94 protein-coding genes, 1 tRNA gene and 1 pseudogene (2 of these 96 running past the window's edge) are annotated in these 115,343 nt (G+C 60.0%); 37 read left to right on the top strand and 59 right to left on the bottom strand.

The features are described from left to right. On the bottom strand, positions 1–1,110 hold the 5' portion of the coding sequence (locus tag NTD85_RS07590) for a serine hydrolase domain-containing protein (protein WP_262141865.1). It extends 36 nt beyond the left edge of the window; 1,110 of the gene's 1,146 nt are visible here — the first part of the coding sequence; it begins with the start codon at positions 1,108–1,110; its stop codon lies off the left edge, out of view. A 54-nt stretch (positions 1,111–1,164) separates the two neighbouring features. After that, the gene (locus tag NTD85_RS07585) at positions 1,165–2,232 is read right to left on the bottom strand and encodes a fatty acid desaturase (RefSeq protein WP_262141864.1); all 1,068 of its coding nucleotides are present in this window, start codon (positions 2,230–2,232) and stop codon (positions 1,165–1,167) included. Between the two features lie 318 nt (positions 2,233–2,550). On the opposite strand from NTD85_RS07585, the gene NTD85_RS07580 reads away from it, so the two are divergent. Next, a complete protein-coding gene (locus NTD85_RS07580; RefSeq protein WP_262141863.1) occupies positions 2,551–3,192 on the top strand; it encodes a recombinase family protein in 642 nt (213 codons plus the stop codon). A gap of 28 nt (positions 3,193–3,220) precedes the next feature. Here NTD85_RS07580 and NTD85_RS07575 read toward each other — a convergent pair whose 3' ends face one another. Further along, complete coding sequence (locus NTD85_RS07575; RefSeq protein ID WP_262141862.1) at positions 3,221–3,814, bottom strand: TetR/AcrR family transcriptional regulator; 594 nt, start codon at positions 3,812–3,814, stop codon at positions 3,221–3,223. 196 nt (positions 3,815–4,010) lie between these two features. Between NTD85_RS07575 and NTD85_RS07570 the strand changes: the two genes are divergently transcribed. From NTD85_RS07570 to NTD85_RS07520, 11 genes are all read left to right on the top strand, one after another. Beyond that, positions 4,011–4,688 carry a type 1 glutamine amidotransferase domain-containing protein gene (locus tag NTD85_RS07570; protein ID WP_262141861.1) on the top strand — a complete coding sequence of 226 codons (678 nt, stop codon included), beginning with the start codon at positions 4,011–4,013 and terminating at the stop codon, positions 4,686–4,688. 96 nt (positions 4,689–4,784) lie between these two features. Next, complete coding sequence (locus NTD85_RS07565; RefSeq protein ID WP_262141860.1) at positions 4,785–5,909, top strand: alkene reductase; 1,125 nt, start codon at positions 4,785–4,787, stop codon at positions 5,907–5,909. A 241-nt stretch (positions 5,910–6,150) separates the two neighbouring features. Beyond that, positions 6,151–6,711 carry a GTP cyclohydrolase I FolE gene (folE, locus tag NTD85_RS07560; protein ID WP_262141859.1) on the top strand — a complete coding sequence of 187 codons (561 nt, stop codon included), beginning with the start codon at positions 6,151–6,153 and terminating at the stop codon, positions 6,709–6,711. Between the two features lie 107 nt (positions 6,712–6,818). Beyond that, a complete protein-coding gene (locus NTD85_RS07555; RefSeq protein ID WP_262141858.1) occupies positions 6,819–7,361 on the top strand; it encodes a DUF3833 domain-containing protein in 543 nt (180 codons plus the stop codon). A gap of 32 nt (positions 7,362–7,393) precedes the next feature. Continuing rightward, on the top strand, positions 7,394–7,699 hold the full coding sequence (locus tag NTD85_RS07550; protein WP_003224897.1) for a DUF6482 family protein: 306 nt from the start codon (positions 7,394–7,396) through the stop codon (positions 7,697–7,699). 25 nt (positions 7,700–7,724) lie between these two features. Further along, positions 7,725–9,263 carry a cryptochrome/photolyase family protein gene (locus NTD85_RS07545; RefSeq protein WP_262141857.1) on the top strand — a complete coding sequence of 513 codons (1,539 nt, stop codon included), beginning with the start codon at positions 7,725–7,727 and terminating at the stop codon, positions 9,261–9,263. Between the two features lie 159 nt (positions 9,264–9,422). After that, positions 9,423–11,612 (top strand): hybrid sensor histidine kinase/response regulator, encoded by a 2,190-nt coding sequence (locus NTD85_RS07540; RefSeq protein WP_262141856.1) that lies wholly within the window; start codon positions 9,423–9,425, stop codon positions 11,610–11,612. Between the two features lie 58 nt (positions 11,613–11,670). Further along, a complete protein-coding gene (gene tspO / locus NTD85_RS07535; RefSeq protein ID WP_262141855.1) occupies positions 11,671–12,114 on the top strand; it encodes a tryptophan-rich sensory protein TspO in 444 nt (147 codons plus the stop codon). 206 nt (positions 12,115–12,320) lie between these two features. After that, entirely contained in the window at positions 12,321–14,726 is a 2,406-nt protein-coding gene (locus NTD85_RS07530; protein ID WP_262141854.1) for a glucose/quinate/shikimate family membrane-bound PQQ-dependent dehydrogenase, read from the top strand. A 105-nt stretch (positions 14,727–14,831) separates the two neighbouring features. Next, entirely contained in the window at positions 14,832–16,118 is a 1,287-nt protein-coding gene (locus tag NTD85_RS07525; RefSeq protein ID WP_262141853.1) for a carbohydrate porin, read from the top strand. 166 nt (positions 16,119–16,284) lie between these two features. Then, a complete protein-coding gene (locus NTD85_RS07520) occupies positions 16,285–17,187 on the top strand; it encodes a bestrophin family protein (protein ID WP_003224902.1) in 903 nt (300 codons plus the stop codon). A 51-nt stretch (positions 17,188–17,238) separates the two neighbouring features. Here NTD85_RS07520 and NTD85_RS07515 read toward each other — a convergent pair whose 3' ends face one another. The 10 genes from NTD85_RS07515 to NTD85_RS07470 form a co-directional block, all read right to left on the bottom strand. Then, positions 17,239–17,478 carry a hypothetical protein gene (locus NTD85_RS07515; RefSeq protein ID WP_103483556.1) on the bottom strand — a complete coding sequence of 80 codons (240 nt, stop codon included), beginning with the start codon at positions 17,476–17,478 and terminating at the stop codon, positions 17,239–17,241. 350 nt (positions 17,479–17,828) lie between these two features. Next, positions 17,829–18,458, bottom strand: a complete 630-nt coding sequence (locus tag NTD85_RS07510; RefSeq protein WP_262141852.1) for a DUF3885 domain-containing protein — start codon at positions 18,456–18,458, stop codon at positions 17,829–17,831. A 158-nt stretch (positions 18,459–18,616) separates the two neighbouring features. Continuing rightward, positions 18,617–20,476 (bottom strand): ABC transporter ATP-binding protein, encoded by a 1,860-nt coding sequence (locus NTD85_RS07505; RefSeq protein WP_262141851.1) that lies wholly within the window; start codon positions 20,474–20,476, stop codon positions 18,617–18,619. Positions 20,477–20,582: 106 nt separating this feature from the next. Then, positions 20,583–22,193: a gamma-glutamyltransferase family protein gene (locus tag NTD85_RS07500; RefSeq protein WP_262141850.1), complete on the bottom strand. Its 1,611-nt coding sequence runs from the start codon at positions 22,191–22,193 to the stop codon at positions 20,583–20,585. 170 nt (positions 22,194–22,363) lie between these two features. After that, on the bottom strand, positions 22,364–23,143 hold the full coding sequence (locus NTD85_RS07495) for an amino acid ABC transporter ATP-binding protein (RefSeq protein WP_226499342.1): 780 nt from the start codon (positions 23,141–23,143) through the stop codon (positions 22,364–22,366). A 2-nt stretch (positions 23,144–23,145) separates the two neighbouring features. Then, positions 23,146–23,922 carry an amino acid ABC transporter permease gene (locus NTD85_RS07490; protein WP_003224911.1) on the bottom strand — a complete coding sequence of 259 codons (777 nt, stop codon included), beginning with the start codon at positions 23,920–23,922 and terminating at the stop codon, positions 23,146–23,148. 11 nt (positions 23,923–23,933) lie between these two features. Continuing rightward, a complete protein-coding gene (locus NTD85_RS07485) occupies positions 23,934–24,740 on the bottom strand; it encodes an ABC transporter substrate-binding protein (protein ID WP_262141849.1) in 807 nt (268 codons plus the stop codon). A 79-nt stretch (positions 24,741–24,819) separates the two neighbouring features. Continuing rightward, on the bottom strand, positions 24,820–25,488 hold the full coding sequence (locus NTD85_RS07480) for a GntR family transcriptional regulator (RefSeq protein ID WP_262141848.1): 669 nt from the start codon (positions 25,486–25,488) through the stop codon (positions 24,820–24,822). Positions 25,489–25,753: 265 nt separating this feature from the next. Then, a complete protein-coding gene (locus NTD85_RS07475) occupies positions 25,754–26,062 on the bottom strand; it encodes a plastocyanin/azurin family copper-binding protein (RefSeq protein WP_262141847.1) in 309 nt (102 codons plus the stop codon). A gap of 14 nt (positions 26,063–26,076) precedes the next feature. Next, positions 26,077–27,045: a metallophosphoesterase family protein gene (locus NTD85_RS07470; RefSeq protein WP_262141846.1), complete on the bottom strand. Its 969-nt coding sequence runs from the start codon at positions 27,043–27,045 to the stop codon at positions 26,077–26,079. Positions 27,046–27,198: 153 nt separating this feature from the next. Here NTD85_RS07470 and NTD85_RS07465 point away from each other — a divergent pair, with 153 nt between their 5' ends. From NTD85_RS07465 to NTD85_RS07440, 6 genes are all read left to right on the top strand, one after another. Further along, entirely contained in the window at positions 27,199–27,711 is a 513-nt protein-coding gene (locus NTD85_RS07465; RefSeq protein ID WP_262141845.1) for a sigma-70 family RNA polymerase sigma factor, read from the top strand. Continuing rightward, the gene (locus NTD85_RS07460; protein WP_262141844.1) at positions 27,704–28,447 is read left to right on the top strand and encodes an anti-sigma factor family protein; all 744 of its coding nucleotides are present in this window, start codon (positions 27,704–27,706) and stop codon (positions 28,445–28,447) included. The genes NTD85_RS07465 and NTD85_RS07460 overlap by 8 nt, the downstream gene beginning before the upstream one ends. 145 nt (positions 28,448–28,592) lie before the next feature. Beyond that, positions 28,593–29,426 (top strand): oxidoreductase, encoded by an 834-nt coding sequence (locus tag NTD85_RS07455; protein WP_262141843.1) that lies wholly within the window; start codon positions 28,593–28,595, stop codon positions 29,424–29,426. Positions 29,427–29,450: 24 nt separating this feature from the next. Beyond that, on the top strand, positions 29,451–30,389 hold the full coding sequence (locus NTD85_RS07450) for an AraC family transcriptional regulator (protein ID WP_262141842.1): 939 nt from the start codon (positions 29,451–29,453) through the stop codon (positions 30,387–30,389). A 168-nt stretch (positions 30,390–30,557) separates the two neighbouring features. Beyond that, positions 30,558–33,179: an EAL domain-containing protein gene (locus NTD85_RS07445; protein ID WP_262141841.1), complete on the top strand. Its 2,622-nt coding sequence runs from the start codon at positions 30,558–30,560 to the stop codon at positions 33,177–33,179. 349 nt (positions 33,180–33,528) lie between these two features. Further along, positions 33,529–34,839: an ArnT family glycosyltransferase gene (locus NTD85_RS07440; RefSeq protein ID WP_262141840.1), complete on the top strand. Its 1,311-nt coding sequence runs from the start codon at positions 33,529–33,531 to the stop codon at positions 34,837–34,839. 375 nt (positions 34,840–35,214) lie between these two features. Here the strand turns inward: NTD85_RS07440 and NTD85_RS07435 are convergent, their stop codons facing one another. Further along, positions 35,215–35,751 carry an AAA family ATPase gene (locus NTD85_RS07435; protein ID WP_201138513.1) on the bottom strand — a complete coding sequence of 179 codons (537 nt, stop codon included), beginning with the start codon at positions 35,749–35,751 and terminating at the stop codon, positions 35,215–35,217. Positions 35,752–36,007: 256 nt separating this feature from the next. Here NTD85_RS07435 and NTD85_RS07430 point away from each other — a divergent pair, with 256 nt between their 5' ends. The 3 genes and pseudogenes from NTD85_RS07430 to NTD85_RS07420 all read left to right on the top strand — a co-directional run bounded on the left by NTD85_RS07430 (position 36,008) and on the right by NTD85_RS07420 (position 38,947). Further along, the gene (locus NTD85_RS07430) at positions 36,008–36,277 is read left to right on the top strand and encodes a hypothetical protein (protein WP_262141839.1); all 270 of its coding nucleotides are present in this window, start codon (positions 36,008–36,010) and stop codon (positions 36,275–36,277) included. A gap of 880 nt (positions 36,278–37,157) precedes the next feature. Further along, a complete protein-coding gene (locus tag NTD85_RS07425; RefSeq protein WP_207866938.1) occupies positions 37,158–37,373 on the top strand; it encodes a hypothetical protein in 216 nt (71 codons plus the stop codon). A 145-nt stretch (positions 37,374–37,518) separates the two neighbouring features. Beyond that, positions 37,519–38,947 (top strand): annotated as a pseudogene (locus tag NTD85_RS07420) (IS1182 family transposase). Positions 38,948–39,875: 928 nt separating this feature from the next. Here the strand turns inward: NTD85_RS07420 and NTD85_RS07415 are convergent. From NTD85_RS07415 to NTD85_RS07335, 17 genes are all read right to left on the bottom strand, one after another. Continuing rightward, on the bottom strand, positions 39,876–40,352 hold the full coding sequence (locus tag NTD85_RS07415; protein ID WP_262141838.1) for a hypothetical protein: 477 nt from the start codon (positions 40,350–40,352) through the stop codon (positions 39,876–39,878). A 428-nt stretch (positions 40,353–40,780) separates the two neighbouring features. Next, on the bottom strand, positions 40,781–42,127 hold the full coding sequence (locus NTD85_RS07410; RefSeq protein WP_262141837.1) for a glutamine synthetase family protein: 1,347 nt from the start codon (positions 42,125–42,127) through the stop codon (positions 40,781–40,783). 21 nt (positions 42,128–42,148) lie between these two features. Beyond that, positions 42,149–42,706 carry a helix-turn-helix domain-containing protein gene (locus NTD85_RS07405; RefSeq protein WP_095135718.1) on the bottom strand — a complete coding sequence of 186 codons (558 nt, stop codon included), beginning with the start codon at positions 42,704–42,706 and terminating at the stop codon, positions 42,149–42,151. A gap of 13 nt (positions 42,707–42,719) precedes the next feature. After that, positions 42,720–44,009 carry an NAD(P)/FAD-dependent oxidoreductase gene (locus NTD85_RS07400; protein ID WP_262141836.1) on the bottom strand — a complete coding sequence of 430 codons (1,290 nt, stop codon included), beginning with the start codon at positions 44,007–44,009 and terminating at the stop codon, positions 42,720–42,722. A 100-nt stretch (positions 44,010–44,109) separates the two neighbouring features. Then, positions 44,110–45,174: a fimbrial protein gene (locus NTD85_RS07395; RefSeq protein ID WP_262141835.1), complete on the bottom strand. Its 1,065-nt coding sequence runs from the start codon at positions 45,172–45,174 to the stop codon at positions 44,110–44,112. After that, entirely contained in the window at positions 45,171–47,687 is a 2,517-nt protein-coding gene (locus tag NTD85_RS07390; RefSeq protein WP_262141834.1) for a fimbria/pilus outer membrane usher protein, read from the bottom strand. Before NTD85_RS07390 ends, NTD85_RS07395 begins: the two co-directional genes overlap by 4 nt. Before the next feature lie 75 nt (positions 47,688–47,762). Beyond that, positions 47,763–48,503: a molecular chaperone gene (locus NTD85_RS07385; protein WP_103483446.1), complete on the bottom strand. Its 741-nt coding sequence runs from the start codon at positions 48,501–48,503 to the stop codon at positions 47,763–47,765. Between the two features lie 87 nt (positions 48,504–48,590). Further along, complete coding sequence (locus NTD85_RS07380) at positions 48,591–49,139, bottom strand: fimbrial protein (RefSeq protein WP_201137657.1); 549 nt, start codon at positions 49,137–49,139, stop codon at positions 48,591–48,593. Between the two features lie 242 nt (positions 49,140–49,381). Next, a complete protein-coding gene (locus NTD85_RS07375; RefSeq protein ID WP_103520685.1) occupies positions 49,382–50,155 on the bottom strand; it encodes an OmpA family protein in 774 nt (257 codons plus the stop codon). Between the two features lie 10 nt (positions 50,156–50,165). Then, positions 50,166–50,573: a DUF4398 domain-containing protein gene (locus NTD85_RS07370; protein ID WP_103483449.1), complete on the bottom strand. Its 408-nt coding sequence runs from the start codon at positions 50,571–50,573 to the stop codon at positions 50,166–50,168. A gap of 278 nt (positions 50,574–50,851) precedes the next feature. Further along, complete coding sequence (locus NTD85_RS07365) at positions 50,852–54,493, bottom strand: transporter substrate-binding domain-containing protein (protein ID WP_262141833.1); 3,642 nt, start codon at positions 54,491–54,493, stop codon at positions 50,852–50,854. After that, positions 54,494–55,120, bottom strand: a complete 627-nt coding sequence (locus NTD85_RS07360; protein WP_103483451.1) for a response regulator transcription factor — start codon at positions 55,118–55,120, stop codon at positions 54,494–54,496. Positions 55,121–55,259: 139 nt separating this feature from the next. Further along, positions 55,260–56,465 (bottom strand): EAL domain-containing protein, encoded by a 1,206-nt coding sequence (locus NTD85_RS07355; RefSeq protein WP_262141831.1) that lies wholly within the window; start codon positions 56,463–56,465, stop codon positions 55,260–55,262. A 139-nt stretch (positions 56,466–56,604) separates the two neighbouring features. Further along, entirely contained in the window at positions 56,605–57,642 is a 1,038-nt protein-coding gene (locus NTD85_RS07350; RefSeq protein WP_201137654.1) for a fimbrial protein, read from the bottom strand. After that, a complete protein-coding gene (locus NTD85_RS07345; RefSeq protein WP_226499326.1) occupies positions 57,639–58,376 on the bottom strand; it encodes a molecular chaperone in 738 nt (245 codons plus the stop codon). The genes NTD85_RS07350 and NTD85_RS07345 overlap by 4 nt, the downstream gene beginning before the upstream one ends. A 30-nt stretch (positions 58,377–58,406) precedes the next feature. Continuing rightward, positions 58,407–60,854 (bottom strand): fimbria/pilus outer membrane usher protein, encoded by a 2,448-nt coding sequence (locus NTD85_RS07340; protein WP_262141830.1) that lies wholly within the window; start codon positions 60,852–60,854, stop codon positions 58,407–58,409. A gap of 80 nt (positions 60,855–60,934) precedes the next feature. Then, positions 60,935–61,468 carry a fimbrial protein gene (locus NTD85_RS07335; RefSeq protein WP_103483453.1) on the bottom strand — a complete coding sequence of 178 codons (534 nt, stop codon included), beginning with the start codon at positions 61,466–61,468 and terminating at the stop codon, positions 60,935–60,937. Positions 61,469–61,833: 365 nt separating this feature from the next. Here NTD85_RS07335 and NTD85_RS07330 point away from each other — a divergent pair, with 365 nt between their 5' ends. Then, positions 61,834–63,129, top strand: a complete 1,296-nt coding sequence (locus NTD85_RS07330; protein WP_262141829.1) for an NRAMP family divalent metal transporter — start codon at positions 61,834–61,836, stop codon at positions 63,127–63,129. A 16-nt stretch (positions 63,130–63,145) separates the two neighbouring features. Here the strand turns inward: NTD85_RS07330 and NTD85_RS07325 are convergent, their stop codons facing one another. Beyond that, positions 63,146–63,526 carry a winged helix-turn-helix transcriptional regulator gene (locus tag NTD85_RS07325; protein ID WP_201138509.1) on the bottom strand — a complete coding sequence of 127 codons (381 nt, stop codon included), beginning with the start codon at positions 63,524–63,526 and terminating at the stop codon, positions 63,146–63,148. 100 nt (positions 63,527–63,626) lie between these two features. Here NTD85_RS07325 and NTD85_RS07320 point away from each other — a divergent pair, with 100 nt between their 5' ends. Next, positions 63,627–64,376, top strand: a complete 750-nt coding sequence (locus NTD85_RS07320; protein ID WP_262141828.1) for an SDR family oxidoreductase — start codon at positions 63,627–63,629, stop codon at positions 64,374–64,376. 26 nt (positions 64,377–64,402) lie between these two features. Here NTD85_RS07320 and NTD85_RS07315 read toward each other — a convergent pair whose 3' ends face one another. The 3 genes from NTD85_RS07315 to NTD85_RS07305 all read right to left on the bottom strand — a co-directional run bounded on the left by NTD85_RS07315 (position 64,403) and on the right by NTD85_RS07305 (position 68,975). Further along, a complete protein-coding gene (locus NTD85_RS07315; protein WP_262141874.1) occupies positions 64,403–66,643 on the bottom strand; it encodes a TonB-dependent receptor in 2,241 nt (746 codons plus the stop codon). Between the two features lie 160 nt (positions 66,644–66,803). Beyond that, positions 66,804–67,922, bottom strand: a complete 1,119-nt coding sequence (locus NTD85_RS07310; protein ID WP_262141827.1) for an aryl-sulfate sulfotransferase — start codon at positions 67,920–67,922, stop codon at positions 66,804–66,806. Between the two features lie 72 nt (positions 67,923–67,994). Then, entirely contained in the window at positions 67,995–68,975 is a 981-nt protein-coding gene (locus tag NTD85_RS07305) for an ABC transporter substrate-binding protein (RefSeq protein ID WP_262141826.1), read from the bottom strand. 32 nt (positions 68,976–69,007) lie between these two features. Here NTD85_RS07305 and NTD85_RS07300 point away from each other — a divergent pair, with 32 nt between their 5' ends. Beyond that, positions 69,008–70,120, top strand: a complete 1,113-nt coding sequence (locus tag NTD85_RS07300) for a GlxA family transcriptional regulator (protein WP_262141825.1) — start codon at positions 69,008–69,010, stop codon at positions 70,118–70,120. A 17-nt stretch (positions 70,121–70,137) separates the two neighbouring features. Here the strand turns inward: NTD85_RS07300 and NTD85_RS07295 are convergent, their stop codons facing one another. The 3 genes from NTD85_RS07295 to NTD85_RS07285 all read right to left on the bottom strand — a co-directional run bounded on the left by NTD85_RS07295 (position 70,138) and on the right by NTD85_RS07285 (position 73,420). Continuing rightward, entirely contained in the window at positions 70,138–71,322 is a 1,185-nt protein-coding gene (locus NTD85_RS07295) for a DUF2252 domain-containing protein (RefSeq protein WP_262141824.1), read from the bottom strand. A 62-nt stretch (positions 71,323–71,384) separates the two neighbouring features. Beyond that, on the bottom strand, positions 71,385–72,713 hold the full coding sequence (locus NTD85_RS07290; RefSeq protein WP_262141823.1) for an ATP-binding protein: 1,329 nt from the start codon (positions 72,711–72,713) through the stop codon (positions 71,385–71,387). Then, positions 72,710–73,420 carry a response regulator gene (locus tag NTD85_RS07285; RefSeq protein WP_047597252.1) on the bottom strand — a complete coding sequence of 237 codons (711 nt, stop codon included), beginning with the start codon at positions 73,418–73,420 and terminating at the stop codon, positions 72,710–72,712. Before NTD85_RS07285 ends, NTD85_RS07290 begins: the two co-directional genes overlap by 4 nt. Before the next feature lie 165 nt (positions 73,421–73,585). On the opposite strand from NTD85_RS07285, the gene NTD85_RS07280 reads away from it, so the two are divergent. Beyond that, on the top strand, positions 73,586–73,903 hold the full coding sequence (locus NTD85_RS07280; protein WP_262141822.1) for a hypothetical protein: 318 nt from the start codon (positions 73,586–73,588) through the stop codon (positions 73,901–73,903). Continuing rightward, positions 73,900–74,568, top strand: a complete 669-nt coding sequence (locus tag NTD85_RS07275; RefSeq protein WP_262141821.1) for a DUF3313 domain-containing protein — start codon at positions 73,900–73,902, stop codon at positions 74,566–74,568. Before NTD85_RS07280 ends, NTD85_RS07275 begins: the two co-directional genes overlap by 4 nt. Before the next feature lie 104 nt (positions 74,569–74,672). Here NTD85_RS07275 and NTD85_RS07270 read toward each other — a convergent pair whose 3' ends face one another. After that, entirely contained in the window at positions 74,673–75,302 is a 630-nt protein-coding gene (locus NTD85_RS07270; protein WP_262141820.1) for a nucleotidyltransferase domain-containing protein, read from the bottom strand. A 93-nt stretch (positions 75,303–75,395) separates the two neighbouring features. Between NTD85_RS07270 and NTD85_RS07265 the strand changes: the two genes are divergently transcribed. Further along, complete coding sequence (locus NTD85_RS07265; RefSeq protein WP_262141819.1) at positions 75,396–75,992, top strand: hypothetical protein; 597 nt, start codon at positions 75,396–75,398, stop codon at positions 75,990–75,992. Between the two features lie 48 nt (positions 75,993–76,040). Here the strand turns inward: NTD85_RS07265 and NTD85_RS07260 are convergent, their stop codons facing one another. After that, complete coding sequence (locus tag NTD85_RS07260; protein WP_003224965.1) at positions 76,041–76,226, bottom strand: YhfL family protein; 186 nt, start codon at positions 76,224–76,226, stop codon at positions 76,041–76,043. Positions 76,227–76,404: 178 nt separating this feature from the next. After that, positions 76,405–77,010 (bottom strand): TetR/AcrR family transcriptional regulator, encoded by a 606-nt coding sequence (locus NTD85_RS07255; protein WP_045122457.1) that lies wholly within the window; start codon positions 77,008–77,010, stop codon positions 76,405–76,407. 159 nt (positions 77,011–77,169) lie between these two features. Between NTD85_RS07255 and NTD85_RS07250 the strand changes: the two genes are divergently transcribed. The 5 genes from NTD85_RS07250 (at position 77,170) to NTD85_RS07230 (ending at position 81,314) form a co-directional block, all read left to right on the top strand. After that, positions 77,170–78,552 (top strand): aspartate aminotransferase family protein, encoded by a 1,383-nt coding sequence (locus NTD85_RS07250; RefSeq protein WP_262141818.1) that lies wholly within the window; start codon positions 77,170–77,172, stop codon positions 78,550–78,552. 431 nt (positions 78,553–78,983) lie between these two features. Then, positions 78,984–79,340: a DUF6124 family protein gene (locus NTD85_RS07245; protein WP_201137643.1), complete on the top strand. Its 357-nt coding sequence runs from the start codon at positions 78,984–78,986 to the stop codon at positions 79,338–79,340. 284 nt (positions 79,341–79,624) lie between these two features. Beyond that, positions 79,625–80,278 carry a hypothetical protein gene (locus tag NTD85_RS07240; protein ID WP_262141817.1) on the top strand — a complete coding sequence of 218 codons (654 nt, stop codon included), beginning with the start codon at positions 79,625–79,627 and terminating at the stop codon, positions 80,276–80,278. Next, positions 80,275–80,796 (top strand): hypothetical protein, encoded by a 522-nt coding sequence (locus NTD85_RS07235; RefSeq protein ID WP_262141816.1) that lies wholly within the window; start codon positions 80,275–80,277, stop codon positions 80,794–80,796. Before NTD85_RS07240 ends, NTD85_RS07235 begins: the two co-directional genes overlap by 4 nt. After that, positions 80,793–81,314 carry a hypothetical protein gene (locus tag NTD85_RS07230; protein ID WP_262141815.1) on the top strand — a complete coding sequence of 174 codons (522 nt, stop codon included), beginning with the start codon at positions 80,793–80,795 and terminating at the stop codon, positions 81,312–81,314. The genes NTD85_RS07235 and NTD85_RS07230 overlap by 4 nt, the downstream gene beginning before the upstream one ends. Before the next feature lie 54 nt (positions 81,315–81,368). Here NTD85_RS07230 and NTD85_RS07225 read toward each other — a convergent pair. The 7 genes from NTD85_RS07225 to fdnG all read right to left on the bottom strand — a co-directional run bounded on the left by NTD85_RS07225 (position 81,369) and on the right by fdnG (position 90,581). Beyond that, positions 81,369–81,464 (bottom strand) — tRNA-Sec (locus NTD85_RS07225). A gap of 7 nt (positions 81,465–81,471) precedes the next feature. Beyond that, positions 81,472–83,388: a selenocysteine-specific translation elongation factor gene (gene selB, locus NTD85_RS07220; protein ID WP_262141873.1), complete on the bottom strand. Its 1,917-nt coding sequence runs from the start codon at positions 83,386–83,388 to the stop codon at positions 81,472–81,474. Further along, complete coding sequence (gene selA / locus NTD85_RS07215; protein ID WP_262141814.1) at positions 83,385–84,797, bottom strand: L-seryl-tRNA(Sec) selenium transferase; 1,413 nt, start codon at positions 84,795–84,797, stop codon at positions 83,385–83,387. Before selA ends, selB begins: the two co-directional genes overlap by 4 nt. Positions 84,798–84,987: 190 nt before the next feature. Further along, positions 84,988–85,914 (bottom strand): formate dehydrogenase accessory protein FdhE, encoded by a 927-nt coding sequence (fdhE, locus tag NTD85_RS07210; RefSeq protein ID WP_262141813.1) that lies wholly within the window; start codon positions 85,912–85,914, stop codon positions 84,988–84,990. A gap of 3 nt (positions 85,915–85,917) precedes the next feature. After that, complete coding sequence (locus tag NTD85_RS07205) at positions 85,918–86,583, bottom strand: formate dehydrogenase subunit gamma (protein ID WP_262141812.1); 666 nt, start codon at positions 86,581–86,583, stop codon at positions 85,918–85,920. Then, a complete protein-coding gene (gene fdxH / locus NTD85_RS07200; RefSeq protein ID WP_003224976.1) occupies positions 86,580–87,515 on the bottom strand; it encodes a formate dehydrogenase subunit beta in 936 nt (311 codons plus the stop codon). The genes NTD85_RS07205 and fdxH overlap by 4 nt, the downstream gene beginning before the upstream one ends. After that, positions 87,516–90,581, bottom strand: a complete 3,066-nt coding sequence (fdnG, locus tag NTD85_RS07195) for a formate dehydrogenase-N subunit alpha (RefSeq protein WP_262141811.1) — start codon at positions 90,579–90,581, stop codon at positions 87,516–87,518. A gap of 321 nt (positions 90,582–90,902) precedes the next feature. Here fdnG and NTD85_RS07190 point away from each other — a divergent pair, with 321 nt between their 5' ends. The 4 genes from NTD85_RS07190 (at position 90,903) to NTD85_RS07175 (ending at position 94,963) form a co-directional block, all read left to right on the top strand. Then, entirely contained in the window at positions 90,903–92,057 is a 1,155-nt protein-coding gene (locus tag NTD85_RS07190) for a MalY/PatB family protein (protein ID WP_262141810.1), read from the top strand. 215 nt (positions 92,058–92,272) lie between these two features. Continuing rightward, on the top strand, positions 92,273–93,130 hold the full coding sequence (locus NTD85_RS07185) for a glucose 1-dehydrogenase (RefSeq protein ID WP_262141809.1): 858 nt from the start codon (positions 92,273–92,275) through the stop codon (positions 93,128–93,130). A 5-nt stretch (positions 93,131–93,135) separates the two neighbouring features. Beyond that, positions 93,136–94,479, top strand: coding sequence for a cation:proton antiporter (locus tag NTD85_RS07180; protein ID WP_262141808.1), 1,344 nt, complete (start codon positions 93,136–93,138; stop codon positions 94,477–94,479). 187 nt (positions 94,480–94,666) lie between these two features. Further along, the gene (locus tag NTD85_RS07175) at positions 94,667–94,963 is read left to right on the top strand and encodes a hypothetical protein (RefSeq protein WP_262141807.1); all 297 of its coding nucleotides are present in this window, start codon (positions 94,667–94,669) and stop codon (positions 94,961–94,963) included. A 54-nt stretch (positions 94,964–95,017) separates the two neighbouring features. Here the strand turns inward: NTD85_RS07175 and NTD85_RS07170 are convergent, their stop codons facing one another. The 4 genes from NTD85_RS07170 to NTD85_RS07155 all read right to left on the bottom strand — a co-directional run bounded on the left by NTD85_RS07170 (position 95,018) and on the right by NTD85_RS07155 (position 101,549). Further along, on the bottom strand, positions 95,018–95,554 hold the full coding sequence (locus tag NTD85_RS07170; RefSeq protein WP_007967008.1) for a hypothetical protein: 537 nt from the start codon (positions 95,552–95,554) through the stop codon (positions 95,018–95,020). Between the two features lie 66 nt (positions 95,555–95,620). After that, positions 95,621–97,543, bottom strand: a complete 1,923-nt coding sequence (locus NTD85_RS07165; RefSeq protein WP_262141806.1) for a PAS domain-containing sensor histidine kinase — start codon at positions 97,541–97,543, stop codon at positions 95,621–95,623. 71 nt (positions 97,544–97,614) lie between these two features. Next, positions 97,615–99,900 carry an ATP-dependent DNA helicase gene (locus NTD85_RS07160; RefSeq protein ID WP_262141805.1) on the bottom strand — a complete coding sequence of 762 codons (2,286 nt, stop codon included), beginning with the start codon at positions 99,898–99,900 and terminating at the stop codon, positions 97,615–97,617. Further along, positions 99,897–101,549 carry a VRR-NUC domain-containing protein gene (locus NTD85_RS07155; protein ID WP_262141804.1) on the bottom strand — a complete coding sequence of 551 codons (1,653 nt, stop codon included), beginning with the start codon at positions 101,547–101,549 and terminating at the stop codon, positions 99,897–99,899. The genes NTD85_RS07160 and NTD85_RS07155 overlap by 4 nt, the downstream gene beginning before the upstream one ends. Before the next feature lie 205 nt (positions 101,550–101,754). Here NTD85_RS07155 and NTD85_RS07150 point away from each other — a divergent pair, with 205 nt between their 5' ends. Continuing rightward, entirely contained in the window at positions 101,755–101,979 is a 225-nt protein-coding gene (locus NTD85_RS07150) for a YgdI/YgdR family lipoprotein (protein ID WP_003224992.1), read from the top strand. Between the two features lie 121 nt (positions 101,980–102,100). Here NTD85_RS07150 and NTD85_RS07145 read toward each other — a convergent pair whose 3' ends face one another. The 7 genes from NTD85_RS07145 to NTD85_RS07115 all read right to left on the bottom strand — a co-directional run. Then, positions 102,101–102,475, bottom strand: a complete 375-nt coding sequence (locus NTD85_RS07145; RefSeq protein WP_262141803.1) for a hypothetical protein — start codon at positions 102,473–102,475, stop codon at positions 102,101–102,103. A gap of 238 nt (positions 102,476–102,713) precedes the next feature. Further along, positions 102,714–104,567, bottom strand: a complete 1,854-nt coding sequence (locus NTD85_RS07140; RefSeq protein ID WP_262141802.1) for a polyurethanase — start codon at positions 104,565–104,567, stop codon at positions 102,714–102,716. Between the two features lie 197 nt (positions 104,568–104,764). Then, entirely contained in the window at positions 104,765–106,453 is a 1,689-nt protein-coding gene (locus NTD85_RS07135) for a polyurethanase (RefSeq protein WP_262141801.1), read from the bottom strand. Between the two features lie 56 nt (positions 106,454–106,509). After that, on the bottom strand, positions 106,510–109,596 hold the full coding sequence (locus NTD85_RS07130) for an autotransporter serine protease (RefSeq protein ID WP_262141800.1): 3,087 nt from the start codon (positions 109,594–109,596) through the stop codon (positions 106,510–106,512). A gap of 224 nt (positions 109,597–109,820) precedes the next feature. Continuing rightward, positions 109,821–112,772, bottom strand: coding sequence for an autotransporter domain-containing protein (locus tag NTD85_RS07125; RefSeq protein WP_262141799.1), 2,952 nt, complete (start codon positions 112,770–112,772; stop codon positions 109,821–109,823). A gap of 168 nt (positions 112,773–112,940) precedes the next feature. Continuing rightward, positions 112,941–114,305, bottom strand: a complete 1,365-nt coding sequence (locus tag NTD85_RS07120; RefSeq protein ID WP_103483484.1) for a TolC family outer membrane protein — start codon at positions 114,303–114,305, stop codon at positions 112,941–112,943. A gap of 2 nt (positions 114,306–114,307) precedes the next feature. Beyond that, on the bottom strand, positions 114,308–115,343 hold the 3' portion of the coding sequence (locus NTD85_RS07115) for an HlyD family type I secretion periplasmic adaptor subunit (RefSeq protein ID WP_003225006.1). It continues 314 nt past the right edge of the window; only the last 1,036 of its 1,350 coding nucleotides appear in the window; the start codon falls outside the window, past its right edge; the stop codon is at positions 114,308–114,310.

The following is a 115,343-nucleotide window of genomic DNA, read 5'->3' as shown; positions in this document are numbered from 1 at the left end:
AGGGCGCGGATCAATCATCGAATGACTGCCCGACGTCGTGGTGACAAAACCGAAGCTCACTTGCGTTTCGGGATCGGCGAAACTGATCGGGCCGCCAAGGCCGATATGACCAAAGGTGCCCGGGCCCATTGCGTGGGAAGCCGCGGGATCGCGTTGCTGCTCCAGCATGCAGCCCAATCCGTAACGCATTGGGCGCATCCACACCCGATCCATGCCATGACTGTGCTCTCGAGTGAACTCACTGAGCAGTTCGCGACCGATAAAGTTTCCCGCCAGTAATGCACTATAAAAACCGGCCAGGCCGTGAGCCGTCCCATGTGCGCATACAGCCGGTTGCCGATAGGCCCACCAGCGCGGGTCACTGGTTCGTCTAGGTACCATTCCGGGGTTGGTGAAGGCGAATGTCGCGATGTGCGATGGCTCGCTTTTCAGCACTGTGCGCAACGCTTGCGAGTAAGGGTCCCCGACTCGCCCCGTGGCACTGTCGAATCGCGCGATACGGTGAAAGTGTTTTTCGTCCACGCCAAGGTGAACGTCAAGGTCATGGGGATCCAGAATCTCCTCGTGGATAAAGACGCATGGATCTCGTCCGTCCACCCGACGAATCAACTCACCGAGAATCCAGCCGAAGGTGGTGGTGCCGTACCCCAGGTCTGTTCCCGGTTCCCACCAAAGCGGCTCGGCCGCCAAGACCTGCACCATGTGCTCCCAGTCATACATCCTGGCGTTATGGTCGGGTGTTCGCAGCGCCGGCAGGCCTGCGGTGTGGTTCATTACCTGACGCAAGGTGACCTTTGCTTTCCCGCTTTGGGCGAACTCAGGCCAGTAACGGGCCACGGGCGCATCCAGCTCCAGCTTGCCCTGCTCGACCAACATCAGAACCGCCACGGCGACATAGGGTTTTATGACGCAAAAGGTATTGGCGAGCGTATCGCGGGCCCAAGGCTTCGTGCCCTCCAGATCCGCCATGCCGGCCCAGAGGTCGACAACCATTTCTCCGCCTACCTGCACGCAGAGTCCGGCCCCACGCTCCTGCGGATCATCAAACATGTCCTCGAAAGCTTGCTTGACCGCTTCGAACGGCTTCGCACACATCCCTTGCGCTCTCATATCAGGAATCCTCGTCTTTGAAATGCTTCAAACAAATGATGTTTGTGAAGGAACTCAACCACGCGACCGGGTTTGAGAATGCTCCATGGAAAAACGATTCGCCCGTTTGTAAGTGCCAAAGTCATTGAATCTGACCCCCGCCTCTGCCATGACCTTATGCGCATAAGGTGCCGTCATCTGACGCAGATAGAACGGGTCTCGCACAACGAAATGGTGAATGCTGTGAGTGCTGCCGAAGTTGAAGCAGAACATCTGAAACGGCCACAACCACCAAGGGTTCATTACCTGTGTTTGCTGTAACGCATTGCGCGGAGCAACGTCACCATAATAGTGCATATTTGAACTAATAAAGAACAGGCAGAACTGCCGTATCATATTTGGCGCAATAAGGATGACCACTGCACTATTGACGACATCCATTAATTCCAGCGTCGCGGCAGAACTGTATACTTCCGCCCCCATGACTGACCCAAGTCCGATATACAGATGGTAGCCGAGGAATACATACCAGCATCCCCAATACAACAGACCGAACGGTGTATTGAGTCGAATAATCTTGCCTAACAATCTTACCTTTTGCCGCCATCCCGGCGCTAAAACCGCATTTAGAAAACCAAAAAAAAATCCATCGATCAGTTTCAATAACCGCAGTATTCCCCAAGGGTTGCCGCTGGTCGTGATCCACGCCTCGACATCCGAAGCAGTTCCGGATTCCTTATGATGATGAAAATGCAGATCGCGTCTTAACCAGGGGCTGGGCATTCCCGGCCGGGCCAGCCAGCACAAAAACATCATGGCATTATGGGCCAGCGGGTGTTTTCTGAAATAAAGACGATGGATCAAATCATGTTCGATTTCATGAATGAACGAAGTCAGCAGCGCATTGATTAAAATACACGTCCATCCTGGGATAAAACCCTTCAGGTAGAGACCTCCCGTAACGGCCATCCCCACTAGGGAAAACGCCATGACACTCGCCCCCAGAGCATTCTGATACTGCAGGAGCGGATAGCGCTTGCGCAGGTAATTTCCGTGTTCGGTAATTCGCCGGGTTACTTCATCAATTTTTTCCTGATCGGTATTCAGGCGATCAATTTCGATGGCTTTCTTCAAGACATTCATCAATTCATCCTCTGCTTGCGTCGGGGTATTGCCAGCCTCGTCAAGCCGGACAAATCAGTGGTTTGAACGCTAAAAACCAGGCATTCAAGTTAGGTGCGCGAGTTCACGCACTTCATTCAAGAGATGCGAAGCCGACTGTTTTCAAAAAAATTGCTAGAATCATTCCAGGCTTCAAAATAATAAGGTAAGTTCAGGTCTTTGCAACTGTGTATTTTGGGCGGGTTCAGCGTTACAGTTATTTGTGTAAGGAATTAATAATTTAGTTACAGCTTGTACAAGTTCAGAAGGACTGCGTACAAGTATTGCCAAGGAGGCACCATGAGACTGCACCGCATCAGATATTTCCGGCTTTCTCTAGCAAATTCCAAGGACACGTTAGAGAAACTAACGAGCCAAGATGTATTTGACGCAGCGTTTTGCGATAACGCAGCAGACAATGGCGTGAATCGCGCAGGCCTTGAAAGGCTGATTCGCTACATACAATGCGGGGACACTGTGGTAGTGGACAGCATGGCATCGCTCACTACCAGTACCGAGCAACTGTGCACCATCATTCGCCGGTTGATTGAAAAGCAGGTAACGCTGGAGTTTCTTCAAGAAAACCTGATTTTCCGGCACGACTGCCTTGAAGTTGTGGAACCCATCATTACGGTAATGGAGCGGCTCGCAGAGTTTGAGCGCAATGCGACGAGGGAAAAGCAGGCAGCAGGAATTGCCACCGCAAAGATTCGCGGATCCTACAGAGGTCGCAAGAAAAAACTGTCTGACAATCAGGTTGTCAGCTTAATTCACCGAGCCCGCGCCGGAGAAAGTAAATCCAAATTGGCGCGTGACTTTGATATCAGCCGTCAGACGCTTTATCGGTACTTGAATTCCATTCACAACGGTTCAGACGGTCGTCAGCGTATTGCAACTGAGGACAGAGATCATGGCGAAGCCGACCACTCGGCCTGCTCGTAACGATGCAGGCGTGCGCGTGGCTAAATCGCTATAAGCCTTTGTTGTCCAGAAGCCGCTTCGTCATCAACATCGACGTCTGCAACGATTGTCCCGTTCGCTGCAGCTTGTTCAACAAACTGGCGCCCAACCAGAGTTGATAAAGGGTTTCTGCCAGTTGGCGAGCGTCGGTATCCGGCAGACTTTGATCCAGTTGCCCTTCTTCCAGGCACGTCGTGATACGCGCAACGATGCGCTCGGCACCATCTCGCAGCGTGAGTCGCATTGACTCGGACAGGTCGGCGACCTCCGCACTCAACTTCACCACCAGGCACTCATCGCCATGGCCTTCCAGGGTGCAACGATTCTGCCAGCCCTGCCAGTAATCCATCAGCCGCTCATAAGCGTTGAGCCCAGGCAGGGTCAGGCGTCGTTCCATGTCTGCGAGGTAGCCGACAAAGTAATCCTCGAGCAGCGCCTGCCCGTAGAGTTCTTTGGATTTGAAATAGTGATAGAACGAGCCTTTGGGCACGCCGGCGGTCTGCAGGATCTCGCTCAGGCCAACGCTGGTGAAGCCCTTTTCGGCCATCATGCGGTGGCCGGTGTCGAGCAAGTGTTGGCGGGTATCGTCGTAGGTCGGTTTCATGGGGCGCAAAATACCAAACATTAGACCAGTCGTATATTTCTGATGAGCAGCAGTTTGCCACAGTGACCGCTCGGGAACACGGCCGTAAAAATTTACTAGACGACCGGTCTAATATAAATCTATTCTGTGCCCGTCACTCCTTCCAAGGTGTCGCAGACGAACCCGTCGAGGACACCAGACCAACACAGGGCGCTCTATGAAAATCTTGATGGTTCTGACTTCCCACGATCAGCTTGGCACCACCGGCAAGAAAACCGGCTTCTGGCTCGAAGAGTTCGCGGCCCCCTACTACGCCTTCAAGGATGCCGGCGCGCAGATCACCCTGGTATCGCCGGCCGGCGGCCAGCCACCGCTCGATCCGAAAAGTGATGAGCCCGATGCACAGACCGCTGAAACCGACCGCTTCCGCAAGGACCCTGCTGCCCAACAGGCGCTGGCCAATACCGGGCGCCTGGCGGATGTCAGCGCTGACGATTTCGATGCCGTGTTTTATCCCGGTGGCCATGGCCCGCTGTGGGATCTGGCCGAAGACCAACACTCGATCGCCTTGATCGAAGCCTTCGACCGCAGCAACAAACCTCACGGTTTTGTCTGCCATGCACCGGGCGTTCTGCGTCACGTCGTTGCTGCCGACGGCAAACCGTTGATTCAAGGCCGGGACGTCACCGGTTTCACCAATGCTGAAGAAGCCGCTGTGGGCCTGACGGATGTCGTGCCGTTCCTGATCGAGGACGAATTTCAGCGTCTCGGTGGGCGTTACTCCAAAGTGGCTGACTGGCAGGTTCACGTGGTGACCGATGGTCAACTGGTGACCGGTCAAAACCCTGCCAGCTCGGCAGCCGTCGCTGAAAAACTGCTGAAACTGTTGGCCTGAGCCCTCCAGCGCCCCAGACACCGTGCGCGTGACGCACGGTGTTTTTTTTACCGCATTACTAGTCGACTGGTCTAATAAGGCCAGAACAGGAATTACATGAAAAACAGCCCTTACTTCACCCCCGTCACCCTGGGCCTGCACACCTTGAAAAACCGCATCGTCCTGCCTCCCCTCACCCGCCAGCGCAGCACACAACCGGGTAATGTCGCCAACGCGTTGATGGCCGAGTATTACCAGCAACGCGCCGGCGCCGGTCTGCTGGTCACCGAAGGTACGCAGATCGAGCCTCGTGGTCAGGGCTACGCCTGGACGCCTGGCATTCATACCCCTGAACAAATTGCCGGATGGCGCAAAGTCACCGAAGCGGTTCATGCAAAGGACGGCGTGATATTCGCGCAGCTTTGGCACGTCGGACGTGTGTCCCACACCGCGTTGCAGCCCGATGGCGCGGCACCCGTTTCAGCTTCTGCCATCGCCACCGAGCGTGTCAGCGTATTCATCGAAACCGCGCCGGGTGCTGGCGAGCTGGTTACACCCTCCGCGCCGCGAGCGCTGAGCACCGATGAAGTCCAGGAACTGGTTCAGCTTTATATTCAGGCGGCGCGCAATGCGATGGACGCCGGCTTCGACGGGATCGAACTGCACTGTGCCAACGGCTATCTGGTGAACCAGTTCATTTCTGCCCACAGCAATGTGCGCACCGATCAGTACGGTGGCTCGCTGCACAACCGCCTGCGTTTTCTGCGCGAAGTGGTATCGGGTGTCGCCGAGTGCATCGGCAAGGAGAAAGTCGGCGTGCGGTTCGCGCCATTGTTCACCACCACCGATGAAGCGCGAACCTATCTGGGCATGGTGGAAGAAGACCCGCACACCACTTATATCGAAGCGATCAAGGTGCTTGAGGGTGTGGGCATTGCCTACCTGTCAATCGCTGAAGCTGACTGGGACGACGCGCCCGTGATGCCGCAGACCTTCCGCCGTGCAGTGCGCGACACCTTCAGTGGCGCGATCATCTATGCCGGGCGCTACAACGCTGAGTCCGGCGCACAATTGCTTGAGTCGGGACTGGCCGATCTGGTGGCTTTCGGTCGTCCGTTCATGGCCAACCCGGACCTGCCGGCGCGCATCGCCAATGACTGGGCGCTCAATCCGTTGAATCCCGCCACGGTCTACGGCGGCAATGCCGAAGGCTATGTGGATTACCCGACCTACAGCGAATAATTCAGCCAATTCGCACCGCGCTCCCATTTCCCCGGGAGCGCATCCTCTTCTCCCCGCTACACCCGCAACCTCACGCGCTGCGATGTGAGGTTCTCGCATCTGCACAAAAAAGATCTCCGATTCATTGTCAGGTGGATTTTTTCAGCCTATCTTGAATAAAACCTATACAAAGCACTTCATTGCGTACAACTCTTCCGCTATGGATTGGCCCTCACGCACAGCACCGCCGCGAGCACCCTGAATGAACCCACTACTTGCCAGCCATTACCGTGAAATCCTCATCGGCGTCGGCGAAGACCCCGAGCGTGAAGGCCTGCTGGATACGCCCAAACGTGCGGCCAAAGCGATGCAGTATCTGTGCAATGGCTACACGATGAGCCTTGAAGTCGTCACCAACGGCGCCCTGTTCGAGTCGCAGAGCGATGAGATGGTCATCGTCAGTGACATCGAGCTCTATTCCTTGTGTGAGCACCACATGCTGCCCTTCATCGGCAAGGCGCACGTGGCGTACATCCCCACCGGCAGAGTGCTGGGGCTGTCGAAGGTAGCGCGCGTGGTGGACATGTTTGCCCGTCGCCTGCAGATCCAGGAAAACCTCACCCGGCAAATCGCCGAGGCGATCCAGCAGATCACCGATGCCGCCGGTGTGGCCGTGGTCATTGAAGCAAGACACATGTGCATGATGATGCGCGGCGTGGAAAAGCAGAACTCGATCATGACTTCATCGGTGATGCTCGGCGCCTTCCGTGACAGCTCCACGACGCGCCAGGAGTTCCTGCAATTGATCGGGCGGCGAAGTTGATTTCCGACCCTCGACAGGTGCGATAAACCTGTACACGGCAAACCCACTGTACAAGCACGATATTCCCAACTTCACCCTCCATACCTGTGCACTCAGGGAGAACGGCAATGGCCCGACTTGTGCTCTTACTGGCTCTGGTACTCGGCGTTGCAAGCTGCGGCAGCGTGGATGTCGCCCGCTATGCGGATCAGCAACCGGCGTTGGATCTGCAGCGCTTTTTCAGCAAACCCGTGAAAGCCTGGGGGATGTTTCAGAAGCGCTCCGGGGAAGTGGTCAAGCGGTTCGAGGTCAACATCGTCAGCCATCGTGAAGGCGACAACCTGATTCTCGATGAGCACTTCCTGTACAGCGACGGCACGCGCCAACGTCGCGTCTGGACCCTGACGCCGGAGGGCCAGGGACGCTGGAGCGGTCGTGCGGGTGACGTGGTGGGTGTCGCCACAGGCCAGGTCGCCGGCAATGCGTTGCACTGGCGTTATCACCTGAATCTGCCGGTCGATGGCTCGACCTATGAAATGAGCATGGACGACTGGATGTACCAGATGGACGAGGACACGCTGATCAACCGCACCAGCATGTCCAAGCTCGGTGTTGAAGTCGGCCAGGTGACCTTGTTCTTCCGTCGCCAGGGCGCGGGGGAAAACCAATGAACAGTGCTGAATTGATAGGCAAGGAGTGAAGCATGAATCTGCAAACCCTGACCGAGCGTGCGGCCAACAGCGAAATACGTGAGCTGGAACTGCTGTCGCTTGAAGGTGGTTTTTACCTGGCCCGCATCCGCCTGGATCACGGCCAGTTCACCTTGCTCGACGACGCGGCGAAACCGATGCACCTGCGCTCGATCACCCATCTGCGTGACTTGTTGCAGACCGTGCCGGCATTCCCCTGCGTGCTGGTGCAGCAATGCGTGCACGACGAAATGTGCGGGCGTGATGCAGACCCGGTCGAAGAACTGCGCATTCCGTTTTCGCTGACCACACCGTTATGAAACGAATGCTGCCGGATCGCACTGAATGAACCAGAATCGTCGGTTGTGCCTGGTGCTGGGCGATCAGTTGTCCTTCGACCTGACTTCATTGCAGGCACTTGATAGCGAGCGCGACACCGTGCTGCTGGTCGAGGTCATGGAAGAAGCCAGCCATGTGCCGCACCACCCGCAAAAAATTGCCCTGATCTTCAGCGCCATGCGTCATTTCGCACAGGCTCTGCGAGACCAGGACGTTCGTGTCGAATATGTGACCCTGGATGATCCGCACAACAGCGGTTCAGTGCCGGGGGAATTACACCGTTGGCAACAGCGGCTGCAGGCCGAGGAAGTGCACATCACCGAGTGCGGGGACTGGCGACTGGAGCAGTCGATCAAGGACTGTGGTCTGCCCGTTTATTGGCACGCCGACACGCGTTTTCTGTGCAGTCGTGCCGAGTTTGCGGCTTGGGCTGCCGGCAAAAAGCAGTTGCGCATGGAGTTCTTCTATCGCGAGATGCGCCGCAAGAGTCGCTTGCTGCTCAACGGCGACGGCACGCCGGTGGGCGGCGCGTGGAACTTCGATGCGGAGAATCGCAAGGCCCTGCCCAAAGGCGTGAAGGCGCCCTACCCGGCCCGCTTCAGCAACGACGCCATCACCCGTGAAGTGCTTGCGTTGGTGAAGGCGCGCTTCAGTCAGCACTACGGCGCACTCGACGACTTCAACTACCCGGTCACCCATGCCGACGCGCAGGCGCTGTGGGCATACTTTCTGGATTATGGTCTGGCAGGATTCGGCGACTACCAGGACGCCATGGCCAGTGATGAACCGTTCCTGTTTCATGCGCGGATCAGCGCCGCACTCAACATTGGCCTGTTGGATTTGCGACAGCTGTGCAGCGATGTCGAATCGGCCTATTGGTCAGGAAGGATTGCGCTGAATGCGGCCGAAGGCTTCATTCGGCAACTGATCGGCTGGCGTGAATATGTGCGAGGCGTGTACTGGCTGAAAATGCCGGACTACGCACTGGGCAATGCATTCGGCAACAGCCGGCCATTGCCTGAGTTCTACTGGACCGGTGCTACAAAGATGAACTGCATGCGCCAAGCCATCGGCCAGAGTCTGCAGCATGCCTACGCGCATCACATTCAGCGGCTGATGGTCACCGGCAATTTTGCCCTGCTCGCCGGCATCGCGCCGAGCCAGATCTGTGAGTGGTACCTGGCGATCTACATGGACGCCTTCGACTGGGTCGAGCTGCCCAACACGCTGGGCATGGTCATGCACGCCGATGGCGGTTATCTCGGTTCCAAACCTTATTGCGCCAGTGGCCAATACATCAATCGCATGTCCGACTACTGTCGAGGTTGCGCCTACAAGGTCAGCGAAAGCACGGCGGACAATGCCTGTCCGTTCAATGCGTTGTACTGGCATTTCCTGATGCGCCACGGTGATCTGCTGCGCGGCAATCAGCGCATGGCGATGATGTACAAGAACCTGGACCGCATGCCGCAAGCCAAGCAGGACGCGCTCTGGCAGCGCGGGCAGAACCTGTTGGCCCGCCTGGATAATGGCGAATCGATCTGAAATGAACGCTCGCTTGCGCGGGTGGTGAAACTTAAGCACAACGCGCCCGGTCAACGGATGATCGGCGCTCGAGTCGCCTGCGAGCGCAACGTCCACTGCTCATGTTGTGCCTACGCGCTCTATGAAGCCAGACCCTGAAAATTCAACAAAGCAGGTCACATGGATACCCTTGAACACCTTAGTCGCGAAGCGCTTGAGTCAGAGGTAAGGCGATTGCGCGCGGCGCTTCAGAGCACTCAGGTCGACACACCGGTCGTTGACCTCGATCGCGACATGGCAGCGCAACTGCAAGCCAGTCGGGATGCGCTCGCCCGCAGCGAGGCACGCTTCATCACCATTCTGGAAACCATCGAATCGGCGTTCGCCATCGTCAAGGTCAAATTCGACGCCGAAGATAAACCCGTCGACTACTACTTCGTCGAAGCCAACCCGGCATTCGAACGCCAGTGCGGGGTCAACCTGCGCGGCAAATGGGTGACAGAGTTCGCGCCCAATCTGGAAAGCTTCTGGTTCGAAACCTACGGTCACGTGGCCAAGACCGGGGAGCCGGCGAACTTCGAGAACTACGCCAACACCTTTGAACGCTGGTTCGACGTGCGCGCGGTGCGTGTCGGCGATCCGGCCGACCGGCAGATCGCGATCCTGTTCAACGACGTCACTGAGCGGCGCGATGCCCAGGAGCGCTTGCGTGCCAGCGAGGCGATTGCCCGGGAGAACGTCGAGCGTGTGCAACTGGCGCTCGCGGCAGGCGCAATTATCGGCACCTGGCACTGGGACCTGCCCACCGACCGTTTCGCGGTGGATGAAGCGTTCGCCCGGGTGTTTGACCTCGATCCGGGGCTGGGCCGTGAAGGGCTGAGTCTCGAGCAAGTGATGGCGACCGTGCATCCCGAAGACCGCGATGGACTGACCACCGCGATCAGCGAAGCCATCGGTCGTGGTGGCGCCTATTCCCATCAGTACCGTGTGCGCCGTGCGGACGGCAAGTACCAGTGGATCGAGGCTAACGGCCGTGTTGAATGTGCCGATGATGGAACGCCGTTGCGCTTTCCCGGCGTGCTGATCGACGTCGAGGAGCGGCGTAATGTCGAAGCGGAGCGCGACCGCGCCATCGCCGCGTTGCGCGCGCTCAACGATACGCTGGAGCAGCGCGTGTCATCGCGCACCGCAGAACTGATGCAAGCCGAAGAGAAACTGCGGCAGTCGCAGAAAATGGAAGCCGTCGGCCAACTGACCGGGGGCCTGGCGCATGACTTCAACAATCTGCTGGCCGGCATTTCCGGCGCGCTGGAGTTGATGGGCGCGCGGATCAGCCAAGGCCGATTGGGTGAAGTCGACAAGTACATGGTGACCGCACAGGGCGCGGTCAAACGTGCAGCAGCCCTGACCCACCGTCTGCTGGCGTTCTCCAGACGCCAGACCCTCGATCCGCGGCCAACCGACGTCAACACGCTGATGACCGGCATGACCGAACTGATCCAGCGTACGGTCGGCCCCAGCATCGTCCTGGAAACCCGCGCCGCGCCCGGGCTCTGGCCAACGCTAGTCGATGCCAGCCAGTTGGAGAATGCCCTGCTGAACCTGTGCATCAACGCACGCGACGCGATGCCGGATGGCGGCCGCATCACCATCGAAACGGCCAACCGTACGCTGGACTCCGAGACTGCCCGCGCGCTGGACATGCCCGAAGGCCAATACTTGTGCCTGTGCGTGACCGATACCGGCACCGGCATGACCGCGGATGTCATCGCCAAAGCCTTCGATCCGTTCTTCACCACCAAACCGCTGGGCCAGGGCACGGGGCTGGGGCTGTCGATGATTTACGGTTTCGCCAAGCAGTCCGGTGGCCAGGTGCGTGTGCATTCGCAGGTCGGCCATGGCACCGAGATGTGCATCTACCTGCCTCGTTACCATGGTGAACCGGTGCCGAACCACGATGACCGGGATACTGCTCCGTTGGCATTACCCAAGGCCGGCGAGACGATTCTGGTGGTGGACGACGAGCCTACGGTGCGCGCGTTGTTGACGGATGTACTCGGTGATCTGGGCTACACCTTGATAGAGGCCGCTGACAGTGTGGTCGGGCTGAAGATGTTGCGCTCGGACATTCACATCGACTTGCTGATCACCGACGTCGGCTTGCCGGGTGGCATGAACGGCCGACAACTCGCCGATGCCGGCCGGGAAATCCGCCAGAATCTAAAGACCCTGTTCATTACCGGGTACGCAGAAAACGCGGTGATTGGCGCCGGTCAGTTGGGCCCGGACATGCAGGTGCTGACCAAGCCGTTTGCCGTCGACACACTGGTAGCGCGGGTCAGCGACCTGATGGCGATGAAATCCGAATGAGCGACCGTTGCGGCGCTATAACCCCAGACAGAGTGGCTGCGGCCAAGGAGTGATAATGGTGACTTTTCTGATTTTTCTGATCGCGTGCGGCGCTGCAGCAAGTACCGGGGTGATTTTCAAACCCGGTCAATGGTACGAAGGGCTTAACAAACCCGGATTCACCCCACCCAACTGGGCGTTTCCGGTGGCCTGGACCATCATCTATCTGTTGCTGGCCTGGGCCGGCTATCGCTTGAGCCTGATTCCTGGCAGTCAGACAGTGCTGGCGCTGTGGGCAGCGCAGATTGCCTTGAACACGTTGTGGACGCCGGTGTTCTTCGGCGCACATCAGGTGGCGGCTGCCATGATGATTCTGATGCTGTTATGGCTGGTGGTCGCGGTGATGGTGTTCCTGGCGTTGCGCCTGGATTTGATCACCGGGTTGATCCTGTTTCCGTATCTGGCCTGGCTGTGTGTGGCGGCTGCGTTGAATTTTTCGATTCTGCGTAATAATCGTGGTTGATGGTGACAGCTGTCATAACTCCCATTTTTTCTGACAAAAAGGCGCTTTTTCAGGCATTCAAAATATCTTTCCAGGCCCTTGAAAGCGCAGGTCCCCGCTCAGGACGGGGATTTCGCAATGAACAACAGTTCATTACTGAATTAGTGATTTAACTAGGTAGTTACCTATCTATATAATGCACGCCTCATTTCAACGGGACATTCAACGTGAAGCAGAGTCAACGCCTCTCGGGCATATCAAAATTCATTCTGGTCGGGCTGGGGGTGATCATCGCCCTGCTCGGCCTGGCACTTGCGGCTGGCGGAGTGAAGCTGGTCAGCCTGGGAGGGTCGTGGTACTTCCTCGTGGGTGGTCTGGTGATGGCCGTTTCCGGTCTGCTGATCGCTCGCTACAAGACTGCGGGCGCCTGGCTGTTTGCGGCATTTCTGGTGGGGACAGCGATCTGGGCGGTGAGCGATGCCGGGCTGGTGTTCTGGCCGGTGTTCTCGCGCCTGTTCATGTTCAGTGCCGTGGGTCTGGCGGTGACGCTGGTCTATCCGCTGCTCAAGCGTGCCAACGGTGGTGTTCCGGGTCGTGGCGCTTACGGCGTTGCCGCTGTCCTGGCCGTGGGACTGGCGGTGGCTGCCGGCAACATGTTCGTCGCGCATCCGACCGTCGCCGCTACCGGCACGGGTCCGGGCCTGACCCCGGTTGAGCCAGACAAGGCGCAAAAAGACTGGGCGCACTACGGCAATACCGAAGGCGGCAGCCGTTTTGCTGCGCTGGACCAGATCAACCGCAACAACGTCGACAAGCTGAAAGTGGCGTGGACCTACCACACCGGTGACGTCGCCGAGAGCGATGGCAACGGTGCCGAAGACCAGCTCACCCCGTTGCAGATCGGCAACAAGGTGTTCATCTGCACCCCGCACAACAACCTGATCGCGCTGGATGCCGACACCGGCAAAGAGCTGTGGAAGAACGCGATCAACGCCAAATCCAAAGTCTGGCAGCGTTGCCGTGGCATGGCCTATTTCGATGCGACCAAGAGCATCGCTCAGCCAAGCAACTCGAGCATCATCGAAGCCAAGCCTGCGCCGGCTGCCAATTGCCAGCGCCGTCTGCTGACCAACACCATCGATGCCCGCCTGATCGCGGTCGATGCCGACACTGGCGAGTTCTGCCAGGGTTTCGGCAACAACGGCCAGGTTGATCTGAAGGCCGGTCTCGGCGATGTGCCGGACAGTTACTACCAGCTCTCCTCCGCGCCGTTGATGGCCGGCACCACTGTGGTGGTCGGCGGTCGTGTCGCCGACAACGTACAAACCGACATGCCGGGCGGCGTGATCCGTGGTTTTGACGTGATCACTGGCGCCATGCGCTGGGCCTTCGACCCGGGCAACCCGCAGGATAAAAAGGCCCCGGCCGAAGGCAGCACCTATGTGCGCAGCACGCCGAACAGCTGGGCGCCGATGTCCTACGATCCGGCGACCAACACCGTGTTCCTGCCGATGGGCAGCTCGTCCACCGACATCTATGGTGTCGAGCGCAGCAAACTCGATCACACCTACGGCGCCTCGATCCTCGCGCTGGACGCCACCACCGGTGATGAACGCTGGGTGTTCCAGACCGTGCACAACGATCTCTGGGACTTCGACCTGCCAATGCAGCCGAGTCTGATTGACTTCACCAAGGACGGCAAAAGCGTTCCGGCGCTGGTCATCGGCACCAAGGCCGGGCAGATCTACGTGCTCGATCGTGCCACCGGCAAACCGTTGACCGAGGTTAAAGAGGTCCCGGTCAAAGCCGCCAACATCCCGAACGAACCGTACTCGCCAACCCAGCCAAAATCGGTGGGCATGCCGCAAATCGGTGCCCAGCACCTGACTGAATCGGACATGTGGGGCGCCACCCCTTACGACCAGTTGCTGTGCCGCATCGATTTCAAATCCATGCGTTACGACGGTCTGTACACCGCGCCGGGTACCGACAAATCGCTGAGCTTCCCGGGTTCGCTGGGTGGCATGAACTGGGGCAGCATCTCCACTGACCCGGTGCACGGTTTCATCTTCGTCAACGACATGCGCCTGGGTCTGTGGATTCAGATGATCCCGTCGCAGAACAAGGCGCAGGCCTCCTCTGGTGGCGAGGCGTTGAACACCGGCATGGGCGCGGTACCGCTCAAAGGCACGCCTTACGCGGTCAACAAAAACCGCTTCCTGTCGGTGGCCGGCATTCCTTGCCAGGCTCCACCGTTCGGCACGCTGACCGCCATTGACATGAAGACTCAGAAAATCGCCTGGCAGGTTCCGGTCGGCACCGTTGAAGACACCGGTCCCCTGGGTATCCGCATGCACCTGCCGATCAAGATCGGTCTGCCAACCCTCGGCGGCACCCTGTCGACGCAAGGTGGCCTGATCTTTATTGCCGGCACCCAGGACTTCTATCTGCGCGCCTTCAACAGCGCCAATGGCGAAGAAATCTGGAAGGTGCGTCTGCCGGTCGGCAGTCAGGGCGGCCCGATGACCTACGTTTCGCCGAAAACCGGCAAGCAGTACATCGTCATCACCGCCGGTGGTGCACGTCAGTCGACCGATCGCGGCGACTACGTAATGGCCTACGCCTTGCCGTAAGCCGCAGCGCCCGTGATGAACACGGGTGCTTTCTTTTTGCGCGCGGCACCTGAGGGTGCCGCGCCGCTTTCCGATAGCGCTACAGATTTGAGCAGGAAGATCTCCATGTTTGGTTTTACTCGTAACGGCTGGGTCAACGGCGTGCTGTTGGGCCTGACCTGCACCACCCTGCCCGCCTTCGCCGATACCGATTCGAACCTGTTGACCCGCAATACCCTGACCGGCGATTGGGGCGGTCTGCGGCATCAGATGGACGAAGACGGGATCAAATTCACCGGCGATTACACCGGGGAAATGGCCTACAACGCCGATGGCGGCCTGCACCGCTCCGGCCGTTACTCGCAGAACATCAAGCTCGGCGCGCAGTTCGACCTGAGCAAGTTGTATGGCGTTGAGAACGCCGGCAAGGTCCAGCTGACGATCAACGACCGCCGCGGCAACAGCGCCTCGGAAGATCTGGTTGGCAACCGTCTGCCGATCCAGGAAAACTACGGCGGCCTCTACACCCGCCTGACCGAACTCAGTTACGAGCGCAGCCTGTTCACCCCGGCGCTCAACGTGAAACTGGGTTACATGGCCATGGGCAACGACCTCGGCGGCCTCGACAGCGGCATCCTGTGCAACTTCATGAACGCTGGTTTCTGCGGCCACCCGCTGAACATGTCCGGCGGCAGCGGCTGGACCAACTACCCGAACGCGCACTTGGGTGTGCGGGTGAAATACGACTTGTCGTCCTCGTGGCAATTGCGCGTGGCGGCATTCAATGTCGATCCTGAAAGCAACGGCAACTCCAGCCGCGCCTGGCATCTGGGCCCGAAACACACCACCGGCACCGTGGTGCCGATCGAGTTGGTGTACAAGCACGCGGGTGAATTGCCCGGTGAGTACAAGGTTGGTTACTACTACGACAGCTCCGACGTGAAACGCATCGGCAGCGACAAAGAAGTGTCCGGCCGTGGCGGGCATTACCTGCTGATCGATCAGGCCGTTTGGAGTTCGCCAACGTCCGAGGGGCGCAGCCTGCATGCATTCGGCCAATACTCGGCGGCCAGCGAAGCGGCTTCGCCATTCAGCAAGTGGTACGGCACTGGTCTGGTGTTGTACAAACCGTTCGAAGGTCGCCCACGTGACACCGTCGCTCTTGGCTACGGCCGCGCAGTGCCTAACCCACGGAGTCGCGACGTGCAGCAAGACGCCGCCATGGCCAACGGCACGCAGTTCCCGAACCTGGACAGCGGCGAGCAACTGATCGAACTCGGCTACGGCTATCAGCCCACGCCGTGGCTGACGCTGCGCCCGAACATGCAATACATCATCGAACCGGGCGCATTTTCCGGGCAGAACATCGACAATGCGTTGGTGTTTGGCTTGCAGGTTAAAGCTTCACTCTGAGCCTTCTGACGAAACTTCAGGCCATAAAAAGCCCGGCGTGACTGCCGGGTTTTTTATTGCCCGCAAATTGTCGTAACCAAGATGCTCGGTCAACACCGAACCTTTACCCCCGAAGCAGCGTCCGAGCTAAGGCGTTCACGCTTACCGCTTGCCACGAGGTTTCCGTTTGAAAGCTGCCATCGTCAAAAAATACCGTCTGATCATCAAGACCATGGGCTATGTGGGCTGGTCGCTGTTCTGGCTGTTGCTCTGGGACATCGCCGTCACCGTCGATTTCATGTTGTTCCTCAACGCCAAGATCAACCTGCCGCTGATGCCTCTGACATTGCTCGGTTCGGCGCTGGTGGTGCTGATCAGTTTCCGCAACAGCAGCGCCTACAACCGTTGGTGGGAAGCGCGAACGCTGTGGGGCATGATGATCAACAACTCCCGCAGCTTCGCCCGCCAGGTGCTGACGCTGCTGGATGACCCCGATAACGAAGTGAATCCGCTGAAAGCGACGCTATTGCGCCGCCATGTGGCGTATGTCAATTGCCTCGCGGCGCACCTGAAAGGTCAGCCATGTCCGGAGGAAGTCCGCGCGTTCATCCCGGCAGATGAATTCGCCCGCAGCGGCACCACCAACAACTTTGCCAACGACATCCTTACCGGTTCGGCATCCCTGCTAGCCCGGGAATACAAGGCCGGGCGCCTGGACAGCATTCGTCTGGCACGGCTGGAATCGACGATGGTCGAGCTGTCCAACAGCCAGGGCGGAATGGAACGGATCGCCAATACTCCGCTGCCCTACCCTTACGTTTACTTCCCGCGCCTGTTTATCTCGCTGTTCTGCCTGATTGTGCCAGTAGGGCTAGTCGAGTCACTGGGCTGGTTCACCCCGCTCGCCTCGACGGTAGTGGGCTTCATGCTGCTGGCCATCGAACGCATCGGCACCGATCTGCAAAGCCCGTTTCGCCATAGCGAGCACCAGATCCAGATGGAAGCCCTGTGCGAAACCATCGAGAAAAACCTGCAGTCGATGCAGCGCGATTCGTTGGGGGATGCGCGCAGGGTTGAAGAAACGGCTTGAAGACAAGCTTGGAGGGAAGCTAGGGCGTAGAGCCCTAGCGAGTTGCAGCGATCACTTTTTCTTTTTCGCCGGCTTGTCTGCCTTTTTGGAATCCTTGGCCTTTTCCGGCTTGCTATCGGCTTTTTTTGCAGACTTCTTCGGTTCGGCGTCTTTCTTCTTGTCTTTCTTGTCGGAAGACTTTGAAAGCGCCGAAGCTGCAGCTGACTTCTTGTCCGGCGAGGACTTTTTGTCTTTCAAATCCTTGCTGGCTTTCGAAGCGTCATCTTTGCTTTTCTTCTCGTCTTTAGCCACGTTTGACCACCTCTCGGAATATGCCGGTATTGGCACAGCGCCTGTGCAATTGATCACAGGTTGATCATTAGGCGTACGCGTTCGGACGGGGTTCAGATTATTTGGAGGCCTCGACTGGTTGAATCCACATCCGAAAGCGGTCATAGGGTTTTGCTGGCAGACGGCACCAGGCCCACGACAAGTGCCTCTATTAATGCACTGACCTTGGGAAGAGCCTGACGGCTCCTTGGCCAGATCACCGGTAGGTGAGTGCCCGATTGCCGCCTGTGCGGCAGGTTGCAACTGACTAGAATGAAACGATGGAAATGAGTGCTGCGGGCACGGTTTCAGCTCCAATTCAAGCAAAGACGCTAACTCGCAAGCCCTTGGAATGTGCTGTCCATCGTGTGTCGGTCGTAACCCAACAGATATATATGATGCTGACGATACAGCTGTGAAAGAAAATCTTTGTTGGGGCCGACTACATCCATACCTCTGTCGTCGTACGGAAAAACCATGACGTGCTTCTTCAAATTGAAAAGGTATACAGCGCATTCGGGGTTAGGCTGAATTACGCCAAAGTCACTAGCCAAAGCACACCAAAGAAATGCTTGAAGCAGAGTCGCTGGCGCTTCAAATGCAACGTTGATCCAATACTCCGGCTCACTTTCGCAAAGCCATTCCTCGGGGTCTATTTTTTCACTCCAGACTGAGCGTTGCGTGGGTATGTTGATACCGGCAGAACGGAGAGCGTGAATCCGGGATCTATGAGCAAATTGATTGCTACCAGAATGAACGCGCAGACAAGCAACAAGCGTCGCATCATCAAGGAAGATATCGCTGCAGATCTTCGTTGATTTTAGAAGTGCCGTTTGAAATTGCTGAATCACTCCACCCGTTTCAGAGAGTTCAAAACGCAGACCTCCTGGATAGGAATAGAAAAGTGGTCTGGCAAATGCGCATCCCCCAAACATCCTGTCAATTTCAAGTTGTAGATTCACTTTATCCCTCATGGCTAACTAATAGCCCGATTCTCTAGCCATGGGCGCTGCCAAGATCTCAGCCAAGCCGCAGCGCCCGCGTCGCTTTTAGCCGATAACGGCCAATCAGCTGTTTAATGCCATCGACTTATCGCCTCCCCGGCCGCACACCCTCTTACTCAGGCCTGATCCAACGCCTCGATCACACCTTTGTCCTCACCGAGGAAGCCGCCGCTCTGATGCGACCACAGCCGCGCATACACGCCGTTCTTTTCCAGCAATTCGGAATGGGTGCCCTGCTCGATGATGCGTCCGTCATCCATGACAATCAGCCGATCCATCGCCGCAATCGTCGACAGTCGATGGGCAATCGCAATCACGGTCTTGCCCTGCATCATTTCATCGAGGCTTTCCTGAATCGCCACTTCGACTTCCGAGTCCAGCGCGCTGGTGGCCTCGTCGAGTAGCAGGATCGGCGCGTTCTTCAGCATCACTCGGGCAATCGCCACACGTTGGCGCTGGCCGCCGGACAGCTTGATCCCGCGCTCACCCACCAAGGTGTCGTAGCCCGTGTGTCCTTGCCGATCGCTCAACTGGCTGATGAACTCATCGGCCTGAGCGTTGGCAGCGGCGCGGCGGATTTGCGCGTCGGTGGCATCGGGGCGGCCGTAGGCGATGTTGTCGCGAATCGAACGGTGCAGCAGCGAAGTGTCCTGGGTGACCATGCCGATGGCGCTGCGCAAACTGTCTTGGGTCACGTGCGCAATGTTCTGGCCGTCGATACGGATCTCGCCGCTGTCGACATCATAGAAGCGCAGCAGCAGGTTGATCAGCGTCGACTTGCCGGCGCCGGAGCGCCCTACCAAACCGATTTTTTCGCCGGGGCGAATACTCAGGCTCAGGCCATCGAGCACCTGACGCTCGCCACCGTAGTTGAACTTCACCTTGTCGAACGTCACCGCGCCGCCAGAAGTGACCAGCACGCCGGCGTCCGGCGCGTCCTGCACCTTGGTGCCTTGGGTCAGCGTGGCCATGCCGTCCTGAACGGTGCCGATGCTTTCGAACAGCGAGGTCATCTGCCACATGATCCAGTTCGACATGCCATTGATCCGCAACGCCATGGCAGTGATCGCCGCCACCGCACCGGCGCCGACATCGCCCTGATGCCACAGCCACAGGGCGTAACCACCGGCGGACATGATCAACCCGACTACCAGCGCCTGGTTGACGATCTCGAACAGGCTGACCAGACGCATCTGGCGAAAACCGGTCTGCTTGAAATCCTCCATCGCCGCCCGCGCGAAGTGCGCTTCGCGATTGGAATGGGAGAACAGCTTGACCGTGGTGATGTTGGTGTAAGCGTCGGCGATACGCCCGGTCATCATCGACCGCGCATTGGCTTGCTCCTGTCCGACCTTGCCCAGACGCGGTACGAAGTACCACATCGCCAAGCCAAACAGCACGACCCAAGCAAGAAACGGCAGCATCAGTTTCAACGCAAAGCCGCCGGCCAGGGCGATGATCGCGATGAAGTACACACCGATCCCAGGCAAGATCTCGATCATGGTGAACAGCACGTCGCGTACAGCGAGCGCCGTCTGCATCACCTTGGTCGTGACCCGACCGGAAAACTCATCGGAGAAAAACGAAAGGCTTTGCCGCAGCATCAGCCGGTGGAAATCCCAGCGCAGGCGCAATGGCAGGTTAATCGCCAGGATCTGATGCTGGACCATGGTGCGCAACGCCACCAGCCCGACACTGAGCACCATGACGATGCCCATGCCCCACAACACGCGGCTTTCTTGCACAGCCGCTTCGCCACCGGCCTGCCAGGTTGAGAGCAGATCGACGACCTGACCGAGGAACGAAAATAACCACGCCTCGTAAATCGACACGGCGGCACTGAGCAACGCCAGCGCCAGGATGTAGCCGCGTGCGCCCCGGGTGCAGGCCCACAGGAATTTAGCCAGACCGTTGGGTGGCGGTGGTACCTCGTCAGGCGGGAAAGGGTCGAGTCTTCGTTCAAACACACGAAGCATGGTGTTCTCCAAAACAGTCAAGTCAGGGAGATTCTGCCACCGATTGGATCCCGGGAGGTCTTTGTGAAAAAGTGTGTGCTCCTGACCTGGCGAGTACCTGCCGTATCTACCAAACCGCAATATGCGAATCCGCCCTCGGCTCAGTCCCCCCACACAACACACCCGTCACCGGATCACGCAAAATGATCTGACCTCGTCCGTAATCTGTCAGATCACTGGCGATCTGCACCTCATGCCCGCGACGGGCCAACGCATTGGCCAGATCCCTTGAAGCGCCCTGTTCGATGCCGACCTTCATCCCGCCAAGCCACTGCCAGCGCGGCGCGTCCAGTGCCGATTGCGGGTTCAAGCCGAAATCCACCAGGTTCATGACCATCTGCACATGGCCCTGCGGCTGCATGTAGCCGCCCATCACGCCGAACGGGCCCAACGCCTGACCGTCCTTGGTGAGGAAGCCAGGAATAATCGTGTGAAAGGTCTTTTTGCCCGGAGCCAACGCGTTGGCATGTTGCGGATCAAGGCTGAATTCCTGCCCGCGGTTCTGCAGGGCGATGCCACTGTCAGGCAGCACCACGCCTGAGCCAAAGCCGTGGTAATTGCTCTGGATGAACGACACCATGTTGCCCTGCCCGTCCGCCGTGGCCAGATACACCGTGCCGCTGGCGTGGGGATCGCCCGGCATCGGCGGCTGGGCCTGTTCGCCGATCTGTGCACGGCGGCGGGCGCTGTACTCGTCGCTCAGCAGATCATCCACGGCCACGCGCATGTGCAGCGGATCCGTGATGTAGTGCAGACCATCGCTGTAGGCCAGTTTCATTGCCTCCAGTTGCCGGTGCCAGGTCTGCTGGCTGTCACGGTGATCGAAGTCGAAACCCTCGAGAATCTTCAGCGCCATCAAGGCGACCAGACCCTGCCCGCTCGGCGGGATTTCCCAGACATCCACGCCACGGTAATTGACGTGAATCGGCTCCACCCATTGCGCACGGTAATGCTCCAGATCCGTGGCGCGCAGATAGCCGCCGGTAGCTCGTGAATGCGCATCCAGGCGTTGCGCCAACGCGCCGCGATACAAACTTTCGCAACGGGTATCCGCCAATTCTTCAAGGGTTCGCGCCTGCGCCGGGTTACGGAAAATCTCGCCGGCCTTGGGCGCGCGACCGTCAATCAGGAACGTATCGAACCAGGCCTGTAGCACTTGATCGCGATGGGGAGTGAACTCATCCAGCGCGATCTGCCACTGATGGGCAACCACCGGCGACAGCGGAAAACCGTCTCTGGCCAGGCTGATTGCCGGTTGCAGCAGATCGGCGAACGGCAACACGCCAAAGCGTTGCGACAGCTCGGCCCAGGCCGACGGACATCCCGGCACCGTCACCGGCGTCCAGCCATACAACGGCATTTGCTCATGGCCGGCCGCTTTGACCGCTTCGATACTTAACGATGCCGGGGCGTGGCCGTTGGCATTGAGGCCATGCAACTGATCCTTGAACCAGACCAGCGCAAACGCGTCACCGCCCAGGCCACAGCCCGTAGGCTCGACCACGGTCAGGGCCGCCGCCGTGGCGATGGCGGCGTCGATCGCATTGCCGCCCTTTTGCAGCATTTCGATGCCGGCCTGTGCGGCCAGCGGCTGGGATGCCGCGACCATGCCACGACGGGCAAACACGCTTTGGCGTTGCGACGGATAGGGATATTCGTGAGCAGAAAATTTCAACATGGCAGAGGCTCTTCAAATCAGCAATTCATTGGCCGGACTTGATCCGGTTCCATTCGCGGGTGATCAGGCGCTGGATGTTTTCCGGCAGTCTTCTCGAAGATCTGCAACGTGTCGGGGCTGCGGCGCCGCGAACAAGCTCGATAAACGCATCGTCGAAATCCTTGTGAAGTTCACAGCACGCGGCTGAGAAAGGCCTGGGTACGGGGATGGGTGGGACGACTGAAAATCTGTTCCGGCGGGCCTTGTTCGATCAGTTCACCCTGATCGAGCACCACCACCCGGTCGGCCACCTCGCGGGCAAAACCCATTTCATGGGTGACCACGACCATGGTCATGCCCTCCTCGGCCAACTCCTTCATCACTTGCAGAACCTCGCCGACAGTTTCCGGGTCGAGGGCGCTGGTGGGCTCGTCGAACAGCATCGCCTGTGGCTTCATCGCCAGCGCTCGGGCAATGGCGACGCGTTGCTGCTGACCGCCGGAAAGCATCGACGGGTAATGACTGGCCTTGTCCGCCAGCCCGACTCGCTTGAGCAATGCGTGCGCCTGCTCCAGCGCAGCCTGGCGCGGCACACCCAACACCTGAATCGGTGCTTCGATGATGTTTTCCAGGGCGGTCATGTGCGGGAACAGATTGAAGCGCTGGAACACCATGCCGATGTCCCGGCGCTGGCGAGCGATGTTGCGTTCCGAGTCGCGCACCAGACTGCCGTCCGCCCGCGTGCGATAGCCCATGGGCCGGCCGCTGACGCGAATCTCCCCGGACTGAATGTCTTCGAGCAGGTTGATGCAGCGAATAAACGTGGTCTTGCCCGAGCCTGAAGCGCCAATCAGCACCACCACTTCGCCACGGCGAACTTGCAGCGAGATGCCCTTGAGAATCTGCAGATCTCCGAAGGACTTGTGAATGTTCAGCGCCTCGATGATCAGCTCGTCACTTTGATGCGCCATGATTAGCGTCCCCTCAGCAGTTTCAGCGTGTTGCGCCCGAACATCCGGCTGGAGGCCGGCGGCGGCGAAGATGGTCTGTCGGACTGGCCGAAACGGTTCTCCAGCCAGCGCTGAAAGAAGCCCCACAGCGTGGTGAGCAACAGGAAATAAATCGCCACCACCAGGTACAACTCGAACACCCGAAAGGTCGCCGAGGTGACCATCTGCGTACTGAGCAACAGCTCCTGCACGCCGATCACGCTGACCAGCGTGGTGTTTTTCAGCATCACGTTGAATTCATTGCCCAGCGGCGGCACGATCACCCGAAACGCCTGCGGCAGGACGATACGGCGCATCAGTTTGGCGAAGGTCATGCCCAGCGAGCGCCCGGCCTCGTACTGGCCCTTGTCCACGGCGCCGATCCCGGCACGAATGATCTCGGCCATGTACGCGCCTTCGTTGAGGCCCAGAGCAATGATCGCCGCCTGGATATTGCCGGGGATCACCAGCCCGAACAGCTCAATGTCTTCGAAGCGAAAAATCCCGCCCGCCGCCAGCGCCGTGTAGAGAAAGACGATTTGCACCAGCAACGGCGTGCCGCGCATCAGCCATACATAAAAGCGCACCGGCAGATGCAGCAAAGGGTTCTTCGATAAGCGCAACAATGCGGCGGCCAACCCCAACACACAGCCCAGCAACATCGCCAACACACTGATCAGACAGGTCAGCCAGAGCCCGGTGAGGTACACACCGCTGGGCTGCAACAGGTACTGCCAGAACACATCCCAATTGAAGTTCATCAACGCTTACCTCAATCGAGTGTGTCGCTGGAGACGTGCCACTTGTTCAGAAGCTGGTTGTAGCTGCCATCGCTGCGCATGTCGCTGATGATCTGCTGCACCGCAGCGCTCAGTTGCGGATCGTCCTTGCGAATGCCCAGACCGGTGAGGATCCGGCTGAAGGCCGGTACGCCTTCTTCGAACAGATCCGGGGCCATCGCAGCGTAATAACCGGCGGTTTCCACCGTGGTGCCGTAAGCATCGACCTGACTGATGCGCAGCGCCTGGAAGGCATCGGTGTCGGTGTTGTAGACCACCAGCTTCATCGGCGGCTTGCCGGCCTTGGTCAGGCTTTCATTCTCGGTGTCGAGCAAGGTCTTGATGGTCGAACCGTTGAGCACCGCGATCTTGTGCCCGCTCAGATCCGCGAGGGTTTTCAGCGCCTTCGGATTGCCCTTGGGCACCACCACCGCCTGACTGGAATACATGTAGTTGACGATGTCGATCACCTCGCGGCGCTCGGGCTTATCGAACAACTGATCGACGATCATGTCGCATTGTTTGGCGAGCAACGCCGGGAGCAATCCGGAAAACGGAATCACCCGCCAATCAACCTTCTTGTCCCCCAGACGCTTGGCGATTTCCAAGCCCAGGTCGACGGTCAGGCCTTTGGGCTTCTGCGCTTCATCGAAGGACACCAGTGGCGGCGAATCCATGCCCGAGCAATAGGTGAGTTTGTCGACCTTGACCAGACGCTCCGGCACCGTCGGTGCGGCAAGCGCCCACTGCGAACAGAGCCCGAGGGAAATTGCAGCCAGTAACAGGCGAGATGTATGCATGACCAGACACTCCAGTTCGATTAGTAACGGGGCAGTACTCAAAGTCAAAACATCGGCGGATTCGGGTTCCGCTCTGTGGTTATTTTTCCGATTGCAGAAACTTGATCAGCTCGGGCACCGTGCCTTCGATGTGTTCACGCACCACGGCCTCGGCCTGGCTGGCGTCGCCGGCGCGAATTGCATCAAGGATCATCTGGTGTTCCTGGCGCGCACTCAGGGGCTTTTCGATGTGCTGCAGCCACAGGCGCATGGGCGCTTCGATCAGCGCGTAGAGGGCGCTGATCTGCTTCAGCAGCCGTGGGCGATCGCTGAGGCTGCACAGGTACTCATGGAATTTGCGATGGCGACTGACCCACGCCGCACTCTCCTCGCGGTAGTCATCCATTTCATCGAGAAGCCGCTCCAGCGCCGTCAACTGACGCTCGCTGATCTTTGGTACGGCGATACGAATCGCCAACCCTTCCAGGGCGCTGCGCATCTCGAAGACCTCATGCATTTGCTCGACATCCAGACCGCTGACCACCGCGCCGCGGTTGGGCCGCAGCGTCACCAGGCCCTGCGCATCGAGGCGGCGAAAGGCTTCGCGCACCGGCATGCGGCTCATGCCGATTTCACTGGCAATGTCCTCGGCAATCAACCGGTCACCCTTGCGATAACGACCGCCGCAGATGCCTTCCAACAGAAAGTTGTAGGCCTCCTCCTCGGCGGTCATCGGTTGACGCTGGTCATAGGCGGGAGCGAATTGCATGGCAGCACCTTTTGTCTTTTTGTATCCAATTATCCACGGATACAAAAAAGCACGATGCATGCCAGATTTCTCCGCACCGTGCCAAGCGCTTGATTTGAATGATTTAAGCGGAAAACGGCGATCAGCTCCTGCTACGCCGAACTTGGGACGTGCTACCCAATAGCTCATTGCGAGCCCCGGAAAGGTGCAGATTGGTAGCTGAGTAACACTCAGGTCAGCAGCACCCTTCCGGTACGTTTTTCAGCAAGTTTTTCAGCGATCGCATTCACTGCGTCACCACCACCTTGCCGATCATCTGCGGATGCAACACGCAAAAATACTCAAACTCCCCCGGTGTATTGAACACCCAGGAAAAGCTGTCATTGGTATCCAGCGCCCCTGAGCGAAACACCTTGTGGGTTTCCGCCACCGTATGCGGAATCTGATCGTCATTGACCCACGTCACCTTGGTACCGACGGCCACGGTCAGGTCCTTGGGGCCGAACATGAATTCCTTGATGTCGATCTTCACTTCCGTCGCCCACACCGGCATCGCCAGCAGCAGGCCCATCAGCGCCAACAGTTGCCTTTTCATTTGCGTGTCCTCGGTTAAACCAGTGTTGAGTCAATCAGTGCCAGCGGGTGATCGCCCTGGGTCGCACGCACGTCGGTGATCCCCAGGTAATTGCGCAGTTGATCGGCCGCTACCGTCATCGGCCCCGGCGACGGTGCGGCACCCGGAGCCGGCTGTGGATAGGCAGTGCCACGGGCGGTGTGGAAGGTGATATTGCCTTCGACTTTCTGGATCACCTGATGAATGTGCCCGTTCAACACCGTCACCGAACCGTACTTGCGCAGCATCGCAATCGCCTGATCGCCGTCCTCGGTGCCCCAGCCCCACGGCTGATAAATGGTCCACAGCGGGATGTGGGTGAACACGACGATGGGGGTGCTGCTGCTGACCGCGCGCAAATCATCGGCCAGCCAGGCCAGTTGATCGGCGCCGAGGGTGGCTTCGTGACCGGCCTGGAAGTTGAAGACATTGATCAGCCCGATGAAGTGCACGCCGTGATCATCGAAGCTGTACCAGCCGTTGCCTTTGGTGCCTTTGCCGTAGCGTTCCAGGTAAAGCTTGCCGCCGCCCTCGTCAAGGGTGTCGTGTTCACCTGGCACGTAATGCACGGTGGATGGCAGGCCCTTGAGCAACTGCGCGGCGGTGTCGAATTCTTCAGGCTTGGACAGGTGCGTGATGTCGCCGGTGTGCAGAATCAGTGCGGGACGTTTGGGCAGCGCGATGACCTTGTCGATCGCCACTTGCAAGGTCTTGACCGGCTCCGGATTGGCTTCCTTGTTGAAGCCGATGTGCGAGTCGCTGATCTGTACGAAGTGAAAGCTGCTGGCCAGCGCTTTTGGATCATTGACGTTGCCCGCCTCGTCCAGCGCAAAGGCTTTGGGAACCCCGCCGCTCAAGGCCCAGATGACCCCCGCCCCGGCCCACGCCGAGCATTTGAGCAGGGTGCGCCGGTCCGGGTTGAGCAAGCCGTCGGTGCGCAATGGGTGTTTTGCTTGAATGTCCATCGGTATGTCCTCGCGGGCGGACTACAGTGAGGTAGCTGACACGAGGTAAACCTTGCGACGCGAGGGTTTATTCCACGTCGCAAAACAAATTGTTTTTCGGGAATAAAACCCGGCGCAGCACGGTTATAGGGGTGTGACAGTGCGGAACCCACCATGAAGCGATTTGAGGAACTGATTGCGCCGCATCTGGACGCGGCCTACAACCTTGCGCGCTGGCTGACCGGCAACGACAGCGCCGCGCGCGACGTCGTGCAGGAAAGCGCCCTGCGCGCCTTCCGGTTTTTGCAGCGTTTCGCCGATGGCAATGCCAAGGCGTGGTTTCTGACCATTGTGCGCAACGAAAGCTACACCTGGCTCAAGGCGTCGGCCGGACGCCATTGGGTTGCCATCGATGACGAAAGCGCGGCTGGCGACGGCGCATTGAGCCACAGTCAAACCCCGGAGCTGCTGGCGATTCACACTGAAAACGCCGCGCTGTTGCAACAAGCGCTATGCGCCTTGCCGCCGGTGTTTCGCGAGGTGATTGTGCTCAAGGAACTCGAAGACCTGCCCTACAAGGACATCGCCCTGGTGGTCGATATTCCCATCGGGACCGTCATGTCCAGGCTGGCCCGGGCGCGGGCCATGCTCAAGCTCGAATTACTGAAGTTGCACAACCATGAATGAACTCGACTGCACGGTTTGCCAGACACAGCTGCACGGCTATCTGGATCAGGAGCTTGATCCGGCGACAGCTGCGCAGGTGGCAGCGCACTTGAGCGCCTGCGCCGAGTGCGCGCGGCTGCATGATCAAGCGAAGTTGCTCAAGCTCAGCGTGAAGCGCCATGCGCCCTACTACCCCGCCCCCGCCTCATTGGTGGCCAGCGTGTTCGCCGCAGACAAACCCGCGCCGGGGTTCATCCAGCGCTGGCAAAAATGGCTGGCCCCGGCCTTTTCCGCCGCAGCGCTGGCCCTGGCGATGGTGCTGTATATCGCCACTCCCGGCAGCGAGCAACCACTGATCGACGAGGCCGTTTCCAGTCACGTTCGTTCGTTGATGGGCGAGCATCTGAACGATGTGGTGTCGTCCGATCGCCACACCGTCAAGCCCTGGTTCACCGGCAAACTCGACTTCTCGCCTCCGGTGTTCGACTACACGGCGCAAGGCTTCCCTCTGCTCGGCGGGCGTCTGGATTACCTGCAACACCAGACCACCGCCGCCCTGAGCTACGGGCATGCCAAGCACATCATCAACGTGTTCATCTTGCCCACGACTGAGGCTGACACGGCCACGCAGAGCCGGACGGTTCGCGGCTTTAATGTGGTGTCATGGCAGGCCGGTCACATGCGCTTCGTCTTGGTTTCCGATGTAGAGAAAGCTGAGCTGGAGGCACTGGGGCAGTTGCTCAGGAATGGCTCCTGATCCGGGCGGCGCCGAATCAACACCACGTTTCAGAGCGCTTCACAGGTCTGCCAATAGGAACAGGCAATCCTCCCAGACAAACCGGCATACCCCTTCCCCTGCGCGCTGCCTACCATGGCCTCTCACTTATCCGTCGGAGATTGCCATGCACAGCAGCAAAACCCTGTTCATCACCGGTGTCAGCAGCGGCTTTGGCAGCGCGCTCGCACAAGAAGCGCTCAACGCCGGTCACCGGGTGATCGGTACCGTGCGCAACGAGGCCGATCTGAAGTCGTTCGAGGCCCTGTCCGCGGATCGGGCACACGGGGTGTTGCTCGACGTCACCGATTTCGAACGCATCGACGGGGTGATCGCCGATGTCGAAGCCACACTGGGTCCGGTCGATGTGCTGGTGAACAACGCCGGTTACGGACATGAGGGCATTTTCGAGGAGTCACCGCTGGCGGAGATGCGGCGTCAGTTCGACGTCAACGTGTTCGGCGCGGCAGCGATGATCAAGGCGTTCGTGCCGTATTTCCGGCAGCGGCGAGCCGGGCACATTCTGAATATCACCTCGATGGGCGGCACCATCACCATGCCCGGCATTGCCTATTACTGTTCGAGCAAGTTTGCCCTCGAAGGGCTCTCCGATACGCTGAGCAAGGAATTACAGCCGTTCAACATCTTTGTCACGGCGGTAGCCCCCGGTTCGTTTCGCACCGATTGGGCCGGTCGTTCGATGCAGCGCACGGCGCGTAGCATTGCCGACTACGACGCCAGTTTCGACCCGGTGCGCAAGGCCCGCGAAGAGAAAAGCGGCAAGCAGTTGGGCGATCCGCGCAAGGCTGCGCAGGCCATGCTGCAACTGATCGCCAGCGCCGCACCACCCGCACACTTGCTATTGGGCAGCGATGCGCTGAATCTGGTGCGCGACAAACTGCAACGCAGCCTCAGCGAAATCGAGCAATGGGAAACCCTGACCCGCTCGACCGATGGCTGAGTCCCGGCACAGAGATCAATACCCATGAGTCCATCCGATCCGTACACCGCGCGCATGGTGCAGTTGCTCGAACAGCTCGCGCCGTTGGAGGGCTACAACCTCAGTGCGCTGGAAGACGTGCGTTTTCTGCGCTCGAATCGACCGCTGAGCAACACTCCGGTGCTGTATGACCCGGGCATCGTGATTCTCTGTCAGGGGCGCAAGCGCGGCTATCTGGGCGATGACGTTTACGTCTATGACGCCCAGCATTATCTGGTGGTGTCGGTGCCGGTGCCGTTCACCATGGAAACCGAGGCCAGTGCGGCTGAACCGATGCTCGCGGTGTATATGCGCCTCGACCTGCAATTGGCCAGCGAGTTGATGCTGCAGGTCGACGAGGTGTTCGGGCCGAGCGACGCTCCGCCAAAGGGCATGTACGCCTCGCCGATGGATGATCCATTGCGCGCCTCGACCCTGCGCTTTCTCGAAGCGATGAGCGATCCGGGCGACGCGCAGATCCTCGGGCCGGCGCTGGTTCGGGAGATCTACTACCGGATTCTGACCGGTGCCCAGGGCGGTTCGATGCGTGCGGCACTCCAGCAGCAAGGGCATTTCGGCAAGGTCAGCCGGGCGATCCGGCGGATTCACAGCAGCTATGAGCAACGTCTGGATGTCGAGTCCCTCGCCGAGGAAGCGGGGATGAGCATACCGAGCTTTCATGTGCATTTTCGCAACGTCACCGACTCATCGCCGATGCAATACCTCAAGGCCACGCGCCTGCATCAGGCGCGCTTGCTGATGCTGCGTGGCGCCATGCCGGCCGCGACGGCAGCGTTCAACGTCGGTTATGAAAGCGCCTCGCAGTTCAGCCGCGAGTTCAAGCGCTTCTTCGGCCGCACGCCGCTGGCCGAGGTCGCGTGGATGAAGGCCACGTATGCCCTGCCCCCGTCCGCCACGCCCTCCCCGTATGTGTCTTCGCACTGAGCACTGATCGCTCCCGGCCATCGCACGCCCGCCGCAGTCTCAAGGCAAAATCCCCGCGCATTCACTACGCTTGAGAAATCCGCCTCGGTGCAAACCCGGCAAACACATTGAACATTGCACGTGGGCCGCTGTTCCAGATGATTCAGCTACAGATTCAAGGACGAGCATATGGATGTTTTCGCTCCTGCAACGCCGGTTCCACCTCAGCAAAGTGCAATCACTCGCCGTCTGGCCTTCGCGGTCGGCGCGCTGTTTGTCGTTGGGGTGATTGCCACTATCGGCACCTTGCTCAGCATCGCTACTCGACTGGATCGCGAGGATGTCGAGGAGACGCGGTTCTATACCGCCCGTGCGTTGGAAAATCGCATCAGCGCGTCGAAAAGCTATATCACCAGCTACGCCGACTGGACCACGGCCTACGAACACCTACACGCCCAAGTCGACACCGACTGGGCCTATACCCAGCAGAACATCGGCAAGACGCTGTTCACCACTGACGGTTATGACGGCGTGTTCGTGCTGGATCGGCAACGCACCAAATACGCTGTGGTGCAAGGCGAGCAAGAAAACGGCGACCTCTCGCGTTGGCTCAAGGTCACCGCCGCCGCGCTGGTGGATCAGGTGCAGAGCCAGGCTGATCTGACCGTGCCCATCAGCACCTATTCGCTGTTCGACGGCTGGCCGGCACTGGTCACGGCGGCGGCTATCCTGCCTAACGATGAGCGTCCGGTGGGCGATCCCAAACAAACCTCGGTACTGGTGTTCGTCGACAAGCTCACGCCCAGCAAACTGCAGGCACTCGGCACGGCCTATGGCCTGAACAACCTGATGCTGACCCAGGATGATCAACTCGCCAAGACGCAACCGCGCGTGCCGCTGGACAGCACCGGTTACAGCCTGACGGCGGATCTTGAACGCCCCGGCCAGCAATTGTTGTGGTCATTGCTACCATCACTCGGCGCGGTGCTGGTGGTGCTGATGCTGTTGACTGCGTATTTCCTGCGCTACGCCTTGCGCTCGTCCACTTACGTCGACCATAGCTTCAGCACCTTGCAGGCCTCGAATCAGGCGCTGGAGGCGGCCAATCATGCGCTGGAGGCCAGTGAAGAACGTTTTCGCGCCGTGGCCGAAGCGGCGTCGGACTGGATCTGGGAGGTCGACAATCAACTGCGCCTGACCTACCTCTCGGCGCGCTTCAGCGAAGTGACCGGTTACCCGCAAACCCAGTGGATCGGCCAAAGCATCGGGCAATTGGTGACGTGCGATACCACCCCGCTGGAGCTGTGGCTGAAGAAACTTACCGAAGACAGCAATGCCAGCGACCTGCGTTGCACCTACCGCGATCATGCCGGGCAGCAACGTTATTGCCGGTTGTCGGCACGCCCGATCCTCGACAAGCACACCGTGAGCGGCTATCGCGGCACCGCCAGTGACATCACCGACGAAGTCGCTGCCCATGCGCAGATCCAGCACCTGTCGATGCACGACGCCCTCACCGGCCTACCCAATCGCAACCAGTTGGCGCGTTATCTGGATGATGCACTGCAACTCAAGGAGCATGCGCCAGCGCTGTCGCTGCTGGTGATCGATCTGGACAACTTCAAGCCGATCAACGACTCCCTCGGCCACCCGGCGGGCGATGCGGTGTTGCAGGAAGTCGCCAGTCGCCTGCGCGAATGCACCCGTGAGCTCGACATCGTCGCCCGCCTGGGCGGTGACGAATTCGTCGTGGTGCTCAATGGTATGGACAGCCGTCAGGAAGTCGAGCGGTTTTGCACGCGGCTGCTCGACAGCCTGCACCAGCCGCTGATCTTCGAACATCATCCGCTGCACGTGGGTGCAAGCATCGGCATTGCCCTGAGCCGGCGTCAGGGCTTCGTGCCAAGCGAGTTGATCCGTTGCGCCGACATCGCGCTGTATCAGGCCAAGTCCGAGGGCAAGAACACCTGGTGCTATTTCGAAGCGCACATGAGCGACCAGATCCAGACTCGCCGGCAGATGGAAAGCGATTTGCGCGGTGCGCTGAATAATGACGAATTCGTCCTGCACTACCAGCCGCGCTATACGGTCGACGGCAAGCACATCGTCTCGGTCGAAGCCCTGGTGCGCTGGCAGCATCCGACCAAGGGCCTGCTCGGGCCGGACGTGTTCATCAGCCTTGCGGAGCAGACCGACCTGATCGTGCCGCTGGGACGCTGGGTACTGCGCGAAGCCTGTGAAACAGCCCTCACCTGGCCGGCGGACATCCTGTTGTCAGTCAATCTGTCCCCGGCGCAGTTCACCCTCAGCGATGTCGTCGAAGACGTGCGGGAAGCGTTGGTGCAGACGCGTTTGCCGGCCAGTCGCCTGGAATTGGAAATCACCGAAAACGTGATGCTGGTCGACACCGACGGCGCGCTGGCCACCATGAATGCGCTCAAGCAACTGGGCGTGCGCCTGAACATGGACGACTTCGGTACCGGCTACTCGTCCCTCGGTTACCTGCGCGCCTACCCGTTCGACGGGATCAAGATCGACAAGCGTTTCATCGCCTCGATCAGCCTCGGCGCCAATGATCGCGCGGTGGTGCAGGCGATCATTGGTCTGGGCAAAGCCATGGGCCTGACCGTGACCGCCGAAGGTGTCGAGACTGAGGAACAACTGGAGATTCTCGGCAAGGATCAATGCAACGAGGTGCAGGGCTACTTCATGAGTCGGCCGATCGACAAGACCGCGTTTGCACAGTTGTTGAAAAGCGTCAGGACCGAGCCGGCCGATCACTCGTCACCCAAGAAAGGGCGCGTCATTTAGCCGGCCTTACATCACTGTCAATATTCAATCATTGAAATGCACAAAGCCCGTTTCGACACGCTTCGTTAATGCGGCTTTCCTGTTGACTTTAATCGGTTCTGTTCAGGGTGTGTTTAGGGCCGCCATGCTTGAATAGTCCTCGTTGCGGGCTAGGCTCGAAGTTAATCTCGCGCCACACACAAGTTCAATGCAGGCGTCACCGGACTGTCAGGATGGCGGTCAAAAGAACAACTTCACTAAAGGGTTAACGATGGATCGATATGATGCCCCGCTGGTTGTAGAGCGCACTTCGCGGGCTGGAATGTTGACGGGACTGATTACGAGAAATCCCTGCCTGAGCATTTTTTTCATGACACTGGCCGTGTTCATGGCATTGCAGTACAAACCCGCTGTCCTCAACTACACAACACGCTTTGTCGACTTTGCCGAGTACATGTTGCAGCACGGTGTCACGCTGTTCCCGATTGCCGACGACCTCAAGCCTTATCCCGACTACACGGTCCTCAATACGTTGTTGGTCTATCTGGTTTCCTTGCCGTTCGGCCGGGTGTCCGTTCTTTCCATGGGTTTTCCGTCCTGCGTGGCCGCGTCGCTGATGCTGGTATTCATTTATCGGCTGGGCGCGTTGCGCAGCAAAAAATGGGGCGCGTATGGCGTTCTTTTCAGCCTGCTCACCTGGGCCTTTCTTGACGGCGTCAACTCGCTGGCACTGGATATCTATCCGGCGTTGTTAACGGTGATGTGCTTCTATTTTGCCTATTCGGCGGAAATGAAAAAGGACCCGCGGCGCCTGGTGTTTCTGTACCTCGGTCTGGCGCTGGGATTCGCGTTTCGTGGGCCTATTGGCTTGATCGGACCTGCGAGTGTCATTGGCGCTTATTACTTGCTGAGCCGGCAGTGGCGCCTGTTGCTGCTGTTTTCATTGCTCTCGGGCGTGATTCTGGCGGTGGGGGTTGTGTTGCTGGCATGGGCGGCCTACTTGCAAGGGGGGCAAGCGTTCCTCGAGGAAGTGCTGAACATGCAAGGCATCGGACGCTTCGGTTCCGACCACGCGCCACGCTATTACTTCTACTTCTCCGCAGGCCTGCTGACCTACGGCATCACGGTGTTTTACGCCATCAACGTGATTCTCAGGAAGTACAAACTGTTCTTTCGCCCAACCCGCGATAAAGACATCGACCTGCTGCTCTATCTGAGCGGGTGGCTGTTGGTGCTGCTGGTGCTGTTCACTGTTCCCAGTTCCAAGAAAGCGCGCTACATCCTGGCAATCACCCCGGCCATTTCGCTGCTGGCCGCCTACCTCTTCGTCAGCAAGGAAGCCGTCTTCGTACGTGCCAGAAACGGCCTGCTGAACTTCTGCCTGAAGTTGCCCATGCTGGGGTTGGGGATGCTGGTGGCGGTGCTGGTTTACAACAACTTCGCCAATGTCCCGTTACAGCCCAACTACCTCGGCGCAGGCCTGGGGCTGTCCGCGTTGTTGAGCTTCTATCATGTTAAACAGGAGTACTTCGTCGAACATCCCTATCGCGAGTTCTTGACGCTTTCGTTTGGGGTAGCGGCATTTCTGATACTGGATATGTTTTTCTTCAACCCAATCACCTACCACTTGGAACTCATGATCGAACCCACGCCGAAGTTTCTGCCGTATTGGTTTTGGTGAAGCCTCTTCCTGATTCATGAGTCAGCGACACGACTGTCCAGTATCCATATGTTGGTATCTGAGAGGGTCATGACGCAATCTGGCTACGGAATCGTCGGAAATGTTCGTCGGTTCAGGGCACGCCATTGTCGCAGCAGGGCCGGCACAAAAGCAGTCGTTTGCAGCAGTAAAAAAATAAAGGTGGCGCCCGCTTTCGCGAGCGACACCTTCATCCACTGCCCGCTAATCAGGCCTTCTTCCTCGCCTCTTCCAGCGCTTTTTCAGCGTTGAACCCGTCGAAGTTCTCGAATACGCCCAGAAAGGCCGATTCGTGTGCTCACTGAACTGCTGATCGAGTTCTTCGGCGAAACACCATACCTGGCAGTGCAGCCGCTGTCACATCAGGCAGACTTCAGGTGATGCGGGCAAGCTATCCAGAAATGCGCCAATCTGACGCTTGCATCGCAAGTGCACCGTCGGGATCTGCGGGCCAATGGCCTGACGCACCGCCTCGATACCAGGGCGATAGCCACGATCGAAATTCCATACGAAGTTCAGGAATGTCAGGTACGCCCGATCAAGCTTCTCTGTACAACCTGCAGCAAGGTCTGCACGAGGTCGATTCAATACGCTGCGCAGGATCACCCGAGTGAAGCAGGTGAGCCGCGGCGTATCGAGCCAAATGATCAGATCGGCACGAGGCAGGCGCAGGTCGAATGTGCGACGGGCATAGTTGCCTTCACAGATCCAGGCATCCGCTGATATCGCTTCTCTGACGCGTGCGCGAAACTGCTCGGCGTCTGGCTCGATCCAGCCGGGTTCCCAAAACAGGGTATCCAGATGCACCACCGGCAGACCGAGACGCCTGCCCAAGGCACGGGCAAGGGTAGATTTGCCGCTACCGGCATTGCCAAGAATTACAATCCGTTGCATGGGAACTCCCTGTCGAGAAAAAGCCGGCAATTGTGCGGTTTTTGCAGGGTCAGTTAAAGACTGATGGACAACCGCGCTATCGACGTAAATTTTTGCAGGCTGTTTTGCTATTTGCAGGCCGGGGCAACATGTCGCCGTCGTTAAGCGGCTGCTTTCGGCCAAAAGCGGTCATCCTGCACCGTTAGGTGTCGACCCATTGCGGCCATTCGTAGGAGCCACCACAATCGGAGGACTGTTGCTGGGGAGGTGACACATAGTGAGGATTGAAGTATCAGAGGAAGCCAACTGGAAGCTTTTCGAGGACTTGGCCCGGGTTATTGAGCAAGGGCTGGGCGGTTGCCGGAAAGAGAGGCTTGATGGCCCGGACCAACGCTATTGGGATCTGTTGGTGGATGAACACACGCTTACCCTGCACCTTGAACACTATTTAGGCATTTCAGTGGACATTCCCGATAGCGCAGATGACATTGCTCGAAGAGTATGTGCGTTGCTCAAGCAGCCTCCTTTACGGGTAAGCCCGCTCTAACAAAGATCCCAACTGATCTAGAAGGCAGGTGTGGGTCGATTTCTGTCTGTAGCCACCGTCAGCTTGTGGCCGACAGCGGTCGCTTGCCGATGTCCGCTTCTGGCCGATTTTTGTCTGTCACCACCGTCAGCTTTGGGTCGAAAGTCGTCGTTCGGTAACCACATCGGAACCTCGCTACTCCCCGCAGGATCGGGTAACAGCGTGGAGATGTGAATCGACTGAGTCGTTGCGTGTTTAACAGATCGCCATCCTGGAAGCGGCTACTTTAGTGGAGATTGATGTGGACATTGACTGTCTATTAAAAAAAAGGCAACTGAACGTGCAAGAGCAAAATGCTCTTGTGGCCCACACACTCATTGTAACCGCCAAAGCTTGGCTGGCCAGAGGGGTCCCTCTCGCCTTAAAAAACTATGGCGAGTCGAAAGGCGTTAGATGGTCAGAAACCGTCGTACTCGGCCTTGAAGTTGACTTTCCCGGAATGCCACGCCTTTATGGTCTTTTGCTCACTCACGCAGAGCGGTTCATAGAGTTTGAAATTGATACCGATAGCACTCATAGGTACGTGGAATCGGTGAGTCAATGGGAGGATGTTTCTGCTAATCAGGACTACGCGTCCCGAAAGCGCGGCACTGGAAAGGGCTTCGCAGCAATTGCTCTCCAGGTGAGGCGCGAACTTCTATACGGCGTTTAGGTGTGAATCACTGAAGCAGAGACTCCATTGTTGATCGTAAGCCGCATTTAATGAGTGGCAGCTTTCGGCCAAGAGTGTGTAAAAACTCCAAAACCAGCTCGGATGATTAAAACTGCCCCCAAATGCGCATTGCCGCACCTGTCCGGCGTCAGTAGGATTCGGTCATCACTGAAACAAATGGATGTGAATATGGAAAGCATGCCGAGAATGGAAATTGAGCGCGTTGCGTATCAAGAGTTTTTAACTCTTTGGGAACGCGGAGCGTTCGATAATCAGCGCTTAGGCCAAGCGTTCTATAACCATTTTCGGCTTCATCGTCTGAGCGACCAAACGCGCCTGTTCGGTCTCTATGAAACTGACGGAGACAAGGCCATGACCGCGATCTCCCGCCTGTTCCAAATCTGATAACTCCGGCCCCGCGTTTCGCGAGAGCAGGGTCAGCCTTGGGTCAATAGTCGCCTCTCATAAGAGACTGAGTTGGCTCAGAGTGTGTAAACGCTTTTGCGAACCCTTGCTATGATTTCTGAGGATTTCATCGCAGGGATCGCCCATGAAGCGCTTTATCCAAGGTGAACATCGAGGCCAAGGCACCTTACTTCCCGAGAGCCTCGACGACTACGTCAGCGATACCAACCCGGTGCGCGTAGTCGACGTCTTTGTCGACGAACTCGACCTGGTCAAACTGGGTTTTGAAGGTGCCATTCCAGCCGATACTGGCCGGCCTGCTTACCATCCCGCGATCCTCTTGAAGATCTACATCTACGGCTATCTGAACCGCATTCAGTCGAGCCGGCGCCTGGAACGAGAAGCCCAGCGTAACGTCGAACTGATGTGGCTGACCGGCCGCTTGATGCCCGATTTCAAGACCATTGCTAACTTCCGAAAAGACAACAGTAAGGCCATCCGAGGCGTCTGCCGCCAATTCGTGGTGCTGTGCCAGCAGTTGGGATTATTTGGAGAAAATCTGGTCGCCATCGACGGAAGTAAATTCAAAGCCGTCAACAACCGCGACCGCAATTTCACCAGCGCCAAACTGAAGCGGCGAATGGAAGAAATTGAATCGAGTATTAATCGATATCTGACTGCGCTCGACAAAGCCGACCAGCAAGAACCCACAGCTTCCGAGCCCAGTGCCGTGCGGCTGGAAGAGAAAATCGCCAAGCTCAAAACTCAAATGAAGGAGCTTCAAGCGATCAAAATCAAACTCAATGAATCGCCGGATAAACAGGTCTCGCTGACCGATCCAGACGCCCGTTCCATGATGACTCGCGGCACGGGAATCGTCGGTTACAACGTGCAGACAGCGGTCGATACCCAGCACCATTTGATCGTTGCACATGAGGTGACCAACGTCGGTTCCGACCGCGATCAACTCAGTTCGATGGCCAAGCAGGCCGGCGAGGCGATGGCGTCAAAAACGCTGTCAGTAGTGGCTGACCGAGGTTACTTCAAAAGCGAAGAAATCCTCGCTTGTCACGATGCCGGCATCACCGCCTATGTGCCCAAGCCGATGACCTCTGGAGCCAAAGCGGACGGGCGTTTCAATAACGATGTTTTCATCTATGACACCGCGAAAAACGAATACATTTGTCCGGCTGGAGAGACGTTGATCTGGCGCTTTTCCAGCGTTGAAAAAGGCATGAAGTTACACCGTTATTGGAGTTCCAATTGCCAGGGATGCGAGCTGAAATCGAAGTGCACACCGAGCAAGCAACGTCGAGTTCGGCGATGGGAGCATGAAGCCGTATTGGAGAAAATGCAGAACAGGCAGTAACGCCCCGGAGATGATGCGCATCCGAAAACGGACAGTTGAGCATCCCTTCGGGACGCTCAAGCAATGGATGGGCGCGACACACTTCCTAACCCGAAAGCTCAATGGGGTTAGCGCCGAGATGAGCTTGAACGTGCTCGCCTACAACCTGAAACGGGTCATGAAAATCATCGGCACGAGCGGCTTGATGAAAGCGTTAACGGCGTAAAAAATCGGTCGTTTTACCCCACTAAAAGGGCTTTAAGAGGCAACTTAGCCGTTTTAACTGATCCGTTTGCGAAACGTGAGCACGGTCTCCTAGGGGCAGTATAGAAAACCCAATCTGAGGTTTTTACACACTCTGGGCCAAAAGCAGTCATTCAATGCTCTACAAAATTAGAGCCGATTCGCCCCATCTCAACTACCGCGCTAATTCCGGGGAGAGTGGGCATGGAAAACACGCGCTCACCCATCCGACAAAGACCGGTACGCAAAGCATGAGCCTCCAATCTGTCCGGCCCCTCAAAGATGGCTGGCAAGCCAAGACCAGTGTTTGCTGCCAGTCCAGAATCAAAACAGGCATTAATTCAGCTTCCTTACTGCCTTCAACAGCACTGCTACTGCTGTATATCACTGATCACAATCTGCGAACTCCCCTCGATCCTTCTGACTTCTACAGTCATGCTCCCATGCTCGCCTTTGACCAAGTAAAGGTACTGATGAAAACCTGGCTCAGTGTCACTTTTATAATATGTGGACCGCTTCAGCAATGTTAAGGAAGCGACATTGCCTATCTGAGTAGGGATCTGTTGGCTTGAGCGTAAATACTCTTGAAACGCAATATTAGCCTCATCCTTTGCCTCGTAGTACCTCAGCACAAATCCTGCGATCACGACGATCAACACTATCGCAATTAGAGGCCTGATTTTTTTGAATCTCGGGCTTTTTAAACTACGCATACCCACCCCCTTAAAAATGGTTATAACCACCAAATTCTACGTTGATATTAGTACCCCAACGTCCGCCCCAATTCACTGCGTTAGGATCAATAGAAAATACGACCGATGGACTGCCAAAGCGACCACCTACTTTGTTCGTGATGGCGTTGCCTGTCGCCTCCTTGTAGGAAATGCCTGCCGCTAGAGGGCCGACGCCTATCACCACCAAGAGGGGGCATTTGGTGAGGCTTTGAAATCAAAAGATTTTAGGTTAACCAGTAGTGAGTGATCCCTAACCAAGATAACTCCCTCGTGAAATATCACACTCGCTTGCCAGTTGAAATTTTCAAGATAGTAGACGCATAGACTGTCGCAATTTTTCATAAAAGCACATTCATTGAGGGCAATTCTTTTAATTAGATCGTCAGTTATTGGGAGTCGTTGAGTGCACATACCAATAATTCCGTCGGAGTAAGTTGTAACGGATATTGCATTGACTGCAGTGGGCGAATGAACGTCAAAACCCATTATGCTGTTGGCACTTGAGTCTGGATAAAGCCAAACAACCAACTCAAGTGGTGTTTGACTCGCAAATTCGGAAAGCAATTGGATTTGCCTATCAAAGCTGCTTTCTGAAATGTAAAGCACATCATCTATTTTACTTGTCATTGTCAGTATGTCGTCATCGGTCTCCATGAATCGAGCATAGACGGTAATGCAATATATGTTTTACGGGGCACATCTTTACTACTGGAATCGGTCGCCGGGGGCCAGCGGCCCCTCTTGGCCGAAAGCTGTCTGCCCACAAGGCCCGCTTTCGACTCAAATCTGGCAATGGCGATACTGAATCGCCCCGGATTTCTTAGATATTGAATGACCGCTTCTGGCCGATAGCTGCCAGCCAAAGTCAACTATTTCCAACTCAACGCAGACATTGCACGGGATGGCGTTGGTTATCTCCAGACGTCATTCGAAGCCGTTCTTTCGCCATCTTCACGCCCAGTGTTCAAAATATCTCGGGGCACGCTCTTCAATTTTGATGAGCGATGGAATTCACCGGTACTGAATTCCATCCGGTCATCGCGGCCCCTGCACCTGACTCAAGTGGAGTTCTGAACCAGGGATCACAAATACCAGCGGTACTCCCGCGCACTGATCTCCTGCATGAATGCCAGGTGATCCTGACGTTTGTTCTCGCAATACACGTCGACAAACTCGGCGCCCAGTCCCGCCCGCAGTTGCGGCTGATGCTGCAACGCGCGCACGGCATCGAGGATTTCCGTCGGAAAATCGATGCCGCTGTTGCGGTCGTCGTTGAGTGGCGGAATCGGTTCCTTGCCTGATTCCAGACCATGTTCCAGGCCCACCAGAATCGCCGCCAGCACTAGATACGGATTGGCGTCGGCACCGGCCAGTCGGTATTCGATGCGCAGGTTTTTCGTGTCCGACTCGGGAATGCGCAGGCAGGCGTCACGATCCTCGTAACCCCAGCTCGCCTTGGTCGCGGTGTTCACCGTGCCGCTCAAGCGGCGCATGGCGTTCTGGTTCGGGGCGAAGATCGGCATGCTGTGCGGCAGTAAGTCCAGACACCCAGCCACCGCGTGGCGCAGCGGTTGTTGGTGATTGGCGGCCAGCAGGTTGTTGCCGGCCGCGTCATACAGGCTGACATGCACATGCATGCCGCTGCCCGGATGCTCCACGTACGGTTTGGCCATGAAACTGGCGCGATAGCCGTGTTTGAGCGCAACCCCACGGGTGCTGCGACAGAATAGCGCCGCCCAGTCAGCCGCGCGCAAACCGTCGTCCAGATGGCCGAAATTGATCTCGAACTGGCCCGGCCCCAGCTCGGCGGTAATCACCGTGGCGTCGATACCCTGAGCCCGTGTCGCTTCGACCATTTCGTCGAGCACCGGAGCGAAACGCGACAGGCGCTCGATGTGCATGTTCGGCTGATCATCGGCGTCGTCGGTCAGCGCGTCCCGAGGGAATTGCGGCAGGCCGTCGCGCAGTTTTTTGTCGAACAGATAGAACTCCAGTTCGAAGGCCACCACCGGGTGAATGCCTTTGCCCGCCAATCGATCCACTACCTTCGCCAGCACTTCACGAGGTTCGAACTCGATGGGTTTGGCGGTGCCGTCGGAGGTAATCAGCATCTGCCCCAGGGGCTGCGCTTCCCAAGTCACGGGCTTGAGGGTTCCCGGGACCAACCGGCGCACGGCGTCCGGGTCGCCGTCGTTGAAACAGTAATCGCCAATCTTGAACAGACCGCCCTGCACGCCCAGCAGCACGCAGTTTTGCGGCAGTTTCAGTGCACTGCCCGCCGCGACTTTTTCGAGCATGTCCACCGGATAGCGCTTGCCGTAGAAGTGCCCCGGAATGTCCAGGGAAATCAGGTCGACATAACGCACCTCGGGGTAGCGTTGGCGAAACGCGCGCACTTCGGCGAGCAGGTCAGAGCAGACAGCGTCCATCGTGTTCATCCTTTGTTGTTATCAGGTGTAGACCCAGAGCACACGGGTGAGCTGCCCGGTGAGGTTGCCGTAGCGGCAATGGGTGTGACTGTCGAATTGAAAGCTGTCACCGGCCTTTAAGGTCACCGGCTCGTCGTCGTTGCCCAGCCACAAGGTCAATTCGCCTTCGAGCACGTAACCGCCCTGCTCCGAGCTGTCGCTCATGTGCCGGTCGCCGCTGCTTGCGCCCGGTTCCAGATGACTTTCGAGCATGGAGAACGAGGCACGCATCTGCGGCGACACCAGAATGTCGGTGATGCCGTTGGCGTAATACAGCGTGCGGCGCTCGTCCGGGCGGGTTACCCACGGCAACTCCTTGGGCTTGGGCAGACTGTAGAAATAAGTGGTCGGCACGCCGAGGGTTTCGCTGATGGCGGTGAGGTCGGCCACGGTCGGGCGCGACAGGCCGCGTTCGACCTGCGAGAGAAACCCCACCGAACGGCCGATTTTGTCGGCCAGCTCTTTGAGAGTGTATTTCTTGTGCTTGCGCAGGTCGTGGATCAGGATCGCCAGCGCAGCGATTTCTTCTTGCTTGTTCATGGTCAAAATCTCATCAAATGCTGTCGCGCAGCCGATACCAGGCCTTACCGACGGCTTCCAGCGGCGCGGCGAGGTATTTGCCGCCGGGGAAACGGCCATTGCTCAGGCCTTGATACAACGCCAATTCATCCTCCTTGCCGAGAATCGCATCGGACACGGCGCGGGCGGCGGCCAGCGTTGGCAGTACGCCGTGGCCCGAGTAACCCTGCAACCAATAGCGATCACCCTCACGGCCAACGTCCGGGGTGCGTTTGATTGTCAGGTCGATGTGGCCGCCCCAGGCGAACTCCAGAGCGACGCCTTTGAGTTGCGGAAACACCCGCTCAAGAAACGGTCGGGTCGCCGCCGCAATGTCCTTGGGCATACCGCCCAGATAAGTGCAGCCGCCACCGAACAGCAAGCGGTTGTCGGGCGTGCGACGGAAGTAATCGAGGACGAACTGGTTGTCGGTCACGCAGACGTTGCTCGGCAGCAGCGCGGTGGCTTGCTCCGGCGTCAGCGGCGCGGTGGCGACTTGGTAGGTGCCGACCGGCAGGATGCAGCTTGAGAGTTGTGGATCGAGTTGATCGAGATAGGCGTTGCAGGCCAGCACCAGCACATCAGCCTTCACCGAGCCGCGCTCGGTGTTGACCCGAAAACCGTTGCCCTCCTGCTGATAACTCAACGCTTTGCTTTGTTCATGAATGCGCCCGCCGGCACGCTCGATGGCGGCGGCCAGGCCCAAGGCAAGTTTCAGCGGATTGAGATGCGCGCCTTCGGCGTCAAAGAGCCCGGCCTGATAGCGCTCACTGGCGACCCATTGCGGCAGGTCTTCACGGGGAATGAACTGCAGACCATCGTGGCCCCATTTGTGACTGGCCTCGTGTTGCCATTCAGTCAGCAGGCTGACCCGCCGCGGCATCACCGACGTCCACAAATGGCCCGGGCGGTAGTCGCAATCGAAACCATGACGATCGGGCAGTTCACGCAGTTCCTGCGCGGCCCAACGCATGCCGTCCCACAGACGCCGGGCGCGCTCATATCCAAGCGCTGCCTCCAGTGGCGGCATGTCGCACGACCAACCCAGAATCGCCTGCCCGCCATTACGCCCCGACGCGGCCCACGCCACACGACTGGCTTCCAGCACCGTGACACGTTTGCCGGCCAAGGCCAGGCGCAACGCGGTGTGCAGCCCACTGAAACCGGCGCCGATGATCACCACCTCGGTGTCGTGCTCACCTTCCAGAGCGGGCCGTGTGCTGAGGATATCGGCGCAACTGTGGGCGTAATAGCTGGCGACATGCTGCTGGGACTGCTGAAACATTCGGCGCCTCATGAAATTATGTTTTTATAATTTCATGAAAATCTATACGAATAATTTCACGCCAACAACCCTGACATGAATCTGCGCAGGTTCTATGCCTTTACTTGTAGGTAATGGTGAAATTCGCCGTGGCCGTCGCACTGCCCGGCTGTGGGCCTGTGGAATTGCCGGCGGTCTGGATGTAGCGTGCGCCAAATTCCAGCACGGTGTTGCCATCCTGCACCGGCATCACCGGCACTTCGACGCCCAGCGGCATCGGCGTGCCGTCCTTCTTCAACACCTGCACGGCAACGCCGCTGGCGGTGGCTTCGGAGTTGAGCCCGAGTACGCCTTGGGTGCCATCGACGATCATCGAACCTTTGGCGCCGTCGAGGCGGATGTTGGCGGTGTTGCCGCTGAAATAGTTCCAGGTCGGGTTACCGGTGTAGGTTCCGGCAATGCAGCTTTCCAGGGTGATGTTGAAGCCCTGAGTCTCGGTCACACTGCCGGGCCCGTTGAATACGCGGCGCTCCCAGTTTTTCATCGGCACGTCGATGATGCTGCCCACGCCTTCGGGCATGCTGCATCCGGCCACGGTCACGCTGCCGGTCAGGCGGCCGTCGATCCAGTCGAACGGCGTGCCATTGTTGTCGATCGTGACGGTATACACCTGCAAATTGCCGAAATCGTGGTTGCCCGCTGGAATGGGACCCGTCTTGATCAGGATCAGGCTGTTATAGGTATTGGAGCCAAAACCACCGCTGTTGCAGCCGACAAACGTCAGCGGAAAGTACCAACTGCCGGAGGTCAGACAGAGGTAGTTGGGGCGACTCTCGTTGACCATCCCTACCCCGACGCCGGGAATGTTCGTGGCGTAGAGCTGGCTACCTTGTACTGAGCCGATGGCTGCGGTGACCGTGGGCAACTTCGCACCCAGCATGTTGGCCTGGATCGAAAACGGTACGGTCGTCGTGCAGTTGATGATCGGGAACCGGGTGTACTTGACCAGACCGATGGTCGATCCCACACGCGCATCCTGGGGAATGTACACATCCCCGATGGGGTGCACGCTCTGGGTCGCGCTGGTTGACCTACAGTCGGCCAACGCCATCTCTGACAGCACAAACGGTACCGCCGCCAACGCGCTCAGCAGCAGGCGCTTTTTCCACGTTTTCATGTGTTTCATGGACGAACTCCTCGACACACGGCATCCATCACCCGGTAACCATCAGTAGCCGGGGTGTTGCCGATATCCAGTTGAATTTCACAGGTTTGTGCGGCTTTCTCGCCCCACTTCATGGTGTAGGTCTTGCCGCTGCCGGCGGACAGCAGCACCTGACCGGCCTGCCCTACCACACCGACGCTGGCGCCCTGCTCGTCATGCACCGTGGTGCCGAACGGCAGCAACTTGCCGTCCTGCAAACGCACGTTGAGCAGGATTTTTTCCGAACGGCTCGCAGCGAACGTCGCCTTGACCACCGCGCCACGGCGCGGCACCACGTTGGTCACGCCCTCGGCGATATCGACGCTGGTATCCAGTTCGCTGGTGTCGACTGCCACGCGGTTTTTGCGGTACGGCGTGACGTACGGCACCAGCGCGTAGCCCTTGTCGTTGGTCAGGGTGCCCGGCGCGTTGAGCACGCCGACCTTAGGCGTGTCCTTGACTTCGACCAGCGCCACGGTTTCGCCAAGGGTCTGGCCAAATTCAAGGCCATCGCTGTGCGCCAGCACCGAACCGGCGGCGCTGACCGACGTCTGCTTGTAACCCTGACCGACGCTGACCCCCGCGCCCAACTGGGCAAACGGTGCGCGATAGCCGACCATCGCCGAGCCGTTGTTGCCGGTGTTCTCCACGCGGTTGGCGTTGACGCTGTAGTTGAGGTTGCCGTCGCGTCCGCTCAGACCGGCACGCTGATCGAGGCTGCCATCGTTGTTGCGGGTCACGCTGAACGTACCAGTGTTGCGCGACTGGCCCAGCGGCATCGAGACGGTGAACACCAACTGGTTGTTGTCACCGAACGAGTCGGTCAGGGTCTTGCTGGCATACACGCCATAGGTCACGCCCTTGTACTGGGTGTTGAAGCCCAGTTGCATCTGCTTGTCTTCGCGCGAGGTGCCCCAGTAGTTCTGCTTGCTCATGTTCAGGTAGAACGAGCCATAGTTGTCCAGCGCCTGGTTGATGCTGGCCTCGACCTTGCTGCGTTTGGAGAACTGGCTGTATTCGTTGGGTTGCTGCAGATCCACGGCCTCGGCGAAATCCCGATAGCCTTCGGTGGAGTAGCGATAACCGGCAAAACGCACCGACGTTCCGGTTTCGAATGCCTTGCCATAGCGCAAGCCGACGCTTTGGCCTTTCTTGCTTTCACCCTTGGCCGAAACCGACGTCGGCACATCGGTCTGCGCCTGGGTCACGTCCACCGATACCGCACCGAGGTTGCCCAGGCTCTTGCCGACACCGACGGTGCCGGCGCGATAAAAGTCGGCACCCAGCAGTCCACCGTACAACGTCAGGTCGAACGGCAAGCCGTAAGCGGCGGTGGCCTGGCCGAACATCGGGCGCTCGCCGCCGTTGGCCGCGCTGTACTCACCGGCCGTGACGCTGTAGCGCCAGGTTTTCTCGCGCAACATGTTGGCCAGCGTCGCGTACGGCTGGGTAAAGCGCCGCTCGCGGCCGTCGGCTTCGGTGATGATCACTTCCAGATCACCGCTGCCCGAGGCGGCGTTGAGGTCGTCGATCTCGAAGGCACCCGGCGCCACGTAGGTGGTGTAGAGCGAGTAGCCATTCTGGCGCACTTCGACCTTGGCCTGGGTTTCGGCAATGCCGCGAATGATCGGCGCATAGCCCTGCATCGAGTCCGGCAACATGCCCATGTCCGAGGCCAGTTGCACGCCACGAAACGGCAGGCTGTCGAACACATCGCCCGGGGTAAAGCTTTCGCCGAGGGTCAAGGTGCCCTTGAGCGAGGTGATATCGCGCTGCGCATAGGTGTTGCTGCGCTGCCAGTCACTGCCACCCTCCTTGTCCTGACGGAACGAAGAGCTGGAGCGAAAGCGCCAGTCGCCGAGGTTGAAGCCACCGTTGGCATAGAGGTTGTACTGGTTGCCGCTACCGCGCGCATCGCTGTGGGTCTGTGCGGCCGAAAACTGGTAATTGAGCATCGCTGCATTGATCCCGCGATCCCACTCCGAAGGTGCGACATAGCCGGCCGCATCGCGGCGCAAGGCGATCTGCGGCACGCTGATGTCCAGCGCGAGGTGACCGGCATCGAAGCTCACCGACGCACCGTCGATCAGCGCCGCCAGATCCATGCAGTCAGGCAGGATTTCGCCGGGCACCTGGAAGGCTTCGATCTTCACCCCCAGCTCCTGCAGAAATGCAGGCGACAGGCACGCGCGCACTTCGCCGCTGGCCTCGTCTTTGGCGAACGTCATGTCGCGACGATCAAAGAAGCTCTGGTTCAGGCGAATCACCACCGGGTAGGTGCCCGGGCCGATGCTGCCGCTGTTGCCGATGGCGTCCAGGTCCAGGTTCGGACCGGCACTGGCACCGCCAAACGACTGCATGAAACCTGCATCGAACTTCGCCGGTTCACCGGCGTGGGCGACGTTGCTCAGGCACGCGGCCACGACGGCCACCCACAACGGCAGCGGCGCAAACGGCACGGAAAAACGGGAGCTGGATGAGGCTTCGATTCGCATGGCAATACTCACTACTCTGCCGCCGCGCCACAGGTGTGGCACGCCGATTCAATCGCAGGGAAAAGGGATGAAGCGTCAGCGGGCGCCGCTCAGCGCAACGCTCTTGGGATCGGTGTAGCCGCCGTAGTCGTTGATCGCGGAGTACACCACTTCGCCGCTGGTGCCCTTGAAGCCCGGCAGCGGATAACGCTGGCTGCTCATCGGTGCGACCATTTTCGGTTCGGCGACTTCAACGCTCTGTGCACCCGACTTGGCTGTCACACCAATGAACGACACGTGGTACGGCGAAGGGTTGTTGACCACCAGTACGGCCTGGCCCTGCTCCTGCGTCAGGCTCCATTGCAACTGCGACGCGGCATCCAGCGCGGTGCCCTTGAGGCCCGTCGGGCGATAGAACAACTTGACCCGGGTGCGCATGGCGATCTTCAGCGTGTTGGCATTGCCCTCGCTGGCCACCGGAATTTCCTGGGCGTTGAAGTAAAAGACCGATTCGCGATCCGTCGGCAGATTGCCCGCGACTTTCTGGATCCGCACCATCTGTTCTTTGCGCGGATCAAGGCGAAACAACGGTGGCGTCGAGACAAACGGCGTCGCCGTGGTCATGTCATCCGCCTCGGTGTTGACCCAGGTCTGCACCATGTACGGTTGCGAGGTGGTGTTGCTGACGGTAATGGACGCATCACGCTTGCTGCCGTCGAACACGATCCGCGTGCCGCCGAGCATCACACCGGCCTGACTGACGCTGCTCAGCAATGTGCTGCCCAGCAGCAGCGCGATGGCCGATGCGGTTTTGAAGGGGGAAGTCAGTTTTTTCATTTCGATCATCCTCTGGCCGCCCGGCCACTGGCACGAGCGAGGGGATGGCCGCTGCCATCCAGGACAGCAGCGGCGCATCAACAGGGCTTACTCGTAGTCGACGGTGAACGCCGCTTTGGCGTTGGCCGGACCGGAAGTCGCAGCACCGGTGGCGATGTAGTTGGCGGTGAAACGCAGCGGCTGGGTCAGGTCCAGGTACGGAGCCGACTCAAGGCCCAACTGCACGTCTTTGCCAGTGGCGTCCTTGATCTGTACGGCGACGTTGGTCGCGGCGCCGGCGTCCGGGGTGATGCCGATCCACTGACCGCTGGAACCGGCGTTGCCGCTCAGGGACAGGAACTTCACCGTGGCGCTTTTACCGGTGACGCTGCAGCCTGGAGCGCCGGTATCGATGGTCAGGGTGAAGGCGCCGCCGCCAGCGACGTCGCCGACATTGGCCAGTGCGGTTTTCGGTACGTTGCCCAGGCCAACATCGCCGGCACCGGCCGAGCCGTTGAGGTCAGTCACGACCACCGGGCAGGTGTTGTCGGTCACGGTGCCGACGAAATTGATTTCGCCGTCAGCCGCCATGGCAGCTTGAGAACCCGCGGCGAGAACGACAGCAGCAACCAGACTTTTGAGCGCAAACTTGTTCATAACGTTATCCAGATAATGAGGAGGCTTGGGAAACCCGCTCGGGCTTCATCCACTGGTGAATGGCTCACCGGGTTGCGGTTTGCCTTTCAACGAGGTTCATTATCGAGATGCGACAGGACAAACCCTGTAGGAACACGCCCGTCGCGTTGTAGGAAATTTCCTTGCGTGAGCGCTGGCTTCACGCACAAAAAACCCGCTGACCGACAGACGGAAAGCGGGCGTTTCAGCGGCTGAATCCAGCCTTAATTGCGAGTGCCGACCACTGCGGCGCTATTCGACACGATCACTTCAACCCGACGGTTCAACTGGCGGCCATGGCTGCTGCTGTTATCGGCAATCGGATACTGCTTGCCGTAGCCGGCGGTGATGATGCGGTGGCTGTCGACGCCCAATTGCGCCAAGGCCGAAGCCACCGAGGCAGCACGGCGCTCGGACAGACGCAGGTTCAGCTCATCGCTGCCGACGGTGTCAGTGAAGCCTTCGACACGCACCTTGCGCTCCGGGTTGGCCGCGAGAAAATCTGCCAACTGCTGGAAGTTGCGCTGGCTGCCGTACTTCAGATCAGCCTTGCCGGTATCGAACAGCACATCGCCGAAAGTGATGACCTGGCCACGTTCGGTGGGCTTCGCCTTCAGCGCCTGCAACGCCTTGAGTTGCTGGGTGCGCACGTCCAACTGCACCTGAGTGCGCTCGGCGGCGATGTTCTTCAGGCTCGCTTCGGCTTCGCGACCGAGGATGGTCTGCTCGGCCAACTCGATTTTCTGACTGGCCAGATACGCCAACTGATCAATGGCCGGATCACGACGATCGTTGTTCGACGCAGCGTCCGCCTTGTTCAGGGCGATGAACGCGTCTTTGGTTTCCAGTGCGGCCAACGTGTTCGATTGCGGCTTCGCTTGCAGCGCGCTGAACTGCGCGTGCGCCTGTTGCAGATGACTGTTGAGCGGTGGTGCGGCGCAACCGGCCATCAAGACTGCGAAAAGCGAAACGGCAGGAATACGTACTGAATGTCGCATGTTTTTTTCCTTATTCGCCGGCATTGGCCGATGGGGTGAAACCCGTATCCGGGGCCTGCAGCATTTCCTGTTTGAGCACCTGGATGCCGGCGCGGGACTGCTGTAATTGTTGCTGCCACTTCACCGCACGCGCCTGGCGTTCAGCCAGGTTAGCGTCGACCTCAATCTGTTCGGCCAGAGTCCGCGCCTGTACGAAGTTACGTTCGCCCATGGCCCGTTCCATCAGGAACAGCTTGTCCTGAGCGGCTTTCATTTGCAGCGGCGCGTACTGCGTGGCGTCTGCCGAAACGGCACGATTGACAGCGTTTTTCGCCAGGACAATCTGATCGTCCGGTGCCGGCGCGCTGGCGCAGGCACTCAGCGCAGCGACCAGTGCCAGCAACGCTGCCCACGTACCTACCCGTTGTGTATTCGTCATCTACTGCTCCAGCCTGAATAAGTAATCCCGGGGCAACCTCTCCCCTGCGGATTGATGCTTGTGGAACTGCCTGTGCACAGTCAGTGCCGACAAACTATCCGAAGGCTGCAAGCCGCTCTGTAGGACGTTTCCCAAGCAACGCTTTGAAAAAAAAATTTGCGCGCAGGACTGCCCCAAACCGGCCTCAGGCATAAGGCTGGTGTTTTGGGGGGAAAGTGCTGGGAAGTACAGAGCGCGGGCGACAGGCAATGGCCCGCCGCCCTTGGCGTTACGATGGATCAGGCGAGATAGTTTTCCAGGTGCTCGGCCAGGCGATCCATGTGTTGATGCAAGGCATCCACCGCCTCGGTCACCTGCACGGAGTCCGCGCCGTTGCAGGCCGTTTCCAGCGCCTCGCAACTGTGGATCAGCGCGTTGGCCTTGATGATGCGTGCCCCGCCCTTGACCCGATGGGCCAGGTCGGCCAGCCCCGGCAAATCATGTTTGCTGAACAACTGCATCAGTCGCGCCATGTCTTCGCTGTTGCTGCTGGCCAGGTCGCCCAACAGACTCTTGATCGACGCCACGTCGCCACGGGTCAGTTGCTCCAGGCTGGCAAGATCCATCACTTCGGTGGATTCGGGCACCGGCTCGGCACTGACCTCCACCGGCGTTTCGTCGCCCATCACCTGGCTCAGCCGCGCAGTGAGGTTCTTCAGGCTGATGGGTTTGAACAGGCAATCATCCATCCCCGCCTCGCGGCAGCGATCCTTTTCCTCCGGCTGTGCGTTAGCCGTGAAACCGAGAATCAATTTTGGCTTTAACCCGCGCGCGGCTTCATCGTCACGGATGGCCCGGGCCAGGTCGTAGCCATTCATGATCGGCATGTTGCAGTCGGTGATGACCACATCGAAGTTGCCGTTGCGCCAGGCCCGAAGACCATGAGCACCGTCTTCGGCGTCAACCACCCGATGCCCCAGATAACTCAATTGCTGTGACAGCAACAGACGGTTGGCCGGGTAATCGTCGATCACCAGAATATTCAGGCTTTGCCCGGATCCACGGTTCTCGGTTTCTGCCGGCGGCAGTTCCGCCAGCGGTTCGAGGGTGGTCAGATCCAGCGTGACTTCGATCTGCGTGCCCTTGTGCAACACACTGGTCAGCGTCAACTGGCCGCCCATCATTTCGCACAGCGTGCGGCTGATCATCAGCCCCAGGCCAGAACCGCTGCGTGCGGACTGGTTGTGGTTGGCGGCCTGGGTGAACGGACTGAACAGGCGTTTCTGATCCTCTTCACTGATCCCGTGCCCAGTATCTTCGACCCGGATGACCACACTCAGGTGCTGATCATCGGCTTGAGGCTCGACCCGCACGCTCAGGCGCACCTGCCCTTCGGCGGTGAACTTGATGGCGTTGCTCAACAGGTTGGAAATGATCTGCTTGAAGCGCAAGGGATCGACCAGCACATCACGATTGGCCCGCGCATCCAGGTCCAGTTGCAGTTGCAGATGCTTCTGCCGCGCCAGCCCTTCGAAAATGCGCACCACCGATTCGAGCAACTCGCGCAAGTTGGCGCGCTCCGGCGCCAGCGACAGGCGCCCAGATTCGATGCGGGCAATGTCGAGGATATCGCCGATCAAATCGAGCAAGCCGCGAGCGGCGCCGGAGGCGACTTCGATGGCAAAGCGATCCATCACCCCTTGATCGGCTTTTTTCAGCGCCAGTTCCAGCATGCCGATCACCGCATTCATTGGTGTACGGATTTCATGGCTCATGGTCGCGAGGAACGTAGTCTTGGCGCGGTTGGCGTCATCGGCCCCCTCCTTGGCTTCGCGCAACTCGGCGAGCAGACGCTGGCGCTCGCTGACGTCGATCCAGCCGGCAATCATTCCGCTGACGTCGCCATTGCTGCTGCGATACGGCAGCATCCAGTGGTAAATGGTCAGCACCCGACCGTCGACCATGCTCAGACTGCGATCCTGAATCTGTGGCAAGCCGTCCTGCATGACCTGCTGGTAATCGCGGTGATAGGTCGCCGCTTCATCCGGATTGCCCAGCACGCCTTCAAGTACCGTCTTGCCGATCACCTGCTCGCGCTCGACACCGAACACCTGCAGATAACCGGTGTTGCAGATCAACAAGCGCCCTTCACGATCGCGCACATAAATCGGATGCGGCGTGCCGTCGATCAGTACCCGCATGAACTCGACCTGATCGTTCAACGCCTGCTCGGCCTGCTTGCGCTTGCGCATCAGCATCCGCAGGTAGGCGATCCAGCCCAGCGCAATCAACAACAGTGCGGCAGCCGCGACAAAGCCCTGAATGATCGCCGTGCGATTACGCAGCCAATAGCTGTCGCCCACCACCACTTCACTGCGCCAGCGGTTGGTCAATTCGTCCATTTCTTCCGGGGCGATACTCAGCAAAGCCTTGTCCAGAATCGAATACAGCTCCAGCGAGCCACGGGCGGTGGCAAATGCGATCCGGGCATTCATCACCCCCACGGTGCTGGTAATACGCAGGCGATCACGGTACTGGCGGGAAATCATGTAACGCGCGGTAATCAGCGAATTGACGGCCGCGTCGGCCTCGCCGTTGACCACCATGGCCATGGCGTCCTGCGCGTTATCGGCATCGACCAGGTGGATGTTCGGGTATTGCTCGGTAAGCATGTCGCGCGTGGCATTACCGGTGATCACCGCCAGACGTTTGCCCGCCATGTCGTCCAGCGTGCTCGGGCTGCCGGGCGTCGTGCGGCTGACGAGCACAAATGGCGTGGCGAGGTACGGCCGGGTGAAGCGCAGGACATTTTCGCGCTCGGCGCTGGGCGTCAGGGTGATCAGCAGGTCAGCCTTGTTGCTGACGATCGATTCGATCATTTCGCCAACCGAGTTCACCCGCTGCACATCGAACTTCAACCCGGTGCGCAACGAAACCTTGGACAGCACGTCGGCGCTGATCCCGCGAAACTCGCCTTCCTCGGTATAAAAGGACAACGGCAGAAAACTGTCGTCGACGACCACGCGCAGCCGTGGATGCTTGTCGAGCCAGCGCTGTTCGCTGACGCTGAAATGCAACTGATGCTGGCCCGGCATGCTTGCGCCGCCGGCGCTCCAGCGGCGCAGGATGGTCATGCGTTCGGTGACCGGAATCTCCAGCAGCGCGGCGTTGATGATGCGCAGCAGACGCGGATTGTTGCGGCTCAGGGCGAACGAGAAGTTGCTCACTTCCATCCGCGAAAAGTCGGCCAGTTGCACGTTGTTCAGGTAGTTCTTGTTGATCAGGTAATTGGCACTGATCGCATCGCCGAGGTACACATCAGCCTGCCCGAATGCCACCGCGCCAAGAGCGCTGAGCGTTGACGGATACAGCTGCAGCTTCGCTTTTGGATAAAAGGCTTCGACGGTCTCTGGCGGCAAGTAGTGATAGAGCATGGCGACACGCTTGTCGGCCAGCTCCGGATCAAGGTTCTGGCTGTCGCCCACCCGGCTGACCAGCGTCGGCTGATCTTCGGCGTAGGCCTCGGACAGCACCAGTTCGGGGTCGGCGGCTTCAAACTCGTTGGCATTGCCCAGCAGGTCGATGTCACCGGCCTTGAGCGCCGACAACACCTCGGCCCGCGATGAGTAGCGCTGCACTCTGACTTTGACGTGCAACAGCTCGCCGAGCAAATGGGCGTAGTCGGCCGTTACGCCTTCATAATCCCGACCATTGGTGGTGATACTGAACGGCAAGTAATCCGGTGCCGCAGACCCGAGCACCAACGTGCCTTTGCTGCGCAGCCAGCTCCAGTCGGCCTCATCCAGGCCGACGCTGTAATCGCCCACGCTGGAGCGCCCGAGCAGGTGCAGGCTCTGTGGCGGAGCCGCCCACGCCAGGCCACCGGCCAGCGAACAGAACAGCACCGCGCCTGCCAGGCAACGTTTCAGAAGTCTGTTCATTCAGATGAGGTTGTTACGCTTGGCGAAGTCAGCCAGGTACACCACCGACTTGACGTTGAGCTTTTCGATCAGGCGGGTTTTGTAAGTGCTCACGGTCTTGTTGCTGATCAGCATCGCGTCACCGATTTCCTTGTTGGTCAGCCCCATGGAGAGTTGCTGCAGAATCACCAGCTCACGATCCGACAGACTTTGGATCAACTCCAGATCGGTCGCTTCGACATCGCTGCGGCGCACCGAGCTGTTGGCCAGATTGGGGAAGAAGGTGTAACCGTCCATCACAGTCTTGATCGCCTTGACCAACTCATCCAGCTCATTGGTCTTGGAAATGAAACCGGCGGCGCCGGCCTTCATGCAGCGCATCGAATAGAACAGCGCTGACTGCGAGGTCAGCACCAGAATCTTGCTGGGCAGGCGCAATGCGGCGATACGGCTGAGCACTTCAAGCCCATCGAGCCTTGGGATGGCGATGTCGAGAATGATCAGATCCGGCAAGTGTTCGCGGGCCAGTTGCACGGCGTCGGCACCGTTGTCAGCCTCGGCGACCACTTCGAACTGCTCGTGCTGCAACAGCATCTTGACCGAAGAGCGAATGAACGGATGGTCATCCACAATCAAAGCTTTATACATGTAAACCCCTGTAAGACACGCCGGATGACTCCGGTGACAAGACGTCCATGGTGCAACGATGAACCCGTCGGCCAGTCGATAGCTCAACAAAAGTACACGAACCCGACTGAATTGTAGGAAATTTCTGGAAGGCGTCCGCCTAATCTGAGGGCACGTTCTGCGCCTCGAATGCTGCCTGGTGCAACCATTGCAGCAGGTCGTGGCCGGACATCGGCCTGGCCAGGTAAAAACCCTGGCCAATCTGGCAGCCCATGGCGACCAGTGCATCACGAATTTGCCGGCTGCTGACACCTTCGATCACCAGGGTCATGTCCAGCGACCGGGCCAGTGCCAGTGTGCTGGCCACCATGGCGCGATTTCGCGGTTCACTCAAGTTATGCACGAACTGGCCATCGAGCTTGATCTGGTTGAATGGCAGTTGGCACAACAGCTTCAGTGACGAGAAACCCGAGCCGAAATCATCGATCGACAGACCACACCCCAGCATGCGCATGTGCAGCAGGTTTTCCTGAACCTGGGCATGCAGATCCAGCAGACCGTTCTCCGCCAGCTCGAACATCAGGGCCGACCCGCAAATGCCATGACGCTGCAAGGTGCGCTGAATGTGCTCGATCAGACTCGGGCTGGACAATTGCGAAGCGTGCAGGTTGAACGCCATTTCCAGGGCAATTCCCTGTCGGCGCAAAATACCGAGAATGTTCAGCCCCTGCTCGAACAACTGCTTGAACATCTCGTCAATCAAGTCGTAGGCCAGCACCGCAGCGAGAAAGTCCTTGGGTAACAACAGTCCTTTTTCAGGATGTTCCCAGCGCACCAATGCCTCGGCACCGGCCAGCCGGCCGTCCCTCATCACACGCTTGGGCTGGAACCAGCCACGGAACTCGCCCATGGCCAGGCCCCGGCGCACCTCTTCCTCGCTGGGCAACTCGGTGACGGCCAACGCCTGCAATAGAGGCGGCGGCGGACAACGGTAACGCTTGAGCAGCCGGCTCAGCGCACCCAATTGCAACGGCACATCGAGAACACCGAGCAATTGCAGGCCCGACAGACTCGCCATCTGCCCCACCGCACGACGCAATTCCGGCTGGTGTTCGCTGAACAGGGCCACGGCTTTGACCAGTCCGATCGGACTGGCATAACGCAACAGCTCCAGGCAGTCGAGCCCCTTGCCCCCGAGGTCACACAGAACGATATCGACGCCGCCGCTGCGTTGCATGGCGATCATCGCCTGCTCGGCATCTTCGGCTTGCAGCACGTCATGTATGCCGAGTTGGCGCAACATCCTGCCCAGAATATTGCGCTCGAACCCATGTTTTTCCATCACCAGAACACGTGGGGTGGTCATCGTCACCTCCATTATTTTGCAAACCTGAAGGCACAATGATGGCGGTTAGGCGGGCCTTTCGAGGAAGGATTTATCTCTGCGTCATGTAGGAAATTTCCCAAGACTTGTTCCGGCGTCCTCTGTGCCCGAGCCGTCGAGATCAGTGATACACGACCTGCACCACCACGATGGCATTGAACGGCCCGACCTGCGGGTCACCCAGCGACACCATGGACGCGCTCAATGGCACGTCGATATGGCTCACGTCCGCGGCAAAACTGGCCAGGTCGAACGGTTCGTTGATCGGCAGCAAGTTGTTTTTCGCATCACGAATCTGGATCGCGAACTGGCTGTCCGCCGCCGGCAGAATGTTGTATTCGCCCTGCTGGTTGGCCGTCACGAACGTCGCACCGATATTGACCGGCGTGCTGCAATGCTTGTCCAGCGCCAGGCTGAACGGCTTGGTCGGGTTGGGCGGCGAGAAACCGGTGCTGGTTTTCTGCACCACGCCGAAGTCGACGATGCCCGGCTCCGGCGTCACGGTGACATCAACCGTGCAGGCAGTGCCGACGATGTTCTGCAAACCGCTGAGCTGATAACGGAAGTTGCCGGACGGGTTGGACGGCCCGCCGTTCAGACCGTATAGACCGTCGAACTGGAACACGTCGTAGGTATCCTGCGTCGGACGCTGCAACGGTAGCAGTCCGCGTTTGCGGATCACCACCTGAAACGCGATGTTGGGGTAGACCATCGAACAGGCTTTAACCTCATCGGCGGTGCCCGCCGTCGGACATCCCGGAGAAACGAACCCGGTGTTGACGCCCATCGCCGGGTTGGAACTCCAGTCGCCATCCCACGCCGTGACGCCTCGGTACACCAGACCGAACTCGATGCCCCATGGCGTGGCGTCCAGGCGTGCCGGGTTGCCGTAGAAATAGATCGGATCATTTTCGGCAAAGTGTATATCGTACGGCTTCCAGCACTGGGCCGGCACCACCTGGGTTCTTGAACGCCAGATGATCGTACCGTCGGGCACACTGTCCGGCACCGATACTGGGCCGATGTATTCGCTCAGATAGTCGCCATTGGTCATCGACTTGCAGAACAGCGCCATCGACGCCTGGGAAAACCCCAGCAGCAACGACGCGACGCACACTTGCAGCGCCTTGCGTCGATGCCGGCGCAACCAGCCCGTCATTTCTGCACGCCCTTGCACACGTTGGCGGCGCACTGGAACAGCGAATCAGTCTGACCACCGAAGTCGTTCATGTTCAGCACCCGCAAGGTGTTGAACCCGGTTTGGCTCAACGCAAAACGGGTATTGCTCATCGGTTTGAGCATCACCGTGTCGATCGGCATCGCGGTCTTCTCGGGGCCTGCCTGCAATCCGACGATGGTGATGTGAAACGGCGTCGGGTTATCCACCAGCAACGCCTTGGCAGCCGGGTCGATCCTGATGTTCAACCCCAACGCCAGATCAGCGCCCCGCTCTCTTTTCACTCCGCTCGGACGGTAGAACAGCTTGATTTTCGACTGCAGCGCAATCTGCATCGCGTTGACCGCCTGAGTCTTGGGCGGAATCTCGCGGATGTTCAGGTAGAACACCGATTCGCGATCCGTGGGCAACACGGTATCGGGCAGTTTGACGATGCGCAGAATCGTGCTTTCCTTGGCCTCGATCCGTTGCAGCGGCGGCAGCACCATGAATGGCGAGCTGATTTTCTTGCCGCTTTCATCCTCGATCCATGACTGAATGACGAAGGGCAGTTCCGGGCTGCGATTGCCGACGGTGACACTCACCGACGGCGCGCCTTCTTCGAAAATCACCCGGGTCCGATCCGGCACCACCGCGGCGTTGGCCAGTAGCGGCAGACTCATGGACAGCGTCAGGAGCAGCGATTTACAGCGCTGCAAGTTGGGTTGGCAATTCATAGGAAATCTCCAGAAAGTCAGGGCGCCGCCCTACAGGCAGCGCAAGGGATGCGAGACATTGGTCACGATGTCTTCGACGGGCAGTTCGGCCAGGGCGCAGCTTTTGCTGTCGTCCCAACGCGCCACAAGGCGAGCGTCGGTTTTCACGCCCAAGAGGTACGTCACTCCGTCCTCGCCGACGATGCCCACTTCCTTGTTGGTATTGCTGTCCTGAATCGAGGCCCCGAACGGCACTGCACTGCCATCTGCCAACAGCAGCGTGACGAACGCGTTGTGCCCCTGCCCCGCGGGGAAATTCACGTAGCCGATCGCGCCTTCGGTCAGCGCCAGCCGTTGAATCGGGTTGCTGACTTCAGTGTTGAGCGGCAGCTTTTCCATGTTGACCCGGGCCTCGTAGGCCTGAAACGACGGCAGGCCATCCATGACGGCGTAACCGTCCTGGTTGGTTCGGGCACGACCGGCAAACGCCACGTCCGGCACGCCGTCGGTGGACACCAGCAATCGGGTATCGCCGTTCGAGCCGTTGCCGTGGGCCGCCACGCCATAGCGGGTCACCACCAGCGAGCTATCAATTTCACCGGTGGCCGAGCTGTAGGTACTGCCATCGGTGGTGACCGAGGCATTGGCGCGATACGTCGAGGTGCGTTTGCCGACGTAGGCATTGACGTAGCGGTTGTCGCCGACGCCGCCGTAAACCTGATAGTTCACGCCCTCGCCAGTGTCGTGGCTGTAACCGACATTGCCGGCATAGCCACCGGAACCGCTGTGCTGGATGTTGCTCGACATCGTCGAATTGCCGCCCAGCGGAATGGTCACTCCGAGGTAGATCTGCGAGTCGTTCTGCAAGGCATTGCGCGTCTGGTACGCCGACAGGTTGACGTTGATGTTCTTGACGTTGCCCAGGGAAAAACTGCGCGCCAGCGACACGCCAACCCGATCGGCATCCGGCGCATCCCAATAGGTGGAATGGTCGAAGGACAGGCTGGTGGACAACCACGGGAAACTCTTGGCGAGGATCACCGAATAGCGCTGCTTGCCGGCGTTCATCGAGTAGGAGTCGGGGTCACCGATAAACTGCGAAAAGTTGGTGAAGGTCTTGTCGGAAAAGCGATAACCGAGGAAGCGCAGATCGGTGCCAATGCCATCGAAGTGCTTGGAATAGTTGATGCGGTAAGAGTTACCGGTGACTTGCTCACCGTTCCAGCGCAACTTGGCGCGGGAGGTGGTGACGTCGGCCGACAAGGCGCCGAACGCGCCCAGATCCTTGCCCAGCCCGACGGCATGAGCCAGATAACCCGAGGAAGCGAGGACGCCGCCATACGCGGTCCAGTCATGGGGCAAGCCGTACGCCAGTTCAGAGGCGACAAAACCCGGTTCGATCCCGCGCGCGCCGTCCAGCCGTGGCTGGCCGCCGGACAGCTTGTAGCGCAACTCGCCTTCACGGGCGAGGAACGGCACCGCTGCGGTGGATACGGTAAATTTCTGCTCGGTACCGTCCTCTTCGCGCACAGTGACGTCCAGCGTGCCCTGGGCGCTGCTGTTCAAGTCCTGAATGCTGAACGCGCCCGGGGTCACGGTGGTGGAATACAGCACGCGCCCCTGCTGGGAAACCGTGACGGTGGCATTGGTGCGTGCCAGACCACTGATCAACGGTGCATAGCCGCGCAGATTGGGCGGCAACATACGGTCGTCACTGCTCAGGGTCGCGCCACGCAGGGCGAAGGTATCGAACACGTCCGAGTTGAGGTAATCCTCGCCCACCGACAATTTCGAGCGAATCGAGGGCAGCGCGCGATAGGCGTACAAGCGGTTCAGCTGAAACGGTTTGTCGCCGATGTCATCACCCTGGCTGTCGTTGCGCACCTGAGCCTGATAGTCCGCACGCACGCGCCAGGTATTGAAGTTCAGACCGGCCGTGCCGTAGCTCTGCACCGAATTCGAACGAGTGGAATTGCCAGACGCCGATGACTGACGCGAGTTGGCGATCACCCGGTAATCGAGCAGCGCGCCATTCAAGCCATTGCTCCAGGCTGGCGGCGGAATGTAGTTGGGATCGTCGTACTCGAACGACGCCTGAGGAATACTGATTGCCAGGCGTGCCAGGTTCTTCAGGTATTTGATGCTTACGCCGGGCACGCTGGCCAGATCCACGCACTGCCCGTTTGCCGTACGCGGCAGGCTTTCCAGCAGTGGCGGCTTGAGGCCGAAGGTCTGCACCAGATCCAGCGTCAGACAGGCATAACTCTGCTGTGGGTCAGCGCCGGGTTTGAATTCAATCGAGCGCGTGCCGAAGTACCGTTGGTTGACAGCAATGTCGAGCAAGTAAGTGCCGGGCACGGTGTAGTCGGCATGCACAAACTGCCCGAGGCTGACATTCTTGTCGTTATCAATATTCAGAAAGTCCGAATTGAACTCGACAGCCTGTGCCTGGCTGATTGCCAACCAAAGAGAGGACAGAATGAAAGTGCGACGATACAAGGGAGAAACCCTATCGAATGATTCAAGCGCAATAAAAAAAGGGGTTTGCACCCCTTTCTCTTACAACTGATAAAGGCTTATCAGTTGTAAGCCACTGTGAAGTTGGCAACGCTGTCAGCTTCACCGGTAGTGACGGTGGCCGCCGTCGCTTCGTACATGGCAGCAAACGAAACGGTGTTGTTGCCGTTCTGCAGAACTACCGGAGCCACTTGTTCTTTACCGTTGTCGAGCATTTCGCCAGCACTCGCCTGCAGGCGGATGCCGACGTTCTGTGCCAGACCGGTAGTAGCGAACAGCTCTGGAACGGTTGGATCCTGCACACCGGTGAAGGTGAAACGGGCGTTTTTCTGAGTCGAGGTATCGCACTCGGTCAGAACGATGTCGAACTTCTCAGGACTCGAACGATCGCCGATTGCCTTGAAGGTGTTGGCAGGTACCTGACCCAGTGGAACGGTCTGGTCCAGGGAGTTGGCATCGATACCGCACGCGCCGGAAACGATCTCACCGGTGAAGCGAATAGTGCCCGGGTTGCCAGTAGGCGGAGTGGCGGCGTTCGCCAGGGAAGCCAGACCCATTACAACGGTAGCGGCAGTAACAACGACAATCTTTTTCATGACTGAATCTCGATGGGATAGTTATTTTTGAAACAACTACTCGCCCTTCTGAGTTCGCACCTGAAATACATTGAAAACACACCGTCGATTGTTTGACTTGTAACGGTCGATGCTGACAGCGAGTCTTTCAGGGCGTAGAAAATGACGAGCACTTTGTTCCGCTGAAAATCATCGCTGACGGCCACTGGCGAAAATGTAGGACTCGTCACTCCGTTGTGTAGGAAATTTCCCGCTTGACCTGCCCTGCTCGGTGCACATCCTGTCTATAGTCACACCCATGGCAACGCCTCTTCAGGCGTTTCTGAATCCTGTTGAAAAAAACATCATTCAAAACAGGTGTGGCAGTCCTTCTCCATGAGAAAAAAATGAACAATAAAACGCCCTTCGAGAAGCCTGCGGTTGTCAGCCACGGTTCATGGGTAAAAAAACTCGGGCCCGGGCTTATTACGGGTGCGGCGGATGATGATCCCAGCGGGATCGCCACCTACTCGCAAGCCGGCGCACAATTCGGCCTGAATACCCTCTGGACCCTGTTTTTGACGTTTCCGTTGATGGTCGGCATTCAGATCATCAGTGCCAGGATCGGTCGCGTCAGCGGGCATGGGCTGGCGACCAATATTCGAAGGCATTACCCTCGCCCGTTGTTGTTCGGGATCGTCGCGCTGTTGATGTTTGCCAATACCATCAATATTGCAGCGGACATCGCCGCGATGGGGGCGGCACTGAAGCTGTTGATCGGTGGATCGCCGCACTTCTATGCCGTTGGCTTCGGCGTCGTGTCCCTGCTGCTGCAGGTGTTCATTCCCTATAAGCGTTACGTGCGCGTACTCAAGTGGCTGACCCTGGTGCTGCTGGCCTATGTGGGGATCGTGTTTGCCGTGCACATTCCCTGGGGCCAGGTCGTTGAGCACACTGTCTGGCCTCAGCTGTCGTGGAAACCGGCGTACATCACCATCGTGGTGGCCATTTTTGGCACGACCATCAGCCCTTATCTGTTTTTCTGGCAGGCATCCCAGGAAGTCGAAGAACTGGAGGCCGATCCGCAGGCGCAGTCACTGATCGATGCGCCAAACCAGGCAAAAGCCAACTTCACCCGCATCAATACCGACACCCTGATCGGCATGGGGATCTCGAATATCGTCGCGTTTTTCATCATGCTGACCACCGCTGTCACCCTGCACCTGCATGGCCTCACGGACATCCAGACGTCCGAGCAGGCCGCGAGTGCCTTGCGACCGATTGCCGGCGAGTTCGCCTTCTGGTTGTTCAGCGCCGGCATCATTGGCACAGGACTACTGGCGGTTCCCGTCCTGGCAGGTTCTGCGGCGTACGCCGTCGCCGGAACATTTCACTGGCGCAACAGCCTGTCGGCCAAACCCCTGGCCGACAAAGCGTTTTACAGCATCATCGCGGCGTCGACCTTATTGGGTGTGTTGATCTGCTTTGCGCCGATTGACCCGATCAAGGCGTTGCTGTGGAGCGCTGTCGTCAATGGTGTGATTGCAGTGCCGATCATGTTCATCATGATGTTGATGGCATCGCACCCGAAGATCATGGGCTCCTTTGTCATTGCGCCCGGGCTTAAAGTTCTGGGCTGGAGTTGCACAGCGGCGATGGCGGTCGTGGTCATCGGCATGTTCTGGGGCCTGTTTGCAGCGTAGCGCCTGGGTATCCGCGTTATTCGCACTGGGGATGGCGAAGCTGATCGGCATTGATGCGCATCCATTCAGCCAGCGAGTCCAGCGTCCCTTGCAGAGTGCTCCCAAGAGCCGTGATCCGGTATTCCACCCGGGGCGGTACCTGCGCGAAAACCGTCCGCGTCACCAGCCCGCGTTGTTCAAACAGGCGCAACTGGCGCGTCAGTTCCTTCTGGGTGATGGGCGCCACCGCACGCTGCAGATCACTGAAGCGCACAGGGCAGTCCAGCACGATCAGCCGGTACAGGATCGGAATGGCCCACTTGCCGGAAATCAGATTGACGAAATCGACCATCGGGCAACCCGCGAGCGGTTTCAGCGGCAAATCCGTGGTGTCTGGCAGCGGTTGTTGAGTGTTCATGAGGATCAAGTCCGTCCCTTGGTATGCAAAAGGTGCCTACTGGTCAAAGGATACTAATGCTCTGAGAATGGCTATCCAACCCGTTGCAGAGGCGAAAGACATGTCGAGGCTGAAAAACAAATTCGCGTTGATCACTGGCGGCACCTCCGGCATCGGCTTGGAAACCGCACGCCAGTTTGTGCTGGAAGGCGCGACAGTCGCAGTCACTGGACGCAGCGCAAGTGCCTTGCAGGCTGTCAGGCACGAACTGGGCGGTGCTGTGCTGGCGATCCAGAGCGATGCTGGCGACAGCGTTGGCCAACAGGCGTTGGCACGCCAACTGGCCGGAATCTGGCCGCGGCTGGACGTGCTGTTCGTCAACGCCGGTGACGTCACTCACCGCTCTATCGAAGATTGGGACGAAGCGGCATGGGATCAGCTCATGCAGACCAATCTCAAAGGCCCGTTCTTCCTGATCCAGGCGCTGATGCCGCTGCTGGCCAATCCGTCGTCGGTGATCCTCTGCGGTTCCGTCAGTGCCAGGATTGGTCTCGCGCAAAGCAGTGCGTATGCCGCCAGCAAGGCCGGGCTGCTGTCGCTGGCGCGCACGCTTTCCGGCGAACTGATCCAGCGAGGCATTCGCGTCAATGGCCTCAGCCCCGGCCCTACTGAAACGGCGGCGCTGGACAAACTCGGCTTGCCTGCCGCAGAGCAGCAGGCGTTGCGCGAGCGGATTCGCCAACTGGTGCCGATCGGCCGTATGGGAACCCCGTGGGAACTGGCCAAAGCCGCCGTTTACCTGGCCTCTGATGAATCGGCTTACGTGGTCGGGACCGAATTGCTGGTGGACGGCGGCGTCGGCAATTTGTGATTGAAACCAGCGCCCGCAGACGTCATTCAGAAATCATAACGCGCGGTCATTCCCAGGGTTCGCGGCGTACCCAGCACGCCGGTGTACGCACCGTTGGGTGAGTTCCACAGCGTCGTGTAGTACGTCTTGTCGAAGGCGTTTTTCAGCCACAGCGAAACGTCCCACTGCCCCCTGCCCCAGTCGCCACGCACACCGGTGGCGACGTTCACCAGGCCGTATCCCGGCAACTGACCTTGCGCAGAGTCATCCACCGTACCGACTGCATGGGAACGCCACGCGTAGCTACCACTGACGTAGGGCTGCAAGCCGTCGTCCAGATTCCACTGGTACGCGGCGTTGCTGTTGAAGATCCATTTCGACGCGCCCACCACGGCATGCCCGCTCAGATCGCAGGCCGCCGGCGCCCCCGGACGCAAGGCGATCTCGGCCGGGCATGGGGCATCCTCGTAAGACAGATAACGCACATCGTTCCATGATCCATTGAGGTTGATCGTCAGGCCCCGCAGCGGGCGCCAACTGCTGTCGAGTTCCAGCCCGCGACTGCGTACCGAGCCGGCATTGGTCAGATAGCTGGTCAGATTGACGTCGTCGTAGGCATTGGTCTGATAGCCATGCACCACCGTCCAGAACAGGTTGGCGTTGAGCAACAGGCGTTGATCGAGCAACGTGGTTTTGATGCCCAGCTCGGCGTCGTTGGCCCTTTCGCTGCCGATCAACAATGAGTCGGCACCGGCGACCGGGGCACTGGCGACGCTGAGGTTCACACCACCCGACTTTTCGCCGTGGGACAGCGACGCATAGCCCAGCACCTGATCGTTCACATGCCAGGCAAGGCTTGCCAGTGCCGATGGGCTGAAACTGTACAGGCTCAAGTCACCGGAATCGTAAGCGCCGACCCTTCCGGCCCGGGCGCCCGCTGCGGCGCCGCTGACCGGACTGCCACCCAAAGGCGCGTTGCGGGTGACCTCCGCCAGCTTGCGCTCATACGTGCCGCGCAGGCCCAAAGTGAAATCCAGGCGAGGGGTCAAATGCCAGGTGCCCTGAGCAAATGTGGCGAAGCTGTCGGTATCGACATAGCCATGCCCTAAGCTGGTGACGTTGTTCAATGCACCTTGCGGGGTGCCGTTCCAGGTATCTGCCAGAGGGCCGTAGTCGGTGAAGACGCTGTTGTTCATTTCCTGGCGGAAGTAGTAAGCACCGAGCACATAGTCGAAATGTTCCCCCACCGGGGAGGCCAGTCGCAGCTCCTGCGAGTACTGTTTATCGCGAGCGGACTGCCCGACGTTGTGCATCACATCAACGTTGAGTTCGTCATCGTTGCGCGGGGTGAAATCCCACCACCGATAAGCGCTGATCGACGTCAGCGTGTAGCCATCAGGCAGATTCCAGTTCGCCTCCAGCGAAGTCCCGCCCTGAAACACCTTGACGCTCTGATCGGCGTCCAGATTGACCCGACGACCGCTGACCAGCGTTGCCCCGACCGCCGCTGCACGCTGTTCGTAGCGGTTGATGCCATTGATGGTCGGCCCGGTGCTGAACAACGAACGTGTGCCGGCGCTGGAATCCTCTTCGTGATAGTCGGCCAGCCAGCGCAGATTAAAGTCCTCGTTGGGCTGGAACAGCAACTGCCCGCGCGCGCCCTGACGAACGCCGCCGCCCAGCGTGTGCCCGTCGTACTCGTTGTTCACGTAGCCGTTTTCATGAGTGCGATAAACCGCAAGGCGCCCCGCCAATGTGTCATTGAGCGGTCCGGAAACACTCGCCTGATTTTGCGTGTAGCCATCCTCGCCCACCGAGGTGGAGAGGCTGCCTTGCGGCGTAAACGATGGGCGGCGCGTGGTGATGTTCAGCACCCCGGCCGTGGTGTTCTTGCCGAACAAGGTGCCTTGCGGGCCGCGCAGTAACTCGATCTGCTCGACATCCAGCAAATCGAACACTGCCATGCCGGGACGGCCGAGATAGACGTTGTCCAGATAGATCCCGGCGCTGCCCTCCAGGCCGTCGCTGGCCGGGTTGTTGCCCAAGCCGCGAATCGACAGGCTCGATTGCCGCGCGTGCATGAACGCGACGTTGACGCTGGGCATCGCCTGCTGCAAATCCTGCAAGCGATACAAGCGCTGTTCCTCGAGGGTTTGTGCGCCGAGCACGCTCATCGCCGTGGGCACTTGCTGGGCATCTTCGCTGCGGCGTCGGGCCTCAACCGTGACCGTCTGCAGCACATCGGAATTGGCCGGCAGGTCATTGGCCGTTGCCGGCGAAAACGGCATCAGGGAGAACAGGCTCAGTGCGCCAGCGTTAAAGGTGCGCGAATAAAGAAGATTCATCGGTGGTTCCTGGAGCGGCCTCAAGCCGCTCTTCGAGAGGAGTCGATACTTCGCTGCGCGTGGCTTGCGTGAGCGTGATCGTTGCGGTGGGTTGAGTGGGTGTTCAGTCACGCAGCCATGGAAGGTCCTGGCGCTGATAACGGTGCGCACGGAATATCGCGTTGTTCTCGCCCGGCAAGTAGCGTCGCGACGGCGCGTCGGGGTAGCTGGCGAAGTGCGGATTGACGTATTCCCACACCACTTCGCCGGCCTGGGTGACTTCGAACAACCGACCGAAGTTGGCCTCGGTCACCAGCGTGTTGCCGTTGTGCAGACGTTGCGCGCCGCCCATGAACGGGGTGAAGAACGCGTAGCCTGGCGTGTCGGCGTATTGCCATTCGATGCGTTGGGTGGCCGGGTTGATTTCAATAATGCGCGAGTGCGGCATGCTGATGTGGGGGCGGAAGATGCCGTTGTCGAACACCAGAACATTGCCGTTTTCCAGTTCGCTCGGGCAATGCTGTTGCGCGACCAGATCGTGCCCCAGACGCCACAGCACTTCACCGCTGCCACGTTGCACGGCAATCACTGAGGAAACGCTGCGCAGGCTGAGAATCACCTTGCCGTCGCGCCCCGGCGTCACGGCGTTGGTCATCGGCCAGTGATGACGCTCGAAGCATTCGTGCAACGGGTAATCCTCGGGGCGCAGGTGCTCCCAACTGCGCCACTCCCAGACCAAGTTGCCCTGACGGTCGACCTCCTTGACCACATCGGCATAGATCACCCCGCCCGGCGCCTCGCTGCCGGGAATGCCGCCGAGCACACGCCGGGCCAGATCCGCACTCAAGGGCTCGGCGGTGGTGTACAGCAGGTGGCCGTTGTCCAGCCATTGCGCGTCGTGGTGATGCAGCAGATCGGTGTGCTCCCAGACCACCTCACCTTCGGGGGTGACTTCGCTGAACGCACCGCCATGCCACACCGACCAGCCCGGGAACAGGTCCGGCGAATCCGGATGGTTGCCGTTGTAGCCAAGGTTGCCGTTGCGCAGGATCACTGCGTCGCGCCCTGGGCGCTGAGGCAGTTTCCAGCGATGAACGATCTCGCCGTCAAGGTCGATCAAAAACACTTGGCCGTCCGCCGTTTGCGGGGCGAACAAGGTGTAGCCGCCGGCACTGCGGGCATGATCGACAGCGATCAGACCGGTCTTCTGGCGTTTGAGCGTGGTGGTTTGCACAGCAGGCATAGCTTTTCTCCAGACGTGTAAGCCCCGGCCGCCAGCGCAGCAGCACGGTGAACGGGGCATGAAAAAAGGGATTCAGGGCGTGGGCAGCACGGGGTTGAAGCGGTCGTCGAACATTTGCTCGACCTGCAGCGGATGCGGGATCAGGCGTTCGGTGGCAAACATGTCCGCCAGACGCTGCTGCGAGGCAATGACTGAAGGCTCAATTCGCACGTACCGCAGGTTCTGATGAGCGAGCATGTCACGCACCAGCTCGACGGGAAGCCGCGTGGTTTGCGCGAACACCCGGGCCCAGTCTTCGGGATGGGCCGTGGCCCAGTTCTGAGCACGGGCCAGTCTGGCCAGCAGATCACTCACCTGCCCTGCGCGCTCGGGATCATCCAGTGCAGGCTGGCTGGCAACGGTGAAGTTCAGACCGGTTTCCGGCCAGGCGCTGCCATCGAGCAAAATTCGCGCTCCCCGCGAAGTCGCCTGACCGACGAAGGGATACCACACCGACCAGGCATCGAGTTTGCCGCCGGCAAAAGCGTTCTGCGCGTCCACCGGGCTGACATAGGCAATGTTCACCTCACGCGGTGTGAGGCCGGCCTGATGCAGCGCGGCCAACAACAGATAATGGCCGCTGGTGCCTTTGGCGACTGCGATTCGCTTGCCTCTGAGGTCAGCCACGCTGCGCACCTCGGAGCCTTCGGGCACCAGCAGCGCATTGTTGTTTTGCGCACCGCTTGCCACGCCGATGATCCGTACCGCGTAGCCGCCGGCCTGGGCAAACACTGGCGGCGCGTTGCCCACCACACCGACGTCGATCGCCCCGGCGCTCAGCGCTTCGAGCAGCGTGGTCCCGGCCAGAAACGGATGCCACGACAACCCGTAGGCCAGATCCTGATCCTCGCCCGCCGCGTGCAGCAACGCCTGAATCAAACCGCTTTGATCGCCCATTTTCAACGGCCCGGCGATGGCAGAAACTGCCGGGGTCAGCAACAACGCGGCGCAGCACAGCAGCGCTTTCAGGCGCGCGGTAAGCGGATGCTTGGCAGCAGCAGTTTTTATCGGCATTGTCGCGCTCTCACTTGTGCATTGATTTCAGTATGTCGAGGCCCGCCGTGCCGCTCCATGCCAAACACCCCTCCTTTGCTGCCATGTCGGACATCCCGCGCACCGTCGTGGTATTGGCGTTCGATGATCTGCTGTTGCTCAATGCGGCGGGGCCACTTGAGGTGTTTGCCGCGATACCGCGAGTGCTGGCCGGAGACTTCACGGCAAATCCGCCCTATCGGTTGCTGGTCGCTTCACCGCAGGGTGGCCAGGTCATGTCGATCTCGGGCATTACCGTGACGACCTGTTCACTTGAGCAGATCGACCAGATGGCTGCGTTGATCGACACGTTGATCGTCGCGGGCGGCCCCGGCATGGCCGCGCTGGAAGCCGACCAGCAAGCCTGCGACTGGTTGCGCCGTCGCGCACCAGACATCCGCCGGCTCTGCTCGATCGGTACCGGCAGCTTTGCCCTCGCCGCCTCGGGACTGCTGGATGGCCGCAAGGTGGTGACCCACTGGAAGTTCGCCGATGAGTTGCAGGCGCGTTATCCGTCGGTGCAATGCCAGACCGATGCGCTTTACCTGCATGACGGCAACCTCTGGACCTGCGGCGGCGCCACGGCGGGTATCGACCTGGCGCTCGGCCTGGTCGAACAGGATCTGGGCGCCCACGCGGCGTTGGCGCTGGCGCGCTACTTCACGGTGTTTTTGTGGCGCAGCGCCGAGCAACCGCAACTCAGTGCTTCACTCAACGCCCAGTCCAAGGCGCTGCGCACCGATCCGGATGTACGTCTGGCACGTTTGCATGGCTGGATTGCGGCGAATCTGAACGGTGATTTGCGCGTGGAGCGGCTGGCCGAGCAGTTCGGCATGAGCCCGCGGCACTTTGCTCGCGCCTATGTCGCCGCGACCGGTGAGACTCCGGCGCAAGCCGTGGAGAACCTGCGCCTGGAGGCGGCGACCTGGTTGCTCAAGACCACCCGCGAGCCGATCAAGCGAATCGCCGAAACCGTTGGCTTTGGTCGGGAAGAACGCATGCGCCGAGCCTTTCAGAAGCATTTGGGCTGCAGCCCGAACGCTTATCGCAGTCAGACCAATGCCCCGCTGGCCGGGCCTCGGCAAACGAACACCGTGACAATCGCCCTGGAAGGGCTGGCCCGTTAGGTTTTCAGTGGGTCTGGTCAGTGCTGCAGCGCATAACGCCGGCAATGCTCCAGATAGCCTTTTTCATGATTGCCAACCAACTGCACGACACTGGTCCACAGCCACGAAGGCGCATCCAGGGTCTTCGAGCGACACGCTTGCAGCTCACGCATCCACGAAGCCCGAGTGCTCATGTCCATCTGCCGGGCATGGGCCAGCCCCACTACTCGGGCGAGATACCCGGCGGCGAGCATCGCGTCGGTCTGGCTCAACTCATCCAGTTCCAGTTTCATGTCTTGTGGCAGCAGTTCGCGAATGAAGAAGCCATGGTCGAGCACCCGGGTGGCGATCATCCGGTTGCCCAGGCCTGGCGAGAGAAAACGCGCACCTTCGACCACGCGTTTGCCGTTGTCGCGAGGCATCGCGGCGCGGGCTACACGAGGTGCGGCGGCGGCAACTGCCTCCTTGATATCCAGCAGGCAATATTCCTGATCGTCGCCCTCGCCCACACCCAGCAACACCGCATAACGCTTGAGCCCCAGCGAGCTGCAGCCTTTGACCCAATAGGCTGAATCGAGCATTTTCACGCGGTCATCCTTGGAGCGGCCCTTTAATGACGTCACCAGCGTGTGCAGGTCCGGGGTGGCGCAAAGGGTCTTCAGCGCGCTGCGTTCTTCACGTGACAGCGACCAGAAATGCTTGCCCAGCGGAATGGTCGGTTTGGTGTTCTCGATGCGTTCCTGCGCCAGATGCTTCCACGTGCGCTGCACGGCGCTGCGCATGCCGGCCTTCACTTGCGCGGGTCTTGGCGGCTCTTTGTCGACATCGTCTTCGAACGCCTGCTCGTAGCCGCGCATCATCTCTTCCAGCATGCGCGCGGTGGCCACGCCGGGCAGATCCGAGCCACGGGCGGCAGTGGCCAGGGACAGCGCCAGGCGCACCAGATCATGCGCCGGGTTGCCGATCACCGTTTGATCAAGGTCGCGGATGTGGATGTCGATGCGTCCCTTCAAATCCCCCGTCGGCCCCAGATTTCCGGCGTGACAATCACCGCAGATCCACACCGCCGGGCCCTGCGGCAGGCTGCGCCCAGGCTGGCTGTGCAGCCACTGGTAAAACTGCACCGTGCTGCCGCGAACGTAAGCGTGGGCGGAGCGAGCCATTTTCAAATTGCGCAGTTGCGACAGTGGTTCAAGACGAGCGGAGGGCCGTGGGGTTTTCATGGACGCTTCTTGCAGTGAATGTGTCCTGTTGACCGCTCGTCACGGCCAAATGTTTCAACATATTACAAAGGCAATTCAACTCGAGCTCGCAAGCCACCGCTGCTGCGATTGCTCAACGTCAGTTCGCCGCCCTGCTCGCGCACGATTGCCCGTGCCGCCGACAACCCGAGCCCGACACCACCGGTTTCACGGTTGCGCGAAGTTTCCAGGCGGAAAAACGGATCGAACACCCGCTGCAACGACGCTTCGGGAATCCCCGGCCCATCGTCGCTGACGTCGATGCAGACGCTGTAGCCGTCGCTGCTCAGAGCGATGGCGGGCTGCTGCGCGTACTTCTCGGCGTTTTCCAGCAGATTGACGATCACCCGCTTGATCCCCAGCGGCCGGCCCTCGTAGACCAGATGCGCCGGGCCGTTGAAATCGATCGCGATGTTCTGGTCGCGGTAGTCGTCGATGATGGTCTGCAGCAACTCCGACAGGTCGAACGCGGTGGCTTGCTCCGGCTGGGTGTCTTCACGAAAGAACGCCAGTGCCGCGTTGATCATCGACTGCATTTCTTCGATGTCGCGGATCAGTTTGCTCTGGTGATCGAGATCCTCCATGAACTCGCTGCGCAGGCGCATGCGGGTCAACGGTGCACGCAAATCGTGGGAAATCGACGCCAGCATGTGCGTGCGCTCGCTGATGTAGTGCTGAATCTGCGCCTGCATGGTGTTGAACGCGATGATCGCCTGGCGGATCTCGTCCGGGCCTTCGACGTTGATCGGCGGCGCGCGCAGATCACCGCCAAAGCGGCGGGCGGCGCTGGCGAAACGCTGCAGCGGCTTGGCCAGTTGCTGCGTGGCAAGCCAGGCCACCAGCACGGTGGCGATCAGGCCCAAAGCGATGATGATTGCGATGCGCGTGCCGATGTCCAGGCCCCAGGAGCGCTCGGGCGAGGAGAACAGCAGCCAACTGGCATCCGGCAGTTGAATCAACGCCGCATAGCGCGCCAGCGGACTGCCGCTCGGCCAGTCAGCGGGATTGAACACCCGAATGTCTCGCTCATCGCCCAACAACTGATGCAACCCGGACGTCTTGTCGGCGATGAGCTGCGTGCCACCCGAGGGCAATCCGAGTTCGTCGCGGTGCGCACTCCAGGTCACCTCCTGCGTCGGGCCGGTTGCCGCGTGCGCCAGTTTCGGGCGTAAAGGCGCCGGTGCAGCCTCGATCACTTTGACGGTCGCGGCAATCTGCTCCAGCAACCCGGTGCGTTCAATCGGTGGCCGCGCCCAGGTCCCGGCAACCTCCACGAACAGAAAATTGAGTGCCAGCGAAGCGAGCATGGCGGCAACGATGGTCAGGGCGATCCGCCGACTCAGCGGGTCGCGCCGCAAGAACCGGCGGATCATGCGCGAGTAACCTTGGCCGTGAACATATAACCGCCGTTGCGCACCGTGCGAATCAGATCCGGGCGCTTGCTGTCCGGTTCGATCTTGCGGCGCAGGCGGCTGACCTGCACGTCGATGCTGCGATCAAAGGCGTCGTGGCCCTGACCGCGAGACAAGTCGATCAGTTGCTCGCGGGTGAGGATGCGCTGCGGGTGTTCGAGAAACACCACCAGCAGATCGAACTCGCCACCGGACAGCGGAATCATCACGTTTTCCGGGGAGCGCAGCTCGCGACAGGTGATGTCCAGATGCCAACCGGCGAAGGCGATCACCGGCCGTGACGGCTCGCTCGCGGGGCTGACCTGCTCACCGGCGCGACGCTGCACGGCGCGCAGGCGAGCCAGCAATTCACGCGGGGCGAACGGTTTGGTGACGTAGTCATCGGCGCCCAGTTCGAGGCCGACAATCCGGTCGCTCAACTCGCCCATGGCGGTCAGCATGATGATCGGAATGCCCATCTGCGCACGCACTTTCTGGCACAGACTCAGGCCACCTTCGCCGGGCAGCATCAGGTCGAGAATGATCGTGTCCGGGCGCTGCTGCGCAATCGCCGCCCACATCGCTGCGCCGTCGGCGGCGACATCGACCTCGTAGGCGTGCTGGACGAAGAACTTCTTCAGCAGGGCGAGAATTTCCACGTCATCGTCGACGATCAGCAGTCTGCTCACGGGCACAGGATCCTCAGGCCAAAAAAAGAACGCATCTAAAACTATTCTGGCGGGCGGGTCATATATTTCAATCGAGCAACATTCCTTCGCCCCGGACATCAAGCGGACATTCTGCGGCAAAACCCCTCAGGCACCCTGCACGCCATCGACAACCGGGGGCATTCAATGAGCGCATTGCACAACTGTTATACCGCCGAGGGCCACGACGCCCGCTATCCGTTGATTCTCAGCCAGCGCACCACCGCGCCTGAGCAGGATACGCCGCTGTTGTTCCAGGAGTTTTGCCTGGGCCTGTCAGATGATCAAAGCCGTATCGTCCTGCGCCGCTATTTCGAACAGTACGGCCCGGCTGATTCGCAATGGGTGGAGTACGTGCATTCGATTCCGACCGCCGACCTGATCCAATGGATCATGAGCCACGGCCGGCTGCACATCGAATGCTCGGACAATACCCCGTCGGCCGGGCAAGGATTGGCCCGATGAGAAGTCATTGCCTGATGACCTTGCTCTGCACCGCGTCCTTGAGTATGTCGGCCTGCAGCAATAAAAAGGTCGAACCCGAGAAGCCTCGCGGTTTTCTGCGTGACTACAGCGTGCTGAGCGAACGCCAGTCGCCTTCAGGGCAGCCTGTTCTGAGCTGGGTCAGCCCGGCATTGGCCCGGGGGCGTTACACTCAGGTGTACCTGGCGCCCAGCCAGATTTACCCCAAGACCGAGCCGACTCAACGGATTCCGCTCAGCACGCTTTCCGGTGTGACCGATTACTACGACGCGGCCCTGCGGCTCGAACTGGGCAAGGTGGCACAACTGGTATCCAGGCCAGGCCCGAATACGCTGACCGTCAGACCGGCGATCACCCGGGTGGCCGCCAGCACCCAGGGCCTGCGCTTTTATGAATGGCTACCGGTGACGCTGGTCGCTGCGGGTGTGAGCACCGCCACCGGCATTCGCGATCAGGACAGCGAAATCACCACCGAAGTCTCCTTCGAAGACGGCTCGACCGGCGAAGTGGTCGCCGAAGTCGTGGGCAAAGGCACCGGAATGCCACTGGAAAACGACAAGCAGGTGCTGACTGCCGATGACGTCAAGGCTGTTCTCGATGGTTGGGCCGGCGACCTGGGCCAGGCATACCTGGCGATCCGCCGCTAGACATTTTGTGGCGAGGGAGCTTGCTCCCGCTGGACTGCATAGCAGTCCTCCTCAACAGCGGGGCCGCTTCGCGCCCCAGCGGGAGCAAGCTCCCTCGCCACAGTTCATTCGTTGGGTCGGGAGTATTTTTCAGTCGTTTGCAATCGTTGAATCCACTCATGCTCGGGATGCAACCGAGCCAGATGTTGCACCAGCCATTGCCGGTCTTCGCGAGATAAATTCGGCAATGCCTGACTGAAATCGGTTTGATCCTTGGGACGCGTGTATTTGGCCTTGAACAGCAGAATCGCCGCAGGCCTGAGATAGGGAGTCCCCGTATCACTCATTGCCACCATCGCCGCGCGTGGATAGACAATCGACGGATCTCTTTTATAGACCCACGTATCGGTCGTGCCAGATTCAAGCATCAGATCTACTCGCCAGACATGGGCAACGGCATCATATCCCCACACCTGAAAAATCTCCGCGCCTGGCGTCTGCCCCACTGGTAAAAACGCCAGTTCACCGTCCCGGACGGTATAGAAGTCCAGCTCGGCCAGCGCTTGCCGGAAGCGCTGAAAGTCGTCCCGCAGGAGGGTGAACTCCAGATCGCTGTGCGCACGGGTTGGCCGGCCCAGCCATAAATCCAGCGCCCATCCGCCCACCACGCACCACGGGCGCGAGACGTGTTTCAGGCGTTGCGCCAATTGCTCGGGCGTCCACGGCTGCCATGCTTGTTGATCCGGTACGCTCATGCGCCCTGCTCCTTGTTCGCCACCAGTCGGCCTCGGCATTTTAATCAGCTAGCCTTGGTTTCTGTCACTGAAGGAATTCGGCAAGGAGCTGCCATGTTCAAGTTCATCAAAACCACCGTGATTGGCGGGTTGCTGTTCATTCTGCCTTTGGTGCTGATTTTCGTCCTGCTGGAAAAAGCCATTCACCTGTTGCGTGGCCCCGTGGAAAAGCTGCTGCCGATGTTTGCCGGGCACGACATTGCCGGCGTGACCCTGATCACGCTGGCTACGTTATTCGGCTTGATTGTGCTGTGTTTTCTTGCCGGGCTGCTGGCCCGGACTTCGACGGCGGCACGAGCGATTGAAGCCACCGGCGACAAGGTGTTGAGCAACCTGCCCGGTTACCAGTTGCTCAAGGACACCACTGCGCGGTTTGCGGGGATGGAGACTCCCGACGGTGCGAAGGTCGGCATGATTGCCGAAGAACAAGGCTGGCGTCTGTGTCTGGTGGTGGAGAGCGTCGGCGACTGGATGACGGTGTACATGCCGGATGGCGGAACGGCCGGTGGCACGGCTGGCGAAGTGCGCTTGCTGCACACTTCTGAGGTGATCATGACCGAACTGTCGTGGCTGACCCTGGCGGCCGGACTGCGTCGTGGCGGACGCGGGTTGCTGCAGCAGATGCAACCGTGGTTGCCGAAAGGCTCGTAGAACCCTCCGCCCATTGCGTAACGGAGGGTTCAGGTCAGACCGCTGCGCTTATTGCGGCAGCTTGTCTACCGGACCGCAGCCACCAATGATTTTCGAGACCGAAACCGATGGGTGGAACAGGTAATCGTAGGTGCAATTCTTCGGTTGGTTGTAGACCTGGCCGGTGCAGCCCGACAGCAGTGCGACGCCGGTGACAACAGTGATGGCGATCGTTGCCTTGAAAATGCTTTTCATACTGGATTCCTATAATTGTCGATGCGCCGCCTTCATGGCGGCTCAATTACTGACGCCCATCTGCAAGCTGCATATGGGAGTCACTGCTGCCCCACCCGGTCTGGCCAGGTGAGTTGCAGCAGAGGAATGTTGAGGGGCGCGCGGGTTTAGCGTCTGTAGGCCTTTTCCCAAGATGCATTCAATGCGCGAGCATGCCGTGACACAGCAGACTCAGAACACCGCGCATGTGTTCGGCGTGTGCAGCCCGATCCGGCTCAGGCTCGGTCGCCAGACGGATGAACGCCAGGTTCGCGTACTGATTAAACAGCGTTGCCGCCACGTCGATATCGACCGACTCGCGCACTTTGCCGAGGGTCTGGAAGTGCACCAGCAATGCCTTGGTTTCCTCGATCACCGCCGCATTCCACGGCTCCAGGGCCTGCGCCAGTTCGCCGGAAAACAGAAACGGCGCCAGTTCCCGCCAGAGTGATGCCGGCATGGCCTGCAACTGGTAACGGGTCATCAGCCCTTCGAACTCGCACAACGCCTCCAGTGGATCGCTGTCGTCATCCAGATTGGCCCGGGCGTCGCGCATCGCCTGCTCGTCCGGTTGCTTGAGCAACGCCAGCAAAATCTCCTGTTTGCCGCCGAAATAGTTGACCACCGTCGGCGCGGAAACCCCGGCCTGATTGGCGATCTGCTCCAGCGTGGTAGCGCCGAAGCCGTTGCTGATGAACAGCTCCAGCGCTGCTTGCGCAATGACTTCCCTGCGCTGTTCCTTTTGCCGTTCTCTGAGCCCGCTCATGGTGCTGGTGTCCTGTGTTGCTGATGGGCGTCAGCCTACGGATTTCTTTTTTCACCGACAAATATTTTCTTTACAAAAATATTTTTAAGTGACAAATATTGACCGTGCACCGCTGGAATGAACGCGCACCCACTTGCCCCGTTTCTCTGGAGAACCGCCATGTCCGCCGAATTCGATCCGACCCGCAGCACCCGCGATTACCAGGCCGCTGACGCCGCCCACCACATTCACGCGTTCGTCGACCAGAAGGCCCTCAACGAGGAAGGCCCGCGGGTGATGGTCAGCGGTGATCGCCTGGCGCTGTGGGACAACGACGGCAATCGCTATCTGGACGGCATGTCCGGCCTGTGGTGCACCAACCTCGGTTACGGGCGCAAGGATCTGGCCGCCGCTGCCACCGCGCAGCTGCAACAACTGCCCTACTACAACATGTTCTTCCACACCACTCACCCGCAGGTGATCGAGCTCTCCGAGCTGCTGTTCAGCCTGTTGCCCAAGCACTACAGCCACGCGATCTATACCAACTCCGGTTCCGAAGCCAACGAAGTGCTGATCCGCACCGTGCGCAAGTTCTGGCAGGTGATGGGCCAGCCCGAGAAGAAAATCATGATCGGCCGCTGGAACGGCTACCACGGCTCGACCCTCGCCGCGACGGCGCTGGGCGGCATGAAATTCATGCACGAGATGGGCGGCACCATCCCCGACGTCGCGCACATCGACGAACCGTACTGGTTCGCCCACGCAGGCAACCTCAGCCCGGAGGAGTTCGGCCTGCAAGCGGCGCGGCAACTGGAAGACAAGATCCTCGAACTGGGCGCCGACAAAGTCGCTGCGTTTGTCGCCGAACCGTTCCAGGGCGCTGGCGGCATGATTATTCCTCCCGCCACCTATTGGCCGGAAATTCAGCGCATCTGCCGTAAGTACGACGTGCTGCTGTGCGCCGACGAAGTCATCGGCGGTTTCGGCCGCACTGGCGAATGGTTCGCGCACCAGGCCTTCGGTTTTGAACCGGACACCCTGTCCATCGCCAAGGGCCTGACCTCCGGCTACATCCCCATGGGCGGGCTGATCCTGTCGCGACGCATGGCCGAGGCGCTGGTGGAAAAAGGCGGCGTGTTCGCCCACGGTCTGACCTACTCCGGCCATCCGGTGGCGGCTGCGGTGGCGATTGCCAACCTCAAGGCGCTTCGCGATGAAGGCGTGGTCACTCAGGTGAAAAACGACACCGGCCCGTACCTGCAGAACTGCCTGCGTGAGGTGTTCGGCAACCATCCGCTGGTGGGTGAGGTTCAGGGTGTCGGGCTGGTGGCGGCATTGCAGTTCGCCGAAGACAAAGCCACCCGCAAGCGCTTTGCCAACGAGAACGACATCGCCTGGCGCTGCCGGACCATCGGGTTCGAGGAAGGCTTGATCATTCGTTCGACGCTGGGGCGGATGATCATGGCCCCGGCGCTGATCGCCACACGGGTGGAGCTGGATGAATTGGTCGACAAGACGCGCATCGCGGTAGATCGCACAGCGCGCGAGTATGGCGTGTTGTAACCCGAAACCCGAAACCCATTGCCCATTGTGGGAGTCGTCGCACCGCCGCTCCCACAGGGGATTTGTGCTGCGCTAAACAGCCTTGTTTAAGCAACACTTGCAGACACTCTCGCAGCCTACACATCCTTGCGTCGTTGCCTACGGCTACGCCAGAATCCGCCGGCTTGTGCGCTTTGGAGCGGGTCTCTATCGTTTCCGGGTCGCTGACTCATTCAGCGATCGGGTTTAGCGACTCGGGTTCAAATAGGCGCACTCAGCATTTCAAGCTTCATTACAGATTCCGTGTCTGTGATTTCGCTATGGTGGCTGTATGCGGGAGACCTCCGGGTCTACCGGGTGCCTATTTCCGGTTCGCTAACCCGCGTACAGCCGCCACCCTTACCTGTTTAGCGACGGGTTATGGCGGCTCCATTGCTAATAGGAGCTTCACCATGTTCAAGGTAACGCCCAACCCGCCGATGTCAGACCCGATCTCGCCGTACGAATCCCTCGACTCGAAAAAACTCCACGAAGCCGCCGACCGCGCCCTCGACCATTACCTCAAACCGCCCACACCAGACATCACCCGCCAATCCAGCAACCTGTTCCACGTCAATCCCGCCGCCGACAACGAAACCCTGCTGGTACACGCCAGTGAATCGCTGGCCTCGGCCAGCGTCATGCTCAGTGATTTCGCCGGTTTGCTGGATGCCCCCTACCGCAACACCCTGCTGGGCATTCAGCAAGTCGTGATGCTCGGCGAACTGACCGTCAACCGCGCCCTCGACAACCTCGACCCGCCCGCCTGAAAACCCGATCCCCTGTAGGAGTGAGCCTGCTCGCGATGGCGGCCGATCAGCCGACTTTGAGGTTAATGATCCACCGGCCATCGCCAGCAGGCTCGCTCCAACTAGTGGATTGAGTGACATTTTGAACATTGCATCATTGGCGGACGCAAGCCGACCTGCGTTATTGGCTAGCCAAATGCCACTACATCACTTAGTCTGCGCGCCCCGCAAAAACGTTTGGCCAGGAAGGCTTTGATTGGCCTTCGCAACTGAACGTCATCAATCACGCAGATTCAGGGATGTTCATGTTTCATGTCTTCAAAATAGTGGCCGCCGGCCTGCTGGCCTCGCTGCTCAGTGGTTGTATCACCCAAAGCGCGTCGTGGGTCAGCGAACCATTGCAGGCCAAGGCCAACGAGCCTGTGGCTTATTTGATCGGGTCCATCGGGCCGCGCTCGCTCAAACTGTCTCCGGCGGATAACCAACGCCTGTTTATTCGCAAACGTGGTTCCCAGTACGGCGCTGCCGGTATCTGGAAAATGGCCGGTGCCTATTCAACGCCGCAGGATATTCAGGACGGCAGCGGTGCCGCGAGTGTCTTCGTCCTTGCTTTGAAACCGGGCGACTACGAGTTCTACGATTTCCAGTTCTTCTCTGCGCGATACACGCCGGGGCTTGGCACCGTTTACAGTTCGATGGAAGCGCGCGAGAAATTCAACCTCCCGCTGCGTCTTGAAGCCGGAAAAGCCTATTACATGGGTGAATATCGCTCGCTCTGCCTCAACGGCATCGGCTGCACCTTCCTCTGGCGCGATCAGCGCGCCCGCGACGCCGTGATCGCCCAGCGCCAGGTTCCCGGACTACCACCTCTGCAATCACTGAAGCTCGATCTGAAAAGCGCCGAACCCTATATTTTTGCCGATACCCCGCCGGGTGTTGCCGCGGACATCAAACCATGAAAAAAGTCACCACGCTTGCCACCGTCGCTCTGCTGGCCGGTTGTACCGCCACCAACACCTTGCCAGAGCGCACACTGGCCGACGGACAGGATTATCTGGCACCGATCCACGTCATGATCGACGACCCTCTGCAGTCTTCGTCGTTGCGCAATCATCTGCGCGAAACTGGCGTATTTCGTAACGTCGAAACCGGGTCCGGCCAAAACGATGCGTACAACGTCCAAGTCAAATTGAACATGCAACGCGAGTTCCCGCCGTTCCCGGTGGTGTTGTTGAGTTGTGCCACATTGTTCATGCTGCCGCTTTCGAAGGAATACGACACGCAGGCCGAGTTCTCGGTGTATCAAGGCGACAAGCGCCTCAAGCAGTACACCTATCGCAATAACACCCGGAAATACACCTGGTTGCTCGATCAGGGTGGCGAGTTGGAAGGACAGAACCTCAGCCGTATTGCCCGGGCCTTCGCCCAGGACGTTCAACATGACCGGTTGATCCCTGTCGTTGGGAGTGCCCAATGAAGCTGCCCTGGATCAAGACCGGCGCCCTGCTCAGTGCGCTAATGGCACTCGGCGGTTGCGCCAACACCCTGCCGCCCCTCGATTATCACGCCACGCAAGCCTATGTGCCGGTGACGTTGAGCCTGGGTCAGGCCACTACCCGGCACGAAGAATATCGCCAGGGCGAAACCATTTCTGCACTGAAAAACTCCGGCGCGTTTTCCATGCTCGACGGCGGTTACACCCGCAACGGCTACAGCCTGCTGATTACCCAGCCGTGGTCGGGCGAAACCCATTATCTGGCCATGTTCAATGTCCTGACCCTGTTCACCCTCCCTGTGCCTTATCACTACCAGAACAACTTGCGCGGCTCGGTCTTCAAGGACGGAAAACTGCTCAAGACCTATAACTATTCCCGCGAAGGCTGGAGCGTGTTGGCTTGGTACGTGCCGATCCCGGACAACAAGAACAAGCAGCAGATGCTGGATCAGTTTCTGGAAGAGTTGGAGAAGGACAAGCTGATTCCCTATCAGCCTTGACCGTTGGCTTTGCGCCGCCACAGCGAGCATCACGGCGGCGAGCACGAGAGTAATTGGCGGAAGGCAGCCGGAGTCGAACCTGCCCGGGAACGGATGCCGTCCCCAACCGGGTTTGAAGCCCGGCCGCGCCACCGGGCGCGATTGCCTTCCTTTGAACTCAGGGTGCGTCGGCACTGGCCAGCGCGTTGTCGTGGCGGATCACGCGAGATTCGCCGATGCGCCGGGTCAGGCCGAGGCGGTCGAAGTATTCCAGGTACTGAATACAACGTTTGCGTCCCAAGCCTAGCGCATCACGGAACGTTGTCACCTGGATCGACGGATTTTCCTGCTCCAGTTGCAACAGAATGTCGGCCATGCGCCGCAGTTGCCCGTCAGACAGAAACAGGTCGCGCACCACCTGGTGCATCAACCCCAACCGCGCCAGTTTGCGCAGCAGCAGACGCACCACGGCATCCTCCGTACCAAGCGTTTTGGCAACGTCGCGCACCCACGGCGGATCGAAACCGGCCTGTTCGAACAGCGGTTGCATCTGCTGCCACAGGGTTTCGTCTTCAGCATTCAACCGCACCTGATGATCGGGCAGATGCAGCCACGGCCCGCTGGCGTTGATCGACCCGGCAGCACGCAGTTCTTCCAGCAGGCTGACAAAAGTCGAACGCTCCAGCGCCAGACCACTGAAGCGCCGCAAACGGTCGCGGTCCGGGCCCATCTGGTCGGGCTCCAGCTCATGAAACTTCGCCAGTTGCTCCAGCACCGTGAACTTCAGTTGTCCCCAGCGCTGCAGATTGAACAACACCGGGCCTTGGCGGGTGTCGATCAGGCGCACGTTGGCCGGTAGCGACCAGCCCTCACGCGGGCGATTGAACTGACGCTCCAGCCGTTGCGGATCGAGGCCGCCAGCACTGTGGTTGAGCAACACCGGCAGAGCCTGTTCAAGACTGTCGCTGCGGGCCAGCGCTTGCAGTTGCGCCAGCCGTTCCGGGCTGCGGCGCTGGCGGGCCGGGGCGAACGGGTCGAGTATCTGACCTCCGCCGAGGGTGCGTTGCGCGCTCTGGTCGCGCAGGATCACGCGATCGCCCTTCACCGCGTGCACCGGCGTGTTGATCAACAGTTGCGCGAACATGCGCTCGCCAGGTAGCAGGCGCGTGCCTTCGAGCAACGCGACGCGGGCGATGACGTCATGGGTGCCGAGATGCACGTGGACCGGGTGGAAATGTTCGAAGGTACGCTCGCCGGGCAACAGTTGAAATTCGATGTCCACGCGTTGCGTCGGTGCGAACAGCCAGTCCGCCAAAAGCCATTGGCCGCGATGGATCTGTTCCAATGTCAGTCGCTCGCCGCTGATATTCAACGCCACTCGTTGTCCGGCGAAGGCCTGTTCAGCGACTGTGTTTTGCGCATGCAAGCCACGCACTCGCAGCGCTTTACCGGATGGCCCGAGGGTCAGTTTATCCCCGACGGAAACCGTCCCCGACAACGCCGTGCCAGTCACCACAATCCCGGCGCCCGCCACGCTGAAGGCGCGATCAATGGCCAGGCGAAAACCACCTTCGCGGCTGCGCTGATGCACATCACCCTGGGTCTGCAGCAAGCTCTGGCGCAGTCCATCGACGCCCTGCCCGGTCACGCTCGACACCGCCAGCGTCGGCGCATCGGCGAATGGCCCGGCTTCGAGCAGATCGAGAATCTGCCGCTGCACCTCCTCCACCCTGCCCGCTTCAACCCGATCGCATTTGGTAATCGCTACCAGCGCCCGGGGAATGCCCAGCAACTGAACAATTGCCAGATGCTCACGGGTCTGCGGCATCACCCCGTCGTCCGCCGCCACCACCAGCAACACCAGATCGATGCCCTGCGCGCCAGCGAGCATGTTGTGGGTGAATTTCTCGTGGCCCGGCACGTCGATGAACCCGGTCAGCCCGGCACCGGGTTCCAGCTCCGCATAGAGATAGCCGAGGTCGATGGTCATTCCGCGCTCGCGCTCCTGCGGCCGGCGGTCGCCGGTTTGTCCGGTCAGGGCTTGCAGCAACGAGGTTTTGCCGTGGTCGATGTGCCCGGCGGTGCCGACGATCACGACTCGACCTGCAACTGCGGCAACTGCGCCAGCCACGCCGCTTCGTCGTCGAGTTGCCTTAGATCGAGCCACAGCGCATCGTCGTCAATGCGCCCGAGCACCGGGATCGGCAAGGCGCGCAACGCCGCTTCCAGATTCAGCAGAAAACGCCCGCGCAAGCGTTTCGATACCTGCGGGCGCAGGCAAAGCGCTGCACTCGGCAACCGCGCTACCGGTTGGCTGCCGCTGCCGATCATGCCCAGCGCTTTCACTGCACTGACATTCCACGGTTCGCCGATGACCTGTAAGAGTGCCGGTAGCAGGCGCTCCGCTTGTGCGAGGATTTCGGCTTGCGGGCGAGTCAACAGCCGCAGGCTCGGCAGACGTTCAACGAGGCGATCCGGGTCGCGATACAGACCCAGCACCGCCTCCAGAGCGGCCAGGGTTAACTTGTCGACCCGCAAAGCACGCTTCAACGGATTTTTCTTGATCTTCGCGATCAGGTCTTTGCGCCCGACAATCAACCCGGCCTGCGGCCCGCCGAGCAATTTGTCGCCGCTGAAAGTGACGATGTCCGCACCCTCCAGCAACGCCTGGCGCACCGTGGGTTCCGCTGGCAGGCCCCAACGGGTCAGGTCCAACAGACTGCCGCTGCCGAGATCCTCAAGCAGCGGCAAGCCATGCCGATGAGCCAGTTCGGCCAGCTCGGCGGTGGGTACACGAGCGGTAAAGCCTTCGATGCTGTAGTTGCTCGCATGCACGCGCATGATCAAGCCGCTGCGCGGGCTGATCGCTGCTTCGTAGTCGCGGGCGTGGGTGCGGTTGGTGGTGCCGACTTCATGCAGACGCACCCCGGCGCGGGCCATGATGTCGGGAATGCGGAACGCGCCGCCGATCTCGATCAGTTCGCCGCGCGAGATGATGCCTTCCTTGCGCGCGCCCAGGCTGTTGAGCGTCAGCAGCACCGCAGCGGCATTGTTGTTGACCACAGTGACGGCCTCGGCCCCGGTCAGTTCGCGGATCAGGCCTTCGATCAGATCATCGCGATCACCGCGCTTGCCGCTGGCCAGATCGAATTCCAGATTGAGCGGGTAACGTGCGGCCATTTGCACCGCTTCGATGGCCTCTTCGGGCAGCAAGGCGCGGCCGAGGTTGGTGTGCAGCACCGTGCCGGTCAGGTTGAACACCCGCCGAACGTTACTGCGCTGTTGCTGGGTCAGGCGCTCGCCGACGCGGCCGGCGAGCACTTCGGGGCTGATTTCAATGGCAGACAGTTGACCTTGCAACACGCTGAGCCGCAGCTCATCAAGCAACTGCCGCAAGCCGCTCAGCAACGCCTCACGACCATAACGCTCGGCCAGCGGCAGACAGGCCGGGTGACGCAACAAACCATCAATGGAAGGCAACCGCAGGGCAACACTCGAAGACATCAGCCACTCCCGAAAACAAGACTCTCCGGCATGACCTGACGCAACGCGTCTAAATACAGCACACCGGCCCCCAATTGTGGGAGCGGGCTTGCTCGCGAATGCGGTGAGTCAGCCACAAATGATCTGACTGACACGGCCCCTTCGGGAGCAAACCCCTCTCACAAGTTTTTCAGGAGTGTAGACGCTCTGTTCATTCGTCTCCCGGCGCCAGCATCAGATTCGGTGCCAGACGCTGAAAACCGTCCTGCGCCAGACGCATGTCGAGCAGCAGGCTGCTGAGATCCGCCGACAACGCTTCGCCTTCGGCATCGTTCTCCAGATAGACCAGTTTCAGGTAGCTGTTGCAGCCCGGGCAGACCTCCGCGCGAATCGGCGCCTGATTGGCGGCGTGGCGATCGTCCTCCAGGCTCAGGTAATCGAGGCCTTTGCTCGACTCGCAATACACGCACTTGACCCGCACCACGTGCCATTCGCAGGCGCACAGCGAACACACCAGATAGCGCAGACCATTGTGTTTGCCGCGATGGCGGATCACCCCGGCCATCGCCGGCGAACCGCAGCCCGGGCACTGGCTGAGGCTGTCGCCGGGTTTCAGTTGCAGGTTCGCTGCGCTGAGCAGCCAGTGGCTCCACGCCGCTTGCAGCCCGGCGCCGAGAAACGGCACCAGCGCCGCCGGCACCATTGAATACTGGCCGCTGACCAGCGCCACCGCCCACGCACGCAACTGGCCGGCACTGGCCTCCCGCAGCGTGGCCAACGCGTCGAGCACCGCCGGCTGTTCCGATGGCACATAGCGTTGCAGCAAAGCATCCAGATACGCCTGCCAGCCGTCCTCGCGCACCAGCGTATCGGCGGCAAATGGCGGCAAGCCGTGGCGCTGACAGACTTCAAGGCGTTGCACGTCGATTGGCACCGTCAAGGGCGGCTCGTCCATCACCTGCTGCTGAGCCCGGCACAATCCGGCAATCAGCTGCAGATAATCGGCCAGCGGATGCCCTTCGGCCAATTGCTCCAGCCGCTGGGCGCGCAAAGTAAACAGGTTGTGCGGTGGCAGGTACAGAAACGGCGGCGAGCTGGCCGCAGCTTCGATTTCCCCGGGTTCAAGAATGGTTGCCAAAAGTCAGCCCTTTTTGGTGATCGGTCGCTCCGGCACGTCCGGATTGCGTTCATCGCGGGTGATGTCGCGATACCAGAGTTCGTGGTGCTTCTTCGCCCAGGCGCGGCTGACCCAGCCATGCAGCATTGCGTCCACCGAACCCTTGATCCATAGCCCGGCGTAGATGTGCACGATGATGCTGAGGATCAGCACAAACCCGGCCAGTGCATGCAACAGCATGGCCCAGCGGATCGCGGTGATGCCGAAGTACGCGCTGAAATACGCACGCCAGATCACCAGCCCGGTGAACAGCAAACCGAGCATGCACAGCAGTAAAGTCCAGAACAGCATCTTCTGCCCGGCGTTGTACTTGCCCACCGGCGGTACGCTTTCTTCATCGTTGACCAGCACCCGATCGATGCGGCGCATCCACTTCCAATCGTTGTCGATGAAGAAGTTCGCGCGCCAGAAGCGGAACACCAGGCCGAGGAACAACACGAACATCAGCACGCCCATGAACGGGTGCAGAATCCGCGTCCACGGCCCGCCGCCAAACAGGTTGGTCAGCCAGAACATCGACGGATGAAACAACGCCAGCCCGGACAGCCCGGCCATGAAGAACAGAATCGCCACCAGCCAGTGATTGGTGCGCTGGTTGGCGGTGTAGCGCAGGATCGTCTTGTTGCTCATGGCCGGTCCTCCCCGCGTGGATCGAAGGTGTGCACCGCCGGATCGACAACATGCACCGAGGTATCGGGCGGCGTCGGATGGTCATCCTCCTCGGTACGGTTCGGCCCGATGCGCACGTAGTGGAAGAACCCGGCCAGCACCGCCGCGCCCATCGCCAGCAGGCCGAGCGGTTTGCTGATGCCTTTCCACAGGCCCACCAGCGGACTGATGGCCGGCGCATCCGGCAACCCGGCGTAGATCTTCGGCGTGTCGGCGTGGTGCAACACGTACATCACATGAGTGCCGCCGACGCCTTCCGGGTCGTACAGACCGGCGTTGTCGAAGCCACGGCTTTTCAGGTCGACGATGCGTTCGGCGGCGTGTTCCTTCATGTCTTCCTTGCTGCCGAAGACGATGGCCCCGGTCGGACAGGTTTTCACGCACGCCGGTTCCAGCCCTACCGCGACGCGGTCAGAACACAAGGTGCACTTATAAGCCTTGTGATCCTTCTGCGAAATCCGCGGAATATTGAACGGGCAACCGGTGATGCAGTAGCCGCAACCGATGCAGTGATCCTGATCGAAATCGACGATGCCGTTGGCGTGCTTGATGATCGCCCCGGGACTTGGGCATGCCGCGAGGCACCCCGGCTCGGCGCAGTGCATGCAGCCGTCCTTGCGGATCAGCCACTCCAGGTTGCCGGCATCGGTTTCGTGTTCGGTGAAGCGCATCAGGGTCCAGGTTTCTGCGCTCAGGTCCTGCGGGTTGTCGTAGGTGCCGTGGTTGTGGCCAACCTCGTCGCGCAGCTCGTTCCATTCCGAGCAGGCGACCTGGCAGGCCTTGCAGCCGATGCATTTGGTGGTGTCGATCAGCTTGGCGACTTCCTGCTGATTTCTCACCGAGGGCGGCACCGTGGTGGTGGCCGAGCGGGCAATGATGTCTTGGCTGGCCATTTACAGTTTCTCCACGTTGACCAGGAATGACTTGGATTCCGGGGTCTGTGTGTTGCCATCGCCGAGGAACGGCACCAGGGTGTTGGTCAGGTAACCGTGACGCGTCTGACCGGTGAATCCCCAGTGCAGCGGGATGCCGATCTGATGCACCACCTGGCCGTTGACCTGCAGCGGCCGGATGCGTTTGGTCACCACCGCCACCGCCTCGATGAACCCGCGCTTGCAGCTGACCCGCACCCGATCTCCGGCGGCGATGCCCTTCTCCTTCGCCAGCACTTCGCCGATTTCGACGAACTGCTCGGGCTGGGCAATCGCATTCAATTTGCAATGCTTGCTCCAGAAGTGGAAGTGCTCGGTCAGCCGGTAACTGGTGCCGGCGTACGGGAAGTCCTTGGCTTCGCCGAGGCTTTCCCAGACCGAATCGAAGATCCGCGCCGCCGGGTTGCTGGTGGCTTTCTTGTTTTGCGGGTGCAGCGGATTGATGCCGATCGGCGTTTCGAACGGCTCGTAGTGCTCGGGGAATGGCCCCTCGTTCATCTTGTCGACGGCGAAAAACCGTGCGACGCCCTCGGGGTTCATGATGAACGGGTTCATCCCGGCTTCCGGCGGCACATCGGCCTTGTAGTCCGGCACATCGGTGCCACCCCAGGCCTTGCCGTTCCACCATACGAGGCGCTTTTTCGGATCCCACGGTTTGCCCGAGACATCCGCCGAAGCGCGGTTATAGAGAATCCTCCGGTTGGCCGGCCACGCCCAGGCCCAGCCCAGATGCTGGTGCATGCCATACGGGTCGGCGTTGTCGCGCCGGGCCATCTGGTTACCGGCCTCGGTCCAGCTGCCGGCGAAAATCCAGCAGCCGGAGGCGGTGCTGCCGTCATCCTTGAGCTGAGCGAACGCGGCCAGTTGCGAGCCGGCCTTGACCGTCGCACCGCTGGCGTCGGTGAAGTCGGCCATGGCGCTGCCATTGATCTCCTTGGCCAGTTCCTCCGGCGAAGGCTCGTCCGGGATCTTGTATGGCCACGACAGTTTCAGCAGCGGATCGGCGAACTTGCCACCCTCGGCCTGATAACGCTTGCGCAGGCGCAGGAACAATTCGCTCATGATGCGGATGTCGGTCTGCGCTTCGCCCGGGCCGTCGGCGCCCTTCCAGTGCCATTGCAGCCAGCGGCTGCTGTTAACCAGCGAACCGTCCTCCTCGGCAAAGCAGGTGGTCGGCAGGCGAATCACTTCGGTCTGGATCTCGGCGCTTTTCACGTCGTTGTACGGCCCGACGTTGTGCCAGAACTCCGAGGTCTCGGTGGCCAGCGGATCCATCACCACCAGCCACTTGAGCTTGGCCAGCGCGCCCATCACCCGGTTCTTGTCGGGCAACGCAGCGATCGGGTTGAAGCCCTGGCACATGTAGCCGTTGACCTTGCCCTGACTCATCAGGTCGAACATCTTCAGGACGTCGTAGTTGGGGATGTCGAGTTTCGGCAGATAGTCGTAATTCCAGTTGTTCTCCAGCGTGGCGTTGGCGCCGTACCACGACTTCATCAGACTGACGTGGAATTTGCTGTAGTTCTGCCAGTAGGACAGTTGCCCCGGACGCAACGGCATTTGCGTGCGTTTTTTGATGAAGGCGTTGTAGTCCTGCTCGCCATCGCCACCCAGCGTCAGATAGCCCGGCAACGAGTTGGACAGCAACCCGAGGTCGGTCAGGCCCTGAATGTTCGAGTGCCCGCGCAACGCGTTAACGCCACCGCCGGGCATGCCGACGTTGCCCAGCAGCAGTTGCACCATCGCCGCGCTGCGGATGATCTGTGCGCCGATCGAATGCTGCGTCCAGCCGAGCGCATAGAGAATGGTCATGGTCTTGCCGGGCGTGGAGCACGTGGCAATCTCATCCCAGATTTTCTGCATCGCATCGACCGGCATGCCGCAGATCTGGCTCGCCAGATCAATGTTGTAGCGGCTGTAATGCTGCTTCATCAATTGATAGACGCACTGCGGATCCTGCAGGGTCGGGTCGACCTTGACGAAGCCGTCTTCACCCAGCTCGTAACCCCAGCCGGATTTGTCGGTGTAGCTGCGCTTGGCTGCGTCATAGCCGCTGAAGATGCCGTCTTCAAAGCCATAGCCGGCTTTGACGATGAACGAGACGTCGGTGTAATTGCGCACGTATTCGTGCTGGATCTTGTCCTGGGTCAGCAGGTAATTGATCAACCCGCCCATGAAGGCGATGTCGGTACCGGTGCGGATCGGCGCGTAATAGTCGGCCACCGAAGCGGTCCGGGTAAAACGCGGGTCGACCACGATCAGCCGGGCAGCGTTATGCGCCTTGGCCTCGGTCACCCATTTGAAGCCGCACGGATGCGCTTCTGCTGCGTTGCCGCCCATCACCAGGATCAGATTCGCGTTGGCGATATCGGTCCAGGTATTGGTCATGGCACCACGGCCGTACGTCGGGGCAAGACTTGCCACCGTCGGGCCGTGTCAGACACGCGCCTGGTTATCGAACCCCAGCATGCCGAGACTGCGAATCACCTTCTGGGTGATGTAGCCCGCTTCGTTGGACGCTGCGGACGCGGCGAGGAATCCGGTGGTGAGCCAGCGATTGACCGTTTGCCCGCTGTCGTTCTTCTCGATGAAGTTGGCGTCGCGGTCGGCCTTCATCAGGTCGGCGATGCGATCCAGCGCTTCATCCCAGCTGATCCGGGTCCATTCGCTGCTGCCGGGCTTGCGCGTTTGCGGATACAGCAAGCGGCCCGGGCTGTGAATGAAGTCCAGCAGGCCTGCGCCTTTTGGACACAGGGTGCCGCGGTTGACCGGGTGGTCGGCGTCGCCCTCGATGTGGATGATGTTTTGCGCGACGTTCTTCGCGGCATCGCCCTGGCTGTACATGATCAACCCGCAACCGACCGAGCAATACGGGCAGGTGTTGCGGGTTTCATGGGTGTGGGCAAGCTTGAAGTGACGCACCTGCTCGGCGAAGGCCGGCGTCGGGGCCATGCCCAACGCGCCCAGGCTAGAGCCTGCAAGGCCGATACCGGCGACCTTGAAGAATTGACGACGGCTGAGATCCATCGTGCACTCCTGATCAGGTGGAACCCGGTACTTGAGCCGGGCTTTTTCTGGACAAACACGGTTACGGCAGAATGCCTGCCGGTTTTTTCACTGTAGACAATGACCACACGTTCTGTGTGAAAACCGACCGTCGGCCGTTTGTCGGTACATCCGCCAACAAACGCAAAAACCCTGTGGGAGCTGGCTTGCCAGCGAAAGCGGTGGATCAGTCAACACTAATAGCGACAGTGACGACGCCATCGCTGGCAAGCCAGCTCCCACAAGGATCGCGTAGGGCTTAGAATGCCCGGCAGGACCCATCCCGCCTTCACGAGACCGCGCATGACTTTCGATTTTGATCAGGTATTCGACCGCCACAACACCGGCAGCACCAAGTGGAGCCGCTACCCGGCCGATGTGTTGCCGATGTGGGTCGCTGATATGGATTTCGCCGCGCCTCCGGTGATCATCGAGGCATTGCAGCAGCGCCTGTTGCACCCGCTGGTGGGTTACAGCGTGGCGCAGGACAATCTGCGTGAAGCCATCGTCGCCGACCTGTGGAACAAGTTCGCCTGGCGGGTCAAACCGCAGGAGCTGATCTTCCTGCCGGGCGTTGAATCCGGTTTCAACATGGCTTTGAAAGCGCTGGTGCAACCGCAGCAGAACGTCGTGGTGCAGGTGCCGAACTACCCGCCGCTGCGGCATGCACCGGGGCATTGGGGGCTGAACAAGGTCGAGCTGGAATTCGTCGCCCAGGCCGATGGCACTTACGCCACGCCGCTGGAGACCCTGCGCGAATCGCTGAACGGTGGCGGTGCCCTGCTCCTGAGCAACCCGCACAACCCAATCGGCAAAGTGTTTGCTCGTGAAGAGCTGCAAGCGGTGGCGGATATCTGTGCGGCACAGGACGCCTGGATCATCTCCGACGAGATCCACGCCGAGCTGTGCTTCGACGGCCGCGTACATGTTCCGACCGCCTCCCTCAGCCCGGAAATCGCCAAGCGCACCATCACCCTGATGTCCGCCAGCAAGGCCTACAACATCGCCGGCCTCAAAACCTCGTTCATGATCATCCAGGACGCCGCCCTGCGCGAGCGCGTCAACCATGCACGTTGTGGCATGGTCGATAGCGTCAATCCGTTGGGCATGGAAGCCACCCGCGTCGCCTACAGCGAAGGCGCGCCGTGGCTGGCCGAACTGAAAACCTATCTGCAGGCCAACCGTGACTGGCTGGTGGACGCGGTGCGCAGCCGCTTGCCGGGTGTGACCATCAATGTGCCGCAAGGGACGTATCTGGCGTGGCTCGATTGCTCGGCGCTGGAGCTGGGCAATCCGCAGCAGTTCTTCCTCGAACAGGCCAAGGTCGGTCTGAGCGCCGGGGTGGATTTCGGTGATCAGCACCAACAGTTCGTGCGCCTGAACTTCGGCTGCCCACGGTCGTTGCTTGAAGAAGGCATCAGCCGCATGGAGCGCGCCCTGAACAACCGCAATACCTGAATCCACAGTAGAGCCCCCTGTGGGAGCGAGCTTGCTCGCGAAAGCGTTGGTTCAGTCAACCTTGATGTCGGCTGAAACACCGTATTCGCGAGCAAGCCCGCTCCCACAGGGTTTTGCATTGCCATCGCAAAAAATGCAGCGCAAATCCGATCGAACTCACGGCAAACCGTCCGGGTCAACCGCCCATACCTGCCCTGAGACCTCGGAGATTTGTGATGACCGACTACCCAAAACCACCCTTCCCCACGCAAGCTCAAGCCGTGCCGGGTTTGCAAAGCAAAATGCAGCCCTACCCCGATTGCGGCGAACAAAGCTACGTCGGTTCCGGGCGACTGTCCGGCAAGATCGCGCTGATCACCGGTGCCGACAGCGGCATCGGTCGCGCGGTGGCGATTGCCTTCGCCCGTGAAGGCGCCGATGTGGTCGTGGCTTATCTGAATGAACATGAAGACGCCAAAGAGACCGCACGCTGGGTTGAACAGGCAGGCCGTCAGTGCCTGTTGCTGTCCGGCGATCTGGCGCAAAAGGCTCACTGCCAGGCACTGGTAGACAAGACCGTCGAACGCTTCGGGCGCATCGATATTCTGGTCAACAACGCTGCGTTCCAGATGACCCATGAAACCTTCGAGGAAATCCCCGACGAAGAATGGGTGATGACCTTCGACGTCAACATCACGGCGATTTTCCGCCTGTGTCAGGCGGCGATCAAACACATGCGCCCCGGTGCGTCGATCATTAACACCAGCTCGATCAACTCGGACATGCCCAAACCGACCCTGCTCGCCTATGCCACCACCAAAGGCGCGATTGCCAACTTCACCGGTGGGCTGGCGCAGATACTCGGGCCGAAAGAAATCCGCGTGAACTGCGTGGCCCCCGGGCCGATCTGGACGCCGCTGATCGTTTCGACCATGCCCGATGAAGAAGTACAGAATTTCGGCAGCGAAACCCCGCTCGGTCGCCCCGGACAACCGGTGGAAGTGGCGCCGATCTATGTGCTGCTGGCCTCTGATGAAGCCAGTTACATCACCGGTCAGCGCTACGGCGTCACCGGCGGCAAGCCGATGTTGTAAGCCTCATGAGCTTTGTCATTTGGGTCGCGGTGCTGGGCGCCGTCTTGCTGACCCTTGCGCTGACCTCGTCCTACCTGCGCTGGATGCCGGTCACCACCTCGGCGGTGTGCCTGTTGCTGGGGATTGTCATCGGCCCGAGCGGGCTGGATCTGCTGAAACTGTCACTGGAAAACGCTTCCGTATGGATGGAACACCTTACGGAAGTGGCGGTGCTGTTTTCCCTGTTTGTCTGCGGCCTCAAGCTGCGTTTGCCATTGCGCGACAAGCGCTGGCGGATTGCTTTCGGGCTGGCCGGCCCGGTGATGGTGTTGACCATCGCCGGGGTCAGCGTATTGCTGCATTGGGGCCTGCAACTGCCTTGGGGGCCGTCACTGCTGATCGGCGCGATTCTCGCACCGACCGACCCGGTGCTGGCCGCGCTGGTGCAGGTCAACGACGCACGGGATGTCGACAGCGTGCGCTTTGGTCTTTCCGGTGAAGCCGGACTGAACGACGGGATCGCGTTCCCGTTCGTGATTCTCGGCCTGCTGCTGGTGCAGGCGGATGCTCATCCCGGCGCGCTGACCGATTGGGTGCTGCACGGTTTGCTCTGGGCGGTGCCGGTCGGCTTGCTCACCGGTTACTGGATGGGCCGCGGCATTGGTCGGATCACCTTGTCACTGCGCATCCGTAACGACGACAGCACCCTGAGCCCGAATGATTATCTGGCGCTGTCGCTGATTGCCTTGGCTTACGTCGGCGCGGATGCCATCGGCGGTTACGGCTTTCTGTCGGTGTTCGCTGCCGGCCTTGGCCTGCGTCAGGAAGAAGTCAAATCCACCGGCGCCAGCCAACCGCCCGCCGAACATCTGGTGCAACCGGTGGTGGGCCATCAGAACATCGAACCGCAGCACGCGGTACACGGTGATACCGAACGCCTGGAAAGCAGTCAGGTCGCTGCCGGGATCATGATGGGCGACATGCTCTCCTTCGGCAGTCTGGTGGAACGGGCCATGGAAGTGTTTCTGGTGACCCTGCTCGGCGTGGTGCTGGTGCCGCATTGGGATTGGCGGGCGTTGATCATTGGCGCGGTGCTGTTCTGCGTGGTGCGTCCGCTCTGCGTTGCACTGATGCCATGGGGCACCTTGCTCGATGGTGGTCAGCGGCTGTTGATCGGCTGGTTCGGCATCCGCGGGATCGGCAGCCTGTTCTATCTGTTTTATGCCTTGAACCATGGTCTGAGTCCTACGGTCGCGGCGTTGTGCACCAACATCACCCTGTCCGTGGTAGCACTGAGTATTTTGCTGCATGGCATCAGCACCCAGCCACTGCTGGCGCGCTACGAACAACGGCAAAAACGAAAAAACTGATTTTTCCGGCGGAAATATCTTGGGCAATCCATCGAAGTTTTTTCTGTAAATAAATGGATCCCTCTGCAGATTCCGGCAGTCACAACCATAACCCCTCGCTGTAAGCACTCGGCGGGGTCCGGCAGGTTCGGTTCCCCTGCGGCTTGCAGCCCATGAATAGGAATCTTTGGATAACAAGGTCACGGTCATGAAAGAATGCTCGACTCCGGCACAAATCAAGGCTTGCAGGGCTTTGGCCCTGGAACGCAATCGTCAACTGTTCGAAGACGCCCACGCCCTCAACCGCGCCGCTTACGAGCTGCTGGAGGCGGACAATCTGGACCTCGAACTGTTTGAGCACTATCGAGCCATGCGCCGCAAAGCCGATGCGAAGTTCGCAGAAGCCATCGATCACCTGTGTGTCCTCAACGAGGACTTCCCGCCGATTCCGATGTCGCCGCATCACTCGCAGGAGTTGCGCCGGCAGCTTGAAACCGTCGAATAAAGCGCCCAAGAAAAAGCCCGGCTGCGAAGTCCGGGCTTTTTCTTTGGGCGGCGTTCAGCCGCCGGGGTTGGTCACCTGAATGAACACCGCGTAAGCCCCCAGCAGTATCCAGAACGTGGCGAAGATCCACGGCGTGCGCACCGAAAACAATAGCGACTTGCGATAGCCCTTATGGCTGGATTCCATTTCACTGAACAGCGGCGACTCGTCGTACGCCATGCCCATGATCGGCTCGCTGCGCAACAACTCGCTCTGCTTGTAGTGCCAGTGATCGATGATGTCGTACGCCGCACGAATCCCCGGCCAGGCGTTGAGCGAACTGAGCAGCCCGAGCAGTGCGAGGAACGGCGGCACCACCAGCGTAAACAGCTTGCCCCACTCGGGGTTGAGGTTGGCCATGCACGAGGCAAAGGCAATCACCAGAAACGACTGCGCCGCCAGATAGGCGTCAGTGCGGTTGGCGAGGATGCTGGTTTCGTACTGGATTTCCTTGCGATAGAAATCCAGCCGTTCCTTGGGTGAGCCGAACATCTTGGCGTCGTGTTCAGTCAGGTGCTCTTCAGCGCTGGGCTCAGTCAGTATGCGAGGCAAGGGACGCGCACTCCGTGGCGGGGAAACCTTTTAGAAGGCCCTCGCCACGGACAAGTTCAGGCGGATTCACTTCATCGACTGCGCGATGATTTCCACCAGGTTCAACTGAGTAAAAGGCTTGGGCAGACGTGGCAGTTGCGCGGCGAAGCCTTCAAGACGTTCGGCGTAGCCGGTGGCCAGAATGATCGGCAGATCCGGCTTGAGCAGACGCACTGCATGCGCCAGTTGCGCGCCGCTCATCTGCGGCATGGCCATGTCGGTGATCATCAGGTCGATGACTTCACCCTGCTCGAACAGCTTCAGCGCCTTGGCACCGGATGTCGCGCTGATCACACGATGGCCAAGATCTTCGAGCAGCAGCGTGGTGCTGGTCATCACCAGCGAGTCGTCGTCGACCACCAGCACGCTGAGGCGTGGCACCAACACCGGTTTGACCGCCGGGTACAGGTTTTTTGCCGTCTCCCCGGCCAGCGCCACCGGTATCCACATTTCAGCGCGGGTGCCATGGCCTTTTTCGCTCTTGAGAATGAAACGGCCACCCAGTTGCTCGATAAAGCCATGCACCATCGACAAGCCCAGCCCGGTGCCCTTGCCCACGCCCTTGGTGGTGAAAAACGGATCCCTGGCCGAACCCAGCGTGGCTTCGTCCATGCCTTCCCCGGTGTCGATCACGCTCAGGCACACATAGCGCCCAGCGGCCATTGAAGAGTGGCTTTGCTCAAGCACCACTTCCGGCTGCGCGGTAATGGTCAGGCTGCCCCCGTCCCCCATCGCGTCGCGGGCGTTAGTCGCCAGATTGAGCAGCGCCAGTTCCAGTTGGTTGCTGTCCGCCAGCACCGGTTGCAGATCCTCGGGAAAGCGCGTCTCGATGCGAATCCCCGGTCCAATCGAACTGCGCAGCAGCCCGGTGATGCCTTGCACCAGTTGCGGGATATCGACCGGTTCGGTCTTGAGTTCCTGCCGTCGGGCAAAGGCCAGCATGCGCTGGGTCAGCGACACGCCACGCAGCGCGCCTTGAGTGGCGTTTTCCAGCAGCCGACTGTTTTTCGGGTCTTCACCGATGCGCTTCTGAAGAATCTCCAGATTGCCGAGAATCACCGTCAGCAAATTGTTGAAGTCATGGGCGATGCCGCCGCTGAGCTGACCGATGGCCTGCATCTTCTGCGCCTGAAACAGTGCTTCGCGGGTTTTCTCCAGGGCCAGTTGCGACTCATGGGCTTCGGTGACATCGCGGGTGATCTTGGCAAACCCGAGCAGCGTGCCGGTTTCGCCGCGAATGGCATCGACCACCACGTGGGCCAGAAACCGCGTGCCATCCTTGCGCATGCGCCAGCTCTTGTTTTCGAAACGACCCTCGCGGGTGGCAATCTCCAGCGCCCGTTGCGGTTCGCCGGCGATGCGGTCTTCAGGGGTGTAGAAAATCGAAAAATGCTGGCCGATGATTTCTTCCGGCTTGTACCCCTTGATCCGCTGGGCGCCCTGATTCCAGTTGCTCACGCGACCTTCGGGGCTGAGCATGTAGATCGCATAATCGGTGACACCCTGCACCAACAGGCGGAACTGCTGCTCGCTTTGCCTGAGGGTTTCCTCGGCCATCTTGCGATCAGTCAGGTCGCGGGTGATCTTGGCGTAGCCGAGCAGTTTGCCGTTGGGATCGATGATCGGATCGATGACCACGTGACACCAGAAGTTGGTGCCATCCTTGCGCACCCGCCAGCCCTCGCCTTCGAATCGTCCTTCGTGCAGCGCGGTGTCGAGCGCGCGTTGCGGCAGGCCCGCCGCACGATCAACGGCGGTATAGAAGCGCGAGAAATGCTCGCCGAGAATCTCCGCCTCTTCGTAGCCCTTGAAGCGTTTGGCACCGGAGTTCCAGCTGGTGATGATGCCGTCCGGGTCGATCATGTAAATCGCATAATCGACCACCGCATCGATCAGCAGACGGAAACGCATCTCCTCGATCGCGGCAGTTTTGCTCGGGTTGTCACTCATCAGGTTCACCGCTGGTTTTCATTAGCGCAAGTATGCGGCAATCCAGCGCCATGGGAAGGTGCAAACGCGCTTCAATTCACGCTTTGATCTGAGGCCGGGTCTGTACCGAGCGCCCACCAGCGCGGCAACAGTTGCTGAATGCGCGGTTCGGCGAAGCGGTCATCGATCAGCATCACCACGCCGCGATCCTGCCGCGTGCGGATTACTCGCCCGGCGGCCTGCACCACTTTCTGCACACCCGGATACAGATAGGTGTAATCGTAACCGGCACCGAAAATCGCCGCCATACGCCGTTTCAACTGTTCGTTGACCGGGTTGAGCTGGGCCAGCCCCAGGGTCGCAATGAACGCGCCGATCAGCCGTGCGCCGGGCAGGTCGATGCCCTCGCCGAACGCACCGCCCAACACGGCGAAGCCGATGCCCTGGCTGTCGGCGGTGAACTGATCGAGAAATACCTGACGCTGCCCTTCAGCCATGCCCCGGGATTGCTGCCACAGATTGATCTGCGGATGGCGTTCGGCAAGCAGGGTCAGCACCTGTTGCAGGTAATCGAAGCTGCTGAAGAACGCCAGGTAATTGCCCGGGCGCTCGCTGAACTGGCGGGCGATCAGCTCGACGATCGGTTCCAGCGACGCCTGCCGATGATTGAAGCGCGTGGAAATGCGGCTGACGATCTGCACCTGCAACTGATCGGCGCTGAACGGCGATTCGACGTCGATGCATACCGTGTCGGCGGGCGTACCGAGCAGGTCGGCGTAATAGCGCCGCGGGCTCAGCGTTGCGGAAAACAACACGCTGCTGCGCGCCGCTTTCAGGCGCGGGCCGATGAACGCTGCCGGCACCACATTGCGCAGGCACAGCTGCGACAGCGGCCGTTTGCGCTCGAGGTCACGTTTGCTGATGTCAAACAGGTAATGCTCGTCGAACAGCTCCGCTACCCGGCCGAACTGCAGCATGTCGAAGTAGAAGGTTTGCAGCGCGCTGTCGAGTCCCTGCGGATGGTCGTTGAGGTAATCGCCAATGGCCGCGCTGCACAGGGACACCGCTTGCAGCAGTTTTTCCGGAGCCTTGTCGTAGGCCTGATACGGCGCCAGTTGCGGCTGATGCAGCGCGTTCCATTCGCGGTTGACCCGTTGCAGGGATTTTTTCAGGACCTCGGGGGCCGTCTTGCGCACACTGGCCAGCGCAGCCTGATCGAGACTGGCGCTGTACATCGAGCGCCCGCGCTCGACCAGGTTATGCGCTTCATCCACCAGCACCGCAACTTTCCACTGATTGAGCTGGGCCAGACCGAACAGCAACGCACTGAAATCGAAGTAATAGTTGTAGTCCGCCACCACCACGTCGGCCCAACGGGCCATTTCCTGGCTCAGGTAGTACGGGCAAACCGTGTGCTGGCGAGCCACTTCGCGCATCGCCGCCTGATCCAGCAGATTGATCCGGCTGGCCGCTTCACGGGCGGCGGGCAGGCGATCATAGAAGCCTTGGGCCAACGGGCAGGACTCGCCGTGACAGGCTTTGTCCGGGTGTTCGCAGGCCTTGTCGCGGGCGACCATCTCCAGCACCCGCAACGGCAAGCGTTCAGACTGATCGAACAACACCTGACTGGCATCCAGCGCCAGTTTGCGCCCCGGGGTCTTGGCGGTCAGGAACAACACCTTGTCCAGTTGCTGCGGCGCCAAAGCCTTGAGCATCGGGAACAGCGTGCCGAGGGTTTTGCCGATCCCGGTGGGTGCCTGCGCCATCAGGCAACGGCCGGTGCTGACGGCTTTAAACACCGATTCGGCCAGATGCCGCTGGCCGGGGCGAAAGTCGGCGTGGGGAAAGCTCAATTGCTGCGCCGCCCGATTGCGCGCCTCGCGATGGGCCATTTCCTGCTCGGCCCAATTCAGGAACAACCGGCATTGTTGTTCGAAAAAGTCTTGCAAGACTGGCGCAGTGAAGGCCTCGACCAGACAGGTTTCCTTCTCGCTGACGATGTCGAAATACACCAGCGCCAGATTGATCCGCTCAAGCTCAAGCTTGCGGCACATCAGCCAGCCGTAGACTTTCGCCTGCGCCCAATGCAGCTGGCGGTGGTTGGCCGGCTGCTTGCTCAAGTCACCGCGATAGGTTTTGACTTCTTCCAGACAGTTCTGCGCCGGATCGTAGCCGTCCGCCCTGCCCCTGACTTTCAATTGCAGAAACTCACCTTCCAGCGCCACCTCGCTCTGGTACTTGTCGCTGCGCCGCGAGGCCACGGTGCGGTGCCCGAGCATGCCTTCGAGCGCAGTCGGCGAAGGGGTAAACCGCAGGTCGAGGTCGCCGGTCTTGGCGGTGAACTCACACAGGGCGCGAACGGCAATGCTGTAGCTCAAGCGCTCTGCTCCGCCCATTGCACGTAGCACACGGCGACCGGCATCTGGTGTTGGTGGCAGAACTCCAGCCAGCGCAATTGATTGTCCTGCAGGCGGTCACCGGGGCCTTTGACTTCGATCATCCGGTAGGTCTTGTGCTGCGGCCAGAACTGGATCAGATCGGGCATACCGGCGCGGTTGGCCTTGATGTCAAGCAGCAGGCGATTGAACCAGTGCTTGAGATGTTCGGCCGGCAAGCACGCCAGCGCCTGCTCCAGCAGTTGCTCATTCAAGGCGCCCCAGAACACGAACGGCGACTGCACGCCCCATTTGGCGACGAAGCGCTCACGAATGGTCGCCGTATAACGGCCATCGTCGAGTTGGTCGAGGCACGCCTGGAACAGTTCGGCGCGGCGTTGCTGGAAGTCTTCGTTGAGCAGATCCACCGGCCCACGCTGAAACGGATGAAAAAACGCCCCCGGCAGCGGCGCAAAAATCGCCGGCCAGCACAGCAGGCCGAACAGCGAGTTGATCAGGCTGTTCTCGACGTAATGCACCGGGCCGCTGTCTTCGTGCAGATGCGCCTGCACGTAAAACTCCACCGACAGCGACGGATCGGTGCGCGGCAATTGCAGATCGAGGCGCTCGACCGGGCGCGGCGTTGCGCGCTTGAGCGGTGGCCCGCCGAGTTTGCGTCGCAGCCGGGGCAGCATCCGCTGCAGGCTCTGCTGTTCGGCGGCGCTTTCCGGCGCCTGTTCGGCGCGAGTGGCAAGCTCCAGCGCCAGTGCGTATTCGCCGCAGCGCTCCAGCACCCGAATCATCCGCTGGCGGGCGCCGGGGTAGGCGCAATCGCGGTAAATGCTCAGCGCCAGGGCGAACTCGCTGATGCGCTCGCAATACTGGCCGATCTGAAACAGCACCTTGCCGCGCCGGCGTTGCAGCCACGGGTTGGCGAACTGCAATGCGCTGACCTGCTCGACAATGGTTTCCAACGGTTCTCCGGCCTCGAAGCGTTGCTGGCACTGATGCAGGAACAGGCAGGCGTCAACGTCTTCACGGCTGCGCAGGCCACGGGAATCGGCGCAAAACTCGACTTTTTCGTAGGTAAAGATGCCGAGGTCGGCGAGGACGAATTCCGACCAGTCCTGGTACAGGTTGCCGAAGAACATCAGGCGCAGACGGTCGCACAGGTCCATGATGGTCAGGCTGAGCAAGCAGTCGCCGAGCGTCGGCGCCCAGTCGGACAGGCTGCGCGATGCGCTGAATTGCTCGGCGAGCGCCGGCAGCCAGTCGTCCTTGCGCCCCTTGGGTTGTTCGATAAAAGCACCAAACGCTTGCAGGAGTTCAGCCTTGAGCAACACCTCGAACACTTCGGCCACGCTCAACAGAGCCTGATCGTCGAGCCAGCCGTGACTCAGCAACGGCTGCGCGGCGTCGCTGATGTCCCCGATTTCCGGGTAGTTGAGTTTGCCGAGGCGGAAATGCACGCCCTTGCGCATTACCATGCGCACCAGCAGACCCTGTGAGGCGCGTGGCAAAGCCTTGAAGTCGCGGATAAAGCCGTGCTCGGATTCGCTCATCACATCGGCATAGCGCAGCTCAAGCCAATCAAGCACTTGCCGGAAGTTGTTGAGGTAATAGAACGGATCGTCGAGCGGGTTGGCAGTCACGGGAATTCAGGGCCATGGCGAGCGAATACTGGTTATGCGTACAGATACCAGCTCTGCCCCGTCGCGTGCAAACGGAAAAAGATCAGTGGCAGCGGCAATCGGAATTTTTTCAGGGTGCCATCGAACTTTTCCCGGCTGGATGGCACCAACCGCGTTAGAGACCGAAGTCGGTCAATTGATATGGAATGAGGTATTTGAGGTGGGTATGAAGATCAAGACTCTGGGTATTCCCCTGGCGGTAGCGGCCCTGCTGGCATTGGGCGGCTGCTCGACGCCGACGGTGGTCACCTTGCAGAACGGCACCCAGTATTTGACCAAGGACATGCCGAAAACCAAGAACAAGGATGGGTTCTATGAATTCGAGGATATTTCCGGGACCAAGGTGAGAGTCCGCGGCGACGAGGTCGCGACGGTGCGCAAGGAAGACTGACACCCTGCTGTACGTGTAGGAGCTGCCGAAGGCTGCGATCTTTTGATTTTGATCTTGAAAAACAAAATCAAAAGATCGCAGCCTGCGGCAGCTCCTACAGGGGAAGTGTTATCCGTGTGGGTTATTCGAAAGCAGGCAGGCCCACAAGGCTGTGATCGCAACTGAAATACTGCTCGCCCCGCCGCGCCAGCTCGGCTTGCAGACGCCGGCAGCGTTCCAGATCCAGTTGGGTCATGCGGTCAATGCTCAGGTTGCCAGTGGCTTGCGCTTGTTTGCCGTCACCCGGCCGGAACGTCACGAACGGCTGTTCGGGCTGAATCTGAAACAGGCTTTTCTCTTCCACCGGCTCGACCACTTCGGTCTTTTCCGGTTTCGGCAGTTGATCGGTACTGATCCCGTAACGGCTCAGAATCGAGGTTGGCGGCAGATCGGCCCAGGCATTGGCCGATAACAGCGCCAGTCCGACAATCCCGACATACCCCTTGAACCTTCTCACGTGTGAATCTCCTGTACTCGATGGCGGCTAGCTATAGAACGTGTGGGCACGTGCTGGCTTTAGGCCGCTTTTGCTGTTTGCACAGCTTTTGAGTCAGGGTGTGGCTATCGAGTCACTTTTGATACTGGGTTGTGGCGAGGGAGCTTGCTCCCGCTTGAGCGCGTAGCGCGCACAAAGTCTTCAGGGCCGCTTCGCGACCCAGCGGGAGCAAGCTCCCTCGCCACAGGTTACGGGTGCATCAGGCGATCACAATTCCATCGGCACTGAGGCTATTCAGCGCCACTCCAACCAGCGTCACCGAATCCCCGCCAAACTTCAGCACCGTGTCCTGCCCCACCATCGAGGCATGCGCGCGGAAGTCGTCATTGGGCAACACGCCCTGCACACCAAGGAACACCAGTTTGTCGTTGGACGTAAAACCCACCACCCGATCCTGACCAAACGCGCCGTTGAACAGGAACGTATCCGCCCCGCCGCCCGACTCCATCAGGTCATTGCCGGCGCCACCGACAAACACGTCGTTGCCGGCACCGCCGATCAAGTGGTCGTTGCCGTCCAGACCGAACAACCAGTCACCACTGGCGTGGGCCTTGAGCGTATCGGCGCCGCTGGTGCCTTTGACGCTGGACGCGTACTGCGTGACGTTGTTGCCGACCTTCAGGCCGCTGGCCGTCACGCTGTGGGTCACGTCGTCCTTGAACAGGCCCCAGAGGAAGCCCGGCTCCTTGGTGACGATGCTGCCAATGTCGCGGGTGATGCTGATCCCGCCCTTGGCATCGCGGATGTACAGGTTGCCGGCGCCGTCGTTGGCGAAGTCGAACTTGTTCACCGACTGCTGCAAGTCGAGGGTGTTGTTGCCGGCGCCGCCGAGAATGACGTTGTAGCCGCCACTGTCACGGAAGGTGTCGTTGCCGGCGCGACCTTCGAGGTAGTCGTTGCCGCTGCCGCCCTGGATCAGGTCGTTACTGTCGCTGCCGATGATGAACGTGCTGCCCTTGTGGGTTTCGGCGTTGCGGTTGAGATCCTGCACCCAGGTGTTGGCCCGCGCCGGGTCCGACAGGTTGGCGACGATGATCGTCGAGTCCTTGCTGGTCAGATCGTAGAACTTTGACTCGATGATCCGGTTCATGCTGTCGCCGTAAGCAGTCGGCAGATGCGAGATCCAGGTCGGGATGTTGAGGATGGAGAACGGCAGCAGATTCCACGCGGTCGAGGCGTAGTGATCGTTGAAGCTGACGATGTTGTCGGTAGCCGATTCCTTGGGCGCGTCGTGCACGCCGACCGAGGCGCCGGTAAAGGTCGAGCCGTCGAGGGCGCGGAACACCGGATCGTTTTCGTAACCGACGTTGAGCACCTTGTCGGTCCCGCTCTGGGTCGGCGAGGCGTAGGCAATGTAGTTGGAATCGGCGAAGAACCCGCCCCACTTGCCGCCGCTCAGATCGGCCATGCTGTTCACCGCTAGCCCACCGAGGCTGTGGCCGCTGACCAGCACGTCCTTGCCGCTGAGGCCATTGGCCTTGGCGAACGCCACCACGTCATTGAGCAGATTGCCGAACGCTTCGCCGACGTAATTCTTGGCATAGTCCTTGGGACCGAAGGCTGCCAGCAGATCGTTGATCACATCGCCGATGGAATCGAGGATCAGGTTTTCCCGCGGGCCGCTGGTGCCGCGAAAGGCGATGCCGATTTCCGTGAGATGGCCCTGGGCGTCGTACTTGCCGAGGATTTCCACTTGGGCGGTGGTGTAACCGGCCTTCTCGCCGAAGAAGGTTCCGCGCGCGTCGGTCTTGCCGTCGTAGCCCAGTTGCGAGGCGGTGATCGGTGTCCAGCCAGCCTTTTTCACGGCGTCGAGGGCGAGTTTTTCCGAGTCGGGATTCCACGGAATACCGGGAATCACCCCTTGCGAATCAGTACCGCCGAGCAGTGCGGTCACCAACGTGGCGGGCAGGCCGAGACCGAAGCCGTTGTGCTGATAACCGGCGGCAAAGCCGTTATCGAGATTGTGGTAGGAATACAGCGTGATCGCCATGGCATCGCTGAACAGCGCCTTGGAATCGGCTGCGCCGAAGTTCTTGTAGTCATACACACCCATTGCTATTGCCTCTCTTTTGTTGGAATTGTCAGAGATAGCTCACAGCCAGGGCGCCCCTCGCGGGCACGCCCCGGAGCATTTTCACTACTTACACATCAAATCTGTGGGAGCGAGCTTGCTCGCGAAGAGGGAGTGTCAGCTGCCATTTGCTTGGCTGGCACACCGCTTTCGCGAGCAAGCTCGCTCCCACATTAGAGCTAGGCGAAAACGAAAGACGAGTCCGACAGGTTAGCCACCCCAACCCCTACCAGGGTCACGGCATACTCGCCAATCTTCAGCACCGTATCGGCCCCCGACTGTGCAGCATGCTGCTTGTAGTCGTAGCCCTGCCCCGCGCCTTCGACGCCCATGAACACCAGTTTGTCGCTGCCCTGGTAGCCATTGATCGCGTCGAAACCGAACGCGCCGCTGAACAGGAAGGTGTTGTTGCCACCCACCGCCGTCATCACGTCATTGCCGGCGCCGCCGACGAAGGTCACGTGGCCTTTGTCGCTGATCAGCTTGTCATCGCCGCCCAGCCCGAACAGCCAGTCACCCTCGGCACTGGCGTGCAGCGCATTACCGTACGCATCGCCGTTGAGCGAATGGGTGTACTGGGTCAGGTCGTTGCCATTGGTCAAACCCTTGGCCGTGACGCCCCAGGTGATCTCCTTGCTGCCCCACCACGAACCCGATTCCTTGCTCACCAGCGCGCCGATGTCGCGGGTCATGCTGATACCGCCGTAGGCGTCGCGCACGTACAGCGTGCCGTCACCGTCGTTGGCGAAGCTGAAATTCTGCAGCGGTTTCTGCAGCTCGAAGGTGTTGTGGCCCTGACCGCCGAGGAGGATGTTGAAACCACCGTCATCACGGAAACGGTCATCGCCGCCCAGGCCTTCGAGGAAGTCGTTACCCGCCCCGCCCTTGAGCCAGTCGTTGCTCTGCGTGCCAATGATGAAAGTGCTGCCGGTGTGTGGCTCGCCACTGCGCCCCAGATCCTCGACCCAGGTCTTGCCCCGGGACGCTTCCTCAAGGTTGGAGACGATGATGGTCGAGTCCTTGTGCGTCAGGTTGTAGAACTTCGAGTCGATCACCCGATTCAAGCCATCGGCATAGCCCAACGAGCCATGGGCCGACCAGCTCAGCGGATTGGCAATGCTGAACGGCACCAGGTTCTGCGCGGTGGACGCGTAATGGTCATTGAAGTTGACGATGTTGTCGGTGGTCGACTCATGCGGCTTGTCGTGCTTGCCCATTGAGCTGCTGCTGAAGGTGGTGCCGTCGAGCACACGGAACACCGGATCGTTTTCGTAACCGATGTTCAGCACGTTGTTGCCGGTGCTGCTCTGGGTCGGCGAAGCGAACGCAATGTAGTTGGCGTCCTTGAAGAACCCGCCCCAGTTGCTGGCGCTCAACTCGGCCACGCTGTTGACCCCGAGCCCGCCAAGGCTGTGACCGCTGATCAGTACATCTTTGGCGGCAATGCCGTGTGATACCGCGAACGCGGCGACAGCCTTGAGCAGATTATCGAAGGCATTTTTCGCGTAGTTGCTCGAGTAATCCGATGGCCCGATGGCGGCCAGCAGGTTGTTTTTCAAGTCGCCGAAGGTGTCGCTGAAACCAAGCCCGCCGGTGCCACGAAAGGCCACACCGATACCGGTCAGCTTGCCTGTTGCGTCGTATTTGCCAAGCACTTCGGCTTCGGCGCTGGTGAAGCCGTCCTTCTCGCCGAAGAACGTACCCTGCGCCCCGACCTTGCCCTGATAGCCCAGCGCTGTCGCACTGAGCGGTTTCCAGGCCGTGCCCGGCAATGCTTGCCCGGTCGGGGTGTAGGCATACAGCGTCAGCGCGATAGCGTCGCTGTACAACGCTTTGCCATCGGCATTCTTGTAATCGAACAGTCCCATGTTGTGCTCTCTCTTCCTTCAAAACCGGCAGCCCCAAGGGACTGCCGGCATTGCCTTTAGAACTGCCAGTCGAGCGTCAGACCCACACCGTGATCCTTCTCGTTGTTACCGATCAGTCCGTTATAGTCCAGGTTAACCCGGACATCGCGATTGAGCGCCAGCCCGGCGCGTACACCGACCACGGCCGCATCACGATCCATCGACACACTCTGCACGGTGAACGCGCTGTTGCCATTGGCAAATGCCAGGTGGCTGTCAGCATCGACACTGCTCAGGTTGTGCTGCCAGCCCAGGGTCGCGCCCAGTTCCAGCTGATGTTTGTCCGACAGCGCGAAGGTGCGCTTGGCGCGTACGCCAAGGGTCGACAGCACCACATCGCGGTTGTCTTCACCGCCCTTGAGCGCCGCCGCATCACCCTTCTCGGTGAAGCTGTCGGTGTTCAAGTGCACGTACGACAGATTGGCGAACGGCTCCAGATTCATCGGTTGCAGGCGCAGATCATAAGCCGCTTCGGTGAACACTTGGGTAGTCGCCGCATCGTGCTTGGTTTTCTGTTTACCGCTGACGTCACCGAATTGCAGGTCACGTTTCACATCCACGCGATGCCAGCTGTAGGCCGCACCGGCGGTCAGACGCAGCGCATCGATCTGATGCCCCAGGTACGCACCCAGGTGGTAGCTGTCGACCGAGGCCGACGAATGCGTGCCGCCGCCCATACCCAACGAGCTGTCGCTATAACCGGTAACGAAACCCAGACGCGTATCTTCAGCAATCAAGCCGTCGACGCCAGCCAGCAGCCCGCTGATGGAGCTGTTGGAGTCGGCATTTTCATGCCCACCGTCGCTCTTGCCCCACGAACCCAGGACCTTGACCCAGGCGTTGCTGCGTTCGTCGGTCGGCGCATTGGCATTGAACAGATCACGCTCACGCAAACGCTCGCCCACGGCTTCACGCAGGTAGCGGCTGTCGTTGATCAGCAGCGTGCCGATGGCTGGATGGATCTCGCCGGACAGTTGCTGGAACGCTTGTTGCGCCGACGCCGCGTTCGGCGACAACAGCAGGGTTTCGAACAGCGCATTGCCCGCGCCCAGACGCTCGGCAGCCGCGCCGACCGCACGCTGGTTCGGCGTCAGACCGACACTGGCGAACGACGCGCCATTGCGCCCCACCTCCAGTTGTACGCCGCTCGCCGAGTACGCCAGGGTGCCGCCGAGGAACGCGTAGTTCGGCAGCACTTGCCCGAACTGCCCCTGAATGCCACCGGCCGCTTGCAGGATGTTGAACTGCGTGCCGAGCAGACTCTGCACTTCAGTGGTGGTCAGCAAGGTCGGGCTGTTTTCCAGCGACAGACTGACGGTAGCGCCATCAATCACCGCTTTGCCGCCGGCAACGATCTTGTCGCTGCTGGTCGGCGATACTTCTACCGCGTAGGTCGAACCCGGTTCAAAGGTCACGTCACCGGCGACGTTCAGCGTGCCGATCGAGTTGCCCGGCGCGACGGTACCGCCGCTTTTCGCGGTCAGTGCGCCGATGCGGCCGTTGCCGCCGAGGATGCCGCTGTCGTTGACCGTGACCGCCGAAGCCAGCGAGCCGTTGATCGCCAGACGCCCCTGATTGACCAGGGTCGGGCCGCTGTAGGTGTTGTTGCCGGTCATCACCAGGGTGCCGATGCCCTGTTTGGTCAGGCCGCCGTGACCGGAAATGTCGTTGCGCCAGGTGTCGAGGCCGCAAGTGATGTCGGTGCACAGGCGCTCGGTCGGTTTGCCCTTGTCGATGATCGCGCCAATGCCCGGCAAGTCCGCGACGAACTGCCCGGAACCGTAGGCACCCTGGATGCGAAATTCTTCCGGGATGTCTTTCTCGGTGACGAACATCGCCGGACCATCGATGCCCTTGCGCAGGTTGATCATGCCCCAGCCGTACAAGGCGTCGATGCCTGGTGCGCCGAGGTCGGTGGCGGTAGTGCGCAACACCGTGGCGACCTGATCGCCAGTCATGTACGGGAAGCGCTCCATCAGCACCGCCATGGAGCCGGCCACGTGTGGCGCGGCCATCGAGGTGCCGTTGTAGTTGGCGTAGCCAGTGGTCAGATTGTCAGCGTTGGTGCCGCTGATGATCGAGCTGTAGATCTGCGTCCCCGGCGCCGAGACGCAGAAGCTCGCGGTGTAGCCGCAACGCGAAGAGAACGTGCTCATGATGTACGGATTGGCGCTGGCCAGGTCCGGGTTCTTCTGCAACGCGGCGACGGTGATCCAGTTCGGCGCGATGTCCGGCACGAAGTAACCGAGGCCGGCGATGGCGTCCGGGTTGTTCAGGTTGTAATCGTTACCGGCAGCGAAGATCGTCACGATACCGCTGCGGGCGGCGGCGATGGCGCCGTCGTAGGCACCGCCGGGCTTGGTGCCGAGCAGTGTGCGGATTTCGTTGAACTGCAATTGCGCGTCGTTGACGGTGAAGTGCGGATACGCCGGGTTGCGGCCACCGAGGTCGAAACGGTCGGTGATGCCGATGCCCCAGCTGTTGTTGATGATCCGCGCGCCGCTGGCGATCAGCGCATCCCAACCGGCCTTGTACACCGCGCCGTCGTTGCCACGGACGATACCGTCTTCCGGGCCCGGGTCACCGTTGTCGGCGCTGATGATCTGCGCACCGAACGCCACCCCGTGCATCGGCCCGCCGTCGCGGCTGCCGGCGGCAATACCGCCGACGTGGGTGCCGTGGGCGCCGAGCTTGCCGTTGGAACCGACCGAGGGCGAACCGTCATAGCGGAACGCGTCCCCGGCTTTGACCGGGATGTACGGGTCGGTGTATTCGCGGATCCCGCTGGTGACCAGGGTGATGACTTTGTTAGCGCCGGAAAACTCCGGGTGGGCGGCGTACACCGGCTGGTCGAAGATCCCCAGTTTCACGCCTTTGCCGGTGTAACCGGCGGCGTAGGCGTAATCCGCGCCGATGGCGCCCAGGCCCCAGTCAGCCTTGAATTCGGCACTGCGCCAACTGGCGGGATCGCCAGTGCGGCCGCTTTCCACATAAGGCGCCGCGTGTGCGCTGCCCCAAGTGGTCAGCGCACAAATCACGGCGCAATTGAGGGTTTTCATGGCGAAGCGACCGCCCGTTTGCGCGGGGGTTTTGTTGTTATTCATCCAGCGACCTTCCTTAGTGTTGTTGCGAAAAATCCGTCTATTTCAATCTCATGAATGCTGTTTTTTGTGGCGAGGGAGCTTGCTCCCGCTGGGGCGCGAAGCGGCCCCCTGCATGTTTCCAGTCGAACCCGGTCTGGCGAATTTGCGACTGCTGCGCAGCCGAGCGGGAGCAAGCTCCCTCGCCACAGGTATGTGCTCCTACAGGGAGACGCGTACACCGTCCGTCAGAACTGCCAATTCAAGCTCAACCCAACCCCATGGCTCTTCTCGCGATTGGCCAGTTGCCCGTTGTAATCGAGGTTGACCCGCACGTCCTTGCTCAAGGCCAGGCTGGCTTGCACACCGACCAGCGCCGCATCACGCACCAATGGCGAACTCTCGACCGAGTACGGCGTGCTGCCGCTGGCAAAACGCAGATGTTGTTCAGAGTCGATGTCGCTGAGGCTGTGCTGCCAGCCGAGATGCCCGCTCAGGTCCAGCGCCTGCTGGTTCGACAGGTTGAAGCGCTTGACCGCGCGCACACCGAGCGTACTGAGCACCGCATCACGCTGGTCGCCAGAGCTTTTCAGCGCCGCCGCGTCACCCTTTTCGGTGAAGCCGTCAGTGTCCAGATGCACGTAAGCGAGGTTGGCGAACGGCTCCAGTGCCAGCGGTTGCAGGTTCAGCCGGTAAGCCGCTTCACCGAAGACCTGAGCAGTGGTCGCATCGACCTTGGCTTTTTGTTTGGCGCTGACGTCGCCGTATTGCAGATCGCGCTTCACATCGGCGCGATGCCAGCTGTAGGCCGCGCCGGTGCTCAGGCGCCAGGCGCCGATTTCATGACCGGCGTAAGCGCCGAGGTGATAGCTGTCGACCTTGGCTGACGAGTGCGTGTCCGACCCCATGTTCAGCGAGCTGTCGCTGTAACCGGTGACCAGACCGATGCGCGTCTGCTCGTCCAGCGCACCGTCAACACCCGCGAGCAAGCCACCGATCGAAGTGCTGTAGCGCGCCGTGTCGTTACCGGAGTCGGTCGAACCCCAGGCACCGAGGGCCTTGATCCAGCCATTGCTTTGTGAGGCGCTGGCATCGTGCAGACGTTCGCCCACCGCGTCGCGCAACTGGCGGCTGTCATTGATCAGCATCGAACCAATTGCCGGGTAGATCTCCCCACTCAGTTGCTGGAAAGCTTGCTGCGCCGAGGCGGCAGACGCTGAGAGCAGCAGGCTTTCGTACACCGAATTGCCAGCGCCCAAACCTTCGACAGCAGCCGCTACGGCGCGCTGATTCGGCGTTTGCCCGACGCTGGCGAACGAGGTTGCGTTGCGCTGGATGTCGAGCTGAATCGCGTTGGCCGCGTAGTCGAGGTTGCCGCCGATGAACAGGTAGTCCGGCAGCACCGCGCCGAACCGGCCCTGAATGCCGCCAGCCGCTTGCAAAATGTCGTACGAGTGGCCGAGCAGGCTGCGAGTTTCAGTGGTGCTGAGCAGGGTCGGGCTGTTTTCCAGCGACAGGCTGACCGTGGCACCGTTGATGCTCGCGACGCCGCCGGCGACGATGCGGTCGCTGCTGGTCGGTGACAGCTCCACCGCGTAGGTCGAGCCCGGGGCGAAGGTCACGTCACCGGCCACGTTCAAGGTGCCGATGGAGTTGCCCGGCGCCACACGGCCGCCGCTGTTGGCGAGCAACGCGCCGATGCGCCCGGAACCGCCGAGGGTGCCGCTGTCGTTGACCGTCACCGCCGAGGCCAGCGAACCGTTGACGCTCAACAAACCGCCATTGACCGTGGTCGGTCCACGGAAGGTGTTTTCGCCGGTCAACAGCAAGCGCCCTGCTCCGGATTTGATCAGGCTGCCCTGATAGACCCGGGTCGCCGCGGCGGCATCACGCGCCATACCGACCGCGTAGTCGGTCTGATCCTGCTGACTGGCGCCGGCCGCAATGCCGTTCTGCCAGCCCTTGTCCTGCAGGGTTTGCTGCCAGGCGCTGTGTTCGGCGAGGTCTTCGCGCTGACGCTGAATCAGTGCCTTGTCGGAGATGTCATTGCTCCAGACTTCGCTTTGCCCGGCCGCCAGGTTGGCATCGAACGCGCCAAGCAACTGCCCCGGCCCGCGCATCGCCCGATTCAGGTTGGCCACGCCCCAGCCGACCCGTTCGGTGGGTGCATCGGTGACCGAGCCGTCGAGTTGCGTGGCGGTGGTCAGCAGCACTTCGAGCGCCTGCTGATTGTTCATGTACGGATAGCGTTCCATCACCAGCGCCAGTGCCCCGGTGGCGTGCGGTGCGGCCATCGAGGTGCCGGACTTGATCGCATAATCGCCACCCGGAATGGTGCTGTCGATCTTCGCCCCCGGTGTGGTGATGCACCAGTATTTGGCGATGCCGCACTGGTTGTACTTCTGCTGATTACTCTGATCCAGCCCCGAGACCGCCAGCCAGTGGCCTTCGAGATCCGGCTGAAAGTACGGCAACGCCGAACGCACGCTGGCGTTCGGATAGCCGCTGTTGCCGGCGCTGAACACGTTGATCACGCCACGGCGCGAGACGTCCGCCGCTGCATCGAGCCAGGTGCCCTGATTCCAGTGTTGAGCATAAGCGGCATGCAGATCGGCCAGGGTGCGATAGCTGACATCCGGCGGCTGACTGCCCCAACTGTTGTTGATCGCGCGCACACCGGCAGCGGCCAGGGCGTCGTAGGCCGCTTTGAAATAGCGCGGATCGGGTTTCGGGCCGAACAGAAAGCTGTCGTTGTTGTTGGTGTTGCCGACGTAGATTTGTGCGTTGTACGCCACCCCGTGCATGCCGGTGCCGTCACGGCTCGCGCCCATGGTGCCGACCACGTGAGTGCCGTGGGAATCGTTGTTGGGGTTGAGGGTGCCGTTGACGCTGAACAGCGAACCATCGACGTAACTGCCGGAGGCCAGCACCGGGTGATAGCGGTCGCTGGCGAACTCGGGATGGGCGGCATCGAAGCCGGAGTCGAGAGCGCCGATCTTCACGCCTTTACCGGTGATGCCGGCGGCGTAGGCCTGATCCGCCTGCATCCGCGCCAGGCCCCAGTCGCGCTGGAATTCGGCGCTGCGCCAACTGGCGGGATCGCCGGGCTTGCCGGTTTCAAGGTACTGCGCGTTGGCTTGCGCAATGGAAACTGCGAGCAACAGAGTGCCGACCGCTGCCGGCTTGATGCGTACGTCCATGTTCACCACTCACTTTTATTGTTTTATGCAGGCGCCGCAGGCTATTAAAAGCCAGATCAAAAGATCGCAGCCTGCGGCAGCTCCTACAGGGATTGCTGTGTTCTATGTAGGAGCTGCCGCAGGCTGCGATCTTTTGCTCTGCTTTAAGCTCCTACAGGACTTTCCGTGTTACTGGGTTTTCGGGCCTTGTCCGAAGGCCTCATCCACCCGCGCCAGATCCTGTTCGTTCAAGGTCCCCGCGTAGTAATGCAGCTTGGTCCAGGCCATCAAGTAGTCGTAGCGTGCCTGAGCCAGATCGCGGCGGGTGGTAAATAGTTGTTGTTCGGCATTCAGTGCGTCGAGGTTGGTCCGCTCACCGCCAAGAATGCTTTGCTTGGTCGACACCACCAGCGCTTCAGCCGAGGCCAAGGCCTTCTGGTACGCGCGCAGCTTGTTGACACCCGACAGGCAGGCGCTGAACTGGCGGCGCAATTCGATCAACGTCTCGCGAGTCTTGCCGTCGAGTTCATATTCCGCCTGCTCCATGGTGCGGCTGGCCTGACGGGTCGAAGCCGATACCCCGCCACCGGCATACAGCGGCACGTTGACTTCAAAACCGATGGTATTGGTGTCATAGCGCTGGTTATAGGTGTTGCCGCTGTCCGATTCAGTCTGGCGGATCGAAGCATAGGCACTGACTTTGGGCATGTGCCCGGCGCGGTTGCGCTCCACTTCGTACTTGGCCACTTCAACCGCCTGACGCTGCGACGCCAGGTTCGGGTTATTGCTGATCGCCAGTTCGTGCCAGGTGTCGTAGTTGGCGGGCATCAGGGCGAAGGTCTGGAAATTCTGATCCAGTGGCGCCAGTTCGCTGATGTCCACCGTCGGCACGCCGACCAGCGCACCCAGCTCACGCAGCGCCGCGTCCTGCTCGTTGCGCGCCTCGATCTCTTCGGCGGTCGCCAGTTCATAGCGCGACTCGGCTTCCAGAATGTCGGTGCGCGTGCCCTCGCCCTGCTTGAACATGTGTTCGTTCTGCTGGAACTGCTGCTCGTAGGCTTTCTTCTTGGCCTGGGCGATGTCGATCTGATCCTGGGCGAACAAGGCTTTGGTGTAGTTATCCAGCACCCGCACCAACAGTTCCTGACTCTTGCCGCGAAACGCCTCGTCGGCGAACAGCGACTGGGCCACGCCTTTGCGATACGCCGCATAGGCTTCGTAGTCGAGCAACGGTTGCTGCAAGGTCAGGGTCGAGCCGTAGCTGTTGTAGTTGCGGTCTTCGGTGAGGCTGCCGCGATTGGTCAGTTGCGTGGCCTTGGAGGTGTTATGACCACGGTTGTAGTTGTAACCCAGTCTCGGCAATAGCCCGGCGCGGCCGATGATGCGGTTTTCCAGGCCCGCGTCGCGCTCCTTGATCGCGCCGAGGAACACCGGGTCGTTACGCAATGCCTGCTCGTAGATCTCGAATGGCCCCATGGCCGCCAGCGCGCTGTTTCCTGCGAGCAGCGCGAACGCTGCTCCCAACATCGAAAGCTTATTCATACAGCCGAACATCCTTATTCTTCGGTCAACGCGGAGCCGGCCCGATCGAGCAGCGGTTTGAACAGGTAGTTGAGCAGTGAGCGTTCGCCAGTGCGCACGAACATTTCCGCCGGCATACCGGGCTTGATCACCAGACCGTGAAGCTTCTCCATGGCCTGATCACTGACGCTGCTGCGCAACACGTAGTACGGCACGCCGGTTTTCTCGTCGACCATCTGGTCGGCGGAAATCAGACTGACCTCACCCGGCACACGCGGGGTCTTGCTCTGGTTGAACGCGGTGAAGAGGATATCGACCGGCAGATGCGTGCCGACCTTGTCGATCAGGTTGATCGGCAAGTGCCCTTCGACTTCCAGGGTGGTGCCTTGCGGGACGATCTCCAGCAGGGTTTCGCCCTGACGCACCACGGCGCCTTCGGTGTGCACGCCGAGGTTGACCGCCACACCATCGGCGGTGGCAAGGATCTCGCTGTGTTGCAGGTCGAAACCGGCAGAAGTCAGTTGTTCGGACAGGGTCACGCTTTTCAGCTGCGCGTCGGCCAGTTGCGTGCGCACTTCCTTCTGGTATTCCTCGCCATGCTGTTGCAGCTTCAGACGCGACTCGAGGATGCCCTGCTCGACCCGGCCGCTTTCACCGGTGTTTTCCGCCAGTTGCTGCTGCACTTGCGACAGCTGCCGCTGGTACTCCATCAAACGGTTGCGCGGGATGTAGCCGTTGTCCGCCAGCGGTTGCAGGTTGCTCAGTTGCTGTTGCAGCGAATCGGCCTGGGCATTGAGGTCGGTGCGCGCGCGCCGCATGCCCGCCAGTTGCGCGGTGGCGCCTTCGATACTGGCGCGCAGCCCGGCCTGCTCGCGGTAGAACGCTTCGCGGCGGCTGCTGAACAGTTGACGCTGACCTTCCAGCACCAGTGCCAGACGCGGGTCCGGGTCGTTGCTCAGCTCGGCGGGAAAGGTGATTTCTTTGAGGTTGTCGCGTTCGGCCTGCCAGCGCGCGAGGCTGGCCCACGCCATGCGGTATTGCGCCTGCAGCGACTGCACGTCGGCGGCGACC

The sequence above is a fragment of the Pseudomonas sp. 13B_3.2_Bac1 genome (genome assembly GCF_025466205.1).
GTDB lineage: Bacteria > Pseudomonadota > Gammaproteobacteria > Pseudomonadales > Pseudomonadaceae > Aquipseudomonas > Aquipseudomonas fluorescens_H.
Note: the sequence above shows the minus strand (reverse complement) of the source record. Positions and strands in the feature narration are given on the sequence as shown.

Excerpts from the sequence above, each read along its gene's own strand:
- NTD85_RS07585 (WP_262141864.1), bottom strand. The coding sequence starts at position 2,232 with ATGAATGTCTTGAAGAAAGCCATCGAAATTGATCGCCTGAATACCGAT.
- NTD85_RS07580 (WP_262141863.1), top strand. The coding sequence starts at position 2,551 with ATGAGACTGCACCGCATCAGATATTTCCGGCTTTCTCTAGCAAATTCC.
- NTD85_RS07575 (WP_262141862.1), bottom strand. The coding sequence starts at position 3,814 with ATGAAACCGACCTACGACGATACCCGCCAACACTTGCTCGACACCGGC.
- NTD85_RS07570 (WP_262141861.1), top strand. The coding sequence starts at position 4,011 with ATGAAAATCTTGATGGTTCTGACTTCCCACGATCAGCTTGGCACCACC.
- NTD85_RS07565 (WP_262141860.1), top strand. The coding sequence starts at position 4,785 with ATGAAAAACAGCCCTTACTTCACCCCCGTCACCCTGGGCCTGCACACC.
- folE (WP_262141859.1), top strand. The coding sequence starts at position 6,151 with ATGAACCCACTACTTGCCAGCCATTACCGTGAAATCCTCATCGGCGTC.
- NTD85_RS07555 (WP_262141858.1), top strand. The coding sequence starts at position 6,819 with ATGGCCCGACTTGTGCTCTTACTGGCTCTGGTACTCGGCGTTGCAAGC.
- NTD85_RS07550 (WP_003224897.1), top strand. The coding sequence starts at position 7,394 with ATGAATCTGCAAACCCTGACCGAGCGTGCGGCCAACAGCGAAATACGT.
- NTD85_RS07545 (WP_262141857.1), top strand. The coding sequence starts at position 7,725 with ATGAACCAGAATCGTCGGTTGTGCCTGGTGCTGGGCGATCAGTTGTCC.
- NTD85_RS07540 (WP_262141856.1), top strand. The coding sequence starts at position 9,423 with ATGGATACCCTTGAACACCTTAGTCGCGAAGCGCTTGAGTCAGAGGTA.
- NTD85_RS07525 (WP_262141853.1), top strand. The coding sequence starts at position 14,832 with ATGTTTGGTTTTACTCGTAACGGCTGGGTCAACGGCGTGCTGTTGGGC.
- NTD85_RS07505 (WP_262141851.1), bottom strand. The coding sequence starts at position 20,476 with ATGCTTCGTGTGTTTGAACGAAGACTCGACCCTTTCCCGCCTGACGAG.
- NTD85_RS07500 (WP_262141850.1), bottom strand. The coding sequence starts at position 22,193 with ATGTTGAAATTTTCTGCTCACGAATATCCCTATCCGTCGCAACGCCAA.
- NTD85_RS07495 (WP_226499342.1), bottom strand. The coding sequence starts at position 23,143 with ATGGCGCATCAAAGTGACGAGCTGATCATCGAGGCGCTGAACATTCAC.
- NTD85_RS07490 (WP_003224911.1), bottom strand. The coding sequence starts at position 23,922 with ATGAACTTCAATTGGGATGTGTTCTGGCAGTACCTGTTGCAGCCCAGC.
- NTD85_RS07485 (WP_262141849.1), bottom strand. The coding sequence starts at position 24,740 with ATGCATACATCTCGCCTGTTACTGGCTGCAATTTCCCTCGGGCTCTGT.
- NTD85_RS07480 (WP_262141848.1), bottom strand. The coding sequence starts at position 25,488 with ATGCAATTCGCTCCCGCCTATGACCAGCGTCAACCGATGACCGCCGAG.
- NTD85_RS07475 (WP_262141847.1), bottom strand. The coding sequence starts at position 26,062 with ATGAAAAGGCAACTGTTGGCGCTGATGGGCCTGCTGCTGGCGATGCCG.
- NTD85_RS07470 (WP_262141846.1), bottom strand. The coding sequence starts at position 27,045 with ATGGACATTCAAGCAAAACACCCATTGCGCACCGACGGCTTGCTCAAC.
- NTD85_RS07465 (WP_262141845.1), top strand. The coding sequence starts at position 27,199 with ATGAAGCGATTTGAGGAACTGATTGCGCCGCATCTGGACGCGGCCTAC.
- NTD85_RS07460 (WP_262141844.1), top strand. The coding sequence starts at position 27,704 with ATGAATGAACTCGACTGCACGGTTTGCCAGACACAGCTGCACGGCTAT.
- NTD85_RS07455 (WP_262141843.1), top strand. The coding sequence starts at position 28,593 with ATGCACAGCAGCAAAACCCTGTTCATCACCGGTGTCAGCAGCGGCTTT.
- NTD85_RS07450 (WP_262141842.1), top strand. The coding sequence starts at position 29,451 with ATGAGTCCATCCGATCCGTACACCGCGCGCATGGTGCAGTTGCTCGAA.
- NTD85_RS07445 (WP_262141841.1), top strand. The coding sequence starts at position 30,558 with ATGGATGTTTTCGCTCCTGCAACGCCGGTTCCACCTCAGCAAAGTGCA.
- NTD85_RS07440 (WP_262141840.1), top strand. The coding sequence starts at position 33,529 with ATGACACTGGCCGTGTTCATGGCATTGCAGTACAAACCCGCTGTCCTC.
- NTD85_RS07435 (WP_201138513.1), bottom strand. The coding sequence starts at position 35,751 with ATGCAACGGATTGTAATTCTTGGCAATGCCGGTAGCGGCAAATCTACC.
- NTD85_RS07425 (WP_207866938.1), top strand. The coding sequence starts at position 37,158 with ATGGAAAGCATGCCGAGAATGGAAATTGAGCGCGTTGCGTATCAAGAG.
- NTD85_RS07415 (WP_262141838.1), bottom strand. The coding sequence starts at position 40,352 with ATGGAGACCGATGACGACATACTGACAATGACAAGTAAAATAGATGAT.
- NTD85_RS07410 (WP_262141837.1), bottom strand. The coding sequence starts at position 42,127 with ATGGACGCTGTCTGCTCTGACCTGCTCGCCGAAGTGCGCGCGTTTCGC.
- NTD85_RS07405 (WP_095135718.1), bottom strand. The coding sequence starts at position 42,706 with ATGAACAAGCAAGAAGAAATCGCTGCGCTGGCGATCCTGATCCACGAC.
- NTD85_RS07400 (WP_262141836.1), bottom strand. The coding sequence starts at position 44,009 with ATGTTTCAGCAGTCCCAGCAGCATGTCGCCAGCTATTACGCCCACAGT.
- NTD85_RS07395 (WP_262141835.1), bottom strand. The coding sequence starts at position 45,174 with ATGAAACACATGAAAACGTGGAAAAAGCGCCTGCTGCTGAGCGCGTTG.
- NTD85_RS07390 (WP_262141834.1), bottom strand. The coding sequence starts at position 47,687 with ATGCGAATCGAAGCCTCATCCAGCTCCCGTTTTTCCGTGCCGTTTGCG.
- NTD85_RS07385 (WP_103483446.1), bottom strand. The coding sequence starts at position 48,503 with ATGAAAAAACTGACTTCCCCCTTCAAAACCGCATCGGCCATCGCGCTG.
- NTD85_RS07380 (WP_201137657.1), bottom strand. The coding sequence starts at position 49,139 with ATGAACAAGTTTGCGCTCAAAAGTCTGGTTGCTGCTGTCGTTCTCGCC.
- NTD85_RS07375 (WP_103520685.1), bottom strand. The coding sequence starts at position 50,155 with ATGCGACATTCAGTACGTATTCCTGCCGTTTCGCTTTTCGCAGTCTTG.
- NTD85_RS07370 (WP_103483449.1), bottom strand. The coding sequence starts at position 50,573 with ATGACGAATACACAACGGGTAGGTACGTGGGCAGCGTTGCTGGCACTG.
- NTD85_RS07365 (WP_262141833.1), bottom strand. The coding sequence starts at position 54,493 with ATGAACAGACTTCTGAAACGTTGCCTGGCAGGCGCGGTGCTGTTCTGT.
- NTD85_RS07360 (WP_103483451.1), bottom strand. The coding sequence starts at position 55,120 with ATGTATAAAGCTTTGATTGTGGATGACCATCCGTTCATTCGCTCTTCG.
- NTD85_RS07355 (WP_262141831.1), bottom strand. The coding sequence starts at position 56,465 with ATGACCACCCCACGTGTTCTGGTGATGGAAAAACATGGGTTCGAGCGC.
- NTD85_RS07350 (WP_201137654.1), bottom strand. The coding sequence starts at position 57,642 with ATGACGGGCTGGTTGCGCCGGCATCGACGCAAGGCGCTGCAAGTGTGC.
- NTD85_RS07345 (WP_226499326.1), bottom strand. The coding sequence starts at position 58,376 with ATGAATTGCCAACCCAACTTGCAGCGCTGTAAATCGCTGCTCCTGACG.
- NTD85_RS07335 (WP_103483453.1), bottom strand. The coding sequence starts at position 61,468 with ATGAAAAAGATTGTCGTTGTTACTGCCGCTACCGTTGTAATGGGTCTG.
- NTD85_RS07330 (WP_262141829.1), top strand. The coding sequence starts at position 61,834 with ATGAACAATAAAACGCCCTTCGAGAAGCCTGCGGTTGTCAGCCACGGT.
- NTD85_RS07325 (WP_201138509.1), bottom strand. The coding sequence starts at position 63,526 with ATGAACACTCAACAACCGCTGCCAGACACCACGGATTTGCCGCTGAAA.
- NTD85_RS07320 (WP_262141828.1), top strand. The coding sequence starts at position 63,627 with ATGTCGAGGCTGAAAAACAAATTCGCGTTGATCACTGGCGGCACCTCC.
- NTD85_RS07315 (WP_262141874.1), bottom strand. The coding sequence starts at position 66,643 with ATGCCGTTTTCGCCGGCAACGGCCAATGACCTGCCGGCCAATTCCGAT.
- NTD85_RS07310 (WP_262141827.1), bottom strand. The coding sequence starts at position 67,922 with ATGCCTGCTGTGCAAACCACCACGCTCAAACGCCAGAAGACCGGTCTG.
- NTD85_RS07305 (WP_262141826.1), bottom strand. The coding sequence starts at position 68,975 with ATGCCGATAAAAACTGCTGCTGCCAAGCATCCGCTTACCGCGCGCCTG.
- NTD85_RS07300 (WP_262141825.1), top strand. The coding sequence starts at position 69,008 with ATGTCGAGGCCCGCCGTGCCGCTCCATGCCAAACACCCCTCCTTTGCT.
- NTD85_RS07295 (WP_262141824.1), bottom strand. The coding sequence starts at position 71,322 with ATGAAAACCCCACGGCCCTCCGCTCGTCTTGAACCACTGTCGCAACTG.
- NTD85_RS07290 (WP_262141823.1), bottom strand. The coding sequence starts at position 72,713 with ATGATCCGCCGGTTCTTGCGGCGCGACCCGCTGAGTCGGCGGATCGCC.
- NTD85_RS07280 (WP_262141822.1), top strand. The coding sequence starts at position 73,586 with ATGAGCGCATTGCACAACTGTTATACCGCCGAGGGCCACGACGCCCGC.
- NTD85_RS07275 (WP_262141821.1), top strand. The coding sequence starts at position 73,900 with ATGAGAAGTCATTGCCTGATGACCTTGCTCTGCACCGCGTCCTTGAGT.
- NTD85_RS07270 (WP_262141820.1), bottom strand. The coding sequence starts at position 75,302 with ATGAGCGTACCGGATCAACAAGCATGGCAGCCGTGGACGCCCGAGCAA.
- NTD85_RS07265 (WP_262141819.1), top strand. The coding sequence starts at position 75,396 with ATGTTCAAGTTCATCAAAACCACCGTGATTGGCGGGTTGCTGTTCATT.
- NTD85_RS07260 (WP_003224965.1), bottom strand. The coding sequence starts at position 76,226 with ATGAAAAGCATTTTCAAGGCAACGATCGCCATCACTGTTGTCACCGGC.
- NTD85_RS07255 (WP_045122457.1), bottom strand. The coding sequence starts at position 77,010 with ATGAGCGGGCTCAGAGAACGGCAAAAGGAACAGCGCAGGGAAGTCATT.
- NTD85_RS07250 (WP_262141818.1), top strand. The coding sequence starts at position 77,170 with ATGTCCGCCGAATTCGATCCGACCCGCAGCACCCGCGATTACCAGGCC.
- NTD85_RS07245 (WP_201137643.1), top strand. The coding sequence starts at position 78,984 with ATGTTCAAGGTAACGCCCAACCCGCCGATGTCAGACCCGATCTCGCCG.
- NTD85_RS07240 (WP_262141817.1), top strand. The coding sequence starts at position 79,625 with ATGTTTCATGTCTTCAAAATAGTGGCCGCCGGCCTGCTGGCCTCGCTG.
- NTD85_RS07235 (WP_262141816.1), top strand. The coding sequence starts at position 80,275 with ATGAAAAAAGTCACCACGCTTGCCACCGTCGCTCTGCTGGCCGGTTGT.
- NTD85_RS07230 (WP_262141815.1), top strand. The coding sequence starts at position 80,793 with ATGAAGCTGCCCTGGATCAAGACCGGCGCCCTGCTCAGTGCGCTAATG.
- selA (WP_262141814.1), bottom strand. The coding sequence starts at position 84,797 with ATGTCTTCGAGTGTTGCCCTGCGGTTGCCTTCCATTGATGGTTTGTTG.
- NTD85_RS07205 (WP_262141812.1), bottom strand. The coding sequence starts at position 86,583 with ATGAGCAACAAGACGATCCTGCGCTACACCGCCAACCAGCGCACCAAT.
- fdxH (WP_003224976.1), bottom strand. The coding sequence starts at position 87,515 with ATGGCCAGCCAAGACATCATTGCCCGCTCGGCCACCACCACGGTGCCG.
- NTD85_RS07190 (WP_262141810.1), top strand. The coding sequence starts at position 90,903 with ATGACTTTCGATTTTGATCAGGTATTCGACCGCCACAACACCGGCAGC.
- NTD85_RS07185 (WP_262141809.1), top strand. The coding sequence starts at position 92,273 with ATGACCGACTACCCAAAACCACCCTTCCCCACGCAAGCTCAAGCCGTG.
- NTD85_RS07180 (WP_262141808.1), top strand. The coding sequence starts at position 93,136 with ATGAGCTTTGTCATTTGGGTCGCGGTGCTGGGCGCCGTCTTGCTGACC.
- NTD85_RS07175 (WP_262141807.1), top strand. The coding sequence starts at position 94,667 with ATGAAAGAATGCTCGACTCCGGCACAAATCAAGGCTTGCAGGGCTTTG.
- NTD85_RS07165 (WP_262141806.1), bottom strand. The coding sequence starts at position 97,543 with ATGAGTGACAACCCGAGCAAAACTGCCGCGATCGAGGAGATGCGTTTC.
- NTD85_RS07150 (WP_003224992.1), top strand. The coding sequence starts at position 101,755 with ATGAAGATCAAGACTCTGGGTATTCCCCTGGCGGTAGCGGCCCTGCTG.
- NTD85_RS07140 (WP_262141802.1), bottom strand. The coding sequence starts at position 104,567 with ATGGGTGTGTATGACTACAAGAACTTCGGCGCAGCCGATTCCAAGGCG.
- NTD85_RS07135 (WP_262141801.1), bottom strand. The coding sequence starts at position 106,453 with ATGGGACTGTTCGATTACAAGAATGCCGATGGCAAAGCGTTGTACAGC.
- NTD85_RS07130 (WP_262141800.1), bottom strand. The coding sequence starts at position 109,596 with ATGAATAACAACAAAACCCCCGCGCAAACGGGCGGTCGCTTCGCCATG.
- NTD85_RS07125 (WP_262141799.1), bottom strand. The coding sequence starts at position 112,772 with ATGGACGTACGCATCAAGCCGGCAGCGGTCGGCACTCTGTTGCTCGCA.
- NTD85_RS07120 (WP_103483484.1), bottom strand. The coding sequence starts at position 114,305 with ATGTTCGGCTGTATGAATAAGCTTTCGATGTTGGGAGCAGCGTTCGCG.